This window comes from Flavivirga jejuensis, assembly GCF_030540765.1.
In the GTDB taxonomy this organism is placed as follows: Bacteria; Bacteroidota; Bacteroidia; order Flavobacteriales; family Flavobacteriaceae; genus Flavivirga; species Flavivirga jejuensis.
On record NZ_JAUOEL010000002.1, the window covers coordinates 519044 to 634386 of the forward strand.

91 protein-coding genes and 1 tRNA gene (2 of these 92 running past the window's edge) are annotated in these 115343 nt (G+C 31.4%); 50 read left to right on the forward strand and 42 right to left on the reverse strand.

Features of this window, described 5'->3' with window-relative positions:
- Both Q4Q40_RS07140 and Q4Q40_RS07145 read left to right on the forward strand, forming a co-directional pair.
- A protein-coding gene (locus Q4Q40_RS07140; protein WP_303301098.1) for a glycosyltransferase family 61 protein crosses the window boundary here: on the forward strand, positions 1-592 show its 3' portion. Its footprint begins 359 nt before the window's first position; the window shows 592 of its 951 coding nt (coding positions 360-951); the start codon falls outside the window, past its left edge; it ends in the stop codon at positions 590-592.
- Positions 593-971: 379 nt separating this feature from the next.
- Complete coding sequence (locus tag Q4Q40_RS07145) at positions 972-1562, forward strand: DUF5025 domain-containing protein (protein WP_303301099.1); 591 nt, start codon at positions 972-974, stop codon at positions 1560-1562.
- Positions 1563-1732: 170 nt separating this feature from the next.
- Here Q4Q40_RS07145 and Q4Q40_RS07150 read toward each other — a convergent pair whose 3' ends face one another.
- The 3 genes from Q4Q40_RS07150 to Q4Q40_RS07160 form a co-directional block, all read right to left on the reverse strand.
- On the reverse strand, positions 1733-3502 hold the full coding sequence (locus tag Q4Q40_RS07150; protein WP_303301100.1) for a right-handed parallel beta-helix repeat-containing protein: 1770 nt from the start codon (positions 3500-3502) through the stop codon (positions 1733-1735).
- Positions 3503-4122: 620 nt separating this feature from the next.
- Positions 4123-5070 (reverse strand): phosphoribosylaminoimidazolesuccinocarboxamide synthase, encoded by a 948-nt coding sequence (locus Q4Q40_RS07155; RefSeq protein ID WP_303301101.1) that lies wholly within the window; start codon positions 5068-5070, stop codon positions 4123-4125.
- Positions 5071-5203: 133 nt separating this feature from the next.
- Complete coding sequence (locus Q4Q40_RS07160; RefSeq protein WP_303301102.1) at positions 5204-6157, reverse strand: PhoH family protein; 954 nt, start codon at positions 6155-6157, stop codon at positions 5204-5206.
- 144 nt (positions 6158-6301) lie between these two features.
- Between Q4Q40_RS07160 and Q4Q40_RS07165 the strand changes: the two genes are divergently transcribed.
- The 7 genes from Q4Q40_RS07165 (at position 6302) to dnaN (ending at position 12211) form a co-directional block, all read left to right on the forward strand.
- Positions 6302-7138 carry an SAM hydrolase/SAM-dependent halogenase family protein gene (locus tag Q4Q40_RS07165; protein WP_303301103.1) on the forward strand — a complete coding sequence of 279 codons (837 nt, stop codon included), beginning with the start codon at positions 6302-6304 and terminating at the stop codon, positions 7136-7138.
- A 4-nt stretch (positions 7139-7142) separates the two neighbouring features.
- The gene (locus Q4Q40_RS07170; protein WP_303301104.1) at positions 7143-7439 is read left to right on the forward strand and encodes a putative quinol monooxygenase; all 297 of its coding nucleotides are present in this window, start codon (positions 7143-7145) and stop codon (positions 7437-7439) included.
- Position 7440: 1 nt separating this feature from the next.
- Positions 7441-7986, forward strand: coding sequence for an isochorismatase family protein (locus Q4Q40_RS07175; RefSeq protein ID WP_303301105.1), 546 nt, complete (start codon positions 7441-7443; stop codon positions 7984-7986).
- 158 nt (positions 7987-8144) lie between these two features.
- Positions 8145-8864, forward strand: a complete 720-nt coding sequence (gene gldF, locus Q4Q40_RS07180; protein WP_303301106.1) for a gliding motility-associated ABC transporter permease subunit GldF — start codon at positions 8145-8147, stop codon at positions 8862-8864.
- Complete coding sequence (locus Q4Q40_RS07185) at positions 8861-9346, forward strand: hypothetical protein (protein ID WP_303301107.1); 486 nt, start codon at positions 8861-8863, stop codon at positions 9344-9346. The genes gldF and Q4Q40_RS07185 overlap by 4 nt, the downstream gene beginning before the upstream one ends.
- Positions 9339-11006: a gliding motility-associated ABC transporter substrate-binding protein GldG gene (gene gldG / locus Q4Q40_RS07190; RefSeq protein ID WP_303301108.1), complete on the forward strand. Its 1668-nt coding sequence runs from the start codon at positions 9339-9341 to the stop codon at positions 11004-11006. Before Q4Q40_RS07185 ends, gldG begins: the two co-directional genes overlap by 8 nt.
- Positions 11007-11092: 86 nt before the next feature.
- Entirely contained in the window at positions 11093-12211 is a 1119-nt protein-coding gene (dnaN, locus tag Q4Q40_RS07195; RefSeq protein ID WP_303301109.1) for a DNA polymerase III subunit beta, read from the forward strand.
- Positions 12212-12485: 274 nt separating this feature from the next.
- Here the strand turns inward: dnaN and Q4Q40_RS07200 are convergent, their stop codons facing one another.
- From Q4Q40_RS07200 to Q4Q40_RS07210, 3 genes are all read right to left on the reverse strand, one after another.
- Positions 12486-12824: a DUF4870 domain-containing protein gene (locus Q4Q40_RS07200; RefSeq protein ID WP_303301429.1), complete on the reverse strand. Its 339-nt coding sequence runs from the start codon at positions 12822-12824 to the stop codon at positions 12486-12488.
- Positions 12825-13190: 366 nt separating this feature from the next.
- Positions 13191-13658: a c-type cytochrome gene (locus tag Q4Q40_RS07205; RefSeq protein ID WP_303301110.1), complete on the reverse strand. Its 468-nt coding sequence runs from the start codon at positions 13656-13658 to the stop codon at positions 13191-13193.
- 12 nt (positions 13659-13670) lie between these two features.
- Positions 13671-14507 (reverse strand): universal stress protein, encoded by an 837-nt coding sequence (locus Q4Q40_RS07210; protein WP_303301111.1) that lies wholly within the window; start codon positions 14505-14507, stop codon positions 13671-13673.
- Between the two features lie 287 nt (positions 14508-14794).
- Between Q4Q40_RS07210 and Q4Q40_RS07215 the strand changes: the two genes are divergently transcribed.
- The 3 genes from Q4Q40_RS07215 to Q4Q40_RS07225 all read left to right on the forward strand — a co-directional run bounded on the left by Q4Q40_RS07215 (position 14795) and on the right by Q4Q40_RS07225 (position 17388).
- Entirely contained in the window at positions 14795-15139 is a 345-nt protein-coding gene (locus tag Q4Q40_RS07215) for an FUSC family protein (protein WP_303301112.1), read from the forward strand.
- A gap of 128 nt (positions 15140-15267) precedes the next feature.
- The gene (locus tag Q4Q40_RS07220; RefSeq protein WP_303301113.1) at positions 15268-16314 is read left to right on the forward strand and encodes a M28 family peptidase; all 1047 of its coding nucleotides are present in this window, start codon (positions 15268-15270) and stop codon (positions 16312-16314) included.
- 63 nt (positions 16315-16377) lie between these two features.
- Positions 16378-17388, forward strand: coding sequence for a M28 family metallopeptidase (locus tag Q4Q40_RS07225; protein ID WP_303301114.1), 1011 nt, complete (start codon positions 16378-16380; stop codon positions 17386-17388).
- 87 nt (positions 17389-17475) lie between these two features.
- Here Q4Q40_RS07225 and Q4Q40_RS07230 read toward each other — a convergent pair whose 3' ends face one another.
- The 3 genes from Q4Q40_RS07230 to bshB1 all read right to left on the reverse strand — a co-directional run bounded on the left by Q4Q40_RS07230 (position 17476) and on the right by bshB1 (position 18839).
- Entirely contained in the window at positions 17476-17865 is a 390-nt protein-coding gene (locus Q4Q40_RS07230) for a hypothetical protein (protein WP_303301115.1), read from the reverse strand.
- Positions 17866-17928: 63 nt separating this feature from the next.
- Positions 17929-18004: transfer RNA gene (locus Q4Q40_RS07235), tRNA-His, on the reverse strand.
- A gap of 115 nt (positions 18005-18119) precedes the next feature.
- The gene (gene bshB1 / locus Q4Q40_RS07240) at positions 18120-18839 is read right to left on the reverse strand and encodes a bacillithiol biosynthesis deacetylase BshB1 (RefSeq protein ID WP_303301116.1); all 720 of its coding nucleotides are present in this window, start codon (positions 18837-18839) and stop codon (positions 18120-18122) included.
- Positions 18840-19225: 386 nt separating this feature from the next.
- Here bshB1 and Q4Q40_RS07245 point away from each other — a divergent pair, with 386 nt between their 5' ends.
- From Q4Q40_RS07245 to Q4Q40_RS07255, 3 genes are all read left to right on the forward strand, one after another.
- Positions 19226-21067, forward strand: coding sequence for an SLC13 family permease (locus Q4Q40_RS07245; protein WP_303301117.1), 1842 nt, complete (start codon positions 19226-19228; stop codon positions 21065-21067).
- 45 nt (positions 21068-21112) lie between these two features.
- Positions 21113-22741, forward strand: coding sequence for a phosphoenolpyruvate carboxykinase (ATP) (gene pckA, locus Q4Q40_RS07250; protein ID WP_303301118.1), 1629 nt, complete (start codon positions 21113-21115; stop codon positions 22739-22741).
- Positions 22742-23019: 278 nt separating this feature from the next.
- Positions 23020-23697 carry a DUF2490 domain-containing protein gene (locus Q4Q40_RS07255; protein WP_303301119.1) on the forward strand — a complete coding sequence of 226 codons (678 nt, stop codon included), beginning with the start codon at positions 23020-23022 and terminating at the stop codon, positions 23695-23697.
- Between the two features lie 97 nt (positions 23698-23794).
- Here Q4Q40_RS07255 and rlmF read toward each other — a convergent pair whose 3' ends face one another.
- The 4 genes from rlmF to Q4Q40_RS07275 are packed head-to-tail and all read right to left on the reverse strand — an operon-like array spanning position 23795 to position 27121.
- Positions 23795-24691, reverse strand: a complete 897-nt coding sequence (gene rlmF, locus Q4Q40_RS07260) for a 23S rRNA (adenine(1618)-N(6))-methyltransferase RlmF (protein ID WP_425556021.1) — start codon at positions 24689-24691, stop codon at positions 23795-23797.
- A 7-nt stretch (positions 24692-24698) separates the two neighbouring features.
- On the reverse strand, positions 24699-25127 hold the full coding sequence (locus Q4Q40_RS07265; protein WP_303301120.1) for a VOC family protein: 429 nt from the start codon (positions 25125-25127) through the stop codon (positions 24699-24701).
- A 35-nt stretch (positions 25128-25162) separates the two neighbouring features.
- On the reverse strand, positions 25163-25705 hold the full coding sequence (locus Q4Q40_RS07270; RefSeq protein WP_303301121.1) for a hypothetical protein: 543 nt from the start codon (positions 25703-25705) through the stop codon (positions 25163-25165).
- A 9-nt stretch (positions 25706-25714) separates the two neighbouring features.
- Positions 25715-27121: an MATE family efflux transporter gene (locus tag Q4Q40_RS07275; protein ID WP_303301122.1), complete on the reverse strand. Its 1407-nt coding sequence runs from the start codon at positions 27119-27121 to the stop codon at positions 25715-25717.
- 304 nt (positions 27122-27425) lie between these two features.
- Here Q4Q40_RS07275 and Q4Q40_RS07280 point away from each other — a divergent pair, with 304 nt between their 5' ends.
- The 9 genes from Q4Q40_RS07280 (at position 27426) to Q4Q40_RS07320 (ending at position 37042) form a co-directional block, all read left to right on the forward strand.
- Positions 27426-28910 carry a T9SS type A sorting domain-containing protein gene (locus Q4Q40_RS07280; RefSeq protein WP_303301123.1) on the forward strand — a complete coding sequence of 495 codons (1485 nt, stop codon included), beginning with the start codon at positions 27426-27428 and terminating at the stop codon, positions 28908-28910.
- Positions 28911-29427: 517 nt separating this feature from the next.
- Entirely contained in the window at positions 29428-30507 is a 1080-nt protein-coding gene (locus Q4Q40_RS07285; RefSeq protein WP_303301124.1) for a hypothetical protein, read from the forward strand.
- A gap of 511 nt (positions 30508-31018) precedes the next feature.
- Positions 31019-31354, forward strand: coding sequence for a hypothetical protein (locus Q4Q40_RS07290; RefSeq protein ID WP_303301125.1), 336 nt, complete (start codon positions 31019-31021; stop codon positions 31352-31354).
- 8 nt (positions 31355-31362) lie between these two features.
- A complete protein-coding gene (locus tag Q4Q40_RS07295; RefSeq protein WP_303301126.1) occupies positions 31363-32337 on the forward strand; it encodes a S1 family peptidase in 975 nt (324 codons plus the stop codon).
- An 18-nt stretch (positions 32338-32355) separates the two neighbouring features.
- Positions 32356-32826: a hypothetical protein gene (locus tag Q4Q40_RS07300; RefSeq protein WP_303301127.1), complete on the forward strand. Its 471-nt coding sequence runs from the start codon at positions 32356-32358 to the stop codon at positions 32824-32826.
- The gene (locus tag Q4Q40_RS07305) at positions 32823-34595 is read left to right on the forward strand and encodes a sensor histidine kinase (RefSeq protein ID WP_303301128.1); all 1773 of its coding nucleotides are present in this window, start codon (positions 32823-32825) and stop codon (positions 34593-34595) included. Before Q4Q40_RS07300 ends, Q4Q40_RS07305 begins: the two co-directional genes overlap by 4 nt.
- Positions 34592-35218 (forward strand): response regulator, encoded by a 627-nt coding sequence (locus Q4Q40_RS07310; protein WP_303301129.1) that lies wholly within the window; start codon positions 34592-34594, stop codon positions 35216-35218. The genes Q4Q40_RS07305 and Q4Q40_RS07310 overlap by 4 nt, the downstream gene beginning before the upstream one ends.
- Before the next feature lie 62 nt (positions 35219-35280).
- On the forward strand, positions 35281-36609 hold the full coding sequence (locus Q4Q40_RS07315) for a hypothetical protein (RefSeq protein ID WP_303301130.1): 1329 nt from the start codon (positions 35281-35283) through the stop codon (positions 36607-36609).
- Positions 36610-36652: 43 nt separating this feature from the next.
- The gene (locus tag Q4Q40_RS07320; RefSeq protein ID WP_303301131.1) at positions 36653-37042 is read left to right on the forward strand and encodes a response regulator transcription factor; all 390 of its coding nucleotides are present in this window, start codon (positions 36653-36655) and stop codon (positions 37040-37042) included.
- A 400-nt stretch (positions 37043-37442) separates the two neighbouring features.
- On the opposite strand, the gene Q4Q40_RS07325 is transcribed toward Q4Q40_RS07320, so the two are convergent.
- Entirely contained in the window at positions 37443-39461 is a 2019-nt protein-coding gene (locus tag Q4Q40_RS07325) for a dipeptidyl-peptidase 3 family protein (protein WP_303301132.1), read from the reverse strand.
- Positions 39462-39646: 185 nt separating this feature from the next.
- On the opposite strand from Q4Q40_RS07325, the gene Q4Q40_RS07330 reads away from it, so the two are divergent.
- The 5 genes from Q4Q40_RS07330 (at position 39647) to Q4Q40_RS07350 (ending at position 46972) form a co-directional block, all read left to right on the forward strand.
- Positions 39647-40666: an SRPBCC family protein gene (locus tag Q4Q40_RS07330; RefSeq protein WP_303301133.1), complete on the forward strand. Its 1020-nt coding sequence runs from the start codon at positions 39647-39649 to the stop codon at positions 40664-40666.
- Positions 40667-40763: 97 nt separating this feature from the next.
- Entirely contained in the window at positions 40764-41129 is a 366-nt protein-coding gene (crcB, locus tag Q4Q40_RS07335; RefSeq protein ID WP_303301134.1) for a fluoride efflux transporter CrcB, read from the forward strand.
- 725 nt (positions 41130-41854) lie between these two features.
- Positions 41855-43897, forward strand: a complete 2043-nt coding sequence (locus Q4Q40_RS07340) for a phosphatidylserine decarboxylase family protein (protein ID WP_303301135.1) — start codon at positions 41855-41857, stop codon at positions 43895-43897.
- A 661-nt stretch (positions 43898-44558) separates the two neighbouring features.
- Positions 44559-46007 (forward strand): MBOAT family O-acyltransferase, encoded by a 1449-nt coding sequence (locus Q4Q40_RS07345; RefSeq protein ID WP_303301136.1) that lies wholly within the window; start codon positions 44559-44561, stop codon positions 46005-46007.
- Positions 46008-46186: 179 nt separating this feature from the next.
- Complete coding sequence (locus Q4Q40_RS07350; RefSeq protein ID WP_303301137.1) at positions 46187-46972, forward strand: LB_356 family protein; 786 nt, start codon at positions 46187-46189, stop codon at positions 46970-46972.
- A gap of 154 nt (positions 46973-47126) precedes the next feature.
- Here the strand turns inward: Q4Q40_RS07350 and Q4Q40_RS07355 are convergent, their stop codons facing one another.
- Positions 47127-47729 (reverse strand): DUF1684 domain-containing protein, encoded by a 603-nt coding sequence (locus tag Q4Q40_RS07355; protein ID WP_303301138.1) that lies wholly within the window; start codon positions 47727-47729, stop codon positions 47127-47129.
- Between the two features lie 35 nt (positions 47730-47764).
- Entirely contained in the window at positions 47765-49183 is a 1419-nt protein-coding gene (locus tag Q4Q40_RS07360; RefSeq protein WP_303301139.1) for a cytochrome P450, read from the reverse strand.
- Between the two features lie 366 nt (positions 49184-49549).
- On the opposite strand from Q4Q40_RS07360, the gene Q4Q40_RS07365 reads away from it, so the two are divergent.
- Genes Q4Q40_RS07365 through Q4Q40_RS07375 form a run of 3 tightly spaced genes read left to right on the forward strand, consistent with a single transcriptional unit; the run spans position 49550 to position 51689 of the window.
- Positions 49550-50800: an MDR family MFS transporter gene (locus tag Q4Q40_RS07365; protein ID WP_303301140.1), complete on the forward strand. Its 1251-nt coding sequence runs from the start codon at positions 49550-49552 to the stop codon at positions 50798-50800.
- Positions 50791-51105 carry a VOC family protein gene (locus Q4Q40_RS07370; RefSeq protein WP_303301141.1) on the forward strand — a complete coding sequence of 105 codons (315 nt, stop codon included), beginning with the start codon at positions 50791-50793 and terminating at the stop codon, positions 51103-51105. Before Q4Q40_RS07365 ends, Q4Q40_RS07370 begins: the two co-directional genes overlap by 10 nt.
- A 47-nt stretch (positions 51106-51152) precedes the next feature.
- On the forward strand, positions 51153-51689 hold the full coding sequence (locus Q4Q40_RS07375) for a hypothetical protein (RefSeq protein ID WP_303301142.1): 537 nt from the start codon (positions 51153-51155) through the stop codon (positions 51687-51689).
- Here Q4Q40_RS07375 and Q4Q40_RS07380 read toward each other — a convergent pair.
- Together Q4Q40_RS07380 and Q4Q40_RS07385 are read right to left on the reverse strand one after the other, a co-directional pair.
- On the reverse strand, positions 51682-51813 hold the full coding sequence (locus Q4Q40_RS07380) for a hypothetical protein (protein WP_303301143.1): 132 nt from the start codon (positions 51811-51813) through the stop codon (positions 51682-51684). The genes Q4Q40_RS07375 and Q4Q40_RS07380 overlap by 8 nt on opposite strands.
- A gap of 63 nt (positions 51814-51876) precedes the next feature.
- The gene (locus Q4Q40_RS07385) at positions 51877-52320 is read right to left on the reverse strand and encodes an Lrp/AsnC family transcriptional regulator (RefSeq protein ID WP_303301144.1); all 444 of its coding nucleotides are present in this window, start codon (positions 52318-52320) and stop codon (positions 51877-51879) included.
- A gap of 124 nt (positions 52321-52444) precedes the next feature.
- On the opposite strand from Q4Q40_RS07385, the gene Q4Q40_RS07390 reads away from it, so the two are divergent.
- The gene (locus tag Q4Q40_RS07390; protein ID WP_303301145.1) at positions 52445-52840 is read left to right on the forward strand and encodes a hypothetical protein; all 396 of its coding nucleotides are present in this window, start codon (positions 52445-52447) and stop codon (positions 52838-52840) included.
- 260 nt (positions 52841-53100) lie between these two features.
- On the opposite strand, the gene Q4Q40_RS07395 is transcribed toward Q4Q40_RS07390, so the two are convergent.
- Entirely contained in the window at positions 53101-56538 is a 3438-nt protein-coding gene (locus Q4Q40_RS07395; RefSeq protein WP_303301146.1) for a methylmalonyl-CoA mutase family protein, read from the reverse strand.
- Between the two features lie 146 nt (positions 56539-56684).
- On the opposite strand from Q4Q40_RS07395, the gene purU reads away from it, so the two are divergent.
- From purU to Q4Q40_RS07415, 4 genes are all read left to right on the forward strand, one after another.
- On the forward strand, positions 56685-57539 hold the full coding sequence (gene purU, locus Q4Q40_RS07400; protein WP_303301147.1) for a formyltetrahydrofolate deformylase: 855 nt from the start codon (positions 56685-56687) through the stop codon (positions 57537-57539).
- 993 nt (positions 57540-58532) lie between these two features.
- Positions 58533-59243, forward strand: coding sequence for a DUF4197 domain-containing protein (locus Q4Q40_RS07405; protein WP_303301148.1), 711 nt, complete (start codon positions 58533-58535; stop codon positions 59241-59243).
- Positions 59244-59924: 681 nt separating this feature from the next.
- Positions 59925-60122, forward strand: a complete 198-nt coding sequence (locus Q4Q40_RS07410) for a Lacal_2735 family protein (RefSeq protein WP_303301149.1) — start codon at positions 59925-59927, stop codon at positions 60120-60122.
- A gap of 73 nt (positions 60123-60195) precedes the next feature.
- Positions 60196-60342: a hypothetical protein gene (locus tag Q4Q40_RS07415; RefSeq protein WP_303301150.1), complete on the forward strand. Its 147-nt coding sequence runs from the start codon at positions 60196-60198 to the stop codon at positions 60340-60342.
- Here Q4Q40_RS07415 and Q4Q40_RS07420 read toward each other — a convergent pair.
- The 11 genes from Q4Q40_RS07420 to Q4Q40_RS07470 form a co-directional block, all read right to left on the reverse strand.
- Positions 60317-61120, reverse strand: a complete 804-nt coding sequence (locus tag Q4Q40_RS07420) for an ABC transporter substrate-binding protein (protein WP_303301151.1) — start codon at positions 61118-61120, stop codon at positions 60317-60319. The genes Q4Q40_RS07415 and Q4Q40_RS07420 overlap by 26 nt on opposite strands.
- Positions 61121-61439: 319 nt before the next feature.
- The gene (locus Q4Q40_RS07425; RefSeq protein WP_303301152.1) at positions 61440-62813 is read right to left on the reverse strand and encodes an AMP-binding protein; all 1374 of its coding nucleotides are present in this window, start codon (positions 62811-62813) and stop codon (positions 61440-61442) included.
- A 49-nt stretch (positions 62814-62862) separates the two neighbouring features.
- On the reverse strand, positions 62863-63105 hold the full coding sequence (locus tag Q4Q40_RS07430) for an acyl carrier protein (RefSeq protein WP_303301153.1): 243 nt from the start codon (positions 63103-63105) through the stop codon (positions 62863-62865).
- An 18-nt stretch (positions 63106-63123) separates the two neighbouring features.
- On the reverse strand, positions 63124-64527 hold the full coding sequence (locus Q4Q40_RS07435; RefSeq protein ID WP_303301154.1) for an MATE family efflux transporter: 1404 nt from the start codon (positions 64525-64527) through the stop codon (positions 63124-63126).
- A gap of 320 nt (positions 64528-64847) precedes the next feature.
- Positions 64848-66641, reverse strand: coding sequence for an IucA/IucC family protein (locus Q4Q40_RS07440; RefSeq protein WP_303301155.1), 1794 nt, complete (start codon positions 66639-66641; stop codon positions 64848-64850).
- A 441-nt stretch (positions 66642-67082) separates the two neighbouring features.
- Positions 67083-68354 (reverse strand): DUF4374 domain-containing protein, encoded by a 1272-nt coding sequence (locus Q4Q40_RS07445; RefSeq protein WP_303301156.1) that lies wholly within the window; start codon positions 68352-68354, stop codon positions 67083-67085.
- A 50-nt stretch (positions 68355-68404) separates the two neighbouring features.
- Entirely contained in the window at positions 68405-70759 is a 2355-nt protein-coding gene (locus tag Q4Q40_RS07450) for a TonB-dependent receptor domain-containing protein (protein ID WP_303301157.1), read from the reverse strand.
- Positions 70756-72078: a lysine N(6)-hydroxylase/L-ornithine N(5)-oxygenase family protein gene (locus Q4Q40_RS07455; RefSeq protein WP_303301158.1), complete on the reverse strand. Its 1323-nt coding sequence runs from the start codon at positions 72076-72078 to the stop codon at positions 70756-70758. The genes Q4Q40_RS07450 and Q4Q40_RS07455 overlap by 4 nt, the downstream gene beginning before the upstream one ends.
- A 1-nt stretch (position 72079) precedes the next feature.
- Positions 72080-74533, reverse strand: a complete 2454-nt coding sequence (locus tag Q4Q40_RS07460; RefSeq protein ID WP_303301159.1) for a GNAT family N-acetyltransferase — start codon at positions 74531-74533, stop codon at positions 72080-72082.
- Complete coding sequence (locus Q4Q40_RS07465) at positions 74505-76025, reverse strand: pyridoxal phosphate-dependent decarboxylase family protein (protein WP_303301160.1); 1521 nt, start codon at positions 76023-76025, stop codon at positions 74505-74507. The genes Q4Q40_RS07460 and Q4Q40_RS07465 overlap by 29 nt, the downstream gene beginning before the upstream one ends.
- 22 nt (positions 76026-76047) lie before the next feature.
- Positions 76048-76680 carry a nitroreductase family protein gene (locus Q4Q40_RS07470; protein ID WP_303301161.1) on the reverse strand — a complete coding sequence of 211 codons (633 nt, stop codon included), beginning with the start codon at positions 76678-76680 and terminating at the stop codon, positions 76048-76050.
- A gap of 394 nt (positions 76681-77074) precedes the next feature.
- On the opposite strand from Q4Q40_RS07470, the gene Q4Q40_RS07475 reads away from it, so the two are divergent.
- Complete coding sequence (locus Q4Q40_RS07475; RefSeq protein WP_303301162.1) at positions 77075-78208, forward strand: Fe(II)-2OG oxygenase family protein; 1134 nt, start codon at positions 77075-77077, stop codon at positions 78206-78208.
- 151 nt (positions 78209-78359) lie between these two features.
- Positions 78360-80774 (forward strand): TonB-dependent receptor, encoded by a 2415-nt coding sequence (locus Q4Q40_RS07480; protein WP_303301163.1) that lies wholly within the window; start codon positions 78360-78362, stop codon positions 80772-80774.
- Between the two features lie 734 nt (positions 80775-81508).
- Here the strand turns inward: Q4Q40_RS07480 and Q4Q40_RS07485 are convergent.
- The 3 genes from Q4Q40_RS07485 to prfA form a co-directional block, all read right to left on the reverse strand.
- The gene (locus tag Q4Q40_RS07485) at positions 81509-81916 is read right to left on the reverse strand and encodes a nuclear transport factor 2 family protein (protein ID WP_303301164.1); all 408 of its coding nucleotides are present in this window, start codon (positions 81914-81916) and stop codon (positions 81509-81511) included.
- A gap of 168 nt (positions 81917-82084) precedes the next feature.
- Entirely contained in the window at positions 82085-82903 is an 819-nt protein-coding gene (pyrF, locus tag Q4Q40_RS07490; RefSeq protein WP_303301165.1) for an orotidine-5'-phosphate decarboxylase, read from the reverse strand.
- A 127-nt stretch (positions 82904-83030) separates the two neighbouring features.
- A complete protein-coding gene (prfA, locus tag Q4Q40_RS07495; protein WP_303301166.1) occupies positions 83031-84107 on the reverse strand; it encodes a peptide chain release factor 1 in 1077 nt (358 codons plus the stop codon).
- 402 nt (positions 84108-84509) lie between these two features.
- On the opposite strand from prfA, the gene Q4Q40_RS07500 reads away from it, so the two are divergent.
- The 6 genes from Q4Q40_RS07500 to Q4Q40_RS07525 all read left to right on the forward strand — a co-directional run bounded on the left by Q4Q40_RS07500 (position 84510) and on the right by Q4Q40_RS07525 (position 91749).
- On the forward strand, positions 84510-85172 hold the full coding sequence (locus Q4Q40_RS07500; RefSeq protein ID WP_303301167.1) for an ATP-binding cassette domain-containing protein: 663 nt from the start codon (positions 84510-84512) through the stop codon (positions 85170-85172).
- Positions 85173-85386: 214 nt separating this feature from the next.
- Positions 85387-85932, forward strand: coding sequence for a hypothetical protein (locus Q4Q40_RS07505; protein WP_303301168.1), 546 nt, complete (start codon positions 85387-85389; stop codon positions 85930-85932).
- Between the two features lie 121 nt (positions 85933-86053).
- Complete coding sequence (locus Q4Q40_RS07510; RefSeq protein WP_303301169.1) at positions 86054-86938, forward strand: SH3 domain-containing protein; 885 nt, start codon at positions 86054-86056, stop codon at positions 86936-86938.
- A gap of 489 nt (positions 86939-87427) precedes the next feature.
- Positions 87428-89014: a hypothetical protein gene (locus Q4Q40_RS07515; protein ID WP_303301170.1), complete on the forward strand. Its 1587-nt coding sequence runs from the start codon at positions 87428-87430 to the stop codon at positions 89012-89014.
- Positions 89015-89418: 404 nt separating this feature from the next.
- Positions 89419-91008: a hypothetical protein gene (locus tag Q4Q40_RS07520; RefSeq protein ID WP_303301171.1), complete on the forward strand. Its 1590-nt coding sequence runs from the start codon at positions 89419-89421 to the stop codon at positions 91006-91008.
- A gap of 423 nt (positions 91009-91431) precedes the next feature.
- Positions 91432-91749: a hypothetical protein gene (locus tag Q4Q40_RS07525; protein WP_303301172.1), complete on the forward strand. Its 318-nt coding sequence runs from the start codon at positions 91432-91434 to the stop codon at positions 91747-91749.
- 199 nt (positions 91750-91948) lie between these two features.
- Here Q4Q40_RS07525 and Q4Q40_RS07530 read toward each other — a convergent pair whose 3' ends face one another.
- The 4 genes from Q4Q40_RS07530 to Q4Q40_RS07545 all read right to left on the reverse strand — a co-directional run bounded on the left by Q4Q40_RS07530 (position 91949) and on the right by Q4Q40_RS07545 (position 99629).
- Positions 91949-94501: an adenosylcobalamin-dependent ribonucleoside-diphosphate reductase gene (locus Q4Q40_RS07530; RefSeq protein WP_303301173.1), complete on the reverse strand. Its 2553-nt coding sequence runs from the start codon at positions 94499-94501 to the stop codon at positions 91949-91951.
- Positions 94502-95144: 643 nt separating this feature from the next.
- Positions 95145-96104, reverse strand: coding sequence for a DUF3078 domain-containing protein (locus Q4Q40_RS07535; protein WP_303301174.1), 960 nt, complete (start codon positions 96102-96104; stop codon positions 95145-95147).
- Positions 96105-96182: 78 nt separating this feature from the next.
- Complete coding sequence (locus tag Q4Q40_RS07540; RefSeq protein WP_303301175.1) at positions 96183-97361, reverse strand: AIR synthase related protein; 1179 nt, start codon at positions 97359-97361, stop codon at positions 96183-96185.
- A gap of 81 nt (positions 97362-97442) precedes the next feature.
- On the reverse strand, positions 97443-99629 hold the full coding sequence (locus Q4Q40_RS07545) for a glutamine synthetase III family protein (RefSeq protein WP_303301176.1): 2187 nt from the start codon (positions 99627-99629) through the stop codon (positions 97443-97445).
- Between the two features lie 276 nt (positions 99630-99905).
- On the opposite strand from Q4Q40_RS07545, the gene Q4Q40_RS07550 reads away from it, so the two are divergent.
- Positions 99906-100922, forward strand: a complete 1017-nt coding sequence (locus Q4Q40_RS07550) for a glutamine synthetase beta-grasp domain-containing protein (protein WP_303301177.1) — start codon at positions 99906-99908, stop codon at positions 100920-100922.
- A gap of 240 nt (positions 100923-101162) precedes the next feature.
- Here Q4Q40_RS07550 and Q4Q40_RS07555 read toward each other — a convergent pair whose 3' ends face one another.
- Entirely contained in the window at positions 101163-102113 is a 951-nt protein-coding gene (locus Q4Q40_RS07555; RefSeq protein WP_303301178.1) for a calcium/sodium antiporter, read from the reverse strand.
- Positions 102114-102405: 292 nt separating this feature from the next.
- Between Q4Q40_RS07555 and Q4Q40_RS07560 the strand changes: the two genes are divergently transcribed.
- The 3 genes from Q4Q40_RS07560 to Q4Q40_RS07570 all read left to right on the forward strand — a co-directional run bounded on the left by Q4Q40_RS07560 (position 102406) and on the right by Q4Q40_RS07570 (position 106514).
- The gene (locus tag Q4Q40_RS07560) at positions 102406-102765 is read left to right on the forward strand and encodes a BlaI/MecI/CopY family transcriptional regulator (RefSeq protein ID WP_303301179.1); all 360 of its coding nucleotides are present in this window, start codon (positions 102406-102408) and stop codon (positions 102763-102765) included.
- Positions 102766-102767: 2 nt separating this feature from the next.
- A complete protein-coding gene (locus Q4Q40_RS07565) occupies positions 102768-105590 on the forward strand; it encodes a M56 family metallopeptidase (protein ID WP_303301180.1) in 2823 nt (940 codons plus the stop codon).
- Between the two features lie 771 nt (positions 105591-106361).
- Positions 106362-106514 carry an SsrA-binding protein gene (locus tag Q4Q40_RS07570; RefSeq protein WP_303301181.1) on the forward strand — a complete coding sequence of 51 codons (153 nt, stop codon included), beginning with the start codon at positions 106362-106364 and terminating at the stop codon, positions 106512-106514.
- 187 nt (positions 106515-106701) lie between these two features.
- On the opposite strand, the gene Q4Q40_RS07575 is transcribed toward Q4Q40_RS07570, so the two are convergent.
- From Q4Q40_RS07575 to Q4Q40_RS07590, 4 genes are all read right to left on the reverse strand, one after another.
- Positions 106702-108372 (reverse strand): RagB/SusD family nutrient uptake outer membrane protein, encoded by a 1671-nt coding sequence (locus Q4Q40_RS07575; protein ID WP_303301182.1) that lies wholly within the window; start codon positions 108370-108372, stop codon positions 106702-106704.
- 10 nt (positions 108373-108382) lie between these two features.
- Entirely contained in the window at positions 108383-111745 is a 3363-nt protein-coding gene (locus Q4Q40_RS07580) for a SusC/RagA family TonB-linked outer membrane protein (RefSeq protein ID WP_303301183.1), read from the reverse strand.
- A gap of 74 nt (positions 111746-111819) precedes the next feature.
- Positions 111820-113007 carry a FecR family protein gene (locus Q4Q40_RS07585; RefSeq protein WP_303301184.1) on the reverse strand — a complete coding sequence of 396 codons (1188 nt, stop codon included), beginning with the start codon at positions 113005-113007 and terminating at the stop codon, positions 111820-111822.
- 37 nt (positions 113008-113044) lie between these two features.
- Positions 113045-113671, reverse strand: a complete 627-nt coding sequence (locus Q4Q40_RS07590; RefSeq protein ID WP_303301185.1) for an RNA polymerase sigma factor — start codon at positions 113669-113671, stop codon at positions 113045-113047.
- A gap of 514 nt (positions 113672-114185) precedes the next feature.
- Between Q4Q40_RS07590 and Q4Q40_RS07595 the strand changes: the two genes are divergently transcribed.
- Positions 114186-115343 carry the 5' end (the start) of a helix-turn-helix and ligand-binding sensor domain-containing protein gene (locus Q4Q40_RS07595; protein WP_303301186.1) on the forward strand. It continues 1632 nt past the right edge of the window, so 1158 of the gene's 2790 nt are visible here — the first part of the coding sequence; its start codon is at positions 114186-114188; its stop codon lies off the right edge, out of view.

Sequence of the window (115343 nt, forward strand, 5' to 3'; positions counted from 1 at the left end):
CCTGCTCGATATAAATCAAGAAAATATTTTTCTTAAGAAAAACAAACGATTAAAGGTTTCTAATGTTTTGATTCCCTCATTTCCACATACAAGGGATGAATCTACTTCATGGACAAATGTTTATAACCCCTCTGTAATTCGAAAAATAAACTCTTTATCAAAAAGAAAGACAATTATAGCTCCAAGAAAACGTAATTTTATAATATCAAGAAAAAAAGCAACACAAAGAAGAATTCTAAATTCTGATATTATTTTAAAGAAATATACTGAGTTATGCTTTGAAATTGTTTTTTTGGAAGATTTATTGTTTACTGAACAGATGCAATTATTCAGGAATGCAGGGATTATTATTTCTACTCATGGTGCAGGCCTAACGAATTTGATATTTAGCGAGCAACCTGTTATTGTAGAGTTTTTCCCTTCAAACAGGTATAATCGAGATGCATTCTATTTTTATCAAATATCAAGTGAATTAGATTTTTCTCATTATATCATTGAATTTGAAGCAAAAAATGCTAAACAAGATTTATTTTTAGATGAAAACACCTTATCTGAATTAGATAAGGTAATTACTGAATACAAAAATGTATAAAATAATTGCCGACAAGCATCAATTGATGCAGTAACTATCGGGCAAATCGTACTAGATCCTATTTTATCTACAGTAATATTTATTGGTTTTGATAAATTGTTTAAAATTTTTATCAGACATATTATATAGTGACTTTTAGGGTGGTATGTAATGGAGATGCTACACCAGCTCTGCGAAGTCCGTAACTTCGCAGAAATAATTGTTTTTGTATTAAAAAAACGAAACAGGGCTTTTTCATTATAGGAAATACAGTCTTTAAATACCTCCTGCCTTTGGCATAATATTTGTTTACTTTTCTCTCAAGTACTCTAGTAAATATTATCTTTTTAATTCAACTTTATTTACTAAACAATCAATCTAGATAATAAGCCCAAATAGAATGAAAAAAAACTTACTCGTATTAGTTTTAACAATAACTTTTGGATGCAATTCCAACGATGAATCAATACCTCCTCAACAAGTAGTAAATACTTTTACTATGACCGTTAATGATTCACAATGGACACCTACATTAATAGACAATGACGAATGCTACTCAAAGTTTAATTGTTTTTTCTCTGAAGTAGATTTTATACCATTATACACCATTACTGCGATAAAAGAAAATGAGACTGAAACAGATCAAAAAAATAGTGAAAAGTTATGGTTTCGAATAATGAATCTAAAAGATGTAGACACTTATTATTTGAACGATGAGTATGGCGATTTTAAGTCCTTTGCTCGTTTTATTATCAACGAAAATGGTATAGTTAAGATTTACGAAAATAGTACCTCTGAAAACTCTTCTAAAGTGATTATAGAAGACATAATACCTCCCACTAAAAACTCTCATCTAGGTGGTGTAAGAGGCATATTTTCTGGAGTTTTGTATAATAAAAATGATACGAGTGATTTTATAATTATACGTGACTGCAATTTTGAGTTTGAAAAAACGAATAGAACAGATTATTATCAATGCCTGGACTATTAGGTAAACCTTGTCCTTCTAAATCTATGACTTCGTAGAATTCATCAATAAACATATAAGTCTAACTCTAGTTAATTCACAGAAACCTTAGAAAAACTAAGGTTTTTTTAGGGAAGAAGTTCCGTTTTATTTAATTTGTTAACATGTACCTCTAACACTTACATTAATTAGGTTTAATTCTTAACCATTTTTAAGGTTTTGGTTGTTTGATCACCTCTTAACGAAATCATATAAATTCCTTTTGAAATACTGCTCACATCAACATCCTGTTCTTTTGCCCCAAAAGGAATAGTACCCATTATATTTACTCTACCGCTTATATCAAAAATGGTATATTCATTAAACCTTCCGATTGGCAAGTTAATTGTAATTTTATTTGAAACTGGATTGGGATACCCTGTAACTTTATCTAAATTCACAGATTTTTTTTCACCAAAAAGAGAGGCTCTTGGTAAAGCATACACAGCTGGCTCATTCTGGAAGTTGGTAGACGTATCATCGGTCACTTTGAGCCAATACCAATATTGGGTTCCATTAACTACTGAGTTATCTGTATAGGTTGACCCACTTAAATAATTAGCTACTAACTTACGACCACTCGCAGTATCATCAGTATCTCTAAAAAGACCTACAATCTGTGCATTAATATTCTGAATATTCCAGTTTAAAGTAACAAATCCATTACCTGATGTCGCACTAAGTATAACACTTGGGTTTAAAACAGAGTTAGGCGTCGCACTCACAGCATTGGAATTGAAAGTTGTATTAGAAACATCAGTTGCTTTAATCCAATACCAATAGGTAGTTCCGTTAATAACATTATTATCTGTATAATTTGTGCCACTTACTCTGCCAGCAATCAGAGTACGTCCACTTGGATTTGAATCTGTATCTCTAAAAACATCTTGTCTTGTGACATCAATATTTTTTATTGTCCAATTTAATGCCACAAAACTTTCTCCTGGAACTACAGTAAGACCAATAGTTGGCGTGTTGCTATAAGTGCAAATAGTATTAGGATTTGATGTATTTCCAGATTGGGTAACAGTACCTGGCAAACTATAATTTGTAGCATTACCATAAGAATTATTATCGTAAGCCACTCCTGTTACGCCATTTACCCCTCTAATACCTTCTAATGTGTTTCCAGATACACAGTTTCGTCTAATATCAATATTAGTTGTGGGCACTCCTTCAGAATTGGCAAGAATACCAACATTCCCATTATTTTTAACAATACAATCATGTACCAAATATCCATCCGTATTCGCTGCTCTTACCCCTCTAAAATAATTGCCTGACATCTCACAATTGTAAATCTCAATATCCTCACTATATGAGATATTTATACCATTGGCAGAAGTAGAATTCAAAAATTTACTATCTCTAATCTCAGCACCATAGACTCTTCTCAAATACATATTATGAGCATAACCTTCCTTACCTGCTGTTCCGTTCTCCTCAAACAAACAATCTTTAACCAATACATTTTTAACGCCCTTAATATGAACACCCCAACCAGTTTTATAACAGTGAACATTTAACACTTGGACATTTTCATGATCAACACCTAAAGAAATTATTTGTATCCCCCCACCATTCAATGCATTTGTCCCTTCTATAGCAAGGTTCCGAATGATTAAGTTTACTAAACCTTCAGCATCTGCTATAATCATATTCATGTTTACTGTTGTTTTAAGCAAACTTGCCCAATCCCCTTCCCCCTGAAGCGTCACATTACTTTTCATTCTAACAGGCGTTACAATATGATGTATTCCTGCAGCAAGTGTCACAGTGCCACCTCCACTGGTAGCTACATTGTCTATAGCACTTTGAATATCTCCTCCTGGTGCCACGGTTTGATCAGCAGCCCAAAGTGAGGCTGACAAAATGCAAAAAAAAGTAATTATAATGGCGCGTTTAAAAAAATAATAGTGTTTCATGATAAATCGGGGTTTTAGTAAAAGTTAATACCTAATTCTGATTTTTTTATAATCAAGGTCTTAGAAACTGTTTAAGTTTTTGTTAAAAAGTTCTACTAGAGTTTTAATAATAAAGAATTACTTGAAACTAACTATCCTCGCGGAAAAGCCATAGCCATATTTAGTTGGTTTTATACCCAATCAAGTTGAGCACAGATTTTGGTCTAAAAAAGGTCAAAAAACAAAATTCCGTATTTGAATTTCCGTTTTATTCATTGCGTAATAATAAATTCATGAATCTTGCATTTTCACGAAAATGACAATTTCAACGGATGCTCCTAGGTATGTAGTCTAAAGAATTCTTTTCGATAAAAAACATTGATTATATTTTATAATATTATCGCTTCAAGAATTTATTTAAAGATATAACTTCAAAATAATTAAGTATATAAATTATGATTCTTTCTCTTTAAACTATAACTCATATTAGAAAAAATGTAGATTTAGATTGTTCTTGTAAACAAAGATTTTACAAAACAATACCGTAATTAGAAGTGAAAAAACACAAAAAAACCTTTAGTTTATTTAAGGTTCTTTTGTGTTTTTTTGCTCCGATAACGAATCATCGAAAATAAAGAGTATTACCCCAAATACCCCAAAACATTAGTACCAATGCGCTCCTGAATATTAGAAACATCAGCCTTCACGAAAGTTTCACCAGTAATATTCTCATAAAGTTCAATATAACGTTCGCTAACAGATTCAATATAATCATCACTCATAAAAGGCACGGTTTGTCCTTCTAAGCCTTGAAAGTTATTTGCTATAAGCCATTGGCGTACAAACTCTTTAGAAAGTTGTTTTTGATCTTCACCTTTATCTTGACGTTCCTGATAGCCATCAGCATAAAAATAGCGTGAAGAATCTGGCGTGTGTATTTCGTCAATCAATACAATTTGTCCATCCTTAGTTTTACCAAACTCATATTTAGTATCTACTAAAATAAGTCCACGAGACGCTGCAATGTCACTTCCCCGTTGGAATAATTTACGGGTATAATCTTCTAATACCACATAATCTTCTTCAGAAACAATACCACGTTTTAAAATGTCTTCACGAGAAATATCCTCGTCATGATCACCCATTTCTGCTTTCGTAGCTGGTGTAATAATCGGCTCTGGAAACTTATCATTTTCCTTCATACCTTCTGGCATGGGTACGCCACAAAGTACGCGCTTACCAGCCTTATACTCGCGTGCTGCATGACCAGACATATACCCACGAATCACCATTTCTACTTTAAAAGGATCACATAAATATCCCACAGCGACGTTAGGATCTGGTGTAGCAGTTAACCAATTGGGAACTAAATCTTCGGTAGCTGCCATCATTTTAGTAGCAATCTGATTTAAGATTTGTCCTTTATAAGGAATCCCTTTTGGCATCACAACATCAAACGCAGAAAGTCTGTCCGTTGCGATCATGACCAATTCATCATCATTGATGTTATATACTTCTCTTACTTTTCCTTTATAAACACTTTTTTGGTTAGGAAAATTGAAATTGGTGTCTATTATTGTATGACTCATATCCCTCTCTGTCTTTCCTTTCAGACATCTCTCCCAAAGAGAGAGAAACTCAAATTAAACATTTGAATTATAGAAAAACTTTTTTTTAATTAATATTTATGTTATTATAATCCGTGATTTTTTCCCTTTGGGGTTAATCCACATTCTCTATACTTTTATACGCTTCTATAACCTTTTTAACCAGTTTATGACGAATCACATCCTTATCATCTAAAAATATCATCCCTACACCTTCCACATTTTTTAAAATTAAAAGTGCTTCTTTTAAACCCGAAATCGTACGACGTGGTAAATCTATTTGTCCAGGATCGCCTGTTAATAAAAACTTAGCATGCTTACCCATACGCGTTAAAAACATTTTCATTTGGGCATGCGTTGTATTTTGTCCTTCATCTAAAATCACAAAAGCATTATCTAGCGTACGCCCACGCATAAATGCCAATGGTGCTATTTGAATCGTACCATTTTCTATATAATGAGCCAATTTTTCTGGTGCAATCATATCCCGTAACGCATCGTATAATGGCTGCATATACGGGTCTAATTTTTCTTTTAAATCACCTGGTAAAAACCCTAAATTTTCTCCTGCCTCTACCGCTGGACGTGTTAAGATAATACGCTTGACCTCCTTATTTTTTAAAGCTTGAACCGCTAAAGCAACGCCCGTATACGTTTTTCCCGTACCAGCAGGACCAATAGCAAAAACCATATCGTTTTTACGCATAAGCTCTACCATCTTACGTTGGTTTGCTGTTTGCGCTTTAATAAGTTTACCTCCAACACCGTGTACTATAACTTCGCCACTTTGCTTAGACGTTGTATAGTCATCGCTGCTTTGACTCGTTAAAACACGTTCAATAACATTTTCATCTAACTTATTATACTTAGCAAAATGTTTTAAAAGCATCGTGATTCTACGATCAAATTCTTCTAACAACTCTTCGTCACCAAAGGCTTTAATCTTATTACCTCTTGCAACTATTTTTAGTTTAGGAAAGTACTTTTTTAGAAGTGCAATGTTGGTGTTTTGAGGACCAAAAAATTCTTTTGGGGTAATTTCTTCAAGTTCGATTACAATTTCGTTCAAAGGCGTAAATTTAATTTTAGCATTTCGTCGATTTAAATGAAAATAATATTTAGTTCGATGAAATGATTTTATTAGTTTTGTTAAAACTCAAAAATACATAAATTTGAGTGACATAACCCTAAAAACATATCAACATTTTTGCCAATGGCGATAATAACATTAACTACCGATTTTGGTGAAAAAGATCACTTTGCTGGTGCTACGAAAGGAGCAATTTATAGTGAACTCCATGATGTTAGAATTGTTGATATCTCTCACTCTATCTCACCTTTTAGTATTCCAGAAGCGGCATACGTTATACAAAACGCATACAAGAGTTTTCCTAAAGGCACCATACACATTATTGGTATTGATTCTGAAATAAACCCAGAAAACAAACACATTGCTATAAAACTAGACGATCATTTTTTTATCTGCGCTAATAATGGCATTATGAGTATGATTTGTTCTGAAATTGCGCCCGAAAAAATAGTAGAAATCAATATTCACGACAAAATACAAACCAGCTTTCCCGTTTTAGATGTTTTTGTGAAAGCGGCATGCCATATTGCACGTGGTGGCACTTTAGAGGTAATAGGAAAAACTATTAGTGAAATAAAACCTATTAAAAATATAGTGCCTTATGTGAATGACGACAAAACTCAAATTATTGGTAGCGTTATATACATTGACAATTATGGTAATGTAATTACTAACATTAAAAGAAGCTTTTTTGAGACCATTCAAAAAGGACGTGCTTTTGAGATTTCGGCAAGAAACAATAAATTTAAAACCATATATAAAAAATACAGTGATTTTGTAAACTTCAACATAGAAGAAAACAAACGAAATGATGAAGGCAGAGGTTTGGTGGTTTTTAATTCTGGTGATTTTTTAGAAATTGCCGTTTACAAAAGTAATAGCAGTACGGTAGGTAGTGCATCAACCCTTATGGGGCTTAGTTTAATGGACGCTATTAGTGTTAACTTTATAAAAGATTAAATTTATGTTTGTGAGAATTGTAAAAATGGGATTTTACGAACAAAACATCGAAACGTTCCTTGCTAATTTTGATTGTAATAAAGAAAAAATTAGACAGTTTAAAGGCTGCACGTTTTTAGAACTCTACAGAGATAAAAATGATCCAACCATATTTTTTACCTACAGTTATTGGGAAGCCGAAAGCGATTTAGAAAATTACAGACATTCTGAGGTCTTTAAAAATGTTTGGGCAAAAACCAAACCCTTATTTAATATCCCGCCCATGGCATGGAGTGTTGATAAATTAGAAACTTTGAACTAATATGGGGCATAAAGCACTTCTGGTAATCGATATGCAAAAAGGCTCTTTTACTCCAGAAACTCCCAGACACGATACCCATGGCGTTATAAACAGAATTAATTTATTAGCCGACAGATTTAGAACTTCAGGGAATCATGTTTTTTATATTCAACATGATGGTACCAAACATAATGAATTTATTCCTAATACAGAACCTTGGGACATAGTGTCTGAATTACAGGTATCTCAAGAAGATATTTTAATTAATAAATATGCGAATGATGTTTTTTACCATTCAAATCTTAAATCCGAATTAGAAACACATCATATCAATAAATTATATATTACAGGCTGTGCTACAGATTTTTGTGTAGAAGCAACTATTCAATCTGCTTTAGCAAAAGATTATAATATTACAGTTGTAAAAGATGGACACACAACAGGAAACAGACCACATCTTAACGCTGAAAAAATAATTGAACATTACAATTGGGTTTGGCAAAATATGATCCCAACAAAAGGTATTATTAAAGTTGAGAGTTTTGAAGCCATAATAAACACTCTATAAAATTTTAATCAATAATGAAACGTTATTCTGAGACAAATTGATAAATTTGTTGTGGTAATTTTTTAAATTAAAAATAAAATTAAATAGATTGCCCCATCATTAGCTTATCCAAAGTAAAATAGAATGGATAACTCGTAATGATGTACAAAATAGAATACATGTTAGCTATACTTAAAAAGGAAATAAACTCATTTTTTGCATCACCCATTGGTTATTTAGTTATTGCTATTTTTTTAGTTTTAAATGGTTTATTCTTATGGCTGTTTAAAGGTGAATTTAATATACTTGATTATGGTTTCGCAGATTTGTCCCCTTTCTTTTTATTAGCCCCTTGGATTTTAATATTCTTAATTCCAGCAGTTACTATGCGTAGTTTTTCTGATGAAAAAAAACAAGGTACCCTGGAACTCTTACTCACAAAACCAATAACACATATAAACATCATTTTAGGAAAATATTTTGGTGCCTTTATTTTAATTTTAATAGCCCTTTTACCAACCCTGCTTTATGTTTACACCATTCACCAATTAGGGAGCCCAATTGGTAATTTAGATATAGGTAGCACACTGGGTTCTTATTTTGGATTGTTATTTTTAATTGCAGCTTACACCGCTATTGGCGTATATGCTTCTTCCCTTTCAGATAATCAAATTGTATCATTCATCATCGCTGTCTTTATTTGCTTTCTATTTTATATAGGTTTTGAAGGTATCGCAGAATTCGCTTCCAGTAATTTTATAGAACAACTAGGGATGAGCGTCCATTACAAAAGTATGAGTCGTGGTGTGCTAGATACACGCGACATTTTATACTTTTTAAGTGTTACAATTTTCTTTTTAATGTTAACCAAAGTAAATATAAACAAAGAGAATAAATGATCTTAACACCTTTATTTATTATTTTTTTTCTGCTTGTTTTTGTTCTGGTTTGGCTATTTACTAATACGATAGACAAACGCAAATGGGTAAGCCTATTAATAAGTTTAGTATTAACACCTATTGTTTATTTTTATGTATTTTACCCCGTAATAAACATTTTTTGTAGTTACCACCATCAAAAACATTTTGAAACAGAAGCTTGGAAAGAAAAACCAGCATTACGTTATGAAATGAGTCAGGAAATACTTGATGAAAATCTGTTTCTTAGCAAAAACAAAAAAGAAATAGAAGCCCTTTTAGGAAAAAGCGAATGGTTTAGTTGGGACGATAGTATAAAAGCAGAATCATCTGATAAATGGAATTATAATTTGGGCTTTAAGCCTGGTGCTTTTAATAAGATGCAAGAATGTATAGAACTTAGATTCAAGAACAATGCTGTTGAAAGTATAAAACAATATCAATTAGAAAAAACCTTTGAATAAAAACATTAAACATATAGCCATATTCCTATTTGCAATAATTGCAATTAATTTTTTAAGTAGTAAAGTCTTTAAACGTTTTGATTTAACAGCAGATAACCGTTATACACTAAGCGAATCTGCTATACATATTATAAAAGATATTGAATCTCCTATTATAGTAGATGTCTTTTTAAGTGGTGACGATTTCCCTTCGGAATTTAGACGTCTACAAAAAGAAACCAAACAATTACTCGAAGAATTCTCAGCAGAAAACAGCCAAATTATTTTCAATTTTATTAACCCGTTAGAAAACGAATCTACGCGAGAAAAAAACATACAAGAACTTACACAACGTGGATTAACGCCGATGCAATTAAGCGTGCAAGAAAGCGGAAAAGCCACTCAAGCTGTTATTTTCCCTTGGGCTTTAGCAAGTTATAATAACCAAACCGTTATTATCCCTTTAATTAAAAATAAAATAGGCGCCTCACAACAAGAATTAGTTACTAACTCGGTGCAACACTTAGAATATGCTTTCGCAGATGGATTTAACAAATTAACCAAGCCAAAACGCAGAAAAGTTGCTATTTTAAAAGGGAATAATCAATTAGAAGATAAATATATAGCCGATTTTGTTAAAAAAATTGGAGAATATTATTTTATTGCACCATTTACTTTGGATAGCGTTGCAAACAATCCACAAAAAACACTTGAAGACCTAAAAAGGTTTGATTTAATAATTTCTGCTAAACCCACCGAAGCCTTTACAGAAAAAGAAAAATTGGTTTTAGATCAATTTACAATGCATGGTGGCAAAAGCTTATGGCTCGTTGATGCTGTAGCTATAGAAAAAGATAGTTTATATAACGATACAGGAAAGAATATTGCTGTAACCAGAGATTTAAATTTAACCGATTTCTTTTTTAAATATGGAGTTCGTATCAACCCTGTGATTGTGAGCTCCCTCTACTCTGCCCCTATTACACTAGCTATGGGACAAGGTAGTGAATCTCAATTCCAACATTTAAAATGGCCATACTCACCATTAGCATCTTCTAACAGTAAGCATGCCATAGTTCATAATTTAAACTTAGTAAAGTTCGATTTTGCAAACCAAATCGATACCCTTAAAAACAATATTAGTAAAACAATTCTTTTAGAAACAGCCCCTTTAGCTAAACTAGAAGGTACCCCTAAAGAAATAAGCTTAGAATTGGTTACTCAAGAACTAGATCCAACACGTTTCAATAAAGGCAGTCAAACACTTGCTGTATTATTAGAAGGTTCATTTACTTCAATTTATAACAATCGTGTCAAACCCTTTCAACTTTCAAAAGAAAAAAATAAAGGCACCCCTAGCAAGATAATTGTTATTGCTGATGGGAACATTATTAAAAATGACGTTATTAAAAATAGACCACAAGAATTAGGTTTCGATCATTGGACAGGCAAAACTTACGGAAATAAAGAATTTTTGCTCAATGCCGTTAATTATTTATTAGATGACGATGGACTTATAAACATTCGGTCTAAAGAAATTGCCGTAGCATTTCTCGATCATCAAAAAGTAGCCACCGAAAAAAGTAAATGGCAGCTTACAAATATCTTACTACCACTGGGTTTACTAATCTTTTTTGGATTAGGATTTAATTACATTAGGAAGAAAAAATACACTTCGTAAATGTTAATAAGTTTGTTTCCAATTTTAGTCCATATCGAATATATTTGTAAGTAAGCTTTATTAAAATTTAAACTCATTATAAATACATGAAATTTATAGTATCCAGTACCTATTTATTAAAACAATTACAAGTTTTAGGGGGTGTTATTAATAATTCAAATACCTTACCTATTTTAGATAATTTTTTATTTGAATTAGACCATACTAAACTAACTGTTTCGGCAAGTGATTTGGAGACTACTATGGCTTCGTCACTTGATGTGGAAAGCGAGAGTAAAGGGAGTGTTGCTATTCCTGCTCGTTTATTATTAGATACTTTAAAAACATTTCCTGAGCAACCGCTTACGTTTGTTGTTGAAGAGAATAATATTGTTGAAATTAGCTCTAACCATGGTAAATACGCTTTAGCTTATGCCGATGGTAACGAATTTCCTAAGGCAGTGTCTCTCGAAGATCCAAGCAAAACCGTTGTTACTGGTGATGTATTAGCTACAGCTATTAGCAAAACTATTTTTGCTGCTGGAAACGACGATTTACGCCCTGTAATGAGTGGTGTATTTTTTCAATTCTCAACAGATGGTTTAACCTTTGTTGCTACAGATGCTCATAAATTAGTAAAATATACTAGAGAAGATATTAAAGCGAACCAAGTTGCAGAATTTATTATGCCTAAAAAACCTTTGAATCTTTTAAAAGGTATTTTAGCTGCTAGTGATGAGGATGTGACTATTGAGTATAACGAATCGAACGCAAAATTCACATTTGAGAATTCTGAACTGATTTGCCGCCTGATTGATGGAAAATACCCTAATTACGAAGCGGTCATACCAAAAGAAAATCCTAATAAATTAGCAATTGACAGAACACAGTTTTTAAATTCTGTGAGACGTGTGAGTATCTTTTCAAATAAAACAACACACCAAATACGTTTAAAAATTGCTGGAGCAGAACTTAACATTTCTGCCGAAGATATAGATTACAGTAACAAGGCCGAAGAACGGTTAACGTGTGATTATCAGGGAGACGATATGCAAATTGGTTTTAACTCACGTTTTTTAACCGAAATGCTTAACAATCTTGGTGCAGACGAAGTACAATTAGAAATGAGCATGCCTAATAGAGCTGGAATATTAACTCCTATTGATGGACTTGATGAAGGCGAATATATCACCATGCTTGTAATGCCTGTAATGCTTAATAGTTAATAATTCCTGCAAAGGCAGGAACCTTATCAATAGAAGTTTAAAATACTATTCATTATAAATAAAAATGAGGGATATCAAATATATTTGATATCCCTCATTTACTTTAACTCAAAAGAGATTCCTGCCTTTGCAAGAATATAAAAAACGCCCACCAATCTGGTGAGCGTTTTTGTTTATCTCATACTAATTTTAACTAATAAATGATCTAGAGATAAAGCGTCTGTTACATGAGTTATAATTAACTATAATTTATTGTTTTTATTTCATCAACCCCTTAATTTATAAAATTAAAAGACAAAGGGTATATTGGAGTTTCACCTCTACTTACTTTTAGTGCATTTATAATAGGAAATACAATAGAAACAATGCCTAAAATTATAAAACCTAATATACCTAAACCAAATAATAATATTAATGGAATACACATTAAGCAGTAAACTATTAAACTCAACTGGAAGTTTATAATGTTTTTACCATGTTCGTCCATTTGATATATTTTTTCTTTTTGTGTAAGCCATAGTATTAATGGTACTAATAAACTACCAAAACCTGTAAATAAAATAATTAACTGACTTAAGTGGGTGATGACTAAAAGTTGATTGTCTTGCCGCATCATGATTGTGATTTTTTGATTGATACTTATTTGACGAGGCATTTCAAAAAATGTTACAAGACGTCAAGAAATTATTTGATAAAAACCAATTTATACCTATGAGTAAACATATTTAAAAAGATAAAATAACTTTTATAATAACAATAACTATCATAACCCGTTGTGCATTTTGAATAAAATTTGTCAATTCGAGTGAATTTCATTCAAAAAAATCGAAATCACTCAAACTGACAGTTAATTTAGCCCAAAAAATCAAAATGCACAACAAGCTCATTTTAAGCTATGAAATTAATCCTATAAAAAAGGACTTAACACCTTTTATGTTAAGTCCTTGTACAATATCGAAATTAATTATTCTATGAATACTTATTGATACCTTTTCATATTTCCTCTCATTTGCTTATAATGTGCATCGAACCATTCTGGCTCCTCAATGGCATTGTCAAACATATAATCTGCTATTTGCTCAATGACATCTTCTGGATAAAGTAGTTTTTGCATCACTCCAAACCGTTTTACAGCACCAAACATTTTTGCATCTTTCTCATTCGGGTTTTTAAGCCACCTTTGCATATCATTAATAAACGTTTTTTTTGATGTTCCTGTAGATATATAACGCCTTTTAATGGCTATCATTGGAGGAGCAATCCTGTTATCCTCAGTTTTAGTAACATCATGGCATGCATAACAGTAGGCCTCCATGAGTTTTTTTCCAGGATGTTCCTGAGATATATCGTTATAAGATTCACTTAACTTATTGTTGTTTTCATCTTTAGAATTTTTACAGCCTATAAAGACAAAAATGAGTACTATTAATAATGTTAACACTTTCATTAGATACATTAGTTAATTATTTTTCATTACCAGAAATGGAACATCGATACTAAATGCAAAAGTTTCAACAGAGTGTTTGTTAAATAAACGCTCCAAAAAAGAATGTTTTTTATTAGACATAGCAAGCATTTTTACTTCGTTTTTCACTACATATTCATGAATAATACTATAAATATCTTTATCATTAGCATCAATATACTCTTTGATTACATCATTAAAATTAGCATCAAAAAAACCAACTCCCTTATCTAATTCTCTTGATGAATTATGACTCTCTTTAATATGTAAAAGGCATAGTTCAGAATGATGCAGAGACATAATATCGACCAATGGTTTTAAAGAAGCTAAATCATATAAAGATCGAAAACTTGTAGTAAATGCCACTTTACTTAAATCTGAAAATTTGCATCCATCTGGGATAGCAAGAACAGGCGTTTCACAACGCTGTATAACCCGAACTGTATTGCTTCCAAAGACTACTTTTTGTAATCCAGAAGCACCTTTAGTCCCCATAACTATCAAATCAACTTGATTCTTATCTGAAACCTGATTAATAGAATCAATAAAATTATCATAGTCAACCATGGTATGAAAACGGTGTTTTTCATTTTTATGACTTGTCTTCGCCTTAGAAACTATATTAGATAGGGATTTTTTAGCTGTATCAATTATGGTGCTATAAATGGTTGACGATACACCCGCCATCATATCATCACAAATAAACGAGGATGCCTTCTGTACATTAAGTAAATAAAAATCACATGTAACATCTTTGAATAATTCTAAAGCAAAATCAATAGAATTCATAGAGTTTTTAGAAAAATCAGTTGGTAACAATATAGTTTTCATAGAAGCACAGAATAGGATTCCAAGTAAATATATTATCAAACCTAAAAAAAAACTATGACAAATGTCAGGCGTAACCAATTACCTACATTTAAAAAAAATTAACATAAAAATATAAAGCAATATGTTTTCGGCACAATAAATGCTAACAAATACACATCAAGTCATGCGTAGATACTCTCCCTCATTGTTTTTCGCAATAACAGTTAACCGCAATACACAAAATAACATTATTGATCCTAGTTAAAATTAAATTGCCAACCGATTTAAAGAATTAAAATATATTACAAATGAAAAAAACATTTATTTTTTTGGCAATAACAGCTTCGGTTTTAGCAATAATATTATTAGCTCTTTTTATTTATTATTTAGGTATCATACCTAGTTTTACAGGGTTAGCAGTTGGATTATTAGCTTTTATTTTGTTAAAAAAACGCAGTAAAGTAAAAAAAATAATCCAATTTTCGATTTCATTAACCGTTATGGCTTTAACAATATCTACTTGTAAATCAATTTTCAATAAAACTGAAATAACAAATACTAATACAAAACTTGAAGAGGAGAAAGATCGAGATGAAGATGAAGAATCAAAAAATGTAAAAATTGAAAACATAGATTTAACCGACAAACAGTAAGTAATTTCCTCTTTTTTATTATATTTACTTTCTAAACCAAAATTTCAGACTAACATACCAAAATTTTTTACGCCCTAAAAAATAATTTGACAGTAAGTTTTGCACGTAAAATCTGACTAATTATACGCATGAAAACCTTATACATTCTATTTGCATTAGTAGGCACTTGCGCTACGCCCAAGTACACTACAAGAATTCAAAACCTTAAAGATAGCATTCAACTAGTAGATAGCACACATATAACAAATTACGCTAACACAATTACTATTAAAGAGTTAAAAACACATTTATACAAATTTTCTTCGGATGAATTTGAAGGTAGAAAAGTTGGAGAAAAAGGACAAAAATTAGCTGCTGAATTCTTAAAATCATATTATATAAGCGAAAATATTGCGTCTCCTTTTGGGAATGACAATTACTATCAAACCATTCCTAAAGACTTCTTTTCACAAGAAATTAAAAGTTCAGAAAATGTTTTAGCATATATAGAAGGTAGTGAAAAACCAGAAGAAATTATTATTATTTCTGCCCATCTGGATCACCTTGGTATTTCTGATAACGGACAAATAAATCATGGTGCAGATGATGATGGCTCTGGTACCGTTGCCATTATGGAAATGGCGCAAGCTTTTAACTTAGCTAAAAAAGAAGGTCATGGTCCAAAACGAAGTATTCTATTTTTGCATTTAACCGCAGAAGAAATAGGAAAACAAGGTTCGCAATTCTATACAGAACACCCTGTGTTTCCTCTAAAAAATACGATTACCAATCTAAATATCGATATGATAGGAAGAGTTGATGATATTCATGAAAACAATGAAGACTACATATACCTAATAGGGTCTGATAGATTGAGTAAAGAACTCCATTATTTATCTGAAAAAGTAAATAACTCTTATTACAATATAAATATAGATTACAGATATAACGTAGAAGGTGAAGTACATCAATACTACTCTCGCTCAGATCACTATAATTTTGCATTAAAGGGAATTCCTGTTATTTTTTATTTTAACGGAGAACATAGGGATTACCATAAACCATCAGATACTCCAGATAAAATTAATTACGGTCTATTACAAAGACGTACAAAACTCATATTTTCCACGGCATGGCAAATTGCAAATCAAGAACACCGTATAGTTGTTGATAAGGATAATGAACTGTTAAAATAGATTGAAAATGATTCTTCTATTAATTCATTTTTGTAATATCGTAAAAAATATATTTTCGCAAAAATGAAAAAACTAACAATTCTCTTATATATTACACTATCTGTAGTTTCATGTAGTTCTTCACAAAACAAAAAAACTACAAAGAATGCTAATGTTGTAAAAGATTATGCAAAAACGATTACCGCAGATGAATTAAAAGAAGCCCTTTATATTTATGCTTCAGATGAATATGAAGGCAGAGAAACGGGTGAACCTGGTCAAAAAAAAGCCGTCGAGTTTATTAAAAATCATTATGTATCTGTAGGCATCCCTTCTCCTATTGCTGAAGGTGATTATTTTCAAGAAATCCCTGCCTCTTATTTTTCTAATAATATAAAAGACTCAGAAAATGTTTTAGCATATATAAAAGGAACTGAGAAGCCAGATGAAGTAATCGTAATTTCGGCACATTTAGATCATATTGGTATTTCTAGAAATGATGAAATCAATAATGGTGCAGATGATGATGGGTCTGGAACAGTTGCAATCTTAGAAATTGCTGAAGCTTTTAAAGCTGCTTCAGACAAAGGTCATGGGTCTATGCGTTCTATATTATTTTTACATGTTACAGCAGAAGAAATAGGACTTCATGGTTCTCGGTACTATACAGACGTAGATCCTGTATTACCTTTAGCTAATACAGTAGCTAATTTGAATATAGATATGATAGGTCGTGTAGATCCTAAACATGAGAATGATAGAAATTACGTATATTTAATTGGGTCGGATAAATTAAGTAAAGAGTTACACAACATTTCTGAAGCTGTAAACAAGAAATACTTTAATATGAAGCTTGATTACACGTTTAATGATGATGATGATCCGAATCGTTTTTATTACCGCTCAGATCATTACAATTTTGCAAAAAACAACATCCCTGTTATTTTCTATTTTAATGGGACACATGCCGATTATCATAAACCTTCGGATACTCCAGATAAAATTCAATACGATTTATTAGAAACACGAACACGTCTTATCTTTCATACCGCTTGGGAACTTGCTAATCGAAGTGAACGTATAAAAGTGGATTGATTAAATTTTAGCCGTACTAACTAAGTGTGGTATTGATAAAAATAATAGAAATTAAAAACCAGAATAAAAATAGCTTAAGCTAATAACTCATTCTAAAATATAATCTGCACTCACAAACTCTATCGGTTCTGAGGGAAATAATTGTGGGTTATCGTCAACGACATTATAAGTTAATAAACAAAAACTATTAGCTTCAATAGATAGACATTGTCCTTTAGGACTATATGTAGCAGTTGCCCCTCCACCTATAGTTGTTGTTACTTGAGGAAAACCTGAAACACTAAAATTATTAGAATTAAAAAACTTAATTTCATAAGACAAAGCATCCTCACTGCTGCTCGTTTGTTGTGTAAATGTAAAACTTACGAGTTCATAAGTTATAGGCTCAATAGCTATATCCTCTTCAACTGAATCATCACTCGGACAGCTAAAAAATAATAATGAAAATAAAAAGAATATTGATTTAAACTGTTTCATACTCGAATTTAATAAATTTCTACAAAAAAAGCCTTTTAATTTCTTAAAAGGCTTTTACTTTTTGGGTGGAAGACCGGATTCGAACCGGCGACCCTTGGTACCACAAACCAATGCTCTAACCAACTGAGCTACAACCACCATGTAACTTGCATTTTGTAATGCGTGTGCAAATGTAATTGATTTAAACCTTTTCTACAAAGACTTTTTTTAATATTTTGCATAGATATTAAAAATAAAATGGCTTAAATTTCTAACTATTTAATATCGAATAGACTATCAACCGCAATATAACGCTCAACGGTGAAACCTTCTGCATGTTCAACACCTACTAGCCTTCCTAAATCTCTAGCCCTATAAATAATACTATCTGTAAAGTTCTTACTAGATATAGGTGTTTCTGGTTCTTTACTATTGCTATCATAAAACTGTGTTTTATAAGCCAATACAGAGGCCATTTTTTTATCCATAAAACCAGAGACATCAACAGTTACATCTGGTTCCAAATTTTTCCATTGTATATAATGATACACCTGCTTAGGTCGCCATGCATTTTGTAACTCATTATTATCATCTTTAGTCTCTATCTTAACTAAACCACTTAAAAAACAAGCATCACTAACCAGTTTACTTCCTTTTCCATGATCTATATGCCTATCATCAATAGCATTACAAAGCACAATATCTGGTTGATATTTACGAATCATTTTAATGATTTCTAATTGATGTTTTTTATCATTTATAAAAAAACCATCTGCAAACCCCATATTAACTCGTGCAGCAGCCCCTAATATTTTAGCAGCATTATACGCTTCAACATCTCTAGTTTCTGCAGTACCACGAGTTCCTAACTCGCCCCTTGTTAAATCTATAATGCCAACTTTTTTTCCTCTGGCAACTTCTTTTGCTATAGTACCTCCACATCCTAATTCTACATCATCAGGGTGTGCTCCAATAGCTAGAATATCTAATTTCATATATTAATTCTTATTATTTTTTTAATTAGTATAAATGTAATTCACTAGAAATTATTTTCTTCAAAATTTATCAAAAATGGATACTAATTTATAAGCTGATTTTCTACTGTAGAACTCATTAGGCCCCCTTTTCACACATTCTTTTAACGCTTTATCGTCTAAAAATATTAAATAAATAAGGAATCGTTAAAAACTTAATATTACTCTCACGTTTTCGTATTCATTTTTAGCACCAAATAATTAGAAATACTCACAATTTCCCAAAAATAGCACCCGCACTAATAATCATGATATTCCATGACATTCGTCATGATTATTAGCGCTAATCAACTGTAACTTTACTTTATAATTTATTACACACTAAAACTAATAAACAATTTTAATATATGATCTATTTAATGCTCCTCATTTTAATTATAACCATTGGCTTTTTTGTTTGGGGAAAGTTTACCCCAGATATTGTTGCCCTCATGTCTATGATAAGTTTATTCTTAACGGGGATTTTAAATACTAAAGAAACTCTAAGTGGTTTTAGCAATCCAACCGTTATTATGATCGCTGCACTCTTCATTATAGGAGAAGGTATTGCTCAAACTGGCTGGACAGCTCTAGCTGGTAAGAAATTTGTAGAATGGGCAGGAAAAAGTATTCCTAAATTATTAGTTATAGTAACATTAGGTGCAGGGATTTTATCGGGGTTTGTAAGCAACACAGGTACAGTAGCAACCTTAATGCCTCTTACTATATCATCGGCCTGGAGTATTGGAACATTACCATCAAAAATGCTAATGCCAGTTGCTTTTGGATCTAATACAGGTGGTTTATTAACCTTAACTGGTACACCTCCAAACATTATTGCCAGTAACGCTTTAGTAGAAGCTGGTTTTGAAGGTTTTTCTTTTTTCGAATTTGCATTAATAGGTATTCCTTTATTAATAGTCGCATTAATTTATTTCAGATATGTAGGATACAGGTTATTACCAAAAAATAAAACAAATAATAAACCCATAAATATTGAATCCACTTTACATAATTGGATAGAAGCCTATAAAATTGATAGTGGCTATTATAGATTACGTATAAGATCGTTGTCGCCACTAATTAATACAAAAATTGAAGATTGGCAATTTGAAAAAAATTATAATGTTTCCATTATTCGTATGAAAAGAAGACATCCAAGCGTTTTAAAGGGCATAAATACTTTTGAAGAATTTCCAAACCCCAAAACAGAATTATATTATCATGATATTTTAACCGTAAAAGGAGATACAGAAGCCATAAACAAACTAATGATTTCATTTAGATTAGGGCTATTACCTCTTGAACCTATTACTGATGAGTTAAAACACAACCTAATTAATCAGGAGGTTGGTATGACCGAAATTATAGTAAACCCAAATTCTATTTTAGTTGGTAGAAGATATAAATTAGGAGATTACTTTAAACGATATGGCATCCAACTTTTAGCTGCTTCAAGAAATAACAAAGCTTTACAAGAAAAGGAAGTTATAGTAAAAGCTGGTGATGCCTTTTTAATACGAGGTACTTGGGAACATATAGATAGTTTAAAACAACAACACGAAAACTTAGTAATTATTGGAAGCCCTGAAGGCATGGCTAAAAATGTAGAAAGCCTTAACTCAAAATCTTATATCGCTTTAGGAGCTCTAGTACTCATGATCATATTTATGGTCTTTAAAATAGTACCAGGCTCAATCGCAGCATTAATTTCTGCTGGGATTGTATTATTAACAGGTTGTGTCCCTATTTCGAAAGCATATAAAGGTATTAGTTGGACGAGTGTGGTTATGATTGCTGCTATGATACCCATGGGTATTGCGTTACAAAAAACAGGAACCGCACAAGTTATAGCTAATGGTTTGGTAAGCTATTTAGGATCCATTCATCCCATATTATTATTAGGTGGTGTATTTCTACTAACAACAACATTTAGTCAAGTAATCAATAATTCTGCAACAGCTGTTTTAATGGCTCCTATTGCTATACTTGCTGCAAACTCGTTAAATCTATCACCTGCTCCATTTATGATAGTGGTTGCCATAAGTGCATCAACAGCATTTTTAACACCAATAGGAACTACAACCAATGCGATGGTGATGACGGCAGGCGGATACAAATTCATGAATTACCTAAAAGTAGGTGCCCCATTACTACTCTTATTTTTCATAATAACGCTTATACTAGTACCTATGATATGGCCTTTTTAAACAAATTGAACAAATTATTAATAGGAACCTTTAAAATGAAATAAAATGAAAGATTTAACAGAAGTTAAGCATACAGGTTTAGAACAGTATGGTTTAAAAAAAGTGAACGTAAATTGGAATTTATCACCAAAGGAACTACAAAAAATTACCGTTGAGAAAGGCATGGGGAAAGAAACTAGCAATGGGACACTTTCTATTAATACAGGTAAATTTACTGGACGCTCTCCTAAAGATCGTTTTCTGGTAAAAGATGATTATACAGCAGACAAAGTTTGGTGGGGAAAAACAAATAAACCAGTATCCCCTGAGAATTTTGATAAACTTAAAAATGAAATAACAAACTATCTTTCTGGAAAAGAAATTTACGCAAGAGATGGCTATGTATGTGCAGATCCAGGGTATAGAACAAACATTAGAACTGTAACAGAATTACCGTGGTCTAACTTATTTGTTTACAATATGTTTTTAAGGCCTGGCGAAAAAGAATTAAAAAACTTTAAAGAAGATTGGCTGGTTCTCTGTGCGCCAGGATATGTTTGTCCAGATCCAAAAGCTTATGGCATTCGTCAAGGTAATTTCTCAATTATCAATTTTACTCAAAAAATAGCTTTAGTTGGAGGATCTGCTTATACAGGCGAAATAAAAAAAGGTATTTTCTCTGCATTAAACATGATTTTACCTGTTGAGAAAAATGTATTACCAATGCACTGTTCTGCAAATGTTGGAAAATATGGAGATACTGCTATTTTCTTCGGTCTTTCTGGAACAGGAAAAACAACATTATCTGCAGACCCTAATAGAAAATTAATTGGTGACGATGAGCATGGTTGGACAGCCGATAACACCATTTTTAACTTTGAAGGTGGTTGTTATGCTAAAGTTATTGACCTAAGCGAAGAAAAGGAACCAGACATTTTTAGAGCTGTTAAACCAGGAGCATTGTTAGAGAATATTGTATTTAAAGACAATGGAGAAGTAGATTATAAAGACGGTAGTATTACTCAAAACACACGTGTAAGCTATCCTATTTATCACATTGATAATATTCAAGAAACACTTTATGCAGACAATCCTAAAAACATATTCTTTTTAACATGTGATGCTTTTGGTGTATTACCTCCAGTATCAAAATTAACACCGGGACAAGCTGCTTACCATTTTATCTCTGGCTATACGGCTAAAGTTGCTGGTACAGAAGCTGGTATTACAGAACCAGTGCCATCTTTCTCTGCATGTTTTGGAGAACCATTTATGCCATTGCACCCAACCGTTTATGGTGAAATGTTAAGCAAAAAAATGCAAGAAGCTGGTGTCAATGTTTGGCTAATTAATACAGGATGGAGTGCAGGACCTTATGGAGTTGGTTCTCGTATAAAATTAAAATACACAAGAGCTATGATTACAGCAATCCTTAACGGTGAACTGGATAATGTAGATTACGAGCAAAACGCTATTTTCGGTTTGTACATGCCTAAATATTGTCCAGGTGTACCATCAGAAATTTTAGACCCTATGAACACGTGGTTACAAAAAGGAGCTTATATAGGTAAAGCAATTCATTTGGCACACTCTTTTCACTTAAACTTTGAAAAATTTGCTGGTCAGGCATCCGAACAAATTATTGAAGGTGGTCCATTAATTGATGAGCATCATCACTTACACGAACACTTTTAATAGGTTCATTTAACCATAAAGAGGTTGTCTAAAAAGTGTCATTCTTAAAATTACCAAGCAACAAAATATATTTTGTTTCAAAGGTAGCAGTGAAGCTATAAAGTATCTCTAAAAATGTCAATATTTTTAGATAAATATAACGCTTCACTTTGCTCTGGATAACAAAGTTCATCACTTTTTAAACAGCCTCTTTATCTTAATTTATTTTACACCCATTATTAAGTTTTACGGAATACTAAACTAAAAATTTTATTCCCGAAACTTAAAATTCATATAACATGAAATATTACATATCTACCTTTATTTTTATACTAATTATATCTTTAAGCCACTCACAAACATCTCCCGAAGACAAATTGGGTTCGTGGTATACATATTTTGGAAATCACAGAATATCAGACAAGTTGAGTATCGTTGCTGGTGGACAAATTTGGGCTTTTGAGCCCGCAACCAACCTAAACTTACTACTTATTAAAGGAGGTTTAAACTATCATATAAATAATAAAATAAAGGTCGAACTAGGATATAGTTTTTTAGATATTGATAAAAGTATACAGGGTGAAGAAGGGAGTCATATATTTGAAAATAGAATATCAGAACAAATTTCTTTTAAGCACAAATTAAATAATTTGCCTGTAGATCATCGATTTAGAATTGAGCATCGTTTATTTAATCTTAGAGTTGGGAACTCGACAAAACATCGATTACGATATCGACTGGGTACAAAAATCAAGTTAAATAAAACACTTTTTATACGCGCAAACAACGAAGTTCTTGCTCACATTGAAAAAGATTTTTTTTCGGAAAACAGACTCTATGGCGCTCTTGGTATAAACCTTAATAAATCTTGTAATTTACAATTAGGCTATATGCACCGTTTTATAAACGATTTAAACTTACACAGATTACAAATAAGTTTATTTATTAAAACAGATCATAGAAAGAAAAAAGTTTAATAGTTGTGGCATTACGAAGCTTATTATTATTCGATGTGATAATCTTTCTAATTTAGAGGGATGACTTCGTCGTATTTCCTCGTAATGATATATTTGTTTAAGTTATAAAAGTCCAAGCAACAATACGCGATATTTTATTGCCTTGTCCCATATTAATAACTTTAACTTCTGTAGCTCCCATTTTTTTTAAAGACACCTGTATGCCTCTTACTAAATCTTTTTTAGAAACCAATGTTGTATACCAAATACATTGGTCTTTAAACAAAGAACTCTCATATAAATAGTTATGAATAAAAGCTTTTTCACCTCCTTTATACCAAAGCTCGTTATGTGTTCCTGAAAAATTTCGGACAACATCAATCACTTTCTTATTTAAACCTTTTAGTTTTCGAGTAGTTGCCTCTATAGCTTCTGTTTCCGATTTATAAAAAGGGGGATTGCAAATTGCTGCAGCAAATGTATCCGATTCTTTTAAAACACCCTTTAAAATGTTTGAACTATTAATTTGGTGCCTTAATTTAATCGAGTGATCCAATTTGTTTTTTGAAATAATTTTCTGTGCATTATGTAACGACCTTTCATCAATATCTGTACCTACAAAATTCCAATTGTATTCAGCATTACCAAGAATTGGATAGATACAACTAGCACCTGTTCCTATATCTAAAACATGCGTGTTTTTATCAATATTCGATTGTTTTAGTAAATCTGCCAAATGATGTATGTAATCGACACGTCCAGGAATTGGAGGGCATAAATTGGTATCGGGAAATTCCCAGAATTCAATGTTATAATGAGTAACCAACAGCGCTGTGTTTAATGCCTTTACTGCCTTTGGATTTGCAAAATCAATTGTTTGAGTTTGATATTTATTTTCGAACACAAACAATTTTAAATCTGGATACGCATAGCATAAAACATCTAAGTCATATCCAGATTTATGTTTGTTATTTGGGTGAAAATCGGTGTTTGTTTTGATAATGTTTGTTTTAATTTAAAGCCTAGTCTTCTTCAACTGTATTTCCTTTTTCATCTAATACTAAATCGGGATTAAAAGCTATTTCCCATAGGTTTCCATCTGGATCTGAAATATAGCTACTATAGCCTCCCCAAAAAACACTTTCTGGTTTTTTAACAATATGGACTCCTTTTGCCTCTAATGAAGCAATCAATTCATCAACCTCCTCTTTTGTTCTAGTATTAAAAGCCAAAGAAAATGCTTTAAATCCAGTTCCTTCAGGACTAACCCCTGCATCTTCTGCTAATTTCTCTCTTGGATAAAGCGACAATAAAAGGCCATTTAATTGAAAAAAAGAAATGCCGTCATTACTAGATTTCATCTTTTTCCAACCAAACTTGTTTTCATAAAAATCATTTGACACTTTTAAATCATTCACTCCCAATCCAACTATAGTTAACCTTTGTTCCATATTATTTATTCTAAGTCTTTATCACTAAAACCCATTTAATCATCAAGTTCTTCCCTTATTATTTTTGAAATATTTTTTCGTTGTTTTTTAATTCTTTCAGATTTATTTTTTGCTTCATAGTTTCCCTTATCAGAATCAAAATGTATAAAACTTTGTGCCAATACAGAGCCTTCTCTTATCATCAACCCATTGTATTTACAATCTTTATATCCACAATTGTGTTTTGAATACTCACCAAAATTCCTATGATTTATTTTCTTTTCAGATAATATTCTTTCTTGATTCTTTTTAATAGCATCCCAAATCTTCGCCTCATCAGCAATAGTTAGATCAGCTCCCAAAGTAATTAAATTGAAATAGGTTGAAGGATCTTTTAATTGATAAAAATTAAATGTTTTTTCAAAAACTGTATTGGCATAATCTCTAATTTCAATTTTCATTGAAAGATTAAGTTTTTTATTTTCACAAATGGACCTGTATAAACCCAAAGTATTAAAGTCTGTATATTTTTTATAATTATCTATATAATGTATATACTCACTTTTACTACATGTATTAAATTGTTTGCCTATTTTCATTTTATAAAATTAGACTTTTACGGTTTTCCAATGTCCTTTTTTAAACCAAACAATAGCAACAATAGCGATTAATACTTCTGCAAAAGTAATAGCCCAAAATACACCACTAGGTCCAAAATCTAAGGTAATTGCCATAACATATGCAAAAGGCAATTGTAATAACCAAAAACATACAAAGTTAATATATGTAGGTGTTTTGGTATCTCCTGCCCCATTAAAAGCATTTATAACAACCATACCATATCCATAAAAAATATAACCTGCTGCTATAACTCGTAAACATAAGCTTCCATATTTAACAACATCTGGAGTATTATTAAACAACACTATTATTTGTGGCGCAAACACTAAATAAATAATAGAAACTACTCCCATAAAATAAGCACTATATTTTCCTGTTTTCCAAACAGATTGCTCGGCACGCTCAGGCTCATTTGCTCCCAAATTTTGTCCAACTAAAGTTGCAGCAGCATTACTCATTCCCCATGCTGGCATTATAGTAAACATCATCACACGTATCGCTATGGTATAACCTGCTAATACTTCACTACCAAACTCGCTCATAATACGCATTAAAAATACCCAAGAGGAGGTTCCTATTAAAAACTGACCAATACCTCCAAGCGATACTTTAATTAAATTAAACATAACCCCCACACGAAGCACTAAGTCCTTTACACCTACTTTTATTTTACTATAACCGAAAAACAAAATAGCTAATTGAAATACGACTGCTGTACCACGACCAATAGTAGTCGCTATGGCGGCACCTTCAACTCCAAAAGCAGGGATCGGTCCGAAACCAAAAATAAACATGGGATCTAAAATAATATTGAGTCCATTTGATAAAATTAATGTCCACATGGCTGCCGAGGCATTTCCCGCACCTCGAAAAATCGCATTGATTAAAAATAGTAACATAATAGTTATGTTACCACCTAAAAGCACTTTTGTATATCCATAACCCTCTGCTATAAGATCTGGCTCCCCTCCCATAAGTCCTAAGATTTCTTTAGGATATAGTATCCCTATCACACTAATAGCGGCAGCAACTAAGACTCCAAGAAAAATAACTTGAACCGCTGCATTCGAGGCTCCTTTTAAATCTTTTTCGCCCACACGCCTTGCAACGATAGCAGTTGCTGCCATACTTAAGCCAATGGCAACAGCATATACCAAAGTAATAACAGATTCTGTTAAACCAATAGTTGCCACTGCATTTACACTAACCTGAGACACATACAAGATATCCACAAGTGCAAAAATGGACTCCATGAGCATTTCTAAAATCATAGGAATAGATAGCATAAATACCGCACGACGAATACTGCCTGAAGTAAAGTTTTGCTCTTTACCTGTCACAGCTATTTTTAAATATTGTATAAATTGTTTTAAAGATATTTTATTTGATTGCATTTTGATTGTATTATATATAAATAGTTACCAAACACATAAAGTGGCTTGGTGTTTTTTTACTCGAGAGAACCTCGACACGGTTACGGAAGTGAAATTAAACAATCATATTACAAAGATATAAAATTAATTTTAAGGCAATGATATATTTATGTAACCTACACATCTTTTAGTTTATAAAAAAAATCCTTCTCATACATGTCTTTATCCTTTATAAATAAGTTTTGTACTGTAACTTATAACAATTTCAGTCAGAAATAAGACCAAAAACAATAAAGAAGGTCTTTAATTTTAAATATTTAATATCATGAAAAAAAAATACTTATTAATCGTTATTTCCTTTCTAACAGGAACAATCCAATTATTGGATGCACAAACATTGTCTCATAATTTTAATAATGGAAGCCTTGGGCCTTTTTATGAGTGCTCTACACAAAGCCCAAATTACTCACAAGTTGTGAATAGCAGAGTTAAAACCCATTGGCAAGAGTCTTCTTACAATGGATCAAGATCAACAAAAGGCGCTGAATTCTGTGCTAATAATTGGGATACAACCAAAGAAGGCTGGATGGGATTTACTATGAATTTAGGTCCCGATTATCCAACAAACAAAACTGCTGGAATCGCTCAAATTTTTCAGTTTTACAGCTCTACATTCTGGTCATGGGCAGCATTGATAAATATCATGAATGGCGATCTGCAGATTACTCATAGATCTAATGGTGGAACAAGTGGTAACACCAACGCTGTTATATATTCCAATTTTCCAAAAAACACAAATATGGATATCATAATACATTTTGTACTATCTGCTTCAAATGCTGGATTAATTCAAATTTGGGTTAATGGAGTAAGCAGGTACTATGCCAATAATATCAATTTTGGTTATGCCGAAAGTTGGAGTAATGATGTACAGTCTAGCCAATATTCATATGTCGATTTAAAATTGGGACAGTATAATTACGATGATGCCAACTATACAAACAACGAGACAAGAACGGTATATTATGATAATGTGACTTGGTACGATGGTTCGAATGGTTATTCTATAGTAGATCCATCTGGTGGTGGTAGCAGTGCAAACTTCCGATTGGTAAAACGAAATGCAACAGGATTTGCCATGGATGGCGGTAGTGGGGGATCTAATGGACAGAGTATAGAATTGTATAACAACATAAATCATGCAAACCTTACCTGGACAGAAATTAACAGAGGTGGAGGCTATTATTCTTATCAAAAATTAAACACCAATTATTGCATTGATGGAGGAAATGGTGGAGCTAATGGCCAGGATGTGTACCTATGGACTTGTAGTGATAACAATCAAAACCAACATTGGTTGAAAATAAACGCTGGTAATGGTCATTATAGATTGCAAAAACGAAACGCCTCTGGTTATTCTATTGATGGCGGCAACGGAGGAACATCCAACCAAAATGTATATTTGTGGTCTTCTAGCAGTACCACTCAAAACCAGCAGTGGCGGTTTGATGGTGTAAGTACAGCAAAATCTGCAGAACAAAAAACTGAAGCAGAAGAGCTAACAGAAAACTCAAACGCATTTAATGTATATCCAAATCCTGTAAATAATGAGCTTAATATTAAGCTTAATGACTACTACGATGAAGAGACATTTATAGCACTATACTCTATTCATGGACAAAAAATAACTCAAGTTAAACCTAGTAATCATGAAGTTAAGCTTGATTTATCAAGATTACATAGTGGAGTTTATATTTTAATGGTAAATAATAAATCTGAAAGTTTAACCAAAAAGATTGTAAAACTATAAGAAAGTAAAAAAGGTACTGTCTAAAAAGTGATGAACTTTGTTATCCAGAGCAAAGCATTTGTTATGCTATGTTTGCGAAAAGTTAGTATCATCAGAAGGAGGCACGACTGAACAGCCTTATTTATCTAAAAATTAAAACATTAAGAGATGCTCCACGGCTTTGCTTCTACCTTCGAAACAAAATATATTTTGTTTCGAAGGTAATATTCAGAAATGACACTTTTTAGACGACCTCTTTATTTTATAAATTTCTCCATGTCTTATTTTAAATACCATTCTATTTTTCATAAAATGACTCCATAAACTTTTTTAATCTGGTAGTATTTGAGCACTTTTCTCTTTTATTACTTTTATTTTTATGGTTATAAAATTCTATTCAAATAAACAATTCATACTATTTTTTTGTTTTTTGTCGATTATTTCGTCTTTTTAACGTAATCTTTTTCATTCATTTGTGCAATCAAGCTAATATTTATAGTTATGCATAATTTTTACAAACTAATTTATAATCAATCTTATGAAAATTTTAAAAATTGCGTTATTACTAACCATTATTTCTTGCTTAACTTATTCATGTAGTAAGGACGATGATTCTACCAATGAAAATTTAGCCAATCAACAAAATGAACTTGAAGAAGCTAACATTCCTTTAGAAGATTTAAATTCAGGTATCTCTATTGAAGGAGCTACAAAAAACACAGGTACACCGCCGCAACCTACTGGTGATGTAAATATTGAAATAAGTTCTGATAAAGTTGAAGCTTTTCAAAAAGCTGGGTTTAACCTAAAGTTTTCTACAACAGAAACCGACATTGCTGGGGCTTACTTATTATTTAAAGATTCTGATAATAATACTGCTTCTGATTATTTTGATATTCCAGTTTCAGAGTTAACCACATATAATAAATCTGGTGATACTAAGGGTAATAAATCTTCAAAAAGGAATCTATTATTTAAGTCTAATAACAAACTGGAAGATGGTGAGTATGAAATCGATGTAAATTTTGGGGATTCTTTTCCTCCAGGAAAATTTTGTGCCGATTTGTGTATTTATGATCAAGAAAATAACATTAGTCAAATCGTTACTGTTTGTGTAGAAGTAGAAGCATGGGGTGGTAATGCATCTATTGTTGGAGAATGGCTTCTAGAAGAAAATAGTTTTGATAATAAACTTACGCTTGATTGTGAAAATGAAGAAACTATTGAAGTTGATCATAGTCAGATTATTAAAGAAGAGTTCATATTTAATGTTGACAGTAATGGTGACTTTTATATAACTAGTTATGAAGAATATAAATTTTTAGATTACGAAGCTTCATCAAATAATTGTAGTGCTACTTATTCTGATGATATTGAAAAATATAGTGACAAAGAAACTGGTAAATGGGCTTATAATGAAACTAATAACACTTTAACATTAGTATCATTTAAATATGAAGACTTTATCGAACCTCAATATAGTGGAGATTATCCTAATGGGTATTTATTATATGAAGGAGACAAAGTAGAAGTTATTGGTGGAAAACTAGTAATTACTGAAACCTACACAGATGGGGATGAAACTTACACTTACATATATACTTTCGTAAGAAAATAAATAGTTAGTTATTGTATAATAAGTTGTCTTTATAGTAATTTGTTATACCATCCATATTTTATAAAAGAGAAGTTAATAGCTTCTCTTTTTTATTTATATAAATTCAGTGCTAAGTTTAAGGTAAATAAACCTCTTAATTATACTATCTTTTTTATAAGTTCTGCATCCTATTTATTCTATTACTATACTTATCTCTATCAAACATGTTTTTGAGTTTATACTATATATTTTACTCTACAGTAGAGTCTCATAAAAAACAGCTCATAATATTTTTATATTATCCTTTATTTGCTCTTTTTTAAATATCCTTTTGTAACTTTTGATTTCTTATAGTAGTTATAAAATTCTTTTAAAAGAAGATTTTATTCCGAATTTACCACACACATATACGAAATTTCTTCTTTAAAAATATATTTTATTATATTAACAAACTGATATACCCATAATTGGGTATGTTTTTACGTGAAATTATATGGCACATTTGCAGTATTAATTAACTAATCCAACTTTTATGAAAAAACTAGTCTCTCCTTTTACGATGTTTTTATTTGGTATTATAGTTTTTGCTACTATCATGATAATAACACGTAAATTGAATCTCAATTTTGAAAATGATCTTCTCTTTTGGTTTTATTGTGTTTTAATAGCTCTCGTTATTACTACCATGAGTATATCTGTTTACAGTATGATAAGCCAAAACCGTAAATCTGGTAAAAATCCTTTTACTCAAATTAATACCCAAGGTATTGCTATTGCTGGCACTATGCCTCTTTTGGAAAAAGTATCTACCATTAATACTTCTGGTGCTATTGCTGTGTTTGTTTTAGTTTATTTTTTAATCCATTAGTATAAAATATGTTAGAAAATGAAGCCAACATTCAATTAGAAAAACTTGGTCAAGCCATAGTTTCAATCAAAGGAGTTAATTATGCTGCCGTTGTAAACCAAGATAATAACATAAATAACTTTCACATTGAAATTGGATATGATTCAGGGACATTTCCATCTAGCCTTTTATTACAATATTCTGAGAGAAAATTTGAACATAGACCGATAGATATTAAAATTCCTAAAGGTCTCCCCATTGATTATATACCAAAAGCAATCTCATATGAAAATTTAAATAATTATTTGGATTTTCCTATTAGTCTAAGAGAAATGAAAAGCCCTTTTTCTTTTGATAAAAACCCTTATCGTGGTATAGCTTCTGAAGGTTCTGGTTCAAACTTTGGGACACTAGGGGCAATTGTAAAGTTAAAAAATGATAATAACTTTTATATTTTATCAAATTGCCATGTATTAATGAATGAATCTAGTAAAATTGGTCATCCAATTAAAAATGAAAGGAAAGAAACTATAGCAACATTACATTGGGCTGTTAGTAACGAATATTATGACATTGCTTTAGCAAAAGTAACGGACATGAGTCTACTTCAGAAAAAATTTAAATGCTATGACTTCAACAAAAAAATTGCTAAACCAATAAAAATAGGTCAAATGGTCACTAAATGTGGTTATACCTCAGGGTCTATCAATGACGGAACTATTGTGTCTAAAAATGCATTTGTAAAGATTGGAGAAAATAATAAGATTTTTAAAAATCAAATTTTAGTCTCTAAAATTTCTAGAGGAGGTGATTCTGGTTCGACATTGGTAGACAAAACTGGAAGAAATTCTTCAAAAGATGTAATAGGTCTTGTTTTTGCTTCAGATAAGTATGACTTTACTATTTGTAATCATCTACATTATCTCTTTTCTAATGAAATAGATTGCTATAATTATAGTGATGATATTATTATGCCTAAAATAAATTTCGAATCTTTTTATTAATCTTAAAAACACATAACTATGGGTATTCTAAATTACCAAAAATTAGCTTTACAAGAACCAAAATTTCCATCTACTAATGCATATTCATATATAGATGGAGATTTTGGATTCAAAATTACTTTTAATTGGAAAAATTCCTCAGAATTTGTAAATGAAATACAATACGAAATTATAAATTCTGCTCCTCAATATCATCTTTACGAATTTGATAATGCTAGAGTTTGCTGTCAAACCCTAAATGGAACTAAAAATTTATATTTTTTGATGATGAATTTTAAAAACGTCGAAACTGTAAATGAAGTTTCTGGGTATAAAATAGGTACATTTACTCCTCAATGTAATCTTAAAATGGAAATAGGGAGTGTAATTTTTATAAAGTTTAATACTTACACACCAAATGAAATTCCTTACGACAGTTGTAGCATACCTATTTTTGATGAAAACCCAAAAACAAAAGACGGAAGCATAATAGTAAGTGTAGGTCCTTGAATAAAAAAAAACGCCATATAAGCACATATCTTCTACCAGTAATATTTTGTATTACTGGTTTTTGCGTTTCTCAAAACACCAATTTTGAAAATGTATTAGATGCCTATAATTCATCTAACAAGCAAGATATACTAATAGAATTAAAAAAAATTGATACTACTAAAATCAATAAATATGACAAAGCTACTTGGCTATATTATTTCGCAGATTATAATTCAATTATAGATAATCATCATCTAGCCTATGTCTATATTTTAAAATCAAAAAAACTATTTAAAGAGTTAAAACAATATAGTGATGTAAAAGATTGCAACGTTTTATTATTAGGCATTCTAAACCATCAAAATAATTTAGAAATTGACAAAAAAGCAATTATTTCAGAGTTAAAAAGTTACGCTTTAAAAAAGAAGGACACTTTGGCATTAGCTAAGGTCTATCAACAAATAGCTATTCAATATTTAGACAATAATGATGGAAATGAAACTTTAAAATATTTTAACCTCATTACTAATTTATATAAGTTACGTAAAGATACTTTAGAGATAGCAAAATGCAATATGAATATTGGAACTGTTTATAATACTGTTTTTAATAACCAAGATTCAGCATTATACTATACAAAAAAAGCTGTACCCTATTTAAAAAAATATAAGGATTATCAAAATTTAGCTTATAACTATAACAACCAAGCTCAACAATATAAATTATTAAAAAACTGTATAGAAGCTGAAAAATATTTTTTAAAAGCAGATTCGATACCACTCAAAGGTAATATCTCAAAAAGTAAAGTTATATTTTATGAAAACATGTCAAGTTTGTACTTAGAATGTAAAGAATATAAAAAGGCAGCACTTCATTTTGACAAGTTAATTAAACTAAAAGACAGCATCAACGACACAAAACAAAACATAGCCATATCAAAAATAAAAGAACAATACGACAACGAAAAAGTCCGTGCAAATAGCCTAGAAATTGAATCAAAACGAAAACAAAATTTCAATTTATTAATTGGGGCATTTGCTTTTATACTCTTTGGAGGCACCACTGCCTTTCTCATCCAAAAAAACACCAAACGTAAACAAAAACTAGCCGAACAAGAAAAAGAAATTGAAAAACAAAAAGTAGAAACATTATTAAAAGACCAAGAGCTAATAAGTATTGATGCCATGATTGAAGGCCAAGAAAAAGAACGCCAACGCATTGCCAACGACTTACATGATGATTTAGGCGGACTTATGGCAACCGTCAAACTTCATTTTAATGTTCTTAAAGACAAGAAAACTCCCGAATTATTTGATAAAACGAATACTTTACTAGATGAAGCCTACCAAAAAGTACGCTCGATAGCACATGCCAAAAACTCAGGTGTTATAGCAAAACAAGGGCTCTTAAAAGCCATACAAAACATGGCTGATAAAGTATCTGTTTCAAATAAAATTATAATTAATGTAATTGATCATGATTTAGAAGACCGTTTAGAAAACAGTTTAGAGCTTACTATTTTTAGAGTCATTCAGGAATTAGTCACTAATATTATTAAACATGCTGAGGCTACAGAAGCTATCATTCATTTAACCAACCATGAAGACAGCTTAAATATTATGATAGAAGATAATGGTAAAGGGTTTAATCCGAGTCAGGTAACAACCAAAAATAAAGGCATGGGAATTAGCAGTATTGATAAACGAGTTGAACATTTAAATGGTACTATGACTATAGAATCAGAAATTAATAAAGGAACCACCATAATAATAGATATTCCAATATGATACGACTTGCTATAGCAGAAGACCACCAATCGTTAATAGATGGTATTAAATTACTACTAGAATATGAAGACGATATTACCATTATAGGAACAGCAAATGACGGCGTTGCATTACTAGAAATAGTAGAGCGCAAACAACCAAACGTTATATTAACAGATATTAGAATGCCAAAAATGGATGGTATTGAACTCACAAAACAAATCAAAAAAAAGTATCCTAGTATAAATATATTGGCATTTACTATGTTCGAGCAAATCGAAGCCATCCAACGAATGATAGATGCTGGTGCATCTGGCTATATTTTAAAAAACTCCTCCTTAAAAGAGGTACATAATGCTATTATAGCTGTTTCAAAAGGAGAAACGTATTTTGATGCCAATATTAATACTAATGTTTTAAACTCAAAATCAGATATTAAAACAAAAGGGGTTTTAACAAAACGTCAAATAGAAATTCTTGGACTTATTGCCCAAGGAAAAACGTCTCGAGAAATTGCCGATTTACTTTTTATTGGGGTTCATACTGTAGATACACACCGCAAAAACATGGTGCGTATTCTAGGCCTTAAGGGTAAAGGCGAATTGATGCGCTATGCACTAGATAAAAAGTATACGTTTACCTAGCATTGGGTATGTTTTCATAAAACTATGATTTATAGATTTAAAAACTATAAATTAAGAACATTATGAAACCATTAAAAATTATTTTCACCTGTATCCTTTTCGGTTACATTACACACAACATTGAAGCTCAAAACACTAAAAATCAAAACATTGAATCTAAAAATATTAAAAAAACTACAATAACTCTAGGTTTTGAAAAAAAATCTGAAATAATCACTTATAAAGAAAGTGATACTCTAACAATTCCATTTTCTATAAACATTGAAGGAAGTTACTTCCCAAGTGAAACTGACGATATAGAAATCGAAATTATTTCTAATAGTGACGAATTAAATTTATTTTTATCTAATAATACTTTTAAAATTTCAAGTTCTAAAACAAAAGGTGAATTAAATTTTATAAATAATTCGAATAAACTTATCAATGATTTTAAAAGTTTAGTAAATTCTTTTCTGGAGCAAAAGGGTATCTTTACTTTACAAATAAAACTGTCTTCTAAAAGTGATTTTATTGTAAATGATAACAAAATTTCAATAGACTTAAACTCACAAGAAAAGTACATACAATTAAGACCCGAAAAACAAACTTCAAATAATATATATAATTTCTATTTAGGAACTAATTTCGATCTAGAGAATAAAGTAAAAGCTAATAGTTTCTATTCTGAGATTGATGTGTATTTACCTGATTTATTTTTCAAAAATAAAAAAGAAAACTTTTGGGGAGGGATTAGAGCAGGAATGTATAAAAACAGATCCTTAAGTACAAAAAAAGAAAGAACTTCGGATGCTCAATATATTGAAATTATCGAAAACCTACCTGAGAATGATTCTATTACTATTGAAAATAAAAGAATTATTAGAACACCCAAGGTTTCGTATGATAATCTTGGTTTTTACGCAGAGCTATTATTGAAAATTTATAATTCTAAATATCAAGACTTCAAAGTTTTTTTAGCTCCAAGGGCTGAGGTTATACAGCGCGTAGAAACTACAAGTTATGATTTTGAAGATTTTGTTTCTTTAGGATACGAAAAGATTCAAAGGGATAGTCTTAATAGTCGCAATATAAGATCTCTTTTATCATTAAATAGAGAGCGAACCGCAAAATATTATAACTCTTATTTTGGGCTGGGTATGCCTATGTTTTATAATAGTAAAGGCATAGAAATTTTTCTTAACCCTGTATTTGGTATGGGAGATTCTGCTCCATTCGGTAGAAATAATAAATCTAATAAGACATTCGGACTATTTCAATTTCATTTAATAGAAAAAAAGAGTAAAATAAAATTAAATGGAGAGATAAGAAAGTTTTTTAATGCAAATCAAGATCCTTTTATTGTAATCAACCTTTCTAAACGAATAGACATAGAATCTTTATTTAGCGAATAAACAACGAATTACAAAACTATGAACTTAACCAATAACATTATAAATGACAGCATTTCAAGAAATAATAAAAACGATTAACAATGTAAAAAGAAAAGGCAACCTACTATCCAAAAAAGACATTCTTTCTGTATTAAAAGCAACCAAACAAATAACAAAACATAAAGAGTTAATAAATTCTCTAATTTTCTTTTTTACGACATTAGATTCCAAAGCTTTAAATAAGATCGATATATTGTCTAAAAGAGAATTAGAAGTTTTACAATACATAGGTCATGGAAAAAGTTCTATAAATATTGCAAAAAAGCTGGGCTTAAGCATTTCTACTATAGAAACACACCGAAAAAATATTAGAAAAAAATTAGAACTTGTTGGAAAAGGAACACTTATCCAATATGCAATTTTAAATAATTTAAGAATGTTAAACTCTGAATAAAATCATACAATATAAACAAAACACGACTTAACAAAACGCCTCCAAAAACTGTCTTCCATTGTAAGTGATTTACTGTTTTTCAGTGGTTTATTATTATTTCAACCACCCAATATTGCTTTTTAGGTGTATTTATAGAGTACCGAGGTAGGAAAAACAACCTCTAACTTGTTATATAGATAGTTGCAATGTTTTTCACGCAACCTTTTTATTTTTTTTGCATCTAGTGTATATAAACAAACTCAAAACAACTTAAAACAAACTCAAAACAATGAAAATACTAATAATAATTAGCGTACTTATTGTCGTTAATTTGATTCTTTTGACTTTTAGTGTTAACAAAAGAACAGACCCTTAATTATAAGGGTCTGTTCTTTTTATTACTTACATTTTAAGAACCTGTTTAGTTTACTTCTGGTAAGAAATTATATTTTTTACTATAATCTAACATCTGATCAACAAAAGCATCAGGTTGAGTCACCTTCACCCCTATTATTTTTCCTTCTTCATTTTTCTCTGCTACTAATACTGGATTCACAAAGCCATTATATGGTGCTGATAAAAATTGCTTATTACGGTCTAAAACTTCTGCATGAATAGCTTGATCTACTTTTACACCATAGCCTTCTACTAAAGCTTCTACTGCAGCATAATCTCCTTCAGATTTTATACGTTGCGTTTCACGTAATAATTGTCCGAAAAGATCATGCAATTTTTCATAATCATTAATATTAAAATACGTTTTCCCATCACGCTTTACTTTTTCAATAACACGGTCTGCCTTACCTTTTTCATATACCCAAGCACTCACCCATTGTCTATTTCGCATGTGTGCTTCTTCAACATCATCACCTAAATTTAAACGAATTAATTGCGTTACAAGACCATTTCTTATATAACCATCATAAGCAGTTTTTCCAACACGTTTCCAATCGTCGACCAAACCTAGCTCTTGTAACTTCTCATGATACAAATAATATAATCCAACTAAATCTGCACGCCCTTCCTCTAAAGTTGAAGCATAATTTTTCAAGGTTTCCTTAGTCTCTCCCACTCCAGGGTTTAATTGTCCTGATGCATGCCCTATTACCTCGTGCAATGCTGTATGTAACTTATCTGCTAATTGTCCATACGTTTCTTCTAATTTAAGTTCTTCATCATCATGAACAAACTCCTTTAAACGCCCAGTACTTCCTGCGTTATTATAAGCATGTATAATATTTCCTAAAGACACAGATTTACTGCCTACTTCTGTTCTAATCCAATTAGCATTAGGTAAATTGACTCCAATTGGAGTACTTGGAGAGGCATCACCAGCTTCACCAGCTACGTTAACCACTTTATAAGTAACCCCAACAACATTATCTTTTTTATGAGCTTCCATTAATGGAGAATTATCTTCAAACCACTGGGCATTATCTGATAATACTTTCATTTTTTGAGACATATCAAAATCATTAATTTGAATAATCGACTCATAAGACCCTCTATATCCTAAAGGATCATTATAAACTTCAATAAAACTATTTATATAATCAATATTTCCTTTTGTAGCAGAAGTCCAAGCCACATTATAATCATCCCAAGTTTGTAAATCACCCGTTTTATAATAATCAATTAACAAACCTAGAGCATGACTTTGAGCATCGTTTTCAGCAACCCCTTTCGCTAATTCTAACCACTTGATAATTTCATCAATAGCCGAACCATATAAACCACCAGATTTATAAATACGTTCTTTTAATTCTCCATTTTCTTTTACTAATTGCGAATTTAATCCAAACGATAATGGTTTTTCAGAATTTGGAGATTGCTTTGCAGCATAAAAGCGTTCCACATCACTATTAGTAACATTAGGACCATAAAAATTTACCGCAGAAAGCCCAACATTATCAACCCCTTTTGCCTGATTTACTTTTTTCGCATCTACATCATTAAAAATAACATCGAAAGCTTCACCTTCTAAAGTGGTATTTGTATCTGCTAATAATTGTTTTAAATAGTCTGAAGAAAACTCTGGTTTTAATTTATCGTTTGAATAATGATGGTGAATCCCGTTACTAAACCAAACACGTTTTAAATATGTTATAAAAGCGTTCCAATCTTGAGAAGATTTATCTCCTTCATAGTTTGAATACACATTCTCAAGTGCTTTTCTTATTTTTAAGTTATGTCTATAATTTTGATCCCACATAATATCTCTCCCCGCTAAACCTGCTTGGGTAAGATAATATACTAATGTTTGTTCTTTTAAGGTTAAATTTTCCCATCCTGGGATCTGATAACGAAGTATTTTTATATCAGCAAACTGTTCTACATTATAATCAAAAGTAACACGCTCTTTTACCGCTTTCTTTTCTGTACCACATGATAAAAACAGGCTAGCGATTAATACCAAATTAAATATTGATCTTAGTTTCATTTTTTATAAAATATTTTTAATTAATATGCAAAAAATTGATTATTAAGTGTTTATAAATTATTGATTAATTAAAGAAACAATCTTTTAGTTAAAATAAATTTATTTATAGCTTAACAAATATAATAATTTATTAAACGAGAATTAAAATGATTATATTTGATTTGTAATTCTCCAAAAAAGTAAAAATGAAAGCCTTCAAGTACATTCTATTCTTATTACTTATTGCAATTATAGGAACCTCTATTTATATTGCTGTACAACCTAATTCATTTGAAGTCACCAGAACTAGAACAATAAAAGCCCCCACTGCTGTTATTTACAATAATGTTATTGATTTTAAAAATTGGGAGGCTTGGTCTTCTTGGGCTGAAGCAGACCCAGACATGAAAATCACGCTTGCAGAACAAACCAATGGTGTAAATGGATCGTATTCTTGGGAAGACAAGGATGGCATTGGAACTATGAAAAATGTAGACGCTGAAGAAAACAAATCAATCACTCAGGAAATGCAATTTGCAGAGTTTCCAAAATCTGATATCTCCTGGGATTTTAAACCAAATGATGATGGTACAACAGATGTAACCTGGAAAATTTCTGGAAAAAACCTACCATTCGGTTTTAAAGCTTATGCCACTTTTATTGGAGGTATGGAAAATGAAATAGCGCCTCATTATGAACGAAGTCTAGAAAAATTAGATAGTATTGTTGTTGCTAGTATGAAAACATATAGTATTATAATAAATGGTGTTACCCAACATAGTGGAGGTTATTATTTATACAATACCACATCTTGTAAAATAGATGAATTAGCTAACAAAATGCAAGAGATGCTTCCAAAAGTTGGTGATTATACCATAAAGAATAAGATAACAATGGCTGGCGCTCCTTTTACAAGCTATCATAAATGGGATGTAGAAAATAATGCCGTTATGTTTTCATGTTGCGTTCCTACAACTGAAAAAATAATTTCTTCAGATAGCGATATTCTTACTGGACAGTTAAAACCATTTAAAGCTATTAAAACAACGCTTAAGGGTAATTATGATAATTTAAAAGAAGCATGGGAAACCGCCTCTAAACACATAAAAGATAATGGTTTAGAAGAACTACATAATCAACCTGCTCTTGAAGTATATAAAACAGATCCTATGAGTTACCCTAACCCTGCAGATTGGATTACTGAAATATATATTCCTATAAAATAAATGCATGAAGCAATTTGTACCTAAGAGTTCACTTTACTATTAAAAACATAAAACAAATGCACCATCAAACCATTAAAGAACAAATTAAATCTAACTGATGAAAAGTCTTTTATTCGTTTTTTTAGGCGGTGGTTTTGGTAGTGTGCTACGCTATATTATTGGTAAATATCTAAATAATGCAGAAACAGGTATTCCTTATGGTACATTTGCTGCGAATATTTTAGGGAGTTTACTTATTGGTATAATACTTGGTTTAGCAGCCAAGAATGATTCGCTAACACAAAACCAGACCTTACTTTTAGCTACAGGGTTTTGTGGTGGCTTTACAACCTTTTCAACCTTTGCTTATGAAAATCATGTGTTTTTAAAATCGGGAGATTTTACAAGTTTTGCTTTTTATACCATTGCTAGTTTTGTGGTTGGTTTTTTAGCCGTGTTTTTGGGTATGTTTTTGGTGAAGTGATATTTTTAATTTATCAAAAAAAGCACGTTAATTTCATTTAATCATTTAGATATAAAACATTAAAACAATTCTATATCAATACGTTAAACGGACATAATAATATCATAAAGGTTTATTTAATACTTCTCAAAAGCCTTAATCTCAGACTTAATTATGTTTTTAAATAGTTTTTTCAACTAGAGGCTCTGGTAGTGTTACACGTTATATCAATAAGTAAATAGTCCAGAAACACTGGGTGTCTCTTATCATACATTAGTGTTAATATTTTTAAAAGTTTACTTATTTGTATAATGAAGTTTACTTATTTATATAATATTAAGTAGCAACCAAAAATGATTCACTAATACAAAACCAGACACTACTTTTAGTCACAGGTTTTACTAGCTTTTCCACCTTTGTATATGTGAACCATATGGTTTTAAAATTGGATGATTTTACAAGTTTTGCAACCTATATAATTGTCAATTATTATTGTTAATTAAACCATACTAATAAGTAATCTTTTAATTACATTAAACTTGTTTTTGTAAGACAAATAAACTAAATTCGTTTAGTTTTAGAAGGTAAAAAAACTTGTATTGAACTTATTTCTGTATTAAAACGATTTCATATCAAACCGTTATAAATAACACAAACTAACCCGTTTGCAGACTATCTAAGATGAAAAAACTAATAAAAAAAGACAACTAGAATTCAAATTAACCCCCAATCTTATTCTTAAAACAATGGAAACAACAAGAGAGAGAAAACATCAATTCAATGTAGGTAGGTGGTTGCCTGCCGATTACGAATTAATCAGAAACCATATTAAAGGTATAAAATCGTATGTAGCATCAAACCCAACCAGTTTGACTCCTAATATTGTAGCCCTTAATGCCTATGTAACAGGCAATCCGACAATAAACACATGGTCCAATGACATGTTTACAGAAGTTCCTGCAAAATACAAAAACAGCATTTACGGTACTGAGTTACAGAGTTGGAGTGAATTTATTCCCCTTCTTAATGGTATAATGACAATGACTCAAACTTTTAACGAGTCTGGTTGTGTTGGATTTCCCATTAATTCCTTACTTGACTGGGCTATGGGAACCAATTCGGGGCATAAATTTTTCTTAGACAACGGTGTAAATGAACACTTTAATAAAGTACTTAATGATTGGGGTGCCTACCTAAAAAGTACCCCTTCTAAATCGGCTGTATTAAATAGCAACGCGTTGGTTACAGGTTATCCTGGTCATTTTAGTGATAATCAATATTACTGGTTAAGTGATAAAGCCATGATATCCATGGCCAATGCCTTAAACGATGGTACCAATTATGATGGAAAACCAACAGAAGCAAGAACCGCATTCATTGCTGCGTTTCAATGCCCTAATATTAATGATCCTCACTATGGTTTTACAAGCTGGGATGACTTCTTTACAAGAAAATTCAAGCCTGGAGTACGCCCTATAGCAACTGGAGAACATGTTATTTCAAACGCATGCGAGTCTGGACCATATAGAGTGGCATATAATGTTAAGAAACTTGAAAAATTCTGGGTTAAGGGGCAACCTTACTCATTAAAAAACATATTTAACGAAACAAATGGTAATACGCCTTTAACAGATAAATACGAAGGAGGAACAATCTATCAAGCTTTTTTAAGTGCAGAGAGTTTCCACCGCTGGCACAGTCCTGTAGATGGCACTGTTAAAACAGTTTATGATACCGTAAGTCAGACACCATTTAATAGTACTTATTATTCAGAAATGTTACCGCTAGACCCTCTTAATGAAGATGATGCGGGTCCGAATGAATCACAAGCTTACATCTCTAATGTTGCTACAAGAGCTATCATTGAAATTACCGCTCATAATCCAGCTATAGGCGATATGTGTGTTATTCCTATCGGTATGGCAGAGTGCGCTACATGTGAGGTTACTGTTTCTGTAAGTGATCTCGTTACAAAAGGAAAAGAAATAGGCATGTTCCATTTTGGAGGATCAACACACCTTCTTGTTTTTCAAAAAAACGTATCCCTCCTATTCGATTACCATGGTCAGCACCCGAGCCTTAACACAAGTAATATACCCGTTAACTCGAAGATTGCTACGGTGGTAAAGAAAACAATACCTTACCCTACCGAAAGTGGTACAAGTAGTCTCTGTATTGGTAACACTTCAACCATAAATAAAAATGCTAGTGCAATTCTTTCTGTAGTTCCCTCAACATCATCTGCCTATCCTATAAATGTGGGAAATAGTAAAGGAGAATATCTATGGGGCGTTGATGCAAGTGGAAATATTAATACTACTAAAGGAACCCCTCAAATATCAAACCCTGGAGCTTCATGTAATCTGCATATTAACTTTCCAGATACAGGAAGTAACGGTTATGTTATTGGTGATAATCCCAATAATGATATATGCGCCGCATTAAAGATTGTTGTACCGTCAAGTACCAGTGCTAACTGGCCTCTTGTAATTGCAGATGAAACTGGTAAAACAATATGGGCTATAGATTGCGATGGTAAAAAAAACACTTCTACCCCAGTACCATCAAAAGTAAAAACCATATTAAATATGCCTTATCCCTCAACAGAAGGTGGGTCTAACGGATTTACTATAGGTGATGTTGCAAAAACGACAGGTTGCTATGGAGGTATATCTATCATTCTTCCTGAAGGCAGTACCAGTAGAGATGTCTATGCCATCGCAATAGTTGATGCAATGGGTAAACTCCTTTGGGGTGTTAATGGATCAGGAATAGAAGTTACATCATAATAGATCTTTAATAATCATATTGTGGGGGATAAAAACCGCTTGTACAATGTGATTATTGGGTATGTTTTTGGTGAAGTAAAATCTAAGACCTTTGCAAAAGATAGATTAAGTTTAGAACTATCTTTTGCAAAGGTCTTGCTTTATATGTATTCCAGTTGAATAAAAACGTTGTATAGTGTGAGAAGTCTATAATTGATCTTAAGAAAAGAGGAGCCAAAAAGTGTCATCAGAGCAAAGCGAAAAATTATATTCATCTAAAAATCAAAAACATTAAAACTTTAAGGGATTATTCATTGCATTCAGAATGACACTTTTTAGATAACTTCTTCTGTATTTTCAGAATCCATGAAAAATCTGTACTGTATTTTAAATAAAACCTGCTCCTACTCTTAGCTACTTGTTTTTATGACAGTTTCACCTTTTTTCAACTTTTAGTTACGAAAACCATATGCCTTATTTTCTATACTATTACTAGTTTTGTAGTTGAATTTTTAAATATGTCTTTGGTGCAATGAAATTTTGAGTTTATAACAAAAGAACACTAACTTTGTTTAACAATCGATATACTTTGTCCAAATGCAACCAAATCTTAACATTATCTCATACTTTGAGAAAAGAATTACTGTACAACAAATAATCATAAAACAAACAGAAAGACAGAATGCTTTTTAACTCAATTGACTTCGCAATTTTTCTGCCAGTTGTCTTTCTTCTATATTGGTTTTTCGCAAATAGGAATCTAAAATTTCAGAACTTCATTATAGTAGTTAGTAGTTATGTATTCTACGGGTGGTGGGACTGGAGGTTCTTGTCATTAATACTATTCAGTACTATTTTGGATTATTCAATAGGTTACAAACTGAATAAAGAAAACCATCAGACTAAAAGAAAGATTCTCCTTTGGACAAGTATTATTATGAATCTTGGTTTTCTTGGGTTCTTTAAATATTACAATTTTTTTCTTGACAATTTTATAGCCGCGTTTTCCTTCTTTGGAACAGAAGTTAATACAAACTCATTAAACATAATCCTACCTGTTGGAATTAGTTTTTATACCTTTCAAACTCTAAGTTACACAATAGATATTTACAAACGAAAACTTGAACCAACAAAAGACCTTATTAGTTTTGCTGCATTTGTGAGTTTCTTTCCTCAATTGGTTGCTGGTCCTATTGAACGAGCAACACACTTATTACCTCAATTTTACAGAAAGCGGACTTTTGAATATTCAAAAGCTGTTGACGGAATGCGACAAATCCTTTGGGGTTTATTCAAGAAAATAGTGATAGCCGATAATTGCAGTAGGTATGCAAATATGATTTTTAATAATTCAGATGAATATTCTGGTAGCACATTGGTCTTAGGTGCATTATTTTTTACTTTTCAGATTTACGGAGACTTTTCAGGATATTCAGATATTGCTATTGGAACATCCAGGCTTTTTGGATTTAATTTAAAACAAAACTTCGCATTTCCTTACTTTTCAAGGGATATGGCTGAATTCTGGAGACGCTGGCATATTTCACTTTCTACTTGGTTTAGAGATTATCTGTATATCCCTTTAGGCGGCAGTCGTGGTAATACTTGGATAAAAATAAGAAATACATTTATCATCTTTATTATAAGTGGTTTTTGGCATGGTGCTAACTGGACATTTATAGTTTGGGGAACTCTAAATGCTATCTATTTTCTACCACTCTTATTAACAAATAACAATAGAAATAATTTAAAAATAGTTGCTCAGGGGAAGTCTCTGCCTACAATTAGAGAATTATCTTCAATGCTTCTAACTTTTGGGTTAACTGCATTTGCTTGGATATTTTTCAGAGCAAAAAATATTGATCATGCTTTCAGTTACATATCCAAAATTTTTTCAACATCCCTTTTTGAAACTCCAATTTTACATGAAGAAAAAAAGGCATTAATAATAATTATTCTTGTTATGTTATTTGTCTTGACTGAATGGTTTGGTAGAGAGGAACAATATGCTATTTCAAATATTGGTTATTTTGAGAAACGTATTTATCGATGGGGACTTTACTTATCAATCTGTTTTCTGATTTTTATTTTTCAAGGCAAGCAACAAGAATTTATATATTTTCAATTTTAACTATGCAACAATATATTAAACATGTAGTTTTATTTCTACTTATTTTCTTATGTTCAATTGTACTATTAGACATAACTCTATCATTTATTGAAAGAAAATATTCCGATTTTAAAATAAAATCCGATCCAGAATATATAGTTATTGGGCATTCACATCCTGAGTGTTCGTTCAATGATTCTATGATAACAAATTTAAAAAATCTAGCTGAATCTGGTGAATCCTATTATTATATGTTTTTTAAACTTAAACAGGTAATAGATCAAAATGAATCTATTAAAGTAGTATTCGTTGAATATTCAAATAATCAAATAAATGAAAATATGAATAAATGGATTTGGGCTGAAAAATATATAAATTTTCGATATCCCCAATATTCTTCATTTATGAATATTTCAGATAAATTGATTCTAGCTAGAAATAATCCAACAGGCTATTTAAACTCCTTTTCTCTTGCTCTAAAAAAGAAAACATATAGTATATTGAAACAGGATTTCGACTATTCTAATAAAATTGGAGGCTACTTATATTTAGAAAGAGATAAGACAGATTCTTTGGTTAATAGCATAACAAGTAAAAAAACTCCATTAAACAAATTGAGTATTTCAGAATACAACCTTGACTATCTTTCTCGTATTCTTCAATATTGTGAAGCAAAAAGAAAAAAAGTAATATTAATAAGAAGCCCTATGCATAAAAAGTATTCAGGATATTCAAATGAGCTTTTCTATAATAAGATAAGAAATGAAAAATATCCTAATATTGAATATCTTGATTTTTCAAAATTTCCTCTTACCAATTCTGAATTTGGAGATTTAGAACATTTAAATTTTAAAGGAGCTAAGGTATTTTCTAAATGGTTTTCAGATATATTAAATAATGGACTACTTGACAAAACTGACAAACAGGCTTTTATAAATGATGAAATACAAGCACGAATGCACAGCAATGATGTCTATAAAAAATAGCAAATTAAGAAACGTTTAAGTTTTTGTTTTTGGAATTAGTTTGGGTGGATTATGTTCTCAGTCAAGGCAAAATAAATGCGAATAGCATCACTATTTAAAGAAATGTTGCTACAGAATAAGGCCTTAAACAAACTCCAAAATCATAACAACTTATTTAATGCTTCCCAAAAACCTTAACCCCCGCCTCTATCTTAATTTTTAAATAATTGTTTCTAGGCACTAACGGACAAGAGTATTTATCATTATAAGCACAATAAGGATTATAAGCAGAATTAAAATCAATAACCATCGTATCTCCTTCTGGAATTCTAGTATCAATATAACGTCCACCTCCATAACTTTCCAATCCGTTGGTCTCATCTAAAAAAGGAAGAAACAGATAATCTTCGAAACCTTCCTTTTCTTTCAAACCTTGATTCTGATATATATTTAATTTATAATGCCCTCCCTTTAACTCAAAAGTCAGCTCCCCATATTTTACATACTCAGGAAGTCTGGTAGTCGTTGTTTTCATCTTAAAAGGTTTCTCATTTGGAGTTCTTTTAAAATCAGCCGTAACCACATAAGTAGAATCAAACTTAAAAAAATCCAAGCCTTCAAAATGCTTTCTATCTTTATCTTTTAATGGTGATGTGGTAACATCTTTATATTCGGCATTTATTTTTTTTTGAAACGCTGTTTCTCCCTTTAAAGCTCTTTTTTCTTGAGCACAACTACTTATAGATATTAAAAGGAATAAGGCTAAAAATCTTCTCATGTTTGTTGGTTTTATATTTACAAAATGGATTTATATTATTTTGTGGTTTTAAGAGATTTAAAAGTTACTTTTAAATTTTCTGGATACATAGTAAACTCAAATTGCTCTCTAATGTCTTCTGGTTTTACTTCTAATTTAAAATCAAAATGTTTGCACAACGCAGAAATTAAAACGATCATTTCGGTTTTAGCTAACTGCATTCCTGGACAATACCTTGCACCGCCTCCAAAAGCTCGCATGACATTCGGGGAGTGATTTTTATGCATCGGACATCCATGATCCAACCACCTTTCTGGAATAAAACTATTAGCATTAGAAAAATGATCTTCTTGCGTTTGTGCTACTTTATTTTGTAAAATAATACTTGTCCCTTTTGGTATAGCTACATTGTTAATAACAACATCTTCATTCGGTTCTAAATACAATTGTGGCGTTGTGGGTTTTAAACGCATGGTTTCTTGAGCTACGGCATATGCATATTTTAATAACTCTACATGTTCATAAGTACTTGATACCTTTTCGGTTTTATAAACGATATTAGCTTCTTCCCTTACTTTATTTACAATTTCTGGGTATTGCGCTAAATAAAAAACAGCCCAAGACAGTGAGTTTGAGGTAGTATCTTCCCCTGCTAATAACATAGTAAAAACATTACCATAAATTTCTTCATTTGTAAAATTAACAGCCTCGTTTTCCACTAATAAGGCTTCTAAAAAATTAGAAGGTTTTGTTTTTAGGCTAGGATTTTTTTCTATTCTCTTTTTCGCATCATCAATAAACTCATAGATTACTTTTTCTATAGACCTCAAAGAATCATCTAGTATTCTATCTTTTTTACTTTTAAAATACCGCCATATTGGCAAGGGTGCTGTAACACGCGTATTTATCATTGGAAAAATGACTTCTAAATGTTTTTGAAAACTATTCGATTTATTATTTATAGTATCTAGTTTATATCCGAAAGCGATTTCGGTTGTAATATCGATTGTAAATGCCATGAACTCTTTTTGGACGTCTACAATCGTTTCTTTTTCTGAATAGTTCTTAAACTTTTCAAGAATTGCTTTCGTTTTATCTAAAATAATAGGATAAAATGCTTTTACATTTTTCACACTTAAAGCTTCAGCTATTGGTTTCCTTTGGCGCTTCCAGACACTTCCTTCTGCATTAAAAACACCATCAATGCCCATTTCTTTTAAAACCTCATCAATTTTAGAAAAGCGTTTAAAAGTATCTGGTCTTAGTCTCAACATTTTATTATTAAAATCAGGATTTGCAGAGACTATAAATTCTTTTCCTAAAAAATGTATTTTAAATAATTCGCCGCTTTCTTCTACCCAACGTTCTAAAACCTGATGTTTGTTATAGGTATTAAACTGTGGCAAGTGTCCCAATAAAAACACGCCCTTTGGAGACTTTAAACTCTTAATATTAATCAACTTATTATCAACCATATAGATTTACTTTTTTCACACTAAAAAGCGTTCAGAATTATAAACTGTTTTTCAAAAATTTAAAATATTTTCATTTCAAAAATACAACTAAAGAATATTTTACCTAGCTTTGTGCCTTTAAAATAGATAAAAAAATGCGTTGTAGCGTCACAATTTATAGAAAGCAGTGGACCTCTCTAAAGAGAAAGGGTTGGGCTTATCATATATTGTGGTGATATAAATATAAAATATTACAATATATAAAGGTCCGACTTCACAGTCGGACCTTTTATTTTTAGTAAAACTTGAGAATTTAATTAGTTGAACTAACTCAAACAGAAATTAAAACCAAAATATGTAAAACAGAAACTTGAACAATTAGAACTAATGAAAACACTATTTAACAATTACCTAAACACATTTAAAGGCTTATCAAACGAAGTATGGTGGCTTTCTTTAATAACACTTATAAATAGAGCAGGCACTATGGTCATTCCATTTTTATCGCTTTACTTAACCAAGAGCCTTAACTTTTCTTTAAATGATGTGGCTTGGGTTATGAGTGCTTTTGGTTTAGGTTCTGTAATCGGTTCTTGGTTAGGTGGGAAATTAACCGATAAAATCGGTTATTACAAAGTCATGGTATTTAGCTTGCTTGCCACTGGTGTTCTATTTGTTGTTTTACAATATCTAAACACATTCGCATGGTTTTGCTTTGGCATTTTTTTAGTGATGACCATAGCCGATATGTTTAGACCAGCCATGTTTGTTGCCTTAAGTGCCTATAGTAAACCAGAAAACAAAACACGGTCTGTTACTTTAATTCGGTTGGCTATAAATCTTGGATTTTCTGCTGGTCCTGCTGTTGGTGGCATCATTATTACAACGCTTAGTTATGGTGGCTTATTCTGGGTAGATGGTATTACTTGTATTTTAGCGACTTTGGTTTTAGTAAACGTTTTAAATCCGAAAAAAGCAAAAACATTAAATGATGTAAAAACAAAAAATCCGAAATCCGCTTATGGCGATAAAGCGTTTTTAATATTTTTTGTAGCTATGGTGCTTTTTGGTATTGTGTTTTTACAATACTTTTCAACCATGCCTCTTTACTATAAAGATGCGCATCATTTAAGTGAATTTGAAATTGGATTTCTTTTAGGAATGAATGGGTTTTTCATTTTTGTATTCGAAATGCCTTTAATAAAATGGTTAGAAAACACCAATTTCACTAAATCAGGACTCATGCTTTTTGGAGCTTTGTTAATAGGTTTAAGTTTCATCATCTTAAACTTTACAAATTGGACTGGCATTTTAATAATTGGTCTGTTATTAATGTCATTTGGAGAAATGATAGCTTTTCCTTTTTCTAATGCATTCGCTATGGATAGAGCTAAAAAAGGCAATCAAGGTGAATACATGGCATTATATAGCATTGCGTTTTCTATAGCACATGTTTTTGGTCATAATTCAGGTTTGCAAATGGTTGATGCATTTGGATTTGATAACACCTGGTATATTATCACATTATTTGCAGCACTTTGTGTCCTTTTATTATTTATACTGGGTCAATACTTAAATTATAATAAGAAACTTAAAGAAAAAACAAAAAGGGAAGAAAAAGAAATCTTATGGATTTAAATCAAATAACCATACCATCTTTGGATGTTGAAAAAGCCTCTGAATTTTATATAACTTTGGGACTGCATCTTATTGTTGATGCAGCCCCAAGGTATGTAAGATTTGAATGCCCCGATGGCGAGAGTACCTTTTCAATTCATAAAGTCGATACATTGCCAAAAGGTGATGGTATTACTATTTATTTTGAGGATGATAATCTTGACGACTTAGTTTCCAATCTTCAGAAAAAAGGTATCATTTTTAATCAATTACCTGAGGATAAATCGTATTTATGGCGAGAGACTCGCTTAATAGATTCTGATTAATTGGAATTTAGATCACGTAAATCATTTAATAATTAAACAATAAACAAATGGAAAAGTGGGAAGCAAATTTGAATAACTGGAAACACCTTTCAACAGATTCAATTCAGTTAATGTTAAAACAATCAGAAGAATGCTTAGATGAGACTGTAAAAACTTTCGAAAATGTTTCAACTAAAACAAATCAAATGTTGACTATTGCAATTTCAATATTAACAGTAACTATAGGCTACTTTGTAGATTTTGATAAAAATAATATAGAACTTAAAATTATTGCTCTTTTTGTAGTAGTAATATGTTCAACAATAATTATTGTTCTATACAAAAATTTATTTTTTGACAAAATTGGTGTTAAAGGAAGTCCACCAAAACATATTATTAAAGATAAATTCTTCAATGAAGGTATTGAACCTAAAAATCAATATGCAAATATAGTTTTGAATGAGTGCGAAAAATACCAAGAAAGGATTGACAAAAACAATATAGTAAATGACCAAAGAAGAAAAAGGATAACTATAGCAATTAAACTTTTCTTTCTACTACCACTTTCAATAATAATCGGAAGATTAATAATGTTACTTATTTAATCACGACATCTGGTGTATCACTTCTATCCTCCCAATTATTATCATTATCTCTAACTCTTCCATCATTATCATCATTAGAGTTTTGGTCATCTTCGTCGGGTTTAAATATATATTTTATTTTCATAAATTTAATTATTTAAATTAAAGATAAGTGTTTTTTTACATAACTAAAAAGTTATTAATAAATTTATTTTAACGATTTTATCTCCTTTTGTTTTACAACATCAGACAGTACAATTTGTGTTTTACTTTCACCGTAAATTATTAACTGATCTATAAATGATTCCAAATGTTTTTGATTTTTTAAAACCACCTCCATAACAATATTTTCGTCGCCAGTAATACGATAACAATTCACAACTTCATCATAGGTTTTTACCTTCTCTAAAAAAGGTTTTAGTTTTCCCATAAAAGCACGCAAAGTTATTATAGCCTTGAGTTGATAACCTACTTCTAACGGAGAAACAATCGCTTTATACCCTTCTATAATCCCCAAATCTTCCATCTTTTTAATACGCTCTGAAACCGCAGGAGAACTGACCCCTACACGGCGTCCAATTTCGGCATTAGATAGGCGCGCATTCTCTTGTAAACATCTTAAAATCTTCCAATTAAGACTATCAATATTCATTTAATGAAATTTAACTATAAATAATTAAAATTTAAAGTAAATATACACTTTTACTTTAAAACCTAAAGTTAAATATGATTACTTGTGAGTAATTTTGGTAAAAAGCTAAGAAAAAGAAAATAATATGTCATCTAATACCCCATTAAATCTATCGGAGTTACCGATTTATAAAAAAGCTGTGGAGATTTTTACCCTTTCTCAAAGCATCTCCAGGTATCTTAATGATGACTTATCTATTTTAAAAAATGATGGCACAGAAGATTCTAACATTTATTTTTCTGGTGATATTGTACAACAATCCATATCGTTAGCCCCAGAAATTTTAAATGTAGAATTAGAACGTTATTCTGAAAGAAAATATAAGCATATAGCTTCGATTAAACGCCTTACCAACATGCTTTATAAAAACTCATACCGTTTAGAACGTTCTAACAGTAATGGTAAAGATTTCCTACCTATTTTACGCAGTGAATTAAAAAAGTTTAAAAAACTACAGCGTATTTGGTTGCTAACACTTTAGTATCTGATCGCAAACAGACTAGACTATTTAAATTTTTGAACACAGGCTTATATACACTGGTTCCAAAGTATTAAGTTGACGCCTTCTATTTTATAAAATACTTTAGGTGCAACAAAATTAGAATCACACTTTCACACACTTTTTGAAAAAAAGCAAAAGTGGTATCAAATTCATAACTTCTGATAATGAGATCCCTCTATTTCTTTCGGGATAAGCGACTCACACACTTTTTGCAAAAAAAGCAAAAAGTGGTTCGCTGCTTACATATTTCTGCGATACTGCCCCCCTACTTCAAATAAAGCGCTTGTAATTTCTCCTAAAGAACATACTTTACAAACATCCATAAGCGCTTCAAAAATATTTTCGTTATGTATAGCTTTCATTTGTAGTTCTTTTAGTAAAACTTCGGTATCGTTTGCTTTATGAAGATTTTCTAAGGTTTTTATTTGAAATTGCTTTTCTTCTTCTGTAGCTCGAATAACTTCTTTTGGAAGCACTGTTGGTGATCCTTTAGAACTCAAAAATGTATTCACTCCAACAATTGGAAAATCACCATTATGTTTTAAAGTCTCATAATACAAACTTTCTTCTTGTATTTTACTACGCTGATACATGGTTTCCATAGCTCCTAAAACGCCCCCTCTTTCGGTGATTCTATCAAATTCAAGCAATACAGCTTCTTCGACTAAATCGGTTAATTCTTCAATAATAAAAGACCCCTGAATCGGGTTTTCATTCTTCGCCAAACCTAATTCTTTATTTATAATAAGCTGAATGGCCATGGCGCGACGCACCGATTCTTCGGTTGGTGTTGTAATAGCCTCATCATAAGCATTTGTGTGCAACGAATTACAATTATCGTAAATAGCGTATAATGCTTGTAATGTGGTGCGAATATCATTAAAGTCTATTTCCTGTGCATGTAAACTACGTCCAGAAGTTTGAATATGGTATTTAAGCATCTGCGCTCTGGCATTTGCACCGTATTTGTGCTTCATGGCTTTGGCCCATATTTTTCGAGCAACACGACCAATTACAGCATATTCTGGATCGATCCCATTTGAAAAGAAAAACGATAAGTTAGGGCCAAATTTATTAATGTCCATCCCACGACTTAAATAATATTCTACATAAGTAAAACCATTAGAAAGTGTTAAGGCAAGCTGTGTGATTGGATTTGCTCCTGCCTCGGCTATATGATACCCTGAAATGGATACCGAATAAAAATTACGAACATTATTATCGATAAAATATTCTTGAACGTCTCCCATTAATCGCAACGCAAATTCGGTTGAAAAAATACAGGTATTTTGAGCTTGATCTTCTTTTAATATATCTGCTTGTACGGTGCCTCGAACTTGAGCTATGGTTTTTATTTTAATGTCGTTATAAACATTTAAAGGCAATACTTGATCTCCAGTAACACCAAGCAACATTAATCCTAAGCCATTATTACCTTCTGGTAATTCGCCATTATATTTCGGACGCTCTTTTCCTTTGTAAATGGTAGCAATTTTGGCTTCAACTTCTTTTTCTAATTCCTTTTCTTTAATATAAATTTCGCATTGTTGATCTATGGCAGCATTCATAAAAAATCCTAATAACATAGGTGCTGGGCCATTAATGGTCATGCTCACAGAGGTCATAACATCTGCTAAATTGAAACCTGAATACAGTTTCTTAGCATCGTCTAAACAACACACTGAAACTCCTGCATTTCCTATTTTTCCATAGATATCTGGGCGTTGATCTGGATCGTTACCATAAAGTGTTACACTGTCAAATGCGGTCGACAAGCGTTTTGCAGGCAATCCCATACTTACATAATGAAAACGACGGTTGGTACGTTCTGGCCCACCCTCTCCTGCAAACATACGAGCAGGATCTTCTCCTGTTCTTTTAAATGGGTATAACCCTGAAGCAAAAGGGAATTCTCCTGGTACATTTTCTTGTAAACACCAGCGTAAAACATCTCCCCATGCTTGGTATTTAGGTAATGCTACTTTCGGAATTTGAGTATGTGATAAAGATTCTGTATGTGTTTCTATTTTTATCTCTTTATCTCTAACTTTAAATGAATAGATCGGATTTTTATATTTATTTACTTTGTCGTCCCATCCAATTATAACTTCCCAATTATATGGATCTAAATTTAGTTTTACTCTATCGAATTCTGCTATAAGAAGTTTAACAAAGTCCTTATTATCATCCTGAACTTGTTTTAGGATCTCATCATTATTTAATCCAAGTTTCCCAATAAAAGACCTTTCGACTACGCCCGAAGTAACATTAGTAACAGAACAAATCGTTTTATAAATACCATAAAGTTTCTGAGCAACTTCAACTTGAATAGTTGCTTTTTGATCATAAGCACGATTCGTTTCTGCTATTTCAGATAAATAACGTGTTCTTGATGGAGGAATAACAAAAACCTTCTCACTCATTTCATCAGAAATAGCAAACGTTGATTTTAAATCTGCATCAGCCTTTTCAATCAACATATCAATTACCGCTTTGTAAAGCGTATTCATTCCTGGATCGTTAAATTGAGAAGCAATGGTTCCAAAAACGGGTAATTCATCTTGCGGAACGTCCCAAAGGTTATTATTACGCATGTACTGTTTTTTTACATCGCGTAAGGCATCTAAAGCGCCTCGTTTATCAAACTTATTAATGGCAACTAAATCTGCAAAATCAAGCATATCGATTTTTTCTAACTGAGTTGCGGCTCCAAACTCAGGAGTCATAACATATAATGATACGTTAGAATGTTCAATAATTTCAGTATCAGATTGTCCAATACCAGATGTTTCTAAAATAATTAAATCGTATTCGGCAGCCTTTAAAACTTCTACTGCTTCATTTACATATTTAGACAATGCCAAATTAGACTGACGTGTGGCTAAACTACGCATATATACTCGCGGGGAGTTAATGGCATTCATACGAATTCTATCTCCCAACAAAGCGCCTCCTGTTTTTCGTTTTGAAGGATCTACCGAAACAATTCCGATTGTTTTTTCTGGAAAGTCAATTAAAAACCGCCTAACCAGCTCGTCTACTAAACTAGATTTCCCAGCACCTCCTGTTCCTGTAATCCCTAAAACAGGTGTTTTAGAGTCTTTATTTTTAGCATGAATTTTCTCTAAAGTATCTTTAGCTATTTCTGGAAAATTTTCGGCAGAAGAAATAACACGTGCAATAGATTTTGGGTTCTTTTTTTCTAAATGATCAACTTCTCCGTTTAAAGCATCTCCTATTGCAAAATCGGATTGTTTAACCAAATCGTTAATCATTCCTTGCAATCCCATTTCGCGTCCATCATCGGGAGAATAAATACGAGTAATCCCATGATCCATTAAATCTTGAATCTCCGAAGGTAAAATAACACCGCCGCCTCCGCCAAAAATCTTAATATGGTTCGCACCTTTTTCCTGCAACAAATCATACATGTATTTAAAATACTCATTATGTCCACCTTGATAAGACGTTAAACAAATGGCATTTACATCTTCCTGAATCGCAGTATTTACAACTTCTTCTACACTCCTATCGTGTCCTAAATGGATCACCTCTACGCCTGTAGCTTGAATAATACGGCGCATAATATTTATGGAAGCATCATGCCCATCAAACAATGATGCAGCGGTTACTATACGGACTTTATACTTTGGTTTATAGGGTACTTGTTGTTTCATTCGTAAAGAATCTTAATTTTAAGTGCCGCAATTTACGAAATATTCAAAAAAATAAGCCATTCATATAAAATTATCTAAAATTATAATATCAACAGTCTCTTATATATTTTTTAGATTAATTTTGGAACTAATCGATTTTTAATCACATGAATAAGATTACCATTTTAATCCATTGTAAAGACCGTTCTAATATCATTGCTTCTGTAACAAATTTTATAGCTAAAGAAGGCGGCAATATTGTTTACGTAGATCAACATGTTGATAGAGAGCAAAACATCTTTTTTATGCGTTTAGAAAGTGAATTTACAAAAGATTCCTTCTCTACTGATGATTTTAAGGAATCATTTAAAAACACTTTAGTCAATGGGTTTGACATGAAATGGCGTATTTACTCTTCGGAAGTGAAGCCAAAAATGGCCTTGTTTATTTCTAAATATGACCATTGTCTATACGATTTATTAGGACGCTATAATTCTGGTGAACTAAATTTAGAAATTCCATTTATAGTCAGTAATCATTTAGATCTAAAACCTATTGCTGATAATTTTAAAATCCCATTTCATCATATACCTGTTACTAAAGACACTAAAAATGATGCTGAAAACAAACAATTGGAACTATTAGAAGCACATCGTATAGATTTTATAGTTTTAGCAAGATATATGCAAATTGTTTCTGGTAAACTTATTAGTAAATACCCTAACAAGATAATTAATATTCATCATTCTTTTCTCCCTGCATTTGTAGGTGCAAAACCATATCATTCGGCATATAAACGTGGTGTTAAAATTATTGGAGCCACAAGTCATTATGTAACCGAAGAGCTAGACGCTGGCCCAATAATTGAACAAGATGTAGCACATGTGTCTCATACGCATTCTATTCAAGATTTAATAGCTAAGGGAAGGGATTTAGAAAAAATTGTTTTATCCAATGCGGTTAAATTACATGCCAATAGAAAAGTGATGGTCTACAATAATAAAACAGTTATTTTTTCTTAGAGAAACCACCGAATTTTATATTTTACCTCACCCAGAGTTCCTTTTTTACAGTTTTTATGACTCCAAAGGAATTATGTAATTGGGAATCCACCCCAAGGATCGAAGAATTTTCAGAATAAAGAATTTTTTGAAACCTACTAACGCGATGACACGATAGCACGGATTTAAGGTACAAATCCACGCTATCGGGTATTAATCTCAATAATATTTAAACTTTTAAATCATATTATTAATTCTTTTTTAAAATTAAATGTGACGTATATTCTTTTTCTGTGTCTAAAACATGTAATATATATACTACTAAATTATATATTTGTAATATTATACGACTAACTAAATTTTATTTTTTTGTCTAAGTCAATTATTAAATATAACGTATAAACTATTTAGTAGTAAGAGGTATTTCCAGAAGTAGATTATCTGCCAAAGAGTATGAAGAAACAAGATTAGTAAACCGTTGCTCTAATAGTGTTGATAGTATAGAATCTGATCACAAAAAAATAAAAAAATTGAATTTAGAATTTTGAGTAACTAAAAATTGAGGGAGTGATCTTTGTTTTAAATTCTAGAAGCACCTTTTTAAGGTGCTTCTTTTGTTATAAGGTATTGTTTATATTTAGATGTTCCCTTTTTACATTGATTCCATAATTATCGCTCGTACCAGATACCTTAAATCAAAATATTTATAATGTATTTGCCAATCAAAGGTCTCGATTGCGCCCGACCAGACAAAAAGTATTTGATAATTTTTGTCATGTACTAAAATAAAGTTGTGACTTTTCTTTTTTCTTTGTGTCCAATGTACTTAGGTTAAAATAAAATAATCCTAAACGATTAGTTTATCCCAGGATTATTTGGTTTGTTATTAAAGGCACCTTGTTCTCAAGGTGTCTTTTTTATCAAAGGAAATCTTAAAATAGAATAATAGTATATTTTAAAATTATTTAAACATCTAAAACATATCTTTGTAAAATATATAAAATCAAAAAAAATATGATTCGTAAACTTTTAGTATTTGGTTTAATTTTTAACCTTACTGCATGTGCAGAGTTACAACAAGTTGTTAATCAATTGCCTCAAACGACTGGAGGTATTATTGGTAATACTGAAATTGCTTCTGGATTAAGACAAGCATTGGATTTTGGAATTGATAAACAAGTTACAAAACTGACACAAACAGATGGTTTTTATAATAATAGCCTTGTTAAAATTTTATTGCCTCAAGAATTACAGAAGGTTGATAAAACGCTTAGAGATGTAGGTTTAAGTAAATTAGCAGATGAAGGCTTAAAGGTACTTAACAGAGCTGCTGAAGATGCAGTAAAAGAAGCAACACCAATTTTTGTTGATGCCGTTAAAGGTATTACGTTTGCAGATGCTAAAAATATTTTGTTAGGCAATAACGATGCTGCTACTCAATATTTAAACAGCAAAACTCAAACTGCTTTATACAATAAATTTAGTCCTGTTATAAAAAGCTCTTTTGGTAAAGTTGGAGCTGATAAAATTTGGGCTAACTTGATAAATAAGTATAATGATATTCCTTTTACAAGTGATGTGAACCCAGATTTAACAGATTATGTTACAGGAGAAGCTTTAAAAGGTGTATTTACTATGATTGCTATTGAAGAAGCAGAGATTCGAACTAAAACTGCTTCCAGAACAACAGATTTATTGAAAAAGGTCTTTGCTTTACAGGACTAAAGGTTTTTGGAAGTTGGAAGTTGGAAGTTGGAAGTTGGAAGTTGGAAGTTAAAACTATTGTTTTATATCTAAACCATCAAAAGCTGCAGTAATATTTTTATCATTAGTAAAGGTTTCCCAGTATTGACGTAATGTACAGATACCACGACGATAAAAGGGCTTCCCTTCTTAATTATTAGAGGCTGCCTAAAAAGTGATAAACTTTATTCATTCAGAGCATTCCGACAATTGTCGGAATGCCACCATTGAAACACTTTACAAACAACTAAATTTCAATTACTTATCATTCATAAAAGCGAAGAATCTTTATTATTAATCTCTAAAGATTCTTCAGTCGTAAGCTTCACTTATATCTTCAAACAAAATATATTTTGTTTTCGATAGCCTTCTGAATGACACTAACTTTTTTGCAAACATAGGATGACACTTTTTAGACAGCTTCTTTATTCTATTTTCTTCTATTTTATTATTTTACCTCACCCAAAAACTGCCCAATCAGCAGTTTTGATGGTTCTTAAGGAAAAGTGAATTGGAAATTCTGCCCAAGGTGCGAGAATTCCCAAATTAACAAATGTTTATAAACTCTTAAAAATGAAGATGTTTTAAGGAAATAGTTTGGTTATTTTTTTGTTTTCTAAATAAAAAAGGTATATTTAAGTACTTGATTATTTGGGGAATAACATGAAACCGATCGACGACATAAAAATTCATCAAAGAAAACTCAACCAACGTTATAAAGAACTTATTGAGCAAGCTTACAATTTTCGTCAAACAGATTCTGCTCTAAGTGACATTTCTGAATATCGAGCTATTAAATTACTCAATAAGCTTAATAGATTAAAATACTTATCTAGGGAATCTGCCCAAACTTCTATATAAAATTTAGTAATTCCTTAACTTTTTTATCACATCTAAAACACCTGATTGTACGTACTTTATATAAAAAGAAGTTATGAGTACACATTTTTGTAGAGTTGGTAAAATAAAACCAAATTTAAATAAGCTAATTAGCTTAAAAGAATTAGAAAAAAGCATTGCAAACTTTGTAGAGGATACTACTAAGGTTGTTTATTCTAAAGATTTAGGCGCAAGCTTTTAAAATATTTAAAAGCTTTAGTAAGTCTGGAGCCATACCAGGAAAACATCTCACCGTCTGCTAGTATTACTTTTGCGTTGGGATAAAATTCTTGTATGTCTCTTTTATGCTTTTCTTTAAACGGGTAAGGCTCGCTAGATAAGAGCACAATATTTACATCTTTATTTATAGTCGATTTACTAAGTTTTATTTCTGGATACCGACTCTCATTATCAAAAATATTCTCAAATTTATTAAGCTTCAATAAATAATTAATAAACGTATTATTTCCTGCAACCATCCATGGGGTTTTCCATATAAAATAAACAACTTTTAACTGGGGTTTATTTTTAATAAACGTATTGAAATCTTTTATCTCACTTTCTATATTATTTATTACAGTAGAAGCTTCTTCTAATTTATTAAAAACCGCTCCGTATTGACGGATCAATTCTAAACTATCGTCAATTATAAAAATGTCTGACACATGTACATTGCAAATAGACTCGCAAGCTTCTACTATAGCTTTGGTATTCTCTTCTTTATTACACAGAATAATATCTGGTTGTAATGCTTTTATTTTATCTAAATGAAGTTGCTTCGTACCACCTACAATAGTTACATCTTTTCTAATATGACGCGGGTGTACACAAAACTTCGTAACACCAACAAGAAAATCTTCTAAACCTAAATCACATAATAGTTCGGTTTGACTCGGTACCAACGATACAATGCGTTTTGGAGTTTCTTTTAAATGAATGATTCTGTTTAGTTGGTCTTTTATTGTTTTAATGGAATTCATTTAATGATTAGTGTAAAATGTGTTTCCCAGGTGGGAAACTCAGGACGTATTAAATTCAAAATCTTATCAAAATAAGTACAACATCTAGACTATGGTTTATACAGGTTAAAAATATACTTAATTTCGAATTAAAACACTTAGCCAAAACTTTTTATTTCCATTTTATTCTTAATTGACTTCCTTTTTTTATGCTAATATTATCTTCAAAGTCATAAACATAAGCTAATCCAAAACTGTTTTTTTTCTCCAATAGAATCAATTTTTATTGAAAAGTCGCCAGATTCATCACTAAGCTCTATTTGATTTATAGGTTCTAAAATTAATCCTCATTTTTTGTAATCGCTTTATAATCTACTTTCCCATTAGTCGTCAAAGGGATATTTTCTATATATTTTATAACTAAAGAGCTAGAATGAAGATTAAGTTTTTCTCTTAAAACTTTTTTAATGGAATTATCGGTCAACTCTTTATTAAGATAATTTATAGATAAGTATTTATCCTCAATACAAGTACAAATAAAAGTATTTCCGTCTAAGTTATTTTTTAAAATTAATTCAACCTCATCTAAATTAATTCTGGTGCCAAACAATTTCATAATACGCTTAATTCTTCCTACAATATAATAATACCCATCTGCATCCTTTTTAGCAATATCTCCAGTAAATAGCTTATTGGATTTATTAAATGTAACTAAATCATCTAATCCTTTCGCATAGCCACCAAAAACATTTTCTCCATAATATATCAGCTCATTAGTTCCCTCTTTTAATTCAAATTCCCCTCCTTTAATAGGCTTTCCAATGGAATATTCTCTTGTTAATAAATCATTAGGATGTAAAAAAGCCATACGACCAGCAGCTTCGGTCTGCCCATACTGCGTAAAAAACGGTATATTGTGTGTTTTTGAATAGGCAATCATTATTGAGATTAATTTTTCACTAAGTTTCCCTCCTGCCTGTGTCATATACCGTAAAAATTCGTGTTCTTTTTTAAAGAAACCAATTCTATTTAGCATTTCGTACACATATGGTACGCCACTAAGGGTAGAAAATTTATATATTTTAAAATCTTCCCAAAAATCTTTTTGTAAAACATCTTTATTTGTACAAACTATGGTATTGGATTTTATACAATTTGTTGTAAAAATAGATAGACCATAAACGTATGTAATTGGGATATTAAGCGGTACAATATCGTGGGATGTTATTGGCAAATAATCTAAAATAGACATGGCATTTTTAACCAAATTATTATCAGATAATTTAACAAATTTTGGATTCCCAGTCGTACCAGATGTACTTAACAATAGTTTGATGTCCTTATTAATAGGGTTTTCCTGTTTTGTCTTCCTTTTAAACAAGGTAATTGATTCTGAAACTGAACATTTTTTATAGCCTTCAATCTCAGTTCTAGAAGTGTCATAAATATAATAAGGTCGATAAATATCTTCCAGACTTTGTTTGAATTGAATATTTAATTGGGCATTTAAAAGAGAAATCGTAAAATTACTTTCTAAAAAATTCAAAAACACTTCTATTGAATCAATCTGATTATCGCTATAGACAAATCCTAAACCCTGAGAATTTTCTATTGCTATTGATTTATGAAATTCAGTAACCATTGAAGATTTTCCAGATACCGTATCTATGAATCTTAGGTTTTTGTTTTGTTGTATTAAATCATACAGTCTCATTATTCTTAATTTTTTTAAACCTGATTAATTTTAGCCTATACCTATAAGCTTATATCATTTCAATGTTCTTTTTTTTCAAAACGTCTTTCAATTTTGCGACTGTACTCATTTCTAAAATATCTTCTGTTTCTATTTCTATGTTATATGTTGTTTCTAGTGCTTCTACAAGTATTAAATGACTCATAGAGTCCCATTCTACTATGCTTTGATATTCTAGTTGATCTGTTATAATTTCAGTAGAAATATCCAAGGCTTTTGCTATTACTTTATATAATTGTTCGGTTGTATTCATTTTTTTAAAATTTAGAATTTATATTTTTATATGTTTCCATTTACCTCTTTTAAAAACGATGATACACATGGTTGATAAAATTAATTCTGAAATAAGAATTGCTATGAAAATACCTTTAGAACCATAATCTAAGTTAATACCTAATAAGTAAGCTAAAGGGATTTGTATGATATAAAACATAATTACATATAATAAAGTAACCGCCTTTACATCACCAGCTGCATTAAGAGCTCTGGAAATAACCATAGTGTAGCCTAATAATATATAGGCAATGAGAATATAATTGAGGTACAAGATCCCATTTTTAATTACTTCGGGATCTTTAGAGAAAAAACGTACCATAGATTCTGCATTAAGGTTTAAAAGCAAAGTAAGAAAGCATAAAAAACACACATTATAAAAACCTGCTTTCCATACAGATTTTTCTGCTCTGTCGAATTGGTTGGCTCCCAAGTTTTGCCCCGTTAATATACCTGCTGCATTTCCTATTCCCCAGGCTGGCATAATTGCTAGGTAAGTTATGCGTTGTGCTATAATATACCCTGCAAAAACATCAGCTCCGAGATATGAAATAATTTTAGCCATTAATATCCAACTAGAGGCAGGAACCAGGTATTGTAAAGTTCCATTAATACCAATTTTAAATATCTTTTTTATTATATCTATGGAAAGTTTTAATTCATTTTTACCAATAATAATAACTGTTTTTCCTTTAATTAAGGCCCAACATTGATATAATAATCCTGAAATTCTAGCTATTAACGCAGCTAGAGCCAAGCCTAATAAACCAAATTCGGGAATTAAACCCCAGCCAAAAATTAAAATAGGACTCAAAACTATATTTATTATATTGGATATAAATATGGCTCGCATGGCTATGGCCGCATTTCCTGCGCCTCTTAAAATTCCGTTTATAGAAACTCTTAGTATAAGAAAAATAAGACTTATAAACATAATCCTTGTAAACCACTTGGCTTCTATAAGGAGTTCTTCTGGAAGTCCTACCAGAAGCAATATTTGTTTATAAAAAACAACCCCAATAAGACTTAAGAGAATAGACGCTACAAATCCAATATAAAGTATTTGCATGGTAGCTAAACCTGCTTTTCTATTTTCCTTTTCTCCTATCCTCCTAGATATGATAGAAGTAGCTGCTATACCTAACCCTACGGCAATAGAAAATCCAAATTGAATTATAGTCCCTGTTATGCCGACTATATATATGGCATTTGTACCTAATTTGCTTACAAAAAATAAATTAAAGCAAACAAATAACGATTCCATTAACATTTCTAAAGCTGTTGGAATGGCAAGTATTACTATAGCACGGTTAATATTCCCTGTTAGTAAATTTTTCTCTTTGCCCAGAAATGCACCTTTTATTAGATTTGTATAATTTTTTAAACGTAGTATAATACTCATTTTGTTGTTTTTTTACACATTTCGCAAATGATTTTGCTCCGAAATGAAGTGTTATTCCTGTACAATATTCATTCATAGCTCTGTACTGCCTTGACCCAATAATAAGAATTGCCCAGAGGCAGAGGTATTAAACCTTGATACCACTAAAAACCAGAATGATTTTGTCTGCCAGCATAGGCAGATTCAACTTATAATTTTAAATATGTCTTGCAGACTTCTTAAAATTTCATCGAGACTAAATGAACAATTGAATTTATTTAGTAGCATGAATTTATGCTTCAATACTAATAACAATTCTTGCTTATAATATAAATCTATAACTATTTAAAATTTGCCAAAGGATTTTTTAAAACTCCTGAAAGTTGTTGTTCTTTATGAGAATTAGAGGTGTTTATCATTTTTCTGTTATTTCGTATTTGTAATCTATTTAAACACGTTTTTATAACTTCGGGAGCAAATAAATTACAAGAATCATACTTATCTTTAAACTCAGGGAATCGTTGTTGATATGTATGGATACAATCTGCTGCTATGTGCCAAAAATCATCTTCCTTACAATCACAATGTTCTACAAGAATGGGGGATAAAAACCTAAAAAAGCAATCAAATATTTGTGTGTAAATTGAAAGAATCCTTAATTCATCAGACACCTGCCTTCCAATTCGTTTAACAGACTCGGGAAGTCCTTCCTTTTTATTTACAGCGACTTCTTCCCCTATGTCTTTTAGTATAATATTTACAGGAACATGATCTTCTAAAACTAATATGATATTCTCTCCATGCGGCATAAAGCGCATATCATACTTATAAAAACAATGCAGTAAAGGACTTAAATAGCTATATATATATTTTTTCACCCAATCAGTAACACTAATTTTAGATGCTTTTATAAGCTCAGACAAAAAGGATTCTCCATACATATCTATATGTAATAGAGCGGCCATAGTCATTAATTTTTGATTAGGCTTAATCTTTTTCATAGGGCTTTCTCTCCAAAGAGCACATGACATTTTTTTATAATCATTATCTGTCTCTGTTGCATTTTGGTAATACCTATTAGTATATCCTACTGTAGCTTCCTCTTTTAGAATAATAAAGTTACACGCTTGTAGATAGGCATCTTCTATTACTATTTTTTCTACCCATTCATTTATAGAAGGAGTTGTTCGCATATAATAAGGGGACATTCCTCTAGTAAACCCCATATTAAGTATAGACAACGATGTTTTAACATAACGTTTATTAGAACTACTTATATTAAAAAAAGTGCGAATAGATTGTTGCGGTAAATATTTATCTAAGCTACACCCTAAATAAATCAATAAATCATTTGCTATATCGGAAGCAAAAATAATGGCTAGTTTATTATACCACTGCCACGGATGAACTGGAAAAAATATATATTCTTCTGGATTTATTTTTTTTGAAGTTAAAATACTCGTGTAGGATGCATGTAAATCATCTCCAAGTTCTTCTAACATCATATCTTTATAATTTAAACCAGTTACAGAAGTAAACTCCGTATTACTTTTATGTCCAGCAAGCCATATCAATGAAAAAGGATCTGCAGATTCTGGAGCATATCTTCTATAATCATCTGCATCAAAACCAACACGACCATTATTTGCTACAAAACAGGGATGACCTGCTATCATAGCATGTTCTATGGTTTGGTAATCGGCTTCTGTTAATTTCTTTGCACTAGGCTCACCCAATGAATAAACATAACAACTACCGTAAAGCGTACTTGAAATTTCCTCCAGATACATAGGTAATACAGCATCACTAAATCCTAAAATATCTTTGAATTCGATAATAAATTTTATGGAGTCTAAAGGTTTGCTTATTTCTTTATCATATTTTTTAATTGAATCAACATCTATAAACCAGTGATCCAGATGCATGATTTTTGCTCTAAAATGGTACGCTATTGAAATGTCGTTAGGTGTAAGTTGATATAATCCCCAATCATCTTCTGTAGATAATAACTTGGGTTTTAATAAACATTCATGTGAAAATTCTGAAATAATTTTTTTTAAGTGTAGTCTGTTCATTTTAGACCATACTTTATTATCTAAATGTTTAATAGATTCTGAGGGTGAAATAAAAGTCATAATTTTTTTTTTAATTCCCGTTGTATATTTTAATAAGGATTGAAATCACCATAACAAGTAATCATGTCTATATAATTTAAAACTGAAACCTTAAAATATATACATAAAAGGGAATGATTTTTTATAAAATAAAATTAAGTACATAACAAAATTAATAGTATACCTAATGTCGGTATGAGCTCGGTCGAAAACATTTAAAACATGCTGTTTATAGTATTTCGACCGCACTCAATATGACATTTTCAATTTTGTTATGTATTACAACATAAAAGGCATTACACCTCAGGATAAGCCCTGAATCCAATAATTAAGAATCGCCTCAAAGGACGAGGTATTAAACCTTGATCCCATTAAAAACTGGGATGAGCCTTCCTGCTAGCATAAGCAGTTCAACTTACAATTTTGAATACGTCTTGCAGACTTCTCAAAATTAAATTTTCATTATTGTTCTAAGTCTAGTCTTGTAAGCCCACTAAGATCCTTTCCTTTTACAATAGCTCCTTTAGTCGCTTTGCCTGTGGCAATATCAATCTGATAAATAGCCACTTCATTTTCTGCAACTATCGTAGGATATGCTTTTCCTTCTTCAACAAATACTCCTGTTGGGAAATACCCTGATTTAAATAAAGGAATTCCATCTATGTTAGATACGGTTTGTGCTACCAAATCTATAATGACAAGCGATTGGTTATATATGGTATTATAAGCAGACCATGCTTCTCCAACCTCAGGGTTATTAATAATTGAAGCTATGGCCATGTTATTACCTAGATAAGAGAGACCAAATATTTTTCCACCCGTTTTTTCTTCTATGTTAAAGAAATAACTTTCATCAAAATCTGTTTCTCCATTTTTTATTCTCAATATTCCAGAAGGTTTTGTAACGGCTTCAGTATTAAAACCTGCTCCTACGGCTCCACAAGAAAGGGAATATATATCATCTTCCTCAGTTTTTATAAGTGTTGATGTAGATGCATTTACACCTATGTTACAAGTTCTATCATCCTCAATTATTTTAATAGGATTTTCTTCTACATCTGGATAAGAGTAAACTGCCATTAATGCAGAATTGGGTCTTAGAGTTTGCCATTGCCCGCCTACATCATGAACCTGATAAGGAACAAATAATTTATCTCCTCTAATTAAAAGACCTGTTGGTAATGCGACTAAACCTTCTTCTTCTGATTTATAAACATCTGTTTTTACTTTTTTTGTAACTCTAACATCTTCTGTATCTACAAAAGAAATTTGTCTTTGTTCATATCCAGCTCCCGCTGGAACTTCCATAGCTAAAAGTGTACTACCATCTTCAGAAACAGTAAATCTTTGAAAAACTCTATCATAAAGAAATGGTTTGTCATCTGTATCAATGATACCTTCATTATTTATATAAGAAATGGCATTTAACGTACTGCTGGCGTATCCAAAAGAAAATAATGCTTTGTTTCCTACAGGAACACCAAACCTGTATCCTTCAGGTTCTTCAATACCTTGCTGATCTGCAGAAATTTCTCCTGTCATAAGATCCTCGATATTGTCTAAACTTATAATATAAGATTGACTTGGACTACTTTGATTTAAGTAAAGTTGCATTACAAGTTTTGAGGCTCCTTCATTAATAATAGGTGGCGTTGTTGGGTTATCATCGCTTGAGCATGATGATAAAAATATTATGCCTATTAAAGTTGTTAGTAATAAAAAATTCGTTCTCATTTTGTTCATTTTTGATTTATTTATTTATAATTTATTTGATCTTATTTTATTCATTTTCCGTTTAGTAGATAAAACCTAAATTTCACAAAAAAGGATCTTCCTGGTTTTTGTATATTAAAATTATCATAAGCTTTGGTGTCAAAAATATTTAAGCATGAAAGAGACAGATTATACATGCCTTTTTTCATCGAATATGCCAAGGTTACATCATTAAGAAACTGTGAAGGAATAATTCTCTTGGTATTTATATCTCCTGAATTTTCTGAAGTAAGAAAAAAATCTTTTGTATATCTACTATCTAAATAAAGGGATAGTTCATTCTTATTTTGAAAATCAAGAGGGGTAATTGTTATTCTGGAATTTGTAAAGAAATAAGGAATATTAGGAACCTCAGTATTATAACTTTCATTAGGTAAACCATTCCTTAATTTTGTTCTATCTATAATTTTCTGGTAGGTAGCATTAACATTAAAGGCAAAATATTTATTTACCCTTAAATCTATATTGGCTTCTATTCCTTGAGACCTAACGTTATCGATGTTTTCATATTGGCTATATGGTCCACCCGAAGCACCTAGTTGAATAAAATTTTCTGAAAACCTTAAAAAGATATTTGCTTCAGATTTTATACGTATATCCTTCAATTTAGAAGTATTTAAAACACCTAAATTAATGTTGTTGCTTTTTTCTGGTTCTAAATTTTCGTTATATTCTACAAACACGCCATCTCCCAATATCTCATAATCATTGGGTAGTCTATAGGCGTTTTCAAAAGACGTTTTTATTAAGGTATTTTTCGTTGCTTTATAAGAAAATGTTGCTCCGTAGCCTGTTTTATTAATGTTTTGTTCGTTAGATACAAGCGTTCCTTCTTTTTGGGGCTGTATTTTTATATTTGCTTTATACATAAATCTTTTTGCAAATACCGAAGCTCTAATTTTATTATTATTGCTCTTATAAGCATAAGAAATGCCTCCATAAAATTTATGCAAGTAATTTGGATTCTGAAATGTATAATTAAATTCATCCACCTTATCCTCACCTTTTCTTTTCAAGTAATTTTGGCTTATGTTTAATTTTATAGCGTTATAGTTATCAATACGATATGAAGAGGATAGGCTGCTTCTTATAATATTATCTGTGATGATAGAAAATCTTTTTCTGTCGAAAATTTCTCCCTTCAAGGAGTTTTCATCTCTAAGAATAGTATCTTCATTCCAATTATATCTAACAGAGGACGTATCAATAGTAGCATTGTTAATTACCCCTTTCACTGCAAAGCCTTTTAGATTAAGATTTCCTATTTTTTTTTCATAATTAATGGAGACTATATTTGTTTCATTTCTAGAATGAAAATCGCCATATACCGTTTCAATGTTACTGTCTGGGTGCTGGTAGTTCTTTCTGTTTTTAGCTCCTATGTACCCTACGTATAGCTTGTCGGCATATTTTTTATCCGTTACCCCTGCCTTTACATTAAACATATAGGATTTATATAAATCGTGAAATCTATTTGTGCTAATAGTTTGTTCATAATTACCCAAATCAAGGTCATAAACATTTACATCATCCATTCTATAATTATTATCAGAATAATTATTGAAATAAGAAAAAGCTGCAAAAAACCCTTTTTCATGAGTATATTGCCCATTAATAGAAGCCTTATGCGTATTAAAGGAGCCTAAAGAATATGAGGCATCTAAATATGTTTTTTTTAGGTCAATAGTGCTTATGTTTATAGCTCCTCCCAATGCATCTGCACCTAATTCTATAGGAACAACTCCTTTGTATATTTCTACTTTTTTTATAAGGTTAACAGGAAAATTATTAAGGGTTAATGATGAACCAAAGTTTTCCATAGGAATACCATCTATAAAAAACCTTATTTTGTTTCCAGACAAGCCGTTTATGGAAAGTTTAAAATTGGATCCCAGACCTCCAGTTTCTCTAATAAGAATACCTGAACTTTGCTTAATTATATCGGTTAGGTTAACAGATTGGTTTTTATAACTACTTGTTTTTATAATATCAACCTTATAACCAGAATTCTTTGCTTTCTGATCTTTTGTTTCAATCAAAGGCGTTAAAACGACTTCATTCAAATGATTCATATTTTTAACAAGCGTAAAATTAACCGTCTTTGAATCATTAAAAATCTCAACCTTTTTTTCTTGATATATATAGTTTAAATGATGAACTTTTAAAGTATAAGAACCATTATCAATATCTTTAAAATAAATATATCCCAAAGAATCAGTAATAACACCTTTATCTTCATCCAGTAAAACAGATGCATTTTCTATATATCGACCTTCTTTATCTGTAATCCGCCCCTTGATACTACCTGACTGAGAAAAACAAGTTATTATGAAAAAATTAAGCATACTAAATAAAACTATTTTCATTTTTCTTCTAATACCTTAACTTCATGCTTCTTAGCTTCAACTCCAAAATCCTGAAAAGCAATACGTTTTTCAATCTTATACACCTCTCTGCCAGCAATTTGATTAATAATGTGTGAATTACGATATGCTCCCATACCTAGATCAGTAGATATAAGACTATGAGTATGTATCTCTGCATTTTGTACAAAAATATCGTTTGCATGTGCTCCTATATTATAGTTTCGGCTAACATCAAACTGCCCATTATCCTTGCGAGAAATGCGCTCACTAATTCCTTGAAGGAACTTTGGTTCACTGTACTTATATCCTGTTCCTAATACTACATATTCGCTCGTGTCTTCGAATTTTCTTTCCTGTTCTACCTGTGTAAACTGTAATGTATAGCAACCGTTAATATTCTTCTCTATATCATCTAATTGACTATTAGGTTGTATTTTTACATTAACTTCTTTATCCCCTACACTCATCATATATAACGTATCATATATCTCATTAATAAGGTCATAATTAATTCCCTTAAACTGAGAAAATTGACTGGACAGCATCCCTTTCTGCTTATCTGACGGCATATTGAAGAAGTAATCAACAAAATCTGGTGATGTTAATTCCAGAGTTAGTTTAGAGTATTCCATTGGAAACAACCTATCTGGTCTGGTATACCATTTCAATCTCAGGCTGTCTGGTTTTTGTTGTAAAAGATCATAAAATACTTCTGCCGAACTTTGTCCTGAACCAATGATTGTAACTGAAGTGCTTTCTAGAAGTTCCTCTTTTTTATAAAGATAGTCTGATGTATGAAATACGTTATTTTTTACGTCTTCATTAATAAACTCTGGAACAATTGGTTTAGTTCCTGTTCCCAAAACCAGATTTTCTGCATAATAAATAACGCTCTTATTTTCTTTTAGGTTCTGAACCGTTACTTCATAAACGCCATCTTTATATGCCAAAGAAGATACCCTATGAGAAAACTTACAGCTAGATAATTGTTGCGACACCCATTTGCAATAGAGGTTGTACTCTTTTCTTAGAATATAAAAATTCTCTCTAATAAAAAACTTATATAACCGCCCTGTTTGTTTTAAAAAATTCAAAAAACTATAAGGATTAGTAGGATCTGCCATAGATACACAATCACACAAAAAAGGTGTTTGCAGGGTTACATAATCTAACATTAAACCTGGGTGCCAATCAAACGCTTCTACTTGATCAAAAAAGATTGCTGATAGCTCTTCAACTGGATCTATTAATGCTGCTAATCCTAAATTAAAGGGGCCAATCCCAACCCCAATAACTGAATATATTTTGGTACTACTCATTTTATATTAAATTTTCAGATGTTTCTTTTGATATAGGGCTTATTACTATGTTTTTATTTTGTGGAAATTTTGCCCAATACCATTCTCTATAACAGAAGTTTAAATTTGCTTTTTTATGAGGCATTTCAATAACTTTTTCAATTTTAAAGCCTACATGCGTTTTATTCATCATAGAAGCCAAAGAATTTACAGCTCCTTCTCCAACCATTTTACCCACTTCTGGTTGAGCAAAAACGTAATCGACCATACACTGGGTAAACGGAGATACAAATTTTTTCTTTGGATCTGTTGGTGCAATAAATTGATGGGTTCCATAATCTGTAGGCAATACATCATAGTAATCTCCTACTTGATCTCTGGTTGTCCAATACACTTCAAAATTACATGTAGGTTCCCCATTAGCTTCACCTATGTAACTGCATAACACATTACCAGCAATCATCGTTCTGTAATACACTTCTAACTCACGAATTGGCCAATCCATTTGCCATATTTTCTTAGCATGATCACGATGAAACCATTCGTGTAACATTTCTAAATCCCGATCAAGATCCATAGGTCGGATACTTATAGTAACATCTGCTTTTGGAAAATAACGGCTGTATATTGTTTCTTTTCCAGCAGGAAAAATTAATTGTTTCGATAAAAAATGATTGTGCAATATATTTGGATAATCTACTTGAACAACTGAAGAAGGCGCTGCTCCTCCATCAATATTTGTAAGCGCTGTGAGTAAGTTTCCTTTTACTTTCCAGTATCTATTATTTAAAACATAATCAACAAATCCACTGGTATCTTTAGCCTTATTAATTTCTGTATATACAATATCTATTAACTGGTTTTCTGTGGTTAACCCATTACATCCAAATACATTGATAAGACTTGTGATATTACTAATTATAAAATAGTGAGACAATAAGCTAAATAGTCTATCATCTGGGATAAACGCTTTGCTATGCTTTGCTAAATCTGGTACTATCGAAATCAGTTCTTCTTCCTTGCTCTTTCTAAATAAAAATCCTTGATTATCTCTAAAGTATATTCTTGATGGAAATAACGCTTCATCAAATTCTACCAATACATTTTGTTGATGTAATTCGCAAGCGACTCCATGCTTGTTAAAAAGGTTGATCGTAGCAGGTAAAATTAATGCGATATATTTCTGAAACCATGCAATGGCAGTTTCTTCTACAGGCAGTGATTTTCGTTTTGCTGCCTCTTCAATAATATTCACAATTCTAGCTGGTTCACCTAATATCTCATCTTGACAAATAGAAGCCAATACTGCTATATTTTTATCGGCATTCCTTCCTTTAAAAGGGTTATACCGTATCGAAGTATTAAACCCATCTATAACTTTACCTTTATAAGACACCGAGATAAAACCAGGATCACTAATTATAGTAATATCAGGGTATTCATTTTTCAGGTTTTCTCCCCATGGGGTTTTTAATAAGCGAGAAAAATCGTAGCCTCTATACAATTCATGTAAATAATTAACGCGTTCTGCACTCGTTATTTTTACATGTAGTGAAAATTTAAACATCCAATCACTTTCTTCATTATACACTGTTCTTACAGAAGATGTAGGAGTATATAAAGCTCCCCAAGCTCCTAAATCATATAATAATTTATTAGATTGCATGTCCTTAACATCAGGTTGAACTAGTAAATAATTAGCCTCCCAAGGGTGAACAGGAACCACTTTCCATTGCGGGTTCTCCTTTAGTAATTGTATAACACTTTCATCTTCTATCGCATACTTGCGTAGTTCATCTTTTAATATCTCTGAAAATAGCTTTTCTTCCACGCTCTCTTCTGTAACATGGTTGTGATGTATTAAAAAGTAATGAAGCTGAAACCTACCTCCTGTTTCTGGAGAGTAATTAATAAGATCCTCATTAGAAAACCCTGACCTTCCTTTGGTTAAAGGATGAGTACTATGTCCTACTGCTAATAATTGCTCGGACTCAATAAATGACATCTCTGCTTTATTAACTTCCTTTTTTGTTTCTTGAAAATGTTTTAGATACGCTTCTATATTATCAATACTATTATGTAAACGATCTTTAATACTATCTACACTTGCATTAGGATATTCAAAACGTGCATGAGAAACAACTAACTCGAGAAAACGATCAATATCGATTTCCTTTAGCTCCTCTGTTTCCAAATTACGAGCCACTACTGGAAAATGATACAAATGCCTTTTACTTTCTGAAACATAACGTAGTGGTACATAAACTTCTGTGGTTTCTGATAAGAAATCTAACTTAAGATGTAAATCATGCCCTGTTTTTCCAAAATATTCAGAAAGCACCTCATCATATTTTGGGATTCCAGAATAGTACGTATTATTATTAAACTCTCTACAACAATTATTAATAAGTATAGTAAAATTTAGTTCTTCTGCTTCCTGACGTATTTTAGATAGCTTGTAAATACTCCTGCCCATAACTTCTTATTGTTTTTATTATATTTTTGGTATGATTTATTGTAGTAATAGGATTAAGTATTGTAAACTTGAGATAAAACTCGTCGTTTACTTTAGTACTAGCTACTAAAACCTCTCCCGAAAAGAACATCGTTTTCTTGATGTGTTGATTCATCATGCAAGTGCTATGGGCTTTATTACTTTCTGGACGGTAACGAAAAACCAATGCCCCTAAATCTGAATGAGATAATAATTCAAAATCATTCTCAGCATCCAACATCACTGCGGTTTTTTTAGCAGTCTCAATAATCGTTTCTGTATACTCACCTAACTTATCTCTACCTAATAAACGTAGTGTACACCAGAGTTTAAGAGCATCAAATCTACGAGTACTCTGCATAGTAGATTTATTGATTTGGGCAGGAAGTTCATCATAATCCTGATCTTTGGGATTAAGGTAATCTGCATGATGCTTAATGATATTAAGATGAAGTTTATTTTTAACAATAAATGCACTACTACTTATAGGTTGAAAAAAAGATTTGTGATAATCTATAGTCACAGAATCTGCTGATTCTATTCCGTTTAAGAGATGTCTGTATTTGTTGGTAAGCAATAATCCGCATCCGTATGCGGCATCAATATGATACCATAAATTATAAGCCTTAGCAATTTTACCTAAATCATATAGAGGATCTAAGTTCCCAAAATCAGTTGTACCAGCTGTACCAATTATGGCAATAGGAATATTTCCAGATTTTTTTTCTTTTACTATTGCTTTCTCTAGTAAATCTGGAATCATTCTAAAACGATCATCCGTTTTTATTTTTATAATGGCTTGTTCCCCTAATCCCATCAATGAAGAATTTTTGAGATTGCTAAAATGTGCCTTTTCAGAAACGAAAATTTTAAACCGCTTCGCTTCTGGAGGGTTGCCATCTATCTTTATGTTATGTTTTAAATATTTTATAGCGTAATAATCACGAGCCAGTAAAAGCCCCATAAGATTACTTTGAGATCCACCAGCATTAAAAACCCCATCACAATCAGTACCAAACCCTATTTGATCTCCTGTCCAAGAAATTAATTTACGCTCCATGAATGTACCTCCCGCACTCTGGTCGTAAGTATCTTGAGATGAATTTATGGCACTAATCAATACTTCTGCAGCAAGAGCAGGGATAACTACAGGGCAATTTAAATGGGCTATATAATTAGGGAGGTGAAAAGCCGTTGCATGATTAACATATAGTTTTTCTACCTCTTCAAAAAGGCTTTCATAACTCTCTAATGGTTTATCAAAATCAATTGTATTAAAAATGGATTGTAACGCTTCTGGTTTTATACCACTAAAAGGAGTTTTATTATCTTTTAAAAAATTTGAAACACATGTTCTGGCAATTTGGATTGCTTTTTTATAGTTCTCGTTTGAACCTTCGTGAAAAATATCATCATATAAATACTGTGGGTTTTTAGCTAAAACTGTTGTAGATTTGAGTGTTTGATTGTTCATGTTTAGTGTTTTAATATTGATTTTAGGTTAACCAAGTAACTTTTTGATTTAGTGCAGTTCTCTTTTTTTTAGAGATATGGTTTACATGATCAAAATGACCGATATAAAAAAGCCCCAACGATTTTTCATTATCTTTAAGCCCCATTGTTTTTACATAATCTATGTCGCTTTGCGATGTACTCCAATAAGATCCCAAATTATGAGCTGTGCATGTTAAAGCCATATTTTGTACTGCCGAAGAAATGGCAGCAATTTCTTCCCATTCTGGTAAGTTTATTTTAGAATTTCGTACCAGAATAAGACCAATAACACAAGCGGCATTTAAGGGGTATTCTAACAAAAAACGGTGTTTCTTAACCGCTTCATCTTTAGATAGTTTTTCGGCATAATAATCTTTATAATATTCAGACATATAGTAGCCCAGTTTCTTTAAATAGTCTTCTTTAAAAACAATAAACCGCCAAGGTTCGGTCATTTTATGAGTGGGAGCCCAAGTCGCATTCGTTAATATTTCTTCAAGGGTATTTTTTGGAATTTCTTTTTTAATAAACGCATCTGCAAATATGCTTCTACGTTTACGAATAACAGTTGTTATTGTATTTTGCTCCTTTTCATTAGAAGGACATAAAGTAGGTTGGGACTTGTTATTTCTCATGAATTAATAGCTGCTATTTTTTGAATAAAATGTATATTTATCCGACATTATTATTTTACATATTTCTCAATTAATTTCCCACAAATTTATATAATTATTTTTATTCAGTCTAAATAAAAATAATATATTTGAAAATACATTCATATTTTAAACTCTAAAACATGAACACAATTCACAACTAGGTTAAAAAATTAGAAGGATCTAAAGTAGATTGGGACTTGTTATTTCTCATGAATTAATAGTTGCTATTTTTTTTTGAATAAAATGTATTTATCCGACATTATTATTTTACAGGGTTGACAATTAATTTCCCACAAATTTATATAATTATTTTTATTCAGTCTAAATAAAAATAATATATTTGAAAAGATATTCACATTTTAAACTCCAAAACATGAACTCAATTCACAACGAGATTAACAAAACAAATTATGATGAATTATTAACCAATTCAAACACACACACACCTCCTATGGCGCCATTGATAATAGAAATTACGCCTAAAGAGCAAAATACTATTATGAGGATAGGACACCTTCTTACTCAAGCTTTCGATAGTTATGAAGACGTTAACTATATCTCTAAAATTCATCTTTATGCTTTTCAATTTCTCCCAGAACGCATTACCAGACTTTTAAATAATTTTAGTACAGATTTTTCAAAAAATCAATATGGAGCAATTGTTTTTAGAGGGCTAATAGATGTAGATCAGGAAGCCTTAGGCGCTACACCTCCTAGTTGGCAAAGTGTAGACTATAAAAAATTAAATATCTACGGATTTATATGTTCGCTGTTACATGGTGCAATTCCTTCAAAGCCTGTACAATATTTTGCTCAAAGAAAAGGAGGGGGAATTATGCATGCCATAATACCAGATGCAAACATGGATTATTCACAAACTGGATCTGGATCTAAAACAGATTTATTTGTACATACAGAAGATGCCTTTTTATATAACCAAGCAGATTTTATAAGCTTATTGTATTTACGTAATGAAGAAGAAGTCCCTTCATCGTTATATTCAATACGATCACATGGCGCTATAGATCATGATATGAATGCATTATTCGAAGAAATATACAAATGTCCTAAAGATGGAAATTATAATATTGAAAACGAGAAAGTAAATGACGAACTAACATCTATTTTATATGGAAATAAAGAATGGCCTTTTATGAGATTTGATGCAGCAGAACAAATTTTTAATGAAAAAGTTGAACAAAGTCCAAAAGCTATGAAAAATTTGTTGCGTTTTTGGAATAAGGCTAAGTCCTTAATTTACAATAAATTTATTCCAGATTCTGGAGACTTAATTTTTGTTAATAACCATTTATGTGCTCATGGTAGGAGTTCGTTTGTTGCTGGACAAAAAATGAAAAATGGAAACATTATAAAATGTGAAAGAAGGCAAATGTTACGAATGATGAGTAAAACCAGTTTAATTAATATCCGACATGTAACGCATATTAATGATCCCTACTTAATTATAGAAGAACATTATGGAAAACTCTTCGACTTAGAAGATTAATTTAAATATACATATTTCGAAAACAATATGTTATGACATCCAATTAATTAAATTGTCTTAATTATTAAAAATTAAGAAAAAAAACAGATTGGGATTCTAAATAATTAATTTAATTTCGCCGTCTTTATTTAGACTTATTAAAAATAATAACATGACAATTACAAAAAAAATTTGTACTAGCATTACCATATTATGTTTTCTTGCATATGGTTTTGGCCAAACTGGCAACATTAAAGGAAAAATAACCGATACTGAGGGTAAACCTGTCGAATTCGCAAATGTGATATTAAAGAACACCGAAAAAGGGACTATGACAGATATCAATGGTAACTATTCTATTGAAGCCGTAGAAAAAGGAGAACACCTCCTATTAGTCTCTTACGTTTCTTATAAAACATTGAAAAAAAATGTTACGATTAGAGTAGATGAAACTCTAGAAGTAGATTTTATACTTGAAGCAAACGACATTGAATTATATGAAGTAATAATATCCGCTGGTAGAACTTCAGAAAAACTATCTGAAGTTCCAGCTTCAATTACAGTTGTAGGCTTAAAAGAATTAAAAAATCTAGGTACTAACACGACCAATATTAGTGATATTTTGGAATTTGCTGTACCAGGGATGGCACCAAGCACGGGTACTTTTTCAAGTTGGGGACAAACCTTACGTGGTCGTCGGGCATTAATAATGGTAGATGGTATTCCACAATCTACACCTTTACGTAATGGACTGGTTGATATAAATAGTGTTCAGCCTAATGACATTTCAAGAGTTGAAGTTTTAAAAGGTGCTGCTGCTATTTACGGTAATGGCGGCGATGGTGGTATTATAAACTATATTACAAAGAATGCTGATAAAAACGCCCAGATTTCTGGTAGTTCTAATGTCTGGACTACAAGTAATTTATCAAAAACAGATGATGCTTTTGGCTGGGGAGTTCAGCAATCATTAAATGGTGGTTTAGATAAAGTTTCGTATTATATATCAGGAAGTTTTGAAAAAACGGGGACTAAGTATGATGGTAATGGAGACATAATATCTCCAACTTATGGTTTGGATAATACCAAAATATTTAGTGTATTAGGAAAAGTAGGTTACCAGATTAATGATAAACAGACTGTTGATGTTATGTTCAACCATTACAAGTCTAGTCAAGAAACGCCTTATGTAGCTCAGTTAGGAGCGCTAGAGATATATAACGCTTCTGGTGACTATAAAATCACTCCAACTATAGGTGTTTTACCTACAGCCGAAAACCCAATATCGGAGGAAGCTGTAGGCTCTGGAATTACAACTACGAATGCTCAATTAAAATATGAATTAAGTGAAATATTTAATGGTACTACCAAGTTTGCTGCAGATTTATATTATCAAAAGGGGAAAAATATTTTCTTTTATGATGCCACCTATTTTGATGGGGGAGGACAAACAGTTGTAAATACAGATAAATTAGGTTTTAGACCCATTTTAAACACTAAATTAAATTTAGAATTCCCGCTTACAATATCATTTACTTATGGGCTTGATTTATTAAAAGACAAAACCAACCAAGGTTTGTTAGATGGTCGTATTTGGGCACCAAACTTAGATTTATTAAGTATCGCGCCATTTGTTCAGGCAAAATTTAAATTTAAAGAGGATTGGGTTTTTAAAGCAGGCTTGCGTTACGAAGATATGAGCGTAACCATTAAGGATTTTTCTACTTTACCAGTTTCACCAACTAGAGATGATAATTTTACCAACCCCATTGATATTGAAGGAGGAGAATTAGAATTTTCCAACACATCTTTAAATGTAGGTATTAGGTATATTAAAAACGATGAATTTATTCCGTATGCCAGCTTTTCCCAAGGGTTCACGCTCCCAGATATTGGAAGGGTAGTTAGAGGTGGAACTTCTACAAATGTTAATAATATTAACCCGCAAGCTATAAAAACTAATAATTATGAATTTGGTTTCTTATCTAAATTTAAACATGTAAGATTTGAAGCAGTCGGCTACTATAGTACTTCTAATCTGGGACTTAATCTTATTAGAATTGAAGATACCGATCAACTGGTACAGTCCATGTCACCACAAAGTGTTTATGGGGCAGAGGTTTCGACAGATTTTACATTTTTAGATGACCATTTACAATTTGGCGTTTCGTATTCGTATGTAGAAGGCCTGGAACACGATCCTGAAGATGCGACTACCCTTACTTATATAGGTGGTGATGTTATTTCTCCTGCAAAAACAACAGCTTATATAAATGTTAGACCTCTAAGAAAGCTATCAACGTCATTAAGGTTGATACATATTAGCGATAGAGAACGATTTAATGTAAACGAAAATGAAGGTGTTTTTACTTATAGTTACACCGAAGTGCCTGTAACAGGGTATACATTGGTTAATTTTTCGAGCAGTTATAAAGCAACAGAAAAAATATCTATTTCATTAGGTATAAATAATTTATTTAATAAATTCTTCTTACCTCCTAGGTCGCAATGGGCATCAACAACAAGAACTTATAATTCAGCAGGAGAGGGAATCAACGGCAGATTGGCCGTTAGCTATAACTTTTAAAACATCTAATTTTAACAAAGACACTGTCTAAAAAGTGTCATTCTGAATATTACCGAGAAACAAAATATATTTTGTTTCGAAAGTAGCAGCAAAAACTGTAAAGAATCTCTAAAAATTTTAATACTTTAATTTTTAGAGATTCTTCATTTTGTTCTGGATGACATTACCCTCGAACAAAATGAGATCGCTATGTCATCCAGAGATCTGTGTTAAAAATTTTAACTAGCGGATGAAATGACGTAATAGGGGTGTCATTCAGAAGGCTATCGAAAACAAAATATATTTTGTTTGAAGATATAAGCGAAGCTTACGACTGAAGAATCTTAAGAGATTAATGATAAAGATTCTTCGCTGCGCTCTGAATGACAAACAATTGAAAGTCAGCTATTTACAAAACACATCAATGGTAGGAGGAACGACTGAAGAATCTCTTAAATTTCAATGTTTTTATTTTTAGATAAATAAGATTCTTCGACTCCGACAATTGTCGGAATGCTCTGATTGACAAAACTTTGCTCTGAATGATAAAGTTCATCACTTTTTAGAATTCCTTTTAGACCCCTCTGTTTTTTAAAAATTTATGGAGATTAAAAAAGACTCTATCCCTCCTTCCTCACTTCGCTAAGTACTCTAAACACTTGGTTAATCAAATAATTTAACAAAAAAGAATGAGCATAAAATTATGGAACGGTTTTCTATCTGTTTTTTATAGAAATTCAGCTCCCCTTCTCCACCTACATCATCCCTAAAGACTCCATGATAACTATTGGATTCCAATAATCCACATATTTGATAATTTCACCAGCATCATTAGTCGTTACAATCGATATATATTTTTGGATAAACGCATTTTTTGTAGAAAGTGCTACACCCTCACAATCGAACTCAACAATAGCCAAATTAGGGTTTGCAGTTGGGTGAAAATTTAAGTTTTTGTATGTTACTTTAAACTGCTCGGGGAAATTTTTCATATAGTCATATAAAGCGGTCCTTCCCTCCACTTTTTTGGGAAATCCTTTCGGAGCATATGGAACTTCCAAAACACCATTTTTTGCGAATAAGTTTGACCAATCAGAGATTTTTCCTTGTGAAAGACAAGCTAAATGGTTTTTGAATGTTTCCTCTGCCCTATTTTTAATCATGTCATTAATTTTTTACGGTTACACCCATAAAAATAAGACAAAAATAGTCGAAAAACAAGAAGTTATATCTATCTCTCTAGCACTTGAGATTAAACCCTAATAATAAAAAAGTCGTCACCCACAACTATAAATATTCTTTCTATAGATGGGCTTTATTAGTAAATTAAATCAAAGACGATTCAATTCAATCGCCATCTCTTCTTGGAGTTGCTTAGCTTTCATTGCAGCAGCTTTAGCAAAATCGGCTTCCTTAGATACATAAATAATTCCACGAGAAGAATTAATAAGTAAGCCCACTTGATGATTCATTCCGTATTTACAAACATCTTGTAAATTACCTCCTTGAGCACCAACTCCAGGCACTAATAAAAAACGATCTGGAATAATCTGTCTAATATCTGCTAAATATTCGGCTTTCGTAGCCCCAACTACATACATTAGGTTTTCTGAATGCTCCCATGTTTTAGACGTTTCTAAAACATGCTTATACAATTCTTTTCCATCAACCTTTTTTGTTTGAAAATCGAACGCACCTTGATTCGATGTTAACGCTAACAATATGGTGTGTTTATTTTCGAAAGCTAAAAAAGGTTCCACAGAATCTTTGCCCATATAAGGAGCAACAGTTACAGAATCGAAAGCCAAATCATCGAAAAAAGCTTTGGCATACATCGTACTTGTATTACCAATATCGCCTCGTTTAGCATCTGCAATAGTAAAAATTTCGGGATGCTTTTCATTTAAATAGTGGATAGTTTTTTCTAAAGATTTCCATCCTTTTAAACCATAAGCCTCATAAAACGCCGTATTCGGTTTATAAGCCACACATAAATGATGTGTCGCATCAATAATTGCTTTATTGAAAGCAAAAATGGGATCTTCTTCTTTTAAAAGATGTGCTGGTATTTTATTTAAATCAACATCTAATCCTATACATAAAAAGGATTTCTTTTTTTTGATTTGCTGAACAAGTTGGTTTGTCGTCATGCCTACTTAATCCTCCAAAGGAGGGAACTATTATATATTTACTCTTATAATTTCTCTTATTATCCTGATGCTAACATCTACTTTTTCAGCGGCGTGTCTTTCCCTTCAGGAAAGAGTCCGATAAGGATTAAATCACATCATCATTAGCCTTTAACTTTTCAGTATTTTCAGCTAGCATCAATTCATCTAATATTTTTTGAATATCACCGTTTACAATATTACTCAAATCGTAAAGTGTTAAACCTATTCTATGATCGGTTACACGGCCTTGTGAATAATTATAGGTTCTAATCTTCGCACTCCTATCACCAGAAGATACCATACTACCACGTTTTGCTGCATCTTCTGCATTCTTCTTTGCCAATTCCAATTCATATAAACGCGAGCGTAATACTTTAAAAGCTTTTTCTTTGTTTTTATGCTGTGACTTCTGGTCTTGACATTGCGCCACCAAGCCTGTTGGAATATGTGTTAAACGTACTGCCGAATAGGTTGTATTTACAGATTGACCTCCTGGTCCTGATGAACAGAAAAAGTCAATACGCACCTCTTTTGGATTGATTTCTACATCAAACTCCTCTGCTTCTGGAAATACCATAACCGTAGCAGCACTTGTATGCACACGCCCTTGCGTTTCGGTTTGTGGCACACGTTGCACACGGTGTACGCCTGCTTCAAATTTTAAAGTTCCATAAACATCTTCGCCACTAACCTCAAACTGAATTTCTTTAAAACCGCCATTAGTTCCTTCACTAAAATCTACAGTATCAACACGCCAACCTCTTCCTTCACAATATTTAGTATACATTCTAAATAAATCCCCCGCAAAAATACTAGCTTCATCACCACCAGTCCCCGCTCGTAATTCAACCACCGCATTCTTAGCATCTTCGGGGTCTTTAGGTATTAAAAGCACTTTTATTTCTTCTTCTAACACAGGAATACCTTCTTTAGCCTCATCATATTGCATTTTAGCCATTTCTACCATTTCGGCATCACTACCATCTGCAATAATAGATTCGGCTTCCTTCAAATTATCTGTAAGCTCTATGTATAACTCTCGCTTATCCATAAGAATTCGCAAGTCTTTATACTCTCTATTAAGTTCTACATAACGCTTTTGATCTGTAATAATGTCGGGTTGAATAATTAAATCACTAACCTCATCAAAACGCTGTTTTATTATTTGTAATTTCTCTAACATCTACCTTTTTAATTGGGAATCAAAAATACGATAATTTATGAATTTTTAGCACGAATACACATTCCTATTAATCATTAAGTTAGAATAATACTCAACTTCTATCGTTTCTAAATAATATATGAACCAATTATTTTCCATATTCGTTTTTTACAGGCCTTTTATTTTTTGGTCTTTTAGCTTAAATATTATATTCTCACTTTTAAAATATGATATTATTATTATACTCATTGTTAAACTATTATTAGTTGTTTTCTTATGGTACTTCATAAACGAAATAAGCGGAAAACAAAAACTACTATTTTACAAAAACCTGGGTATTTCTAGCTTCAAATTATTTTCGTTTTTATTTCTTATTGATCTATTTTTAAGCATGCCCTTTCTTTTAATCCTCAAGGAATTTGTATGATTATAGAAATTGATAATGTGGAACTCTATTTTAAAAACAAGGCCATTTTAAATGGTGTTTACCTAAAAGCAGAAACAGGAAAAATAACAGGGATTTTAGGAAGTAATGGTTGTGGAAAAAGCTGTCTTTTAAATATTGCTTTTGGTAACTTAAGAGCTAAATATAGCCTAATAAGAGTTGATAATGCCCCTATTTTGAAGCCACTGTACCAAACTAAATTGGTTAGTTATTTACCACAGCATCACTTTATACCTGATAGGATAAGGCTTAAGACTGCTTTTAAACTTTTTAATGTAGACTGGGATGCATTTATTAATACTTTTGAAATGTTGACACCTTTTAAGACATTTTATTTTAACAAGCTATCTGGTGGTGAACGCCGTTTAATAGAAATCTATTTAATATTAAAATGCCCTAGGAAAATAGTATTCTTAGACGAACCTTTTTCTCATATTGCTCCTCTATATATTGAAAAAATTAAAACCCTTATTGAAGAAGAAAAACATAAAAAAGTCATCATTGTTACAGACCACATGTATCAACACATTATATCTATTTCTGATACCATATACCTTTTAAAAAATGGTTGTACAAAACGAATCGACAACATAAAAGAACTTGAAGATTATAAATATTTAAGTATTAGCACTTTGCATTAGGTAAAAAGAAGTTGTTTGAAAAGTAATAATCATACCTCGCACCTCCACAGTTCAATGTTATTAAAAATTCACTCAGAAAATTAACTTTAAATATTATATTTGAAAGAGAATTAAACACACATTACCATTGTGTTTATACTATAGTTGTGCGTAATGTAAAAACTGAGCTCTGAAAAGAAAAATTCGAAATACTATTTATCTGATTTTAGGAGCTGTGATAATCTACTCACTTATAGCTACACCTATTTCCAATTCTATTTCTGAAAAATATGGAATTGAGTTGAATAATGACAGAATTGAATTTGGATTAAAACCAATAACCGAAAAGTGGAATTTGGACAGCATTGTTTTACATACACCAGTTCGTGGAATGAATGGTTTTCCATCCGAAATTCTTGACACTACTGATTATCGTTTTTTAGAGAATAAGTGGTATTGCCAATATTGGACAAATAAAGAGATTGACAAAACGAAACTTTATCATAAAAGCAAAAAGATTTATTTTACAAAGAGTTTTTGGATTTGGCAAAACGAAATTCATTTTGAATATAATACATTTATAAATCCAAATTCAAATTTGGCTGACTATGAGGAATTGGAAACCAGTACTCATTGGCAAAGTAATGGAGAAACCTATGGACATCTTGCACATATAAAAAATGGCGAAGATTTATTAATTGACTTTGATGTTAATCAATCTATGTTCGGATTTGAAAAAGAAAAAGTAAATGAAATATTAGAAAAATGGGAACTGAAATAAACACTACACTCAACAACTAAACGTATATAAAAATTGTTGTTCTGTGCTTAACCAATGTTAGTTGCTTTGTTTGCTAGCTTCTAATTTTCCATATATAAATATTATAACCAATTTGAGAAAAATGAAAATAACAATTTTACTATTTGGAATATTGATTTCTTTGAATCTATTTGCCAATGAAAAATTAGGTCAAATAAATGACCCTGATGGTTATACAAATGTTAGAGAAAAACCAACAACCAACTCAAGAATATTATTTAAAATACTAGCCGATGAATATTTTTATTATGAAGATTCTGGTTCAAATGATTGGTGTAAAGTAACCAATATGGATGGTAAATCTGGATTTATGCATAAATCCAGAATTTCAAGTGTAAATGAATTTAAAATAAAAGAAAAAGTCTATAACTCTAATGAATTTAAACTAAAAATTAGAGAGAAAAATATTGGCAAAACAACTATAAAGCTATTACAGATACAAAATCCAAAGTATTACTGTGACGCATATGTTGAAATTACTAATTTAAAAACTAAAGAACTCAAATACAAACAAATAGACGCTTTAGGTAGTTCTGCTGGAGTTGCTTTTCTGGAAAATGTAATTCCTAATCACATTTTAATAGTAAAACACGGAGACTATGATGGGAGAACCATCATTGTAAGCGAAAGCGGAAAAATAACAGAAATACCAGGAGGTTCAGTTTCTAAATTAATAAACAATAAATACTTAATAAATCTAGCAGAATGTGATCTTGGTTATTGTGGTTTATCAATTTATGACATTGATAAAGAAAAAATAGTATTTAACTATGATTCTGAATTCGAAATTTATGAAATCAAGAATAAAATAGTTTTGGATTTAGACTTTGAGAATGGTAAAGATTATAGCGTTATAAATTTTGAGAAGTTACAATTAGATAAAATAGATATCAAGACAAACATAGAAAACTATTATTTCAAAGATCTAATTGATTACGATATTGAAAAAGGCTGTTTATGTTATTAAAAACTAGTTACAATAACTAAGCATATCGCAGATTTAAGGTTGTAACTAGTGGTACGTAACTTTTCATTTAATTTTTAAAACATAAAGAAAGGTTACTCTATCTCTAAAGTTGTTCTTAAATTATTTTCTTACTCTTGATCGTTAATTTTTTACAATCACAAGTTAAAACCTTACGGTAGCGACATACTATACCCGATCGGAATAACCACCATCCCATAAAATACTGATTATCAATCAATATTCCAATCTATTGAAATATTTTAATAAATTAGCTCAACCTAGTTGACATAAGGCTGTCACTCCCTCTATTTATTTTTGTTTCAAGTTAACTTAAAAGATATAAAATAAAACAATTATTAATGCTAGCAACAATATTATTACTGATGAGATGACCCCTAAAATAGATTTATAACAATCACATTAACTTTTTAAAGAACCAAATACTACAATTAAAAAAAGAACGTTTTATAACCACCTACACTAACTATTATGACCCTAAATCCAATCATACAAAAGAACATTCTGTTCACAGCCTTTTTTTTACCATTGTTATTTGTTATAGCCCTTTTTACAAGTTGTGACAGTGATGAAAGTAATTCGCCCGACTCCGATACTCTTAATGATTCCGAAGGTGTTTTTCCGCTCCCTTCTGGGTATTTTATACCTGCAAAAATGCCTATGCATGTAGTATATCCCAGACCAGATAGTGAAACACAGACGCATGCTCGCCACCGTTGGATGCATAGCAAAATGACTTATGAGATTCCTATTGGAGTGCAAGGTGGTGCATGGCCATTTAAATATGAAATTATAACTGCTCCTGATGGTGCTTCAATAGGTCAGCTTTATGGATCACAGGATTACGGCGTGCTAAAAATCCAAACCATTGCCAGTGGTTCTCATAATATAGTCATTAGAGTTACTGATCAGGAAATGAATACCGTCGATATTAGTTGGACTGCCACCGTAGATGATAGCAAGTTTACCTTTATCCAAGAAGGATACACAGGCACGAAAGTTGGTACCATTGATCAACCTCTGGGAACATGGAATGATTGGTATAAAAATGATGCAGACGATACTAGTTATGCTAACCAAATCCTCGTCTTTAGAGGAGGTAATTATACACTAACTGGTGATGCATCTCAAAATGGTAATGTTGAAATCAACTCAGGCACTAAGACTCCAAGCATAATTGCATACCCTGATGAAATACCAATTATAGATTGTAATACTGCCAAGATATTTACACGTAACGGAACTAGCGCAAATGATATATTTATAAGTGGTATCCAATGGGAAAATGCCAGAACAGATCTTGCTAATTCCCATTTCTTCTGGGCTACTTCAGAAACAAATAGGATAACGTTTTGGAACAATACATTCGATACTATTGAACCAGGAACAGCGGGAAATGATAATCCCAGTTGTGTTTTTATACCAGCAACCGCTAATAAACAATATGTGTTATATAAACATAATACACATAAAAATATTAATACTGGTGGTGCTAACGGTAGTTATATAGATATCTATAAAGCTAGTTATGTTCTTGTAGAAGAAAATACTGCTACTGATAGTGATAATGGTTATGGTTTATGGATGAAAGGAACCATTGCTTATGTATCTGTTCGGGCGAATGATATTAATTCTGGTGGGGGGATTACTGTAGGTTATGGTATAGAAGCAGGTACCACACCACCACATGACCATGAAATTTGCTGGAATAGGGTTATTCAGAATTCTACTAATAGGAATACGCTACTTTTTGCAGGCTCAAACTTTTATATAGGTAAAACATTTAACAGTTTTATTTATAGAAATACATTTGTGAATAATGCTACATGGGTTAGATTTCGGGGAAATGAGGATTTCGAGGTTTATGGTAATGTTGTTGTAATGAATGCTAATTCATTATCAAAGTGGGATACCTCCATTATGGACGAAAATATCGAAGGAAACTTAACAGCAACAACCGATTCTAATGAAATTACTGATTCTGAAGGACTATTAATAGACGCCTCAAAAACAGAGTATTTGGGCAAACGGGGATTTGAGGTTTTTGATCCTCGTTAAAAAATAACTAGTTAGGTTAATAATATTATAGCCTATTGTGCATTTTGATTTTTTGGTTAAATCAACTGTCAGTTCGAGTGATTTCGACTTTTTTTGTCGGAATTGTATCGAGAGCAGGTTTTGATATCGGAAATTTTTATTCTAGATATTAATTTCATTCAAAAAATAAATGAAATTCACTCGAATTGACAAATTTTATTCAAAATGCACAACGGGTTATTATAGATATTAAAACAAACATAGAAAACTATTAAGTTAACTTAAAAGATATAAAATAAAACATTTATTAAGCTAGCAACAATCTTATTACTGATGAAATGAACCCTAAAATAGATTTATAGCAATTACATTAACTTTTTAAAGAACTAAATACTACAATTTTATAACCACCTACACTAACTATTATGACCCTAAATCCAATCACACAAAAGAACATTCTGTTCACAGTCTTTTTTTTACCATTGTTATTTGTTATAGCCCTTTTTACAAGTTGTGACAGTGATGAAAGTAATTCGCCCGACTCTGATACTACTCTTAATGATTCCGAAGGTGTTTTTCCGCTCCCTTCTGGATATTTTATACCTGCAAAAATGCCTATGCATGTTGTATATCCCAGACCAGATAGTGAAACACAGACGCATGCTCGCCACCGTTGGATGCATAGTAAAATGACTTATGAGATTCCTATTGGAGTGCAAGGTGGTGCATGGCCATTTAAATATGAAATTATAACTGCTCCTGATGGTGCTTCAATAGGTCAGCTTTATGGATCACAGGATTACGGCGTGCTAAAAATCCAAACCATTGCCAGTGGTTCTCATAATATAGCCATCAGAGTTACTGATCAGGAAATGAATACCGTCGATATTAGTTGGACTGCCACCGTAGATGATAGCAAATTTACCTTTATCCAAGAAGGGTATACAGGCACGAAAGTTGGTACCATTGATCAACCTCTGGGAACATGGAATGATTGGTATAAAAATGATGCAGACGATGCTAGTTATGCTAACCAAATCCTCGTCTTTAGAGGAGGTAATTATACACTAACTGGTGATACATCTCAAAATGGTAATGTTGAAATTAACTCAGGCACTAAGACTCCTAGCATAATTGCATACCCTGATGAAATACCAATTATAGATTGTAATACTGCCAAGATATTTACACGTAACGGAACTAGCGCAAATGATATATTTATAAGTGGTATCTTATGGAAAAATGCCAGACCAGATCTTGCTAATTCCCATTTCTTCTGGACTACTGCAGAAACAAATAGGATAACGTTTTGGAATAATACATTCGATACTATTGAACCAGGAACAACGGGAAATGATAATCCCAGTTGTGTGTTTATACCAGGAACCTCTAATAAACAATATGTGTTATATAAGCATAATACACATAAAAATATTAATACTGGTGGTGCTAACGGTAGTTATATAGATATCTACAAAGCTAGTTATGTTCTTGTAGAAGAAAATACTGCTACTGATAGTGATAATGGTTATGGTTTATGGATGAAAGGAACTATTGCTTATGTATCTGTTCGAGCGAATGATATTAATTCTGATGGAGGGATTACTGTAGGTTATGGTATAGCAGCAGGTACCACACCACCACATGACCATGAAATTTGCTGGAATAGGGTTATTCAGAATTCTACTAATAGAAATACGCTACTTTTTGCAGGCTCAAACTTTTATATAGGTAAAACATTTAACAGTTTTATTTATAGAAATACATTTGTGAATAATGCTACATGGGTTAGATTTCGGGGAAATGAGGATTTCGAGGTTTATGGTAATGTTGTTGTAATGAATGCTAATTCATTATCAAAGTGGGATACCTCCATTATGGATGAAAATATCGAAGGAAACCTAACAGCAACAACCGATTCTAATGAAATTACTGATTCTGAAGGGCTATTAATAGACGCCTCAAAAACAGAATATTTGGGCAAACGAGGATTTGAGGTTTTTGATCCTCGTTAAAAAATAACTGGTTAGGTTAATAATATTATAGCCTATTGTGCATTTTGATTTTTTGGTTAAATCAACTGTCAGTTCGAGATCTGTGTTGGTTGGTGTCATTCAGAAAGAGGTACGACTGAAGAATCTTTAGAGATTAATTATAAAGATTCTTCGCTGTGCTATGAACGACAAACGATTGAAAATTAATTATTTACGAATTCCGTCAATGGTAGTGATTTCGACCTTTTTGTCGGAATTGTATCGAGAACAGGTTTTGATATCGGAAATTTTTATTCTAGATACTAATTTCATTCAAAAAAATAAATGAAATTCACTCGAATTGACAAATGGACTGGTTACGGAAAAGGTAGTATTATTAGTAGATTAGAAAAAAAACTACCTAAAAAATAACGGTCTACAAATATCTATAAAAATCAAACCGAAATGAAGCAAGCATTAATACTATTATTTATATTTTTTTTAAGTTGCGGAAAGAACAACAAAGTGGAAAAGTTTGATGATCAAAAATGGAAAAAAGGCACCCAAACTGAACGTGGAAATATGTCAACTGATTTAGTTGAAAGTAAAATACTAATCGGAAAAACTAAATCTGAAATAATTGAGAAAATTGGATATCCGAAAGATAGCACTAAAACGAATTTTCACTATTTAGTAGATTTTGGATATATGACACCATATCATTTAGATGTGAATTTTGATTCAACCGATTTAACAGTAAAAGAAGTGACTTTGACAGATTAGAAAAAACGATTTGCTAACAAATTAGAAACTGTTTAAATTTTATCCTTTAGTTTATTTTGTCGTCTTAGGCTCTCATTCTACAGCAAAATTTCATTAAATAGCGATGCTATTCGCATTTATTTTGCTTTGTCTGAGAACTTAATCCACCCAAACTAATTCCAAAAACAAAACTTAAACAGTTTCTTATAATTATATTAGATTAACCGCATTTAGAAGACCCGCAATCCTTACAAGTTAAACAACCTTCTTGATAGATTAAGTTTTCCGATTTACACGAATCACACACATGCCCTTTAGCTTGTGTACCATCTGCCACATACCGTTTTAAAGCACGTCCTACTCCATTTTTCCAGGTGTTTATAGACTCACTATCTAATTGTAAACTATTAATTAAATCAACAATTTTATCGATTGGCATACCATGGCGAAGCGTACTAGAAATAAGTTTTGCATAGTTCCAAAATTCTGGATTAAATTTATGCGATAACCCTTCTATAGTCGTTTTGTAACCCCTTTTATTTTCATATTGAAAATCGTACCGAGAGGCTCCATTTTCAGTTCTATTTTTTATTATTAGTCCACTGTTTACCCAGCGAGGAATTAAAATACCATCCTCATCATCTGTTAAACCTGTAAAAATCTCATAAGGATTACCATCAATCATTCCTATAAAAGCAATCCATTTTTCTTTACTATTCTGAAAACGAACAACATCGGCTTCTAATACCTGGGGGCGTTTTATAGGAAATGTAGTTAATGAATCTGATTTATCTTCTTTTTTATCATCATTAGAAATTAACACACCAGATCGTGAACCGTCTCTATAAACAGTGACTCCTTTACAACCTACTTCCCATGCTTTTAAATATAATTCTCCTACTAAATCCTCAGAGACATCATTAGGAAGGTTAATCGTTACACTTATCGAGTGATCCACCCATTTTTGAATAGCGCCTTGCATACTCACTTTACTTAACCAATCCACATCATTTGAGGTCGCTTTATAGTATGGTGATTGTTTTATGAGATCATTTAACTCGTCCTGAGAGTAATTTTTAGAGGTATCAATCCCATTTACTTCCATCCATTGTTTAAACCTGTGATGAAAAACAACATATTCTTCCCAAGAATCTCCCACTTCATCAACAAAATCAACACGCACTTCTTTATCGTTTGGATTTACTTTTCTTCTACGCTTATAAACGGGTAAAAACACAGGTTCAATTCCAGAGGTTGTCTGCGTCATTAAACTTGTTGTACCCGTTGGAGCAATTGTAAGTAAAGCAATATTTCGTCTACCATATTCTAACATTTCATAATACAGTTTACTATCCGCTTCTTTTAAACGTTGAATAAATGGATTGTTTTTTTCGCGTTCTGCATCAAAAATAGAAAAAGCACCACGTTCTTTTGCTAAATGTACTGAGGCTCTATAGGCTTCTATTGCTATTGTTTTATGAACTTCCAACGAAAAAGCATTCCCCTCTTCACTACCATATTGTATTCCTAATGCCGCCAACATATCGCCTTCTGCTGTAATACCAATACCCGTTCTACGCCCTTCTTCTGCTTTTCGTTTTATATTAATCCACAAATTACGTTCAGTCGCTTTCACCTCATCAATTTCTGGATCTTCGTCAATTTTTTCTAAAATAACATCAATTTTTTCTAACTCTAAATCAATAATATCATCCATGATGCGTTGTGCTGCAACAATATGCTTTTTGAATAAAGAGACATTAAATTTAGCTTGTTTTGTAAAAGGATTATCTACATAAGAGAATAAATTAATAGCTAAAAGTCTACAAGAATCGTAAGGACATAAAGGAATTTCTCCACATGGGTTTGTAGAAACCGTTTTATAGCCTAAATCTGCATAACAATCTGGAAGCGACTCCTTTATAATGGTATCCCAAAAGAGCATGCCTGGTTCGGCAGATTTCCAAGCATTATGTACAATTTTTTTCCATAAATCCTTAGATTTTATTGTTTTCGAAACTTTGGGGCTTTTACTAAATATGGGGTATTTCTGAATATAATCGGAATCATTTTTCACTGCTTCCATAAAATCATCATCCATTCTAACCGATACATTTGCACCTGTAACTTTACCTTGTTCTAATTTGGCATCTATAAAGTCTTCTGAATCTGGATGATTAATTGAAACCGATAGCATCAATGCACCACGCCTTCCATCCTGTGCCACTTCTCTGGTAGAATTAGAGTAACGTTCCATAAAAGGCACAATACCCGTAGAGGTTAATGCCGAGTTTTTAACTGCTGATCCTTTTGGACGAATGTGTGATAAATCATGACCAACACCTCCTCTTCGTTTCATGAGCTGAACTTGCTCTTGATCTATTTTCATGATGCCACCATATGAATCTGATTCTCCAGAATTACCAATTACAAAACAATTAGAAAGTGACGCTATTTGAAACGGATTACCTATGCCTGCCATAGGGCTACCCTGAGGGACTATGTATTTAAAATCTTTTATTAAGTTAAAAATATCATCTTTAGATAATGGATTTGCATATTTTTTCTCAACTCTTGCTAACTCGTTAGCAATTCGAAGATGCATATCTTCTGGTGTCTGCTCATAAATATTTCCTTGAGAATCTTTAAGTGCGTATTTGTTCAACCATACGCGAGCGGCTAAATCGTCATTTTTAAAATATTTTAACGACGCTTTAAAGGCTTGGTCTTGAGTGTAAATCTTTGGTCGGTTTTTCGTCACATTGTTATTCATTAGATAAGTTGTGGGTTTTTGGATTAGTTAATTAAGAGTATAAATAAACTACAAATCTACAATTTAAAATATGATAAAAATCATAAAGTTTACAAGTAAAAACACTTTAAGTTCTGAATATGAATGATTTAAAAATTTATTAACATTAAAAAGTTAACAAATTTTTAAAATAAATTACTTTTGAATAAAAGTCAATAAGTTCGCTTTGATAGACCGAAAATCGACCTCATAACATACCAAAAATGCATAATAATAATCATGGTAAAACTGAATTCTTATAAATTCGTGAAACCTGCCAACTAGCAAACCAATATTATTAAGTTAAGAGAATTGATTCCGTTTTATCACATTGAGTCCAATCATTAAGTTTAAGTTAAGGTAATTTACATCTGTTTGAGTGCAGTCGAGAACTCATCATTCTAACAAATAAAGAGGTTTTCGACTTTAGCCCGTTGAGCATAGCCGAAAGGCTCAACCAGACAGTTAAGGTGGAAAAATCCTTAAAAAAAAATTAACTAGTGGTGAGGACACCTAGTAAATCTCTACGAAATGCTATTAAAAAAATTTTAGAAGCCAGAAAGCGACACGCATCAAAGCACATCCTTTTTAACTCCATTTGAAACCAATAAAAGGTAAGTACATTTTAAAAGTCAACAGCAAACCCAATCCCTAAAATTTGTTTCCACTGCAACTTAGCGCCAGCTTCATCAAACTCTCCTTCTATCTCCGAAGGCTCGGTTGTTTTTACATCATCATCATATATAAAATGGGAGCCAAAAGTAGCTCTCATAAAATTATTCACTTTAAAATCAAAATCGATACTCCAGTCTAAATCTACATTTCCAAAATTATTCACATAATCAGAATACAAACTCACTTTATGTTTCAGATTAATATTTTCAGCTACTTGCATTTCATAACTATTAGTCATCAAAATACCTAACTCTTTCCTTAAGTGTTCACCAGGTACAAGAACATTTCCGTCTTCATCTAATACAGCTGGAGTTACCCCAAAAGAACCAGCATTAGCCAAATCTTCATCTAATACAAAAGTCGCTTTTAAAGTTACTGGAGAAAAATAAAATGCTAATTTTTCAATATTTTTTCCGTATTCCATACCACCACCAAAGAACAAATACCCAGGAGCCATTAATCTAGAGATGGGCACCTCTTTATTTGGATATGAATAACCGTTGGTAAGCTGTGTCTTAAAATTAAGCTTTGCTGAATAAAACCAGTTTGATACCTCGTCAGGTTTATAACCTATATCCGAGTTAATTTCGAACAAATCATCCGTTTTTCTTAATTCTCTATCTTGCTGTTTATTTATTCCATAACGCACAGATATATCGTTTCTCCATGCAAAATATTTATCTGTATAATTTGCAGAAGACACAGCACCTAAAAGACCAGATATTGAATTACTACCACCAGAATTCCAGTTAGAAAATGCCACTTGACTTAAATCTACTGTAGCTTTATTTTTTTGAACCCATTGAGGCCCTTCTTGTTTTGTTTCTTTTTTTTGCAAAAAAAGGGAATCTGGTTGTGCAGAAATAAATTGAAAAAGGAGGCAAAAGGGGACTAACAGTACGTTTTTCATGAATTAGTTTATGGTTAATTAAACAGATTATAATCCTCTATCAAAAACCATTCCATTTTTGATTATAGAAAATAAAATTTAATAATTAAACGCTCCAAACTCAGATTTTATTGTAAGCTTTTTTGTTTTTGAAGCTTCTACTCTTCCTATTATTTTAGCATCTACATGAAAAGATTTAGATATAGCGATAATATTTTCGGCAACCTCTGGAGATACGTATAATTCCATTCTATGGCCGCAATTAAACACTTGATACATTTCTTTCCAATCGGTTTTAGATTGTTCCTGAATGAGTTTAAATAATGGTGGAATTGGAAACATATTATCTTTTATAATATGAAACTCATCTACAAAATGAAGGATTTTAGTTTGGGCGCCTCCGCTGCAATGAACCATTCCATGTATCGTTTCACTGTTAAATTCTGATAGTATTTTTTTAATAATTGGCGCATACGTTCTTGTTGGCGACAATACTAATTTACCTGCATCTATAGGGGCATCTTCAACAGCGTCAGTTAATTTTACACCCCCAGAATACACTAAATCCTCAGGAACCGATGCATCAAAACTTTCAGGGTATTTTTCTGCCAGATACTTGCTAAAAACATCATGACGCGCAGATGTTAATCCATTACTTCCCATACCGCCATTATATGTTTTCTCATAAGTTGCTTGTCCGAAAGATTCTAAACCAACAATAACATCACCAGCTTTAATATTTGCATTATCAATAACATCATCCCGTTTCATTCTTGCTGTTACTGTAGAATCTACAATAATAGTTCTTACTAAATCACCAACATCTGCCGTTTCTCCACCAGTAGAATGTATGGTTACTCCAAACGGTTTTAAATCTTCAAGTAATTCTTCTGTTCCATTAATAATGGCAGATAGCACCTCTCCTGGAATTAAGTTTTTGTTTCTTCCAATGGTTGAAGACAACATAATATTAGTGGTTGCACCTACGCATAACAAATCGTCAATATTCATAATTAAAGCATCTTGCGCTATCCCTTTCCAAACCGAAATATCGCCAGTTTCCTTCCAATACATGTAAGCTAAGGATGATTTTGTTCCAGCACCATCTGCATGCATAATCAAACAATAGTCATCATCATTTGTTAGATAATCTGGTACTATTTTACAAAATGCTTTTGGAAATAATCCTTTATCTATATTTTTAATAGCGTTATGCACATCTTCTTTTGATGCCGAAACTCCGCGTTGTGCGTATCGTTTAGAAACTTCTTGACTCATAATATTATATTGTGGTGCAAATTTAATTTTTTGAATTAAAAAATCCCGCTTTTTACAACGGGATTTCATAACTTTTGATAACTATCTTGTAAATAATAATTCTCGGTACTTTGTTAATGGCCAAATCTCATCATCAACTAGCAATTCTAATGTATCACAATGATAACGAATATCATCAAATATAGGCTTTACATGATTACAGTAAGCCATTGCTTTCTTTTCTATATCTTCTAACGCATTTGCCTTTTTACGTTCGTTTACCATTTTCGTGACATTTACATTAATGCCTTCTATATGGCTAGAAATTTCTTCGATTAATTTTATCTGTTCTTTTGAAATCGAATTAAATTTTTTATCAAATATTTCTTTTACCCCTCTAACATTTTCAATTAAAATATTTTGATATTTAACAGCAGTTGGCACAATATGGTTACGTGCAATATCAACCAATACACGGCTTTCAATTTGAATATGCATAATATAAGCTTCAACCTCGATCTCATAACGAGCTTCAGTTTCAACACTACTCATAACATTCATTTCTTCAAATAACGAAATGGTTTGCTTTGAAATTTTAGCTTTTAAAGCTTCTGGAGTTGTTTTGTTATTACTTAAGCCTCGCTTCTTAGCTTCTACTTCCCAAGCTTTTCCATAACCGTTTCCTTCAAATAAAATACTCTTAGTAGATTTTATATATTCTCTCAATACATTGAATATAGCTTCGTCCTTCTTTAAATCTTTCTTATCTATTAATTTATCTACTTCAATTTTAAAATCTTTTAACTGCTTGGCTACTATCGTATTTAAAATAGTCATTGGATTACCACAATTTGCTGTAGATCCTACGGCTCTAAACTCAAATTTATTACCAGTAAACGCAAAAGGAGATGTTCTATTTCTATCGGTATTATCTAGTAACACATCTGGTATTTTACCAACAACATTTAATTTAAGTTCCGTCTTTTCTTGAGGCGATAATTTTCCTTTAGTAACACCTTCTAACTCTTCTAAAACTTTGGTTAATTGTTCTCCAATAAATACTGAAATTATTGCTGGTGGTGCTTCATTAGCCCCTAACCTATGATCATTACTAGCAGATGCAATTGCTGCTCTTAAAAGTGCTTCATGTTCATGAACAGCTTTAATGGTATTAATAAAAAATGTAAGAAACTGGAGGTTGCTCATAGGTGTTTTTCCTGGACCTAATAAATTAACACCTGTATCTGTAGACAAAGACCAATTGTTATGTTTACCAGAACCATTAATACCTTTAAACGGTTTCTCATGTAATAATACTTTAAAATTATGACGCGCTGCCACACGTCCCATTATATCCATTAAAAGAGAATTGTGATCTACCGCCAAATTAGCTTCCTCATAAATTGGAGCTAATTCAAACTGATTAGGTGCCACTTCGTTATGTCGTGTTTTTACAGGAATACCTAATAACATACATTCTGTTTCCAATTCGCGCATAAAATTTAATGCTCTACTGGGAATGGCTCCAAAATAATGATCGTCTAGCTGTTGTCCTTTTGCTGGTGAATGCCCTAATAAGGTTCTACCAGTTAAGGAAATATCTGGGCGACTGGCTGCTAACATTTTATCTATTAAAAAATATTCTTGCTCCCACCCCAAAGAAGAGGATACTTTCTTTACATTTTTATCAAAATATTTACAAACAGCTGTTGCTGCATCATCTACGGCATGTAAAGCTCTTAGTAAGGGTGTTTTATAATCTAAGGCTTCACCTGTATATGCCACAAAAATGGTTGGAATACATAAAGTTGTTCCATATATAAATGCTGGTGAAGTAGGATCCCATGCTGTATAACCACGAGCTTCGAATGTATTTCTAATACCACCACTAGGAAAACTAGAGGCATCTGGTTCTTGTTGTACTAATTGGTTTCCTCCAAATTTTTCAACAGCCATACCACTACCAACAGTCTCGAAAAACGCATCATGCTTTTCTGCTGTGGCTCCCGTTAATGGCTGAAACCAGTGCGTATAATGGGTAACTCCTTTCGATAACGCCCAATCTCTCATAGAAGAAGCTACTTGATCGGCTATACTTCTGTCTATTTTTTTACCATATCGAACAGCATTCATAACACCTGTAAAAGCATCTTTTGTTAGGTATTGACGCATCGTATTCTCATTAAATACATGTTTCCCAAATAGGTCCGATCTACGTTCTTTTTCTTCTACAGTCACTGGCTTATAAGCAAGTGACTCTTTGATAGCATGAAATCTTAATGTTGACATTTTTAGAAAATTAATTAGGTTTCGTAATGATTACTTTAATATTGCAAAAATAAGTAGCAAAAACAATAAAAGTATGAAAACATAAAAGTTTATTGTTAACATTTTTGCAGTTTTTATATAAAATAATACTCTTTTTTTAAAATAAACCTTAAAATAATGGGGGATAAATAAAAATAACTAATACTTATATTAAAATACCCCCTATAAATATAAAGTATTTATATAATAATTTATATTTGTGAATATTATTAAAATTTCATTCATAAAATATTCATTATGGCAAAAATTAAATTAGAATACCTTTGGTTAGATGGTTATAAGCCAACTCAAAATTTGAGAAGTAAAACTAAGGTAGAAGAGCACGAAAACTTTAAAGGTACATTAGAAGAAATAGGAAACTGGTCTTTTGATGGATCATCAACACAACAAGCAATAGGAGGTTCTTCTGACTGTTTATTAAAACCTGTTGCAATATACCCAGACCCTGCCCGTATTAATGGATATTTAGTAATGACTGAGGTTTTAAATGCTGATGGAACAGCACACGAATCTAACGGTAGAGCTGGTATTGATGATGATGATAATGATTTCTGGTTTGGATTTGAGCAAGAATATTTTATCATGGATACGCATACACAATTACCTTTAGGATTCCCAATTGGAGGATACCCTGGACCTCAAGGTATGTACTACTGTTCTGTTGGAGGAAAAAACACTCATGGTAGAGATTTTGTAGAAAAGCATGCTGACTTATGTATTGAAGCTGGTTTAAATTTTGAAGGTATTAACCAAGAAGTTGCTAGTGGACAATGGGAATTCCAATTATTTGCTAAAGGTGCTAAAAAAGCTGGAGATGAAATTTGGATCGCTAGATATTTACTAGACAGATTAACTGAACAATACGGATACTATATCGAATACCACCCAAAACCTATTAAAGGTGACTGGAATGGTTCTGGTATGCACGCAAACTTTTCTAACACAACTTTAAGAACTTGTGGTTCTCAAGAAGTTTATGAGAAAATATGTGAAGCTTTCAGACCTGTTACTAAAGAACACATTGAAGTATATGGTGAGTTTAACGACCAACGTTTAACTGGTTTACACGAAACAGCTTCTATTACTGATTTCTCTTATGGCGTATCTGATAGAGGTGCCTCTATTCGTATTCCTATTATTACTGTAGAAAAAGGATGGAAAGGCTGGTTAGAAGACAGAAGACCTGCTTCAAACGCTGATCCATACAAAATTGCTGCTAGAATTGTTAAGACTGTTAAATCCGCAGACGTTTAATAATACTAGTTTTGTTCATAATAAAAAAGGGCTTACAAATTAATTTGCAAGCCCTTTTTTATGCGTTTAACTCAGATTATGTAATGATGAATCTTCGTTATAAAACCTGAAAGCGCAATAAAGACTGGTATTTTCTTAATTTTAGCATAGTATCTCTATGGTGAAACTAAACAACAGTATTTGCAGTGGTTTCTGGATGCTATAGATTTTCTATTGCATAATCTGGGTTTAAATTAGATCTTAAAATTTACCCCTTGTAAATACTAAAAACATAAAAACACCATAAGCAAAAACTAAAAAGAATCCTTTTGCTCTGCTTATCTGTAATTTCTTTGGTAAAAATATTATTGGTATTAATATGAAACTAAAGCCTAGCATCCAAAAAATATCATTAGACAATATTTGAGGTTCTGTAATTTCAATTGGTTTTATTATGGCAGTTAACCCCAAGACAGATGCTATATTAAAAATATTAGAGCCAATTAAGTTACCCAAAGAAATGGCCTTTTCTTGCTTTGCAGCTGCAATAACAGATGCTGCTAACTCTGGTACACTGGTGCCTATAGCGATTAAAGATACACCAATTACCGCTTCACTAACACCTACAGAACGCGCAATCTCTTTTGATCCTTCTACCAGCCATTCACTTCCAAAATATAATGATGCTGCACCAATAACTAACCAAATAAATATCTTAAAATTTGAGACCACTGCTAAAGTTTCATCAACTTTCTCTACATTCAAATCTTTTCTTGCCCTTCTCATCAATGTATATAAAAAGACGATAAGTCCTATGAATAAAATGCCTCCTTCTATAGCTGTAAGTACATTATCATTCTTAAGAAAATAATACAGCACTATAGAGAAGACCATCATAACAGGCCAGTTGAGTTTATAAAAGGATTTATCGACAGCTATTGTTCCTACCATAGCAGTAATACCCAACACCAAACCAATATTAGCAATATTAGACCCCACGACATTATTTATAGCTATTGCTGGCGACCCAGATAATGCCGCTTGTAAACTAACTAGTAATTCTGGAGCAGATGTTGCAAAAGATACTACCGTCATACCTATTACCATTTTGGATATACTAAACTTAAACGATAATGCTACCGATGAACGTACCAAAAACTCACCTCCTACTACCAACAATATAAAACCAAGGATCACCCAAAATATACTCATAAAATATTTTTTTTTGCGAAGATAGTATAAGAATTACGATTTACGATTTTTAAATTCATTATTGATGCATAGTAACCAAAACAGCAATAAAACTAAAAATATTGTTAAATAACTATATGTGTAGTTGTGTAACTATAAAAATAGTTATATGTTTGTTTTGAGTTAAAATTACCCCCATGTTTAAGTTTCTGGTTTTTTTATAAAAAACAGGTATTGAAAGCATTATCTATAAGAATAACAATAAAAACTAATAAAATTTCCTTCTTCAAGGAAATGAAAAACATACAGATTAATGGAAAAGTTAACGAACAAAGAAGAAGAAATCATGCATATTTTATGGAAGCTGGAAAAGGCTTTTGTTAAAGATGTACTTGCAGAAATAAAAAAGGATAAGCCGCATTACAACACACTATCTACCATAATAAGAAATTTAGAAGAGAAAGGTTATGTGGCACATAATGCTTATGGCAAAACCCACCAATACTACCCTATTGTTAGTAAAAAAAAATACAAGAAAAAATTTATGAGCTTGGCTATAGACCATTATTTTAACAATTCTTATAAAAGCATGGTGTCGTTTTTTGCTAAGGAAGAAAAGATTAGCGTAGACGAGCTTAAAGAAATTATTGCCTTAATAGAAAAAGACAAATAGCAATGGTATATTTATTAAAAGCCTGTGTGGTAACTGCTATTTTTTATATAATCTATAAAGTTTTTTTGCAACGCAATACCTTTTTTAAATCCAATAGAGGCTTTCTTTTATTAGGCTTAATAACATCGTTTATCTTTCCTTTTCTAGTCATTCATACCTATATTGAATATACGCCTGCCTCTACTATAATAACAGACTATAATTTTGAAGATATCTCTACTGTAGTTGAAACCAAAGAAGAACCTTTTAATATTTTAGATTATCTTCCTATAGTCTATTTTTTAGGTGTTAGTTTCTTTTCTATTCGTTTTATTACACAATTTACTTCATTAATTACATTAATTTTTAAAAATAAAAACGAAAAACATGGTGATTTTATCTATGTAAAAATCCATACCAATATTTCTCCATTCTCGTTTTTTAACTGGATCGTTTATAACCCAGATCAATTTAATAAAACTGAGCTAGACCAAATTATTATGCACGAAAAAGTACATGCTCAACAATATCATTCTATAGATATTTTGTTAACACAACTTTCTTGTATTCTGCTTTGGTTTAATCCTTTTATATGGTTATACAATAAAGACCTGAAACAGAATCTGGAATTTTTAGCCGATAGTTCGGTGATAAATCATATTAAATACAAAAAAGAGTACCAATATACCTTACTTAAAACAAGTTTGCCAACTCATCAATTGGCATTAAGCAATAATTTTTATAATTCATTAATCAAAAAACGAATCATTATGTTACACAAATCAAAATCAAAAAAAATTAATCTAATAAAGTATGCCTTTGTAATCCCTTTGCTTACCATATTTTTAATGAGCTTTAATACAGAGAACGTTTATGTTGAGACACCAGATTTAAATGCAGAAAATGAAACTGCAATAACTGAAGTCTCTTCAGCTAAAAATGACATTGAAACATTTATAATTTATAATAATTTCACCGACGCTAAATTCAACGCTTTTAAAGCTGAACTTAAAAGTAAAGGCTATGATTTTAATTTAAAAAATATACAAAGAAGAGTAAACAATTTTATTACTGCAATCAATTTTACAATTAGTAAGAACGGTATTGATGGAAATTATACGGTATCTTCTGGAGAATTCGGTATAAATACTATTGTTATTGAATATTCAAAGATCAAAAATAAATTTAGTATTAATACATTAAATTTTCTTGAAAATGAAAAAAGAAATGCTAACAATCCAGATGTGGTAGAAATTATAATAGATAAGAACACAACTCATGCTAGCATTGAAAACAAAAAGAAACTTCTAGAAGAAAAGCATAATATAGTCTTTGATTTTGAAATAATTGATAAAAACTCTAAAAATGAAATAGTTACGTATTCTTTCAAAATAGGTCATAAAGACAAGAAAAGTTCTTCACAAAAGATCACTATAAATGCCAGCAACCCTACCGTTATTAAATACAACCCTATAACGAACTCTGTGTCTTACAACGTAATTGATATAAAAGGGGATAATTATGGATTTGTACAGAATTTTGAAAAACTTAATTATTACGTGATCCATAAGGACAATAGTGATGAAAATTTAAGAAGTGCTGCTAAATACTTAAAGAAAAAAGGTATTACCGTCAAATTCACCAATGTAAAACGTAATGACAAAGGTGAAATTATTTCAATTAAAATTAATGCCAAATCTGAATATGGAAATGTTAATTATAATCATGATTCTGGTGAGCCAATACCCTCAATAGCAATTTCATATCACAACGGAGGAAAAGGACTTAAGATTGGTGCACCACCAATTCCTAATGATCACAATTTCAAGAAGAAAAAGAATAAGAACGAGAATAAGAATGAGGACAAGGACAAGGACGAGGACGAGAATTCTAAAAAAAATTTACTCGTTAGGAATCATACCACTGATGAGGTTTTAAAATTGTATGCAGAAAAATTAAAGAAAAAAGGAGTTACTATAGAGTTTAACGATGTAAAACGCAATGTAAAAGGTAAAATTATCTCAATTAATATCAATGCCAGATCAGAATATGGAAATGTTAATTACAATCAAAATCATGGAGAACCAATAACTCCAATAGTAATTTCTAACGATAAAGAAAACGGGCTTAAGATTGGTTTATATAAACCTTATAATCAATATGCTATGAATGAGGCCTCTCTTTCTTCTAGTTATTCATTTAATACCAATAGCAACCCAGAACCAAAGGTAATAGAAAAATTAATAAAGGAATCTAAAGGCAAGGCTATATATATTCTGGATGGAAAAGAAATTACCGAAAAAGAATTAAGATCAATAAACGAAGATAAAATAAGTCATATTAGTATTTTAAAAGGTAAATCTGCGGCTAAGAAATATGGTGAAAAAAGCAAAAATGGTGTTGTAGAAATTACTACCAAAGTAGAGGAATACAAAAAAAATCAAATTAGTGAAATAAATAACAGTACGTTACCTCTTTACATTATAGATGGTAAAGAAATGACAAAAGAAGATCTTGGAGATTTTGAAGATATAGATCATAATAACATTTATAGCTTAAATGTAATAAAAGGTAAGACAGCTACTAAAAAATATGGTGATAAAGGTAAAAATGGTGTTGTAGAAATTGCTTATAAAAAAGAGAAAACTCAAATTAAAGGTATAAACGGCAATACACCTCCTCTGTATATTTTAGACGGTAAAGAAATAACAAATGAAGGTTTTGAAACTATAGATCGTGGTAACATTCATAGCATAAATGTAATAAAAGATAAAGAGGATGCTACTAAAAAATATAGCGAAAAAGGTAAAAATGGTGTTATAGAAATTACTACTAAAAAAGAATAAAAGATCCTAAACCTCACCCTCCTCTAAAAGCGAGATTAGTCTACCACGGTCAAAGACGTGGTTCAACTTACAATTTTGAATACGTCTTGCAGACTTCTCAAAATTGAGTTTCACTAATAAAACAATTAAAACAAACTAAATAATTTAAGACACTCAATACTGGGTGTCTTTTTTTATGTTTTAATATTTCAAAAAGATAAAACTGATAAAAAATACCTTTTTTAAAACAAATAGTGCCTTGGTAATTAAAAACGTATCTAAAACGCCTCTATAATTATCATATTTTATAACTAAAAATATCTATTCAGGTTACAATATAAAACTTCATTAAAGAGAGTCACTCAAATTTAGAAACCAATTTAATTTTATCACTTACAAATTTATATTCAATTTCATTGATTTTAATTAAAACGTTTGGCAAACATATTGGGAAATATATATCTTCAAAAAACATTGATATAATAAACCTATTTAATAACCTTTAAAACCTAAAAAACATGATCACTCTAGCCAAACTTATAATTGATATCATACTTCTTATTATCTCAATTATATAAACTTCACTAAATGTAAAACTTAAAAACTGTTTAAATTTTACCCTTTAGTTTATTTTGTCGTTTTAAGCCCTCATTCTGCAGCAAAATTTCTTTAAATAACGATGCTATTCACATTTATTTTGCATTGACTGCGAACTTAATCCACCCAAACTAATTCCAAAAACAAAACTTAAACAGTTTCTTAATCTAGAATAAGTTTTACTATTTTTATAGCATGCAAAAACAAGTATTTAAATTTTTAGCGAAGATTAATAAAATAATATTACCAAGTTTTTCTAAACAACGGTTAGATCTATCCAAAGCAACTAAACTGCAAATGGCTATTATTGGTTGGAGATGGTTTGTTACTAAAAATGCTTTAGATTAATTTTAAATAAATAATAATTCTAACGCATTAATTCTGCCAATAGGCACTTCAATATTAAAAGCAAGACATCTTATCCTTGTAAAAATAATAGCAAGAAAGAAAGGCTGATGTCTCAAACTAATTAACAACTAGCCTTTCTACACTATCTAACTAAACAAAAATATCCTTAATCTTGTCTTGTGGGCTTCTACCACCCATCTGTTTGTTCTAGCAATCCTGAGCTTTTTAAAATCTCATCTGTATGTATTGGTAGTAAATACATTTTATCTTCAAAAGGTTCTCTTTCTCCCAATACAAAAGGAGTATAAATAATTTCTCCAGTACTCGTGTTTTTAATAACTTCCATACCTCTTAAGTCTGTAGAAAATTCTTCATTATCCAATTTCCATCTACGCATATCAAAGAAACGTTGTCCTTCAAAAGCAAATTCTACGCGTCTTTCATTATAAAGGACTCTTCTAAGTGCTTCACCAGAAACATTGTTATCTACAGGTGACGTAGCAACACTTGGTCGTGCTCTTACCATATTAATGTATTGACGACACGTCTCCTCATCCCCAAGTTCGAATTTTGCCTCAGCATAATTCAAATAAATTTCTGCTAAACGGAAATATACCCAAGGCATCGTATAGGGAGTTTGAAAACTTAAGGCTACATCTTCATCTGGGGCGAATTTTTTAAGCACATAGTTGGACCTTGGGTTATCCCCGCTTTGTCTAAAAGAATCAAATCCATAAGTTGCTGCGTCATCAGATATCCACATTTCCATAGTATCCCCTCTATAAACAGAACCATTATGTAAAATAGTTGCCTCTAACCGAGAGTCTCTATTTGCATAAGGATTTTGTGGATCATAAGCAGCATCAGGATTGATATTCTCTCCTTCAGAATCAAGAAATGGCAATTCTCCATTAGTCATTGGATAAGAATCTACTAAGTTTTGAGTTGGACCATTAGTGGCTCCCCACCCGCCATAGCCGCCATAGCGTCTATTCATATTAATAATTGGAGCTTGATGTGAGTTTGTTGATGAAAAGTTACGAGCAAAAATCAATCCGCTGTTTTCACTTCCACTAGGTTGAATAAACATTTGACGATAATCTGGATATAGGCTATACCCTGCATTCAAAAGCTCCTCGGCGGCATCGGCAGCTAGTTGCCATTTTCCCATATCATCAGATGTATTAAACAGTGGAGAGGCTGCATATAATAACATTCTTGACTGAAGGGCTTTACAGGCATCTTGTGTACCACGACCAAAATCGGCACTAGTAGTAGCATGTGATTTAGGAAGGACTGCAATTGCCTCTTCTAAGTCTTTGTTTATAAACGCTACACAATCGTCAAACGAGCTTCGCTCAAAGTTGATTTCCTCTCCTATCTCATAAGATTTCTCAATAATGGGCACACCTCCATAGCGTCTAATCAATTCAAAATTGATAAAAGCTCGTACAAATTTCGCTTCTGCAATTAGAACATCCACATTTTCAAGGGTAATTTGTGGGTCTTCCATTTCCTCTATAAAAATATTTATTTTTCGAATGTACAGATAACCTCTTTGCCAAAAATATAAATAGTTTTGACGCGCCCTGTAACTAAAGATATTATCGGCGTCGAATGTATTTCGTTGTACATTATCACCATTGCTAAATGCTTCATCGGTGTATTTAGATATCATATGTCTACTAAACCCATGTGGTATGCCATTATACAAAGCATTGTGATAGGCAGACACTAAACTGGGGTCTGTCCAAACATCGGTTTCCGAAACTCGATCCTTTGGGTTAACATCTAAAAAATCATCGTTACATGCTATAACGATAAAGAATAAACTGAATAATATTAATATTTTTTTCATTATATATTTTTTAAAATTTGAGGTTAAAACCAACATTAAATGTTTTTATTTGGGGGTAATAGTAATGGTTGCCTTGCGCTTCTGGATCGATATAATCATTTGCAGCAAAAGTCAATAAATTAAACCCACTTAAATAAAACCTTAAAGTACTTAAGCCTGCAGCCTTAGTTATTTTATCTGAAAAGCTGTATCCTATTTCCAACTGTTTTAGTCTTACAAATTTCTGATTGTACTGCCAAAAAGTGTTATTTACAGGTGCTGAATCATCTGCTCTGGGCATGGTTCCATTAATATTATCAATAGTCCAACGGTCATTTGCCCTAGCAACTGCACCATTACTACCATCAGCACCTCCTAATCCTCTAAACGCAGCATCTATGTTATAGGCATTAGCTTGTCCTTGCCACAACATATTTAAATCGAAGCCTTTATATTCAGCACTTACATACAACCCAAACACATATTCTGGAACTGAGGAATATTCAGATCTTTTTTGATCACTACTATTAAGTTCACCATCATTATTTAAATCCAGTAATTTAATATCGCCCACTTGTGCATTTGCAAAATGTGGGTACGCATCTAATTCTTCCTGAGTATTGAAAATCCCATCTGCCACGTAAACTAGATCTGTATCAATAGCAGAACCAGAAATAGCTTGATAAGCTTCAGAAGGAGGTGTTTCATCCAAAAAAATGACTTCGGATGCTGCATAATTTAAATTAGCGTTTACAGAATATGAAAAATCACCTATTGTGTTCCTATGGTTTATAACCATTTCAAAACCTTGATTCTCGACTTCTCCAATATTTTCGTCGGGTAAACCTGAAAACCCATAAATATCAGGGATTGAAAGATTTCTTGACGTTAAAATATTTTTTCTTCGTTCTTTAAAGAAAGTTAGATCTAACCCTAGTAAATTATTCCAAAAATTGGCTTCGAGACCTATATCTGTTTTTTGGCTTACTTCCCAAGTAATATTAGGGTTAGGAATTGTGTTAGCTCTTATACCTGGAACATCTTGTGAACCAAAAACATAATTATCAGCAAAAGAAAAGGTTTGTAAGTATTGATATTGTCCAACAGCATCATTTCCCACCTCGCCATATGAAACTCTAATTTTCAGTAAATCAAGCGCCTCACTTTTTATAAAATGTTCCTTATCTATTCTCCAAGCAGCGGATACCGCAGGAAAAAAACCATAACGGTCACTTTCTGGAAATATTTGGGAACCATCATATCTAAATACAAACTCTAAAAGGTACTTTTTATCAAAATCATAATTTAAACGACCAAAATAATTGTTATACCCACTAAATGAAGAAGAACCACTATTTTCTTTATCTTCTGGAGCATTGCTTCCTACATTTATTTCATCTATAGCTGCACTCAGATAATTTGTTCTATAGGCCTCCACAAAATTATTGGTGTTTTTTTGACGCTCTGATCCTAACATTACTCCCAAATAATGTTTTTCAAAGTAATTATCATAGTTAATTTTAAAATTATAGAGCGATGTAAAGTGGCGCTCAGAACGGTCTCTGAGTTCTGCAAATTCTCTATCGTACTTTACTTGAATGTATTCACCAGTATTTACATCATATTCATGATAAAAATAAGGGGTAATAAACGTCTTTTTAAATATGCTACTGAAGTCATAATTATAGGAACCTGATATTTTTAAACCTTCTAAAAAAGGCACATTATATACCCCAGTAAAGGATGTACGAACAGGTATATCCTGGGTCTGAGCAGAACCTCTTTGATTAAGTAATAACGGATTTTCTCCCAGTCTCCCAGCTGCAATCAAACCATTAGGATATCTATCAATTAATAATGGATTAGAAAGTAAAATATTATGAAATAAAAACCCATTAGAAGGCGCAGTGGTATTGTTTATATTTCCAGAAATATTTAATCCTAAATTAAAATTTTGGGTAACATCTACATCCAATTTTAAGCGAAAATTGTATTGTTCATACTTTGTAGGATCGTTTTCGAAGAAGGTATTTTGATCGGTATACCCAAAACTGGTTAAATACCTAATAGTTTCTGTTCCACCCTGAACAGTTAAATCCAATCTTTTTTGGTTGGAAGTGTCTTTCAAAACGGCATCTACCCAATCTGTATTTGGAAATAGAATTGGATCCGAACCATTCGCCGTTTGTTGAATAAAATCTTCAGAATAAGGATAAACGAAATTATCGGGTCTTCCTGCTCTATAAAAAGTCCCTTCGTTAATTGTTCTTGCATACGTAGGGCCATCCAATACATCTAAAATACGAGTGGGAGCATTGTAAGACTGGTTAAAATTAACACTTAATGTTGGTTTTCCTATTTTACCGCTTTTTGTAGTAACAATAACAACCCCATTTGCCGCTCGTGCACCATAAATTGCAGCTGTAGCATCTTTTAATACAGAGATACTTTCTATATCGTTAGGGTTTAACCTACCAATTCCCGATCGTTCTACACCATCTATAATAATTAGTGGATCGTTATCTCCTGTGGTACCATTGCCACGTACTAATATGCGTGGATCATCAGCTCCTGGCTGCCCTGAAGTTTGATTTACAATAAGACCAGGCAGTCTTCCTGCCAAAGAATTGGAAACATTTGCAGCTGGACTTGATACAATTTCATTACCCTTAACATGAACCACAGATCCTGTTAAGGTTTCTTTTTTCTGAGTACCGTAACCTACTACTATGATCTCATCTAAAGCAGCGGTATCTTCCTCTAAAACAATGTTTAAGTTTGTTTGTCCATTAACCTGAACCTCTTTAGTAGCAAAACCAATATAAGAAGCAACTAAAATAGCATTCTTATCGGTAACCGATAGGGAAAAATGACCATCAAAGTTCACTAACGTACCATTGGTAGTTCCTTTTTCGATAATATTGGCTCCTGGTAATGGATTACCATTAATATCTAATAAGGTTCCAGTCACTATCACTTGTCGTAAAGGTTCCACTGTACTATTTACAGATTCGACTATTTTTTTAATCCCTCGTTTGTTTTTAGAAATAACTATCTGATTATCAAACACCTTAATCACAACAGACGTTTGTTTTTCAAACTCGGCAAGAATAGTATCTAAGGGCATTTTATCAACATTTATAGATACATTTTCGCCTTCTTTAAAAATATCATCTTGATAGATGAAATAAAAATCGGTTTTGTCTTCAACATTCTTAACAAACTCCGATACAGAAGCATTTTCAAGATTTAGACTAATTTTCGTCGATTGCGAAAGCGAGTTAGCCCAAATTCCGCATGTCATCATAAATGAAAATAAAAAGGTAAGTTTCATTTTTAGAATAATTAAGTTGTCCTTCCACTTAGCAGAATCACTAGGTCGTAAATTTTTCATAAATTTGTTCTGGTTATTTATTCGTTAATAATCGATTCATAAAACCAGGTGGAGGTCGGATTCCATCTGGTTTTTTATTTTAAAACATATGTTGATTCATTTATTTTTGTTAATTCCATTGAAGTTGCGGTAACCAATACGGCTAATACGTCTTCCACATTGTCTTTCAACAATAACTTACCTGTTATTGTTTTTGAAGCCACATTTATGTTTTGCAGCTTTATTTTTATATTATAGTACCTTTCAACTCTTTTTATTAAGTTTCTAAATTCTGAGGTTTCTAAATTTAAATATCCCAAATACCATGAGACATACTTATTGGCGTCTACCCTCGAAATAGACATTTCTTTATTCCCTATATTATAGTAAGCTCTTTGGTTAGGTTTTAGGATATAATCATTTTTAAAAAAAGAAAACTCATTGGCATTTAACTTTATAGAACCTTCTGCCAAAACAGTTTCTACTGCACTATCTGAAGGATAAGCCGATACATTGAACTTGGTTCCTAAAACTTCTATTTCCTGAGTAGTGGTCTTTACGATGAAAGGCCTTTTTTTATTATGATAGACATCAAAAAAACCTTCCCCATACAGATACACTTCTCTTTTTGTTCCCGTAAAAGAAGATGGATATACCAATCTTGAACCCGCATTTAAGTGTACAACGGTTCCATCGGGTAGTGTAATGGAAGATTTTTTTCCAAATGGAACTATTAACTGGTTATATTGTGCAACCTTAGTAGTGTTTGAGGTATAATTAACCGTATCATTTTTATTGATAATAATCTCACTATTATTGCGATACACGATTTCTGATTTTTTCTCATCAATTAATACCTTATTCCCATTCGCCAAAATGAGTTGTGAATTATTCTGATCTCCCCCTACAACCAATTGCTTGGCAATACTGTCTAATTTATTTACTTTTTGATAGTAGTAGTAAGAAACTGTTAGAGAAAGGAAAAGAAGAAGTACCGCAGCATACTTTAAAGACTTAAAGATAAACCTACGTACAAGAGATACTTTATTTCTGGTATTTATTTCACGGATAATTTCTGAGAATAAAATAACTTCTCTATTGTCCGACTGTAGATTTTTTTTAGATTTAAGAGCAAGAACAACTAACCGAGATTTATTAATTTCTTCCGTTTCTTTGGGGTGACACTCAAGGTAGTCTTTCCAATATTTGTTTAAGTCGTCTGTAGGATTTAATACCCACTGTATAAAATCTTTATTTTCGAAATATTTTAAAAAATCATCCATTTAACACAAGCCCATTTTAGTAAGGGGCTTTTAAATGTTAAAACATGGACATTTTTATTTGCTTTTTTTTAAAAAAAATCAATATAAATATATTAAACAGCTCTGGATCCAACGTTTTTCGTAAAGACAAAAGCGCCCTATACATTAACTTTCTTGCAGATTCTACAGAAATTTTCATGATATTTGATATTTCAGAATAATCCATTCCTTCTTCAAACTTTAAATAAATAATTTCTTTTTGTTTGGATGGCAACAGAGTGATTCCCTTTCCTAATTTTTCCGAGACTTCTTTAGATATTTCATTATTAATAAGATTAACCTGATGAGAATATTCAACATTGAAATTAATTTCAGTATTTTTTTTATCAATTAGACTCTCAAACTTTCGACTATTAGTCATTTTCTTTATTAAAGAATTTCTCAAAGAGACAAAAAGATATGATTTTAGGTTTTTAATAGTTACCCTATTTTTTTTTCGCCTAAGAAATAAATCAATAAATATCTCCTGTAGGCTATCATGCACCAATTCATGGTCATAACATAATTTATAACCATATTCCAACAGGGCATTTGTATGATGTTGATATATTAGAGAAAAACTTTTATCATCACCATTTAAAAACGATTTCCATAAATAATCTATACTATTTTCATAAGTGCCCATCATTCAAAATTAGTGAAATTATAAAATGTAGAAGAAAATAACACTTAAATCTAAATAATACTAAAACAAGTTCAACACAGGAAACGTTATTAGTCTCTCACAATAAAGGCATGGTTCAACTTGCAATTTTGAATGTGTTTTACAAACTCCTTTAAATTGAATTTTTCTACCTCTTAATAAGTATGAACTAATAAATATTGTAAACCTGAATTCGTGTCAAAAGTTTTTAGATGCTGAAAGCGACATGGACTAAAGCACATCCTTTTTACTGCATTTAAGACCAATAAAGAAACTATTAAAAGAAACTTCTAAAACATAAATTAGTAAATAATACTATCTATGCACATCTAAATTAGAACGAAATAAAGGGCTGTCTCATAGAATATTTTTGAATTAACAGCACCTGACTAAACCTCATAATTATTGAATTAGAGAATTTTAAAAGAATAATATCCTTTTAAAATTGATTAAATTTGTTTAAATTCAACTCTGCTCTCTCAAGCTAACCACAATTATGATAGCATCCCTTAAAAGCAATTTTATTTTAATTTTAGTGCTCTTATTCTGTAGTAAGATCCATGCCCAATACACACCATTTTTTCAAAATTATTCATTAACCGAGTTTAATGCTGGTAATCGAAACTGGGATATTTCTTTTGCACAGAACGGTAAGTTATATGTTGCTAACGATAAAGGGCTTGTTGAATTTGACGGATTAAAATGGGGATTTTACCAACTGCCGAATAAAACCATAGTTAGATCTGTTTTAGCTCACAAAGGCTTAATATATACAGGCTCTTACAAAGAATTTGGGTATTGGAAAAAAAATGATAAAGGTCAATTAATTTATACTTCATTAAGCAGTTTTCAAGACAAAAAAGAACCTTCAGATGATGAATTTTGGCAAATATTACATTATAACAATGCCATTCTTTTCAGGTCGTTTACAAAACTTTACAAATATGAAGATGAAGAAATTATTGAAATAAAACTTGAGTCTACAATAATTTCCTGTGATGTTGTTGACAACGATGTTTATGTTTCAACATTAAAAGATGGTATATTTCATTTAGAAGGCAATAATTTAATACCATTTATAAATACAGTCGCATTGTACGACTCCAAAGTTATTTCAATTTCGAAACTCAACAACAAATTACTTATAACTACGGCTTTAAATGGTTGCTACCTATATAACAAAGGAAAACTTGAGGTATGGAACCCTCCAATTAACAAAACTATAAAAGAACACCAACTCAATAACTTTTTAGAACTAAAAAACGGTAATATGGTTTTTGGAACCATAAAAAATGGTATTTATATCACTAATAATTCGGGAGAAATTCTATACCATGTTAATAAAGAAAATGGCTTATTAAATAATACCGTATTAAGCCTGGAACTAGGAAGTAACAATAAATTATGGACTGGGCTTGATAATGGTATTTCATCCATAGACTTAAACTATAACTATGTGTTATATAAAGACAATTCTGGTAAACTAGGAGCCGTTTACGATATTATTAATTACAAAAACATTATATATATTGGAAGCAATACAGGATTATTTTACTTAGATAACAACGATAATAAACTAAAATTCATAGAAGATTCACAAGGGCAGGTCTGGGATTTAAAAGAAATTAATGGCGATTTATTTTGTGGGCATAAT

Excerpts from the sequence above, each read along its gene's own strand:
- Q4Q40_RS07145 (WP_303301099.1), top strand. The coding sequence starts at position 972 with ATGAAAAAAAACTTACTCGTATTAGTTTTAACAATAACTTTTGGATGC.
- Q4Q40_RS07150 (WP_303301100.1), bottom strand. The coding sequence starts at position 3,502 with ATGAAACACTATTATTTTTTTAAACGCGCCATTATAATTACTTTTTTT.
- Q4Q40_RS07155 (WP_303301101.1), bottom strand. The coding sequence starts at position 5,070 with ATGAGTCATACAATAATAGACACCAATTTCAATTTTCCTAACCAAAAA.
- Q4Q40_RS07165 (WP_303301103.1), top strand. The coding sequence starts at position 6,302 with ATGGCGATAATAACATTAACTACCGATTTTGGTGAAAAAGATCACTTT.
- Q4Q40_RS07170 (WP_303301104.1), top strand. The coding sequence starts at position 7,143 with ATGTTTGTGAGAATTGTAAAAATGGGATTTTACGAACAAAACATCGAA.
- Q4Q40_RS07175 (WP_303301105.1), top strand. The coding sequence starts at position 7,441 with ATGGGGCATAAAGCACTTCTGGTAATCGATATGCAAAAAGGCTCTTTT.
- gldF (WP_303301106.1), top strand. The coding sequence starts at position 8,145 with ATGTTAGCTATACTTAAAAAGGAAATAAACTCATTTTTTGCATCACCC.
- Q4Q40_RS07185 (WP_303301107.1), top strand. The coding sequence starts at position 8,861 with ATGATCTTAACACCTTTATTTATTATTTTTTTTCTGCTTGTTTTTGTT.
- dnaN (WP_303301109.1), top strand. The coding sequence starts at position 11,093 with ATGAAATTTATAGTATCCAGTACCTATTTATTAAAACAATTACAAGTT.
- Q4Q40_RS07200 (WP_303301429.1), bottom strand. The coding sequence starts at position 12,824 with ATGCGGCAAGACAATCAACTTTTAGTCATCACCCACTTAAGTCAGTTA.
- Q4Q40_RS07205 (WP_303301110.1), bottom strand. The coding sequence starts at position 13,658 with ATGAAAGTGTTAACATTATTAATAGTACTCATTTTTGTCTTTATAGGC.
- Q4Q40_RS07210 (WP_303301111.1), bottom strand. The coding sequence starts at position 14,507 with ATGAAAACTATATTGTTACCAACTGATTTTTCTAAAAACTCTATGAAT.
- Q4Q40_RS07215 (WP_303301112.1), top strand. The coding sequence starts at position 14,795 with ATGAAAAAAACATTTATTTTTTTGGCAATAACAGCTTCGGTTTTAGCA.
- Q4Q40_RS07220 (WP_303301113.1), top strand. The coding sequence starts at position 15,268 with ATGAAAACCTTATACATTCTATTTGCATTAGTAGGCACTTGCGCTACG.
- Q4Q40_RS07225 (WP_303301114.1), top strand. The coding sequence starts at position 16,378 with ATGAAAAAACTAACAATTCTCTTATATATTACACTATCTGTAGTTTCA.
- Q4Q40_RS07230 (WP_303301115.1), bottom strand. The coding sequence starts at position 17,865 with ATGAAACAGTTTAAATCAATATTCTTTTTATTTTCATTATTATTTTTT.
- bshB1 (WP_303301116.1), bottom strand. The coding sequence starts at position 18,839 with ATGAAATTAGATATTCTAGCTATTGGAGCACACCCTGATGATGTAGAA.
- Q4Q40_RS07245 (WP_303301117.1), top strand. The coding sequence starts at position 19,226 with ATGATCTATTTAATGCTCCTCATTTTAATTATAACCATTGGCTTTTTT.
- pckA (WP_303301118.1), top strand. The coding sequence starts at position 21,113 with ATGAAAGATTTAACAGAAGTTAAGCATACAGGTTTAGAACAGTATGGT.
- Q4Q40_RS07255 (WP_303301119.1), top strand. The coding sequence starts at position 23,020 with ATGAAATATTACATATCTACCTTTATTTTTATACTAATTATATCTTTA.
- Q4Q40_RS07265 (WP_303301120.1), bottom strand. The coding sequence starts at position 25,127 with ATGGAACAAAGGTTAACTATAGTTGGATTGGGAGTGAATGATTTAAAA.
- Q4Q40_RS07270 (WP_303301121.1), bottom strand. The coding sequence starts at position 25,705 with ATGAAAATAGGCAAACAATTTAATACATGTAGTAAAAGTGAGTATATA.
- Q4Q40_RS07275 (WP_303301122.1), bottom strand. The coding sequence starts at position 27,121 with ATGCAATCAAATAAAATATCTTTAAAACAATTTATACAATATTTAAAA.
- Q4Q40_RS07280 (WP_303301123.1), top strand. The coding sequence starts at position 27,426 with ATGAAAAAAAAATACTTATTAATCGTTATTTCCTTTCTAACAGGAACA.
- Q4Q40_RS07285 (WP_303301124.1), top strand. The coding sequence starts at position 29,428 with ATGAAAATTTTAAAAATTGCGTTATTACTAACCATTATTTCTTGCTTA.
- Q4Q40_RS07290 (WP_303301125.1), top strand. The coding sequence starts at position 31,019 with ATGAAAAAACTAGTCTCTCCTTTTACGATGTTTTTATTTGGTATTATA.
- Q4Q40_RS07295 (WP_303301126.1), top strand. The coding sequence starts at position 31,363 with ATGTTAGAAAATGAAGCCAACATTCAATTAGAAAAACTTGGTCAAGCC.
- Q4Q40_RS07300 (WP_303301127.1), top strand. The coding sequence starts at position 32,356 with ATGGGTATTCTAAATTACCAAAAATTAGCTTTACAAGAACCAAAATTT.
- Q4Q40_RS07310 (WP_303301129.1), top strand. The coding sequence starts at position 34,592 with ATGATACGACTTGCTATAGCAGAAGACCACCAATCGTTAATAGATGGT.
- Q4Q40_RS07315 (WP_303301130.1), top strand. The coding sequence starts at position 35,281 with ATGAAACCATTAAAAATTATTTTCACCTGTATCCTTTTCGGTTACATT.
- Q4Q40_RS07320 (WP_303301131.1), top strand. The coding sequence starts at position 36,653 with ATGACAGCATTTCAAGAAATAATAAAAACGATTAACAATGTAAAAAGA.
- Q4Q40_RS07325 (WP_303301132.1), bottom strand. The coding sequence starts at position 39,461 with ATGAAACTAAGATCAATATTTAATTTGGTATTAATCGCTAGCCTGTTT.
- Q4Q40_RS07330 (WP_303301133.1), top strand. The coding sequence starts at position 39,647 with ATGAAAGCCTTCAAGTACATTCTATTCTTATTACTTATTGCAATTATA.
- crcB (WP_303301134.1), top strand. The coding sequence starts at position 40,764 with ATGAAAAGTCTTTTATTCGTTTTTTTAGGCGGTGGTTTTGGTAGTGTG.
- Q4Q40_RS07340 (WP_303301135.1), top strand. The coding sequence starts at position 41,855 with ATGGAAACAACAAGAGAGAGAAAACATCAATTCAATGTAGGTAGGTGG.
- Q4Q40_RS07345 (WP_303301136.1), top strand. The coding sequence starts at position 44,559 with ATGCTTTTTAACTCAATTGACTTCGCAATTTTTCTGCCAGTTGTCTTT.
- Q4Q40_RS07350 (WP_303301137.1), top strand. The coding sequence starts at position 46,187 with ATGATAACAAATTTAAAAAATCTAGCTGAATCTGGTGAATCCTATTAT.
- Q4Q40_RS07355 (WP_303301138.1), bottom strand. The coding sequence starts at position 47,729 with ATGAGAAGATTTTTAGCCTTATTCCTTTTAATATCTATAAGTAGTTGT.
- Q4Q40_RS07360 (WP_303301139.1), bottom strand. The coding sequence starts at position 49,183 with ATGGTTGATAATAAGTTGATTAATATTAAGAGTTTAAAGTCTCCAAAG.
- Q4Q40_RS07365 (WP_303301140.1), top strand. The coding sequence starts at position 49,550 with ATGAAAACACTATTTAACAATTACCTAAACACATTTAAAGGCTTATCA.
- Q4Q40_RS07370 (WP_303301141.1), top strand. The coding sequence starts at position 50,791 with ATGGATTTAAATCAAATAACCATACCATCTTTGGATGTTGAAAAAGCC.
- Q4Q40_RS07375 (WP_303301142.1), top strand. The coding sequence starts at position 51,153 with ATGGAAAAGTGGGAAGCAAATTTGAATAACTGGAAACACCTTTCAACA.
- Q4Q40_RS07380 (WP_303301143.1), bottom strand. The coding sequence starts at position 51,813 with ATGAAAATAAAATATATATTTAAACCCGACGAAGATGACCAAAACTCT.
- Q4Q40_RS07385 (WP_303301144.1), bottom strand. The coding sequence starts at position 52,320 with ATGAATATTGATAGTCTTAATTGGAAGATTTTAAGATGTTTACAAGAG.
- Q4Q40_RS07390 (WP_303301145.1), top strand. The coding sequence starts at position 52,445 with ATGTCATCTAATACCCCATTAAATCTATCGGAGTTACCGATTTATAAA.
- Q4Q40_RS07395 (WP_303301146.1), bottom strand. The coding sequence starts at position 56,538 with ATGAAACAACAAGTACCCTATAAACCAAAGTATAAAGTCCGTATAGTA.
- purU (WP_303301147.1), top strand. The coding sequence starts at position 56,685 with ATGAATAAGATTACCATTTTAATCCATTGTAAAGACCGTTCTAATATC.
- Q4Q40_RS07405 (WP_303301148.1), top strand. The coding sequence starts at position 58,533 with ATGATTCGTAAACTTTTAGTATTTGGTTTAATTTTTAACCTTACTGCA.
- Q4Q40_RS07410 (WP_303301149.1), top strand. The coding sequence starts at position 59,925 with ATGAAACCGATCGACGACATAAAAATTCATCAAAGAAAACTCAACCAA.
- Q4Q40_RS07415 (WP_303301150.1), top strand. The coding sequence starts at position 60,196 with ATGAGTACACATTTTTGTAGAGTTGGTAAAATAAAACCAAATTTAAAT.
- Q4Q40_RS07420 (WP_303301151.1), bottom strand. The coding sequence starts at position 61,120 with ATGAATTCCATTAAAACAATAAAAGACCAACTAAACAGAATCATTCAT.
- Q4Q40_RS07425 (WP_303301152.1), bottom strand. The coding sequence starts at position 62,813 with ATGAGACTGTATGATTTAATACAACAAAACAAAAACCTAAGATTCATA.
- Q4Q40_RS07430 (WP_303301153.1), bottom strand. The coding sequence starts at position 63,105 with ATGAATACAACCGAACAATTATATAAAGTAATAGCAAAAGCCTTGGAT.
- Q4Q40_RS07435 (WP_303301154.1), bottom strand. The coding sequence starts at position 64,527 with ATGAGTATTATACTACGTTTAAAAAATTATACAAATCTAATAAAAGGT.
- Q4Q40_RS07440 (WP_303301155.1), bottom strand. The coding sequence starts at position 66,641 with ATGACTTTTATTTCACCCTCAGAATCTATTAAACATTTAGATAATAAA.
- Q4Q40_RS07445 (WP_303301156.1), bottom strand. The coding sequence starts at position 68,354 with ATGAGAACGAATTTTTTATTACTAACAACTTTAATAGGCATAATATTT.
- Q4Q40_RS07450 (WP_303301157.1), bottom strand. The coding sequence starts at position 70,759 with ATGAAAATAGTTTTATTTAGTATGCTTAATTTTTTCATAATAACTTGT.
- Q4Q40_RS07455 (WP_303301158.1), bottom strand. The coding sequence starts at position 72,078 with ATGAGTAGTACCAAAATATATTCAGTTATTGGGGTTGGGATTGGCCCC.
- Q4Q40_RS07460 (WP_303301159.1), bottom strand. The coding sequence starts at position 74,533 with ATGGGCAGGAGTATTTACAAGCTATCTAAAATACGTCAGGAAGCAGAA.
- Q4Q40_RS07465 (WP_303301160.1), bottom strand. The coding sequence starts at position 76,025 with ATGAACAATCAAACACTCAAATCTACAACAGTTTTAGCTAAAAACCCA.
- Q4Q40_RS07470 (WP_303301161.1), bottom strand. The coding sequence starts at position 76,680 with ATGAGAAATAACAAGTCCCAACCTACTTTATGTCCTTCTAATGAAAAG.
- Q4Q40_RS07475 (WP_303301162.1), top strand. The coding sequence starts at position 77,075 with ATGAACTCAATTCACAACGAGATTAACAAAACAAATTATGATGAATTA.
- Q4Q40_RS07480 (WP_303301163.1), top strand. The coding sequence starts at position 78,360 with ATGACAATTACAAAAAAAATTTGTACTAGCATTACCATATTATGTTTT.
- Q4Q40_RS07485 (WP_303301164.1), bottom strand. The coding sequence starts at position 81,916 with ATGATTAAAAATAGGGCAGAGGAAACATTCAAAAACCATTTAGCTTGT.
- pyrF (WP_303301165.1), bottom strand. The coding sequence starts at position 82,903 with ATGACGACAAACCAACTTGTTCAGCAAATCAAAAAAAAGAAATCCTTT.
- prfA (WP_303301166.1), bottom strand. The coding sequence starts at position 84,107 with ATGTTAGAGAAATTACAAATAATAAAACAGCGTTTTGATGAGGTTAGT.
- Q4Q40_RS07500 (WP_303301167.1), top strand. The coding sequence starts at position 84,510 with ATGATTATAGAAATTGATAATGTGGAACTCTATTTTAAAAACAAGGCC.
- Q4Q40_RS07510 (WP_303301169.1), top strand. The coding sequence starts at position 86,054 with ATGAAAATAACAATTTTACTATTTGGAATATTGATTTCTTTGAATCTA.
- Q4Q40_RS07515 (WP_303301170.1), top strand. The coding sequence starts at position 87,428 with ATGACCCTAAATCCAATCATACAAAAGAACATTCTGTTCACAGCCTTT.
- Q4Q40_RS07520 (WP_303301171.1), top strand. The coding sequence starts at position 89,419 with ATGACCCTAAATCCAATCACACAAAAGAACATTCTGTTCACAGTCTTT.
- Q4Q40_RS07525 (WP_303301172.1), top strand. The coding sequence starts at position 91,432 with ATGAAGCAAGCATTAATACTATTATTTATATTTTTTTTAAGTTGCGGA.
- Q4Q40_RS07530 (WP_303301173.1), bottom strand. The coding sequence starts at position 94,501 with ATGAATAACAATGTGACGAAAAACCGACCAAAGATTTACACTCAAGAC.
- Q4Q40_RS07535 (WP_303301174.1), bottom strand. The coding sequence starts at position 96,104 with ATGAAAAACGTACTGTTAGTCCCCTTTTGCCTCCTTTTTCAATTTATT.
- Q4Q40_RS07540 (WP_303301175.1), bottom strand. The coding sequence starts at position 97,361 with ATGAGTCAAGAAGTTTCTAAACGATACGCACAACGCGGAGTTTCGGCA.
- Q4Q40_RS07545 (WP_303301176.1), bottom strand. The coding sequence starts at position 99,629 with ATGTCAACATTAAGATTTCATGCTATCAAAGAGTCACTTGCTTATAAG.
- Q4Q40_RS07550 (WP_303301177.1), top strand. The coding sequence starts at position 99,906 with ATGGCAAAAATTAAATTAGAATACCTTTGGTTAGATGGTTATAAGCCA.
- Q4Q40_RS07555 (WP_303301178.1), bottom strand. The coding sequence starts at position 102,113 with ATGAGTATATTTTGGGTGATCCTTGGTTTTATATTGTTGGTAGTAGGA.
- Q4Q40_RS07560 (WP_303301179.1), top strand. The coding sequence starts at position 102,406 with ATGGAAAAGTTAACGAACAAAGAAGAAGAAATCATGCATATTTTATGG.
- Q4Q40_RS07565 (WP_303301180.1), top strand. The coding sequence starts at position 102,768 with ATGGTATATTTATTAAAAGCCTGTGTGGTAACTGCTATTTTTTATATA.
- Q4Q40_RS07570 (WP_303301181.1), top strand. The coding sequence starts at position 106,362 with ATGCAAAAACAAGTATTTAAATTTTTAGCGAAGATTAATAAAATAATA.
- Q4Q40_RS07575 (WP_303301182.1), bottom strand. The coding sequence starts at position 108,372 with ATGAAAAAAATATTAATATTATTCAGTTTATTCTTTATCGTTATAGCA.
- Q4Q40_RS07580 (WP_303301183.1), bottom strand. The coding sequence starts at position 111,745 with ATGAAAAATTTACGACCTAGTGATTCTGCTAAGTGGAAGGACAACTTA.
- Q4Q40_RS07585 (WP_303301184.1), bottom strand. The coding sequence starts at position 113,007 with ATGGATGATTTTTTAAAATATTTCGAAAATAAAGATTTTATACAGTGG.
- Q4Q40_RS07590 (WP_303301185.1), bottom strand. The coding sequence starts at position 113,671 with ATGGGCACTTATGAAAATAGTATAGATTATTTATGGAAATCGTTTTTA.